General features: G+C 64.6%; 101 protein-coding genes and 1 pseudogene (2 of these 102 running past the window's edge). 54 read left to right on the forward strand and 48 right to left on the reverse strand.

Annotated features, from left to right (window positions below):
* A protein-coding gene (pgm, locus tag ABNP31_RS14960; RefSeq protein WP_350012456.1) for a phosphoglucomutase (alpha-D-glucose-1,6-bisphosphate-dependent) crosses the window boundary here: on the reverse strand, positions 1-503 show its 5' end (the start). The gene continues 1,135 nt to the left of window position 1, outside the view; only the first 503 of its 1,638 coding nucleotides appear in the window; the start codon lies at positions 501-503; its stop codon lies beyond the left edge, outside the window.
* A 301-nt stretch (positions 504-804) separates the two neighbouring features.
* Between pgm and ABNP31_RS14965 the strand changes: the two genes are divergently transcribed.
* Positions 805-1,452 (forward strand): DUF1345 domain-containing protein, encoded by a 648-nt coding sequence (locus tag ABNP31_RS14965; RefSeq protein WP_085665637.1) that lies wholly within the window; start codon positions 805-807, stop codon positions 1,450-1,452.
* Between the two features lie 274 nt (positions 1,453-1,726).
* Positions 1,727-1,987 carry a DUF1652 domain-containing protein gene (locus tag ABNP31_RS14970; RefSeq protein WP_013972974.1) on the forward strand — a complete coding sequence of 87 codons (261 nt, stop codon included), beginning with the start codon at positions 1,727-1,729 and terminating at the stop codon, positions 1,985-1,987.
* Here the strand turns inward: ABNP31_RS14970 and ABNP31_RS14975 are convergent.
* From ABNP31_RS14975 to ABNP31_RS15015, 9 genes are all read right to left on the reverse strand, one after another.
* Entirely contained in the window at positions 1,984-4,074 is a 2,091-nt protein-coding gene (locus tag ABNP31_RS14975; RefSeq protein ID WP_085665639.1) for a putative bifunctional diguanylate cyclase/phosphodiesterase, read from the reverse strand. The genes ABNP31_RS14970 and ABNP31_RS14975 overlap by 4 nt on opposite strands.
* 275 nt (positions 4,075-4,349) lie before the next feature.
* Complete coding sequence (locus ABNP31_RS14980) at positions 4,350-5,837, reverse strand: efflux transporter outer membrane subunit (protein ID WP_350012457.1); 1,488 nt, start codon at positions 5,835-5,837, stop codon at positions 4,350-4,352.
* Positions 5,834-8,941, reverse strand: a complete 3,108-nt coding sequence (locus ABNP31_RS14985) for an efflux RND transporter permease subunit (RefSeq protein ID WP_085617032.1) — start codon at positions 8,939-8,941, stop codon at positions 5,834-5,836. Before ABNP31_RS14985 ends, ABNP31_RS14980 begins: the two co-directional genes overlap by 4 nt.
* Positions 8,938-12,036: an MdtB/MuxB family multidrug efflux RND transporter permease subunit gene (locus ABNP31_RS14990; protein WP_025338841.1), complete on the reverse strand. Its 3,099-nt coding sequence runs from the start codon at positions 12,034-12,036 to the stop codon at positions 8,938-8,940. The genes ABNP31_RS14985 and ABNP31_RS14990 overlap by 4 nt, the downstream gene beginning before the upstream one ends.
* Positions 12,033-13,355 carry an MdtA/MuxA family multidrug efflux RND transporter periplasmic adaptor subunit gene (locus tag ABNP31_RS14995; RefSeq protein WP_238066454.1) on the reverse strand — a complete coding sequence of 441 codons (1,323 nt, stop codon included), beginning with the start codon at positions 13,353-13,355 and terminating at the stop codon, positions 12,033-12,035. The genes ABNP31_RS14990 and ABNP31_RS14995 overlap by 4 nt, the downstream gene beginning before the upstream one ends.
* 342 nt (positions 13,356-13,697) lie before the next feature.
* Complete coding sequence (gene tpx, locus ABNP31_RS15000) at positions 13,698-14,198, reverse strand: thiol peroxidase (RefSeq protein ID WP_025338839.1); 501 nt, start codon at positions 14,196-14,198, stop codon at positions 13,698-13,700.
* 166 nt (positions 14,199-14,364) lie between these two features.
* Entirely contained in the window at positions 14,365-15,645 is a 1,281-nt protein-coding gene (locus ABNP31_RS15005; RefSeq protein ID WP_025338838.1) for a serine/threonine transporter, read from the reverse strand.
* 346 nt (positions 15,646-15,991) lie between these two features.
* A complete protein-coding gene (locus ABNP31_RS15010) occupies positions 15,992-17,188 on the reverse strand; it encodes an aromatic amino acid transaminase (RefSeq protein WP_063915003.1) in 1,197 nt (398 codons plus the stop codon).
* Positions 17,189-17,413: 225 nt separating this feature from the next.
* The gene (locus ABNP31_RS15015) at positions 17,414-18,439 is read right to left on the reverse strand and encodes an Ldh family oxidoreductase (RefSeq protein ID WP_286101747.1); all 1,026 of its coding nucleotides are present in this window, start codon (positions 18,437-18,439) and stop codon (positions 17,414-17,416) included.
* A 143-nt stretch (positions 18,440-18,582) separates the two neighbouring features.
* Here ABNP31_RS15015 and ABNP31_RS15020 point away from each other — a divergent pair, with 143 nt between their 5' ends.
* From ABNP31_RS15020 to ABNP31_RS15070, 11 genes are all read left to right on the forward strand, one after another.
* Positions 18,583-19,455 (forward strand): MurR/RpiR family transcriptional regulator, encoded by an 873-nt coding sequence (locus ABNP31_RS15020; RefSeq protein WP_025338835.1) that lies wholly within the window; start codon positions 18,583-18,585, stop codon positions 19,453-19,455.
* 21 nt (positions 19,456-19,476) lie between these two features.
* The gene (locus ABNP31_RS15025; RefSeq protein WP_085591534.1) at positions 19,477-20,229 is read left to right on the forward strand and encodes a transporter substrate-binding domain-containing protein; all 753 of its coding nucleotides are present in this window, start codon (positions 19,477-19,479) and stop codon (positions 20,227-20,229) included.
* A gap of 171 nt (positions 20,230-20,400) precedes the next feature.
* Positions 20,401-21,120, forward strand: a complete 720-nt coding sequence (locus tag ABNP31_RS15030) for an ABC transporter permease (protein ID WP_087501825.1) — start codon at positions 20,401-20,403, stop codon at positions 21,118-21,120.
* Positions 21,117-21,827 (forward strand): ABC transporter permease, encoded by a 711-nt coding sequence (locus ABNP31_RS15035; RefSeq protein WP_350012458.1) that lies wholly within the window; start codon positions 21,117-21,119, stop codon positions 21,825-21,827. The genes ABNP31_RS15030 and ABNP31_RS15035 overlap by 4 nt, the downstream gene beginning before the upstream one ends.
* A 16-nt stretch (positions 21,828-21,843) precedes the next feature.
* Complete coding sequence (locus tag ABNP31_RS15040) at positions 21,844-23,088, forward strand: NAD(P)/FAD-dependent oxidoreductase (protein ID WP_025338832.1); 1,245 nt, start codon at positions 21,844-21,846, stop codon at positions 23,086-23,088.
* Positions 23,089-23,110: 22 nt separating this feature from the next.
* Positions 23,111-23,893, forward strand: a complete 783-nt coding sequence (locus tag ABNP31_RS15045; protein ID WP_013972988.1) for an amino acid ABC transporter ATP-binding protein — start codon at positions 23,111-23,113, stop codon at positions 23,891-23,893.
* A 490-nt stretch (positions 23,894-24,383) separates the two neighbouring features.
* A complete protein-coding gene (locus tag ABNP31_RS15050) occupies positions 24,384-25,193 on the forward strand; it encodes a gamma-glutamyl-gamma-aminobutyrate hydrolase family protein (protein ID WP_238066456.1) in 810 nt (269 codons plus the stop codon).
* A 450-nt stretch (positions 25,194-25,643) separates the two neighbouring features.
* Positions 25,644-26,555: a 5-dehydro-4-deoxyglucarate dehydratase gene (gene kdgD, locus ABNP31_RS15055; RefSeq protein WP_085665673.1), complete on the forward strand. Its 912-nt coding sequence runs from the start codon at positions 25,644-25,646 to the stop codon at positions 26,553-26,555.
* Positions 26,556-26,659: 104 nt separating this feature from the next.
* Positions 26,660-28,021 carry an MFS transporter gene (locus tag ABNP31_RS15060; protein ID WP_015270698.1) on the forward strand — a complete coding sequence of 454 codons (1,362 nt, stop codon included), beginning with the start codon at positions 26,660-26,662 and terminating at the stop codon, positions 28,019-28,021.
* A 77-nt stretch (positions 28,022-28,098) separates the two neighbouring features.
* Positions 28,099-29,652, forward strand: a complete 1,554-nt coding sequence (gene garD, locus ABNP31_RS15065) for a galactarate dehydratase (protein WP_025338828.1) — start codon at positions 28,099-28,101, stop codon at positions 29,650-29,652.
* A 186-nt stretch (positions 29,653-29,838) separates the two neighbouring features.
* Positions 29,839-31,419 carry an aldehyde dehydrogenase (NADP(+)) gene (locus tag ABNP31_RS15070; RefSeq protein WP_085665670.1) on the forward strand — a complete coding sequence of 527 codons (1,581 nt, stop codon included), beginning with the start codon at positions 29,839-29,841 and terminating at the stop codon, positions 31,417-31,419.
* 174 nt (positions 31,420-31,593) lie between these two features.
* On the opposite strand, the gene ABNP31_RS15075 is transcribed toward ABNP31_RS15070, so the two are convergent.
* Entirely contained in the window at positions 31,594-32,343 is a 750-nt protein-coding gene (locus ABNP31_RS15075) for a FadR/GntR family transcriptional regulator (RefSeq protein WP_085665669.1), read from the reverse strand.
* Positions 32,344-32,536: 193 nt separating this feature from the next.
* Here ABNP31_RS15075 and ABNP31_RS15080 point away from each other — a divergent pair, with 193 nt between their 5' ends.
* Both ABNP31_RS15080 and ABNP31_RS15085 read left to right on the forward strand, forming a co-directional pair.
* The gene (locus ABNP31_RS15080) at positions 32,537-33,187 is read left to right on the forward strand and encodes a DUF998 domain-containing protein (protein WP_350012459.1); all 651 of its coding nucleotides are present in this window, start codon (positions 32,537-32,539) and stop codon (positions 33,185-33,187) included.
* A gap of 74 nt (positions 33,188-33,261) precedes the next feature.
* On the forward strand, positions 33,262-33,591 hold the full coding sequence (locus tag ABNP31_RS15085) for a hypothetical protein (protein WP_023660807.1): 330 nt from the start codon (positions 33,262-33,264) through the stop codon (positions 33,589-33,591).
* 136 nt (positions 33,592-33,727) lie between these two features.
* Here ABNP31_RS15085 and ABNP31_RS15090 read toward each other — a convergent pair whose 3' ends face one another.
* Both ABNP31_RS15090 and ABNP31_RS15095 read right to left on the reverse strand, forming a co-directional pair.
* On the reverse strand, positions 33,728-34,648 hold the full coding sequence (locus ABNP31_RS15090; RefSeq protein WP_350012460.1) for a LysR family transcriptional regulator: 921 nt from the start codon (positions 34,646-34,648) through the stop codon (positions 33,728-33,730).
* A gap of 41 nt (positions 34,649-34,689) precedes the next feature.
* Positions 34,690-35,664 (reverse strand): quinone oxidoreductase family protein, encoded by a 975-nt coding sequence (locus tag ABNP31_RS15095; RefSeq protein WP_350012461.1) that lies wholly within the window; start codon positions 35,662-35,664, stop codon positions 34,690-34,692.
* Positions 35,665-35,947: 283 nt separating this feature from the next.
* On the opposite strand from ABNP31_RS15095, the gene ABNP31_RS15100 reads away from it, so the two are divergent.
* Entirely contained in the window at positions 35,948-36,856 is a 909-nt protein-coding gene (locus ABNP31_RS15100) for a LysR family transcriptional regulator (protein WP_350012462.1), read from the forward strand.
* Here the strand turns inward: ABNP31_RS15100 and ABNP31_RS15105 are convergent, their stop codons facing one another.
* Positions 36,857-37,375 carry a DMT family transporter gene (locus ABNP31_RS15105; protein WP_025338822.1) on the reverse strand — a complete coding sequence of 173 codons (519 nt, stop codon included), beginning with the start codon at positions 37,373-37,375 and terminating at the stop codon, positions 36,857-36,859.
* 205 nt (positions 37,376-37,580) lie between these two features.
* Here ABNP31_RS15105 and ABNP31_RS15110 point away from each other — a divergent pair, with 205 nt between their 5' ends.
* Positions 37,581-38,345, forward strand: coding sequence for a hypothetical protein (locus tag ABNP31_RS15110; protein WP_238066461.1), 765 nt, complete (start codon positions 37,581-37,583; stop codon positions 38,343-38,345).
* A gap of 4 nt (positions 38,346-38,349) precedes the next feature.
* Here the strand turns inward: ABNP31_RS15110 and ABNP31_RS15115 are convergent, their stop codons facing one another.
* A complete protein-coding gene (locus tag ABNP31_RS15115) occupies positions 38,350-38,931 on the reverse strand; it encodes a hypothetical protein (RefSeq protein WP_085617056.1) in 582 nt (193 codons plus the stop codon).
* A gap of 226 nt (positions 38,932-39,157) precedes the next feature.
* On the opposite strand from ABNP31_RS15115, the gene ABNP31_RS15120 reads away from it, so the two are divergent.
* The gene (locus tag ABNP31_RS15120) at positions 39,158-41,290 is read left to right on the forward strand and encodes a TonB-dependent receptor (RefSeq protein ID WP_178080890.1); all 2,133 of its coding nucleotides are present in this window, start codon (positions 39,158-39,160) and stop codon (positions 41,288-41,290) included.
* Positions 41,291-41,456: 166 nt separating this feature from the next.
* Positions 41,457-41,756 carry a hypothetical protein gene (locus tag ABNP31_RS15125; RefSeq protein WP_025338818.1) on the forward strand — a complete coding sequence of 100 codons (300 nt, stop codon included), beginning with the start codon at positions 41,457-41,459 and terminating at the stop codon, positions 41,754-41,756.
* A 17-nt stretch (positions 41,757-41,773) separates the two neighbouring features.
* On the opposite strand, the gene ABNP31_RS15130 is transcribed toward ABNP31_RS15125, so the two are convergent.
* From ABNP31_RS15130 to ABNP31_RS15140, 3 genes are all read right to left on the reverse strand, one after another.
* Positions 41,774-42,586 carry a class I SAM-dependent methyltransferase gene (locus ABNP31_RS15130; protein ID WP_350012463.1) on the reverse strand — a complete coding sequence of 271 codons (813 nt, stop codon included), beginning with the start codon at positions 42,584-42,586 and terminating at the stop codon, positions 41,774-41,776.
* A 528-nt stretch (positions 42,587-43,114) separates the two neighbouring features.
* A complete protein-coding gene (locus ABNP31_RS15135; RefSeq protein ID WP_085665802.1) occupies positions 43,115-44,173 on the reverse strand; it encodes an IS110 family transposase in 1,059 nt (352 codons plus the stop codon).
* A 142-nt stretch (positions 44,174-44,315) separates the two neighbouring features.
* The gene (locus ABNP31_RS15140; protein WP_350012464.1) at positions 44,316-46,502 is read right to left on the reverse strand and encodes an OsmC domain/YcaO domain-containing protein; all 2,187 of its coding nucleotides are present in this window, start codon (positions 46,500-46,502) and stop codon (positions 44,316-44,318) included.
* A 389-nt stretch (positions 46,503-46,891) separates the two neighbouring features.
* Here ABNP31_RS15140 and ABNP31_RS15145 point away from each other — a divergent pair, with 389 nt between their 5' ends.
* From ABNP31_RS15145 to ABNP31_RS15160, 4 genes are all read left to right on the forward strand, one after another.
* Complete coding sequence (locus tag ABNP31_RS15145) at positions 46,892-47,347, forward strand: (2Fe-2S)-binding protein (protein WP_085665661.1); 456 nt, start codon at positions 46,892-46,894, stop codon at positions 47,345-47,347.
* A complete protein-coding gene (locus ABNP31_RS15150; protein ID WP_350012465.1) occupies positions 47,347-49,596 on the forward strand; it encodes a xanthine dehydrogenase family protein molybdopterin-binding subunit in 2,250 nt (749 codons plus the stop codon). Before ABNP31_RS15145 ends, ABNP31_RS15150 begins: the two co-directional genes overlap by 1 nt.
* Before the next feature lie 17 nt (positions 49,597-49,613).
* Positions 49,614-50,957: a c-type cytochrome gene (locus ABNP31_RS15155; RefSeq protein ID WP_085665659.1), complete on the forward strand. Its 1,344-nt coding sequence runs from the start codon at positions 49,614-49,616 to the stop codon at positions 50,955-50,957.
* A gap of 151 nt (positions 50,958-51,108) precedes the next feature.
* Positions 51,109-52,128 carry an XdhC family protein gene (locus ABNP31_RS15160; RefSeq protein WP_350012466.1) on the forward strand — a complete coding sequence of 340 codons (1,020 nt, stop codon included), beginning with the start codon at positions 51,109-51,111 and terminating at the stop codon, positions 52,126-52,128.
* 21 nt (positions 52,129-52,149) lie between these two features.
* Here the strand turns inward: ABNP31_RS15160 and ABNP31_RS15165 are convergent, their stop codons facing one another.
* From ABNP31_RS15165 to ABNP31_RS15180, 4 genes are all read right to left on the reverse strand, one after another.
* Positions 52,150-52,938 (reverse strand): substrate-binding periplasmic protein, encoded by a 789-nt coding sequence (locus ABNP31_RS15165; protein WP_085665657.1) that lies wholly within the window; start codon positions 52,936-52,938, stop codon positions 52,150-52,152.
* Between the two features lie 161 nt (positions 52,939-53,099).
* Complete coding sequence (locus ABNP31_RS15170) at positions 53,100-53,741, reverse strand: LysE family translocator (protein ID WP_025338811.1); 642 nt, start codon at positions 53,739-53,741, stop codon at positions 53,100-53,102.
* A gap of 50 nt (positions 53,742-53,791) precedes the next feature.
* Positions 53,792-53,992 (reverse strand): DUF1289 domain-containing protein, encoded by a 201-nt coding sequence (locus ABNP31_RS15175; protein WP_012271937.1) that lies wholly within the window; start codon positions 53,990-53,992, stop codon positions 53,792-53,794.
* 8 nt (positions 53,993-54,000) lie between these two features.
* Positions 54,001-54,318 carry a hypothetical protein gene (locus tag ABNP31_RS15180; protein ID WP_137163704.1) on the reverse strand — a complete coding sequence of 106 codons (318 nt, stop codon included), beginning with the start codon at positions 54,316-54,318 and terminating at the stop codon, positions 54,001-54,003.
* A gap of 315 nt (positions 54,319-54,633) precedes the next feature.
* Between ABNP31_RS15180 and ABNP31_RS15185 the strand changes: the two genes are divergently transcribed.
* Entirely contained in the window at positions 54,634-56,382 is a 1,749-nt protein-coding gene (locus ABNP31_RS15185; RefSeq protein ID WP_350012467.1) for a BCCT family transporter, read from the forward strand.
* Between the two features lie 168 nt (positions 56,383-56,550).
* Here the strand turns inward: ABNP31_RS15185 and ABNP31_RS15190 are convergent, their stop codons facing one another.
* Together ABNP31_RS15190 and ABNP31_RS15195 are read right to left on the reverse strand one after the other, a co-directional pair.
* Entirely contained in the window at positions 56,551-57,018 is a 468-nt protein-coding gene (locus ABNP31_RS15190; RefSeq protein ID WP_350012468.1) for a M24 family metallopeptidase, read from the reverse strand.
* Positions 57,019-57,119: 101 nt separating this feature from the next.
* Positions 57,120-57,599, reverse strand: coding sequence for a VOC family protein (locus ABNP31_RS15195; protein WP_350012469.1), 480 nt, complete (start codon positions 57,597-57,599; stop codon positions 57,120-57,122).
* Between the two features lie 271 nt (positions 57,600-57,870).
* Between ABNP31_RS15195 and ABNP31_RS15200 the strand changes: the two genes are divergently transcribed.
* A complete protein-coding gene (locus tag ABNP31_RS15200; RefSeq protein ID WP_350012470.1) occupies positions 57,871-58,521 on the forward strand; it encodes a TIGR04211 family SH3 domain-containing protein in 651 nt (216 codons plus the stop codon).
* A gap of 120 nt (positions 58,522-58,641) precedes the next feature.
* Here ABNP31_RS15200 and ABNP31_RS15205 read toward each other — a convergent pair whose 3' ends face one another.
* Positions 58,642-58,914 carry a hypothetical protein gene (locus ABNP31_RS15205; protein WP_025338805.1) on the reverse strand — a complete coding sequence of 91 codons (273 nt, stop codon included), beginning with the start codon at positions 58,912-58,914 and terminating at the stop codon, positions 58,642-58,644.
* Between the two features lie 106 nt (positions 58,915-59,020).
* Positions 59,021-59,929, reverse strand: a complete 909-nt coding sequence (locus ABNP31_RS15210; protein WP_003259239.1) for a LysR family transcriptional regulator — start codon at positions 59,927-59,929, stop codon at positions 59,021-59,023.
* 124 nt (positions 59,930-60,053) lie between these two features.
* On the opposite strand from ABNP31_RS15210, the gene ABNP31_RS15215 reads away from it, so the two are divergent.
* Together ABNP31_RS15215 and ABNP31_RS15220 are read left to right on the forward strand one after the other, a co-directional pair.
* A complete protein-coding gene (locus ABNP31_RS15215; protein ID WP_238066468.1) occupies positions 60,054-60,788 on the forward strand; it encodes an SDR family NAD(P)-dependent oxidoreductase in 735 nt (244 codons plus the stop codon).
* A gap of 16 nt (positions 60,789-60,804) precedes the next feature.
* Positions 60,805-61,011 carry a tautomerase family protein gene (locus tag ABNP31_RS15220; protein WP_025338803.1) on the forward strand — a complete coding sequence of 69 codons (207 nt, stop codon included), beginning with the start codon at positions 60,805-60,807 and terminating at the stop codon, positions 61,009-61,011.
* A 116-nt stretch (positions 61,012-61,127) separates the two neighbouring features.
* Here the strand turns inward: ABNP31_RS15220 and ABNP31_RS15225 are convergent, their stop codons facing one another.
* On the reverse strand, positions 61,128-62,009 hold the full coding sequence (locus tag ABNP31_RS15225) for a LysR family transcriptional regulator (protein ID WP_025338802.1): 882 nt from the start codon (positions 62,007-62,009) through the stop codon (positions 61,128-61,130).
* Between the two features lie 108 nt (positions 62,010-62,117).
* Between ABNP31_RS15225 and argC the strand changes: the two genes are divergently transcribed.
* Complete coding sequence (argC, locus tag ABNP31_RS15230) at positions 62,118-63,059, forward strand: N-acetyl-gamma-glutamyl-phosphate reductase (protein ID WP_013973018.1); 942 nt, start codon at positions 62,118-62,120, stop codon at positions 63,057-63,059.
* A 79-nt stretch (positions 63,060-63,138) separates the two neighbouring features.
* A complete protein-coding gene (locus ABNP31_RS15235) occupies positions 63,139-63,825 on the forward strand; it encodes a GNAT family N-acetyltransferase (RefSeq protein ID WP_025338801.1) in 687 nt (228 codons plus the stop codon).
* 244 nt (positions 63,826-64,069) lie between these two features.
* On the opposite strand, the gene ABNP31_RS15240 is transcribed toward ABNP31_RS15235, so the two are convergent.
* From ABNP31_RS15240 to ABNP31_RS15260, 5 genes are all read right to left on the reverse strand, one after another.
* Positions 64,070-64,825 (reverse strand): ABC transporter permease, encoded by a 756-nt coding sequence (locus ABNP31_RS15240; protein WP_015270722.1) that lies wholly within the window; start codon positions 64,823-64,825, stop codon positions 64,070-64,072.
* Positions 64,825-66,030, reverse strand: a complete 1,206-nt coding sequence (locus ABNP31_RS15245; RefSeq protein WP_350012471.1) for an ABC transporter substrate-binding protein — start codon at positions 66,028-66,030, stop codon at positions 64,825-64,827. The genes ABNP31_RS15240 and ABNP31_RS15245 overlap by 1 nt, the downstream gene beginning before the upstream one ends.
* Positions 66,017-66,838: an ABC transporter ATP-binding protein gene (locus ABNP31_RS15250; RefSeq protein WP_025338798.1), complete on the reverse strand. Its 822-nt coding sequence runs from the start codon at positions 66,836-66,838 to the stop codon at positions 66,017-66,019. Before ABNP31_RS15250 ends, ABNP31_RS15245 begins: the two co-directional genes overlap by 14 nt.
* On the reverse strand, positions 66,835-67,899 hold the full coding sequence (locus ABNP31_RS15255) for an acyl-CoA dehydrogenase family protein (protein ID WP_085665651.1): 1,065 nt from the start codon (positions 67,897-67,899) through the stop codon (positions 66,835-66,837). Before ABNP31_RS15255 ends, ABNP31_RS15250 begins: the two co-directional genes overlap by 4 nt.
* 99 nt (positions 67,900-67,998) lie before the next feature.
* Positions 67,999-68,559 carry a carboxymuconolactone decarboxylase family protein gene (locus ABNP31_RS15260; RefSeq protein WP_003259243.1) on the reverse strand — a complete coding sequence of 187 codons (561 nt, stop codon included), beginning with the start codon at positions 68,557-68,559 and terminating at the stop codon, positions 67,999-68,001.
* Positions 68,560-68,661: 102 nt separating this feature from the next.
* Here ABNP31_RS15260 and ABNP31_RS15265 point away from each other — a divergent pair, with 102 nt between their 5' ends.
* Complete coding sequence (locus ABNP31_RS15265; protein WP_350012472.1) at positions 68,662-69,573, forward strand: AraC family transcriptional regulator; 912 nt, start codon at positions 68,662-68,664, stop codon at positions 69,571-69,573.
* Positions 69,574-69,691: 118 nt separating this feature from the next.
* Here the strand turns inward: ABNP31_RS15265 and ABNP31_RS15270 are convergent, their stop codons facing one another.
* The gene (locus tag ABNP31_RS15270) at positions 69,692-70,231 is read right to left on the reverse strand and encodes an RrF2 family transcriptional regulator (protein ID WP_003259245.1); all 540 of its coding nucleotides are present in this window, start codon (positions 70,229-70,231) and stop codon (positions 69,692-69,694) included.
* Positions 70,232-70,489: 258 nt separating this feature from the next.
* On the opposite strand from ABNP31_RS15270, the gene ABNP31_RS15275 reads away from it, so the two are divergent.
* Positions 70,490-71,692 (forward strand): NAD(P)/FAD-dependent oxidoreductase, encoded by a 1,203-nt coding sequence (locus ABNP31_RS15275; protein ID WP_350012473.1) that lies wholly within the window; start codon positions 70,490-70,492, stop codon positions 71,690-71,692.
* A gap of 167 nt (positions 71,693-71,859) precedes the next feature.
* Here the strand turns inward: ABNP31_RS15275 and ABNP31_RS15280 are convergent, their stop codons facing one another.
* Positions 71,860-73,266, reverse strand: a complete 1,407-nt coding sequence (locus tag ABNP31_RS15280) for a purine-cytosine permease family protein (RefSeq protein ID WP_350012474.1) — start codon at positions 73,264-73,266, stop codon at positions 71,860-71,862.
* A gap of 317 nt (positions 73,267-73,583) precedes the next feature.
* Here ABNP31_RS15280 and ABNP31_RS15285 point away from each other — a divergent pair, with 317 nt between their 5' ends.
* The 10 genes from ABNP31_RS15285 to ABNP31_RS15330 all read left to right on the forward strand — a co-directional run bounded on the left by ABNP31_RS15285 (position 73,584) and on the right by ABNP31_RS15330 (position 82,914).
* Positions 73,584-74,069 (forward strand): flavin reductase family protein, encoded by a 486-nt coding sequence (locus ABNP31_RS15285; RefSeq protein WP_003259250.1) that lies wholly within the window; start codon positions 73,584-73,586, stop codon positions 74,067-74,069.
* Positions 74,070-74,144: 75 nt separating this feature from the next.
* Entirely contained in the window at positions 74,145-75,185 is a 1,041-nt protein-coding gene (locus ABNP31_RS15290) for an LLM class flavin-dependent oxidoreductase (protein ID WP_085665648.1), read from the forward strand.
* A gap of 334 nt (positions 75,186-75,519) precedes the next feature.
* The gene (locus tag ABNP31_RS15295; RefSeq protein WP_003258678.1) at positions 75,520-76,116 is read left to right on the forward strand and encodes an amino acid synthesis family protein; all 597 of its coding nucleotides are present in this window, start codon (positions 75,520-75,522) and stop codon (positions 76,114-76,116) included.
* A gap of 68 nt (positions 76,117-76,184) precedes the next feature.
* Positions 76,185-77,018 carry an alpha/beta fold hydrolase gene (locus ABNP31_RS15300; RefSeq protein WP_025338790.1) on the forward strand — a complete coding sequence of 278 codons (834 nt, stop codon included), beginning with the start codon at positions 76,185-76,187 and terminating at the stop codon, positions 77,016-77,018.
* Positions 77,015-78,496 (forward strand): aldehyde dehydrogenase, encoded by a 1,482-nt coding sequence (locus ABNP31_RS15305; protein WP_015270730.1) that lies wholly within the window; start codon positions 77,015-77,017, stop codon positions 78,494-78,496. Before ABNP31_RS15300 ends, ABNP31_RS15305 begins: the two co-directional genes overlap by 4 nt.
* A gap of 13 nt (positions 78,497-78,509) precedes the next feature.
* The gene (locus ABNP31_RS15310) at positions 78,510-78,995 is read left to right on the forward strand and encodes a flavin reductase family protein (RefSeq protein ID WP_003258675.1); all 486 of its coding nucleotides are present in this window, start codon (positions 78,510-78,512) and stop codon (positions 78,993-78,995) included.
* 142 nt (positions 78,996-79,137) lie between these two features.
* Complete coding sequence (locus ABNP31_RS15315) at positions 79,138-79,527, forward strand: carboxymuconolactone decarboxylase family protein (RefSeq protein WP_008100863.1); 390 nt, start codon at positions 79,138-79,140, stop codon at positions 79,525-79,527.
* A gap of 90 nt (positions 79,528-79,617) precedes the next feature.
* Positions 79,618-80,364: a GntR family transcriptional regulator gene (locus ABNP31_RS15320; RefSeq protein WP_013973031.1), complete on the forward strand. Its 747-nt coding sequence runs from the start codon at positions 79,618-79,620 to the stop codon at positions 80,362-80,364.
* A gap of 21 nt (positions 80,365-80,385) precedes the next feature.
* Positions 80,386-80,949: an NUDIX hydrolase gene (locus tag ABNP31_RS15325; protein WP_013973032.1), complete on the forward strand. Its 564-nt coding sequence runs from the start codon at positions 80,386-80,388 to the stop codon at positions 80,947-80,949.
* 183 nt (positions 80,950-81,132) lie between these two features.
* Positions 81,133-82,914 (forward strand): ATP-binding protein, encoded by a 1,782-nt coding sequence (locus ABNP31_RS15330; RefSeq protein ID WP_085665645.1) that lies wholly within the window; start codon positions 81,133-81,135, stop codon positions 82,912-82,914.
* A gap of 3 nt (positions 82,915-82,917) precedes the next feature.
* On the opposite strand, the gene ABNP31_RS15335 is transcribed toward ABNP31_RS15330, so the two are convergent.
* A complete protein-coding gene (locus ABNP31_RS15335) occupies positions 82,918-83,550 on the reverse strand; it encodes a LysE family translocator (protein WP_238066470.1) in 633 nt (210 codons plus the stop codon).
* A 240-nt stretch (positions 83,551-83,790) separates the two neighbouring features.
* Positions 83,791-84,405, reverse strand: a complete 615-nt coding sequence (locus ABNP31_RS15340; protein ID WP_015270734.1) for a LysE family translocator — start codon at positions 84,403-84,405, stop codon at positions 83,791-83,793.
* Positions 84,406-84,517: 112 nt separating this feature from the next.
* Here ABNP31_RS15340 and ABNP31_RS15345 point away from each other — a divergent pair, with 112 nt between their 5' ends.
* Together ABNP31_RS15345 and ABNP31_RS15350 are read left to right on the forward strand one after the other, a co-directional pair.
* A complete protein-coding gene (locus tag ABNP31_RS15345) occupies positions 84,518-84,970 on the forward strand; it encodes an Lrp/AsnC family transcriptional regulator (protein ID WP_015270735.1) in 453 nt (150 codons plus the stop codon).
* 413 nt (positions 84,971-85,383) lie between these two features.
* Positions 85,384-86,796: a purine-cytosine permease family protein gene (locus ABNP31_RS15350; RefSeq protein WP_123084874.1), complete on the forward strand. Its 1,413-nt coding sequence runs from the start codon at positions 85,384-85,386 to the stop codon at positions 86,794-86,796.
* Positions 86,797-86,922: 126 nt separating this feature from the next.
* Here ABNP31_RS15350 and ABNP31_RS15355 read toward each other — a convergent pair whose 3' ends face one another.
* The 5 genes from ABNP31_RS15355 to glnT form a co-directional block, all read right to left on the reverse strand.
* Positions 86,923-88,227: an ammonium transporter gene (locus tag ABNP31_RS15355; RefSeq protein WP_238066471.1), complete on the reverse strand. Its 1,305-nt coding sequence runs from the start codon at positions 88,225-88,227 to the stop codon at positions 86,923-86,925.
* Positions 88,228-88,391: 164 nt separating this feature from the next.
* Positions 88,392-89,717, reverse strand: coding sequence for an FMN-binding glutamate synthase family protein (locus ABNP31_RS15360; protein WP_350012475.1), 1,326 nt, complete (start codon positions 89,715-89,717; stop codon positions 88,392-88,394).
* Between the two features lie 15 nt (positions 89,718-89,732).
* Positions 89,733-90,407 (reverse strand): protein glxC, encoded by a 675-nt coding sequence (locus ABNP31_RS15365; RefSeq protein ID WP_085665099.1) that lies wholly within the window; start codon positions 90,405-90,407, stop codon positions 89,733-89,735.
* 27 nt (positions 90,408-90,434) lie between these two features.
* Positions 90,435-91,340 (reverse strand): class II glutamine amidotransferase, encoded by a 906-nt coding sequence (locus ABNP31_RS15370; RefSeq protein WP_350012476.1) that lies wholly within the window; start codon positions 91,338-91,340, stop codon positions 90,435-90,437.
* Between the two features lie 67 nt (positions 91,341-91,407).
* Positions 91,408-92,742 carry a type III glutamate--ammonia ligase gene (gene glnT, locus ABNP31_RS15375; protein WP_238066473.1) on the reverse strand — a complete coding sequence of 445 codons (1,335 nt, stop codon included), beginning with the start codon at positions 92,740-92,742 and terminating at the stop codon, positions 91,408-91,410.
* 314 nt (positions 92,743-93,056) lie between these two features.
* Here glnT and ABNP31_RS15380 point away from each other — a divergent pair, with 314 nt between their 5' ends.
* Positions 93,057-93,650, forward strand: a complete 594-nt coding sequence (locus ABNP31_RS15380) for a helix-turn-helix domain-containing protein (RefSeq protein WP_025338781.1) — start codon at positions 93,057-93,059, stop codon at positions 93,648-93,650.
* 295 nt (positions 93,651-93,945) lie between these two features.
* Positions 93,946-94,875, forward strand: a complete 930-nt coding sequence (locus tag ABNP31_RS15385; RefSeq protein ID WP_350012477.1) for a DMT family transporter — start codon at positions 93,946-93,948, stop codon at positions 94,873-94,875.
* Between the two features lie 320 nt (positions 94,876-95,195).
* Here ABNP31_RS15385 and ABNP31_RS15390 read toward each other — a convergent pair whose 3' ends face one another.
* On the reverse strand, positions 95,196-95,900 hold the full coding sequence (locus ABNP31_RS15390; protein ID WP_238066475.1) for an NUDIX hydrolase: 705 nt from the start codon (positions 95,898-95,900) through the stop codon (positions 95,196-95,198).
* Between the two features lie 138 nt (positions 95,901-96,038).
* Between ABNP31_RS15390 and ABNP31_RS15395 the strand changes: the two genes are divergently transcribed.
* Both ABNP31_RS15395 and pncB read left to right on the forward strand, forming a co-directional pair.
* The gene (locus ABNP31_RS15395; protein ID WP_238066476.1) at positions 96,039-96,689 is read left to right on the forward strand and encodes an isochorismatase family protein; all 651 of its coding nucleotides are present in this window, start codon (positions 96,039-96,041) and stop codon (positions 96,687-96,689) included.
* A complete protein-coding gene (gene pncB, locus ABNP31_RS15400) occupies positions 96,686-97,885 on the forward strand; it encodes a nicotinate phosphoribosyltransferase (protein ID WP_238066477.1) in 1,200 nt (399 codons plus the stop codon). The genes ABNP31_RS15395 and pncB overlap by 4 nt, the downstream gene beginning before the upstream one ends.
* A gap of 114 nt (positions 97,886-97,999) precedes the next feature.
* Here the strand turns inward: pncB and ABNP31_RS15405 are convergent, their stop codons facing one another.
* Positions 98,000-98,887, reverse strand: coding sequence for a LysR family transcriptional regulator (locus ABNP31_RS15405; protein WP_015270743.1), 888 nt, complete (start codon positions 98,885-98,887; stop codon positions 98,000-98,002).
* Positions 98,888-98,998: 111 nt separating this feature from the next.
* Between ABNP31_RS15405 and ABNP31_RS15410 the strand changes: the two genes are divergently transcribed.
* Positions 98,999-100,060, forward strand: a complete 1,062-nt coding sequence (locus ABNP31_RS15410; protein WP_238066478.1) for a YeiH family protein — start codon at positions 98,999-99,001, stop codon at positions 100,058-100,060.
* A 212-nt stretch (positions 100,061-100,272) separates the two neighbouring features.
* Positions 100,273-101,646 (forward strand): nucleotide 5'-monophosphate nucleosidase PpnN, encoded by a 1,374-nt coding sequence (gene ppnN / locus ABNP31_RS15415; RefSeq protein ID WP_025338773.1) that lies wholly within the window; start codon positions 100,273-100,275, stop codon positions 101,644-101,646.
* Positions 101,647-101,734: 88 nt separating this feature from the next.
* Here the strand turns inward: ppnN and ABNP31_RS15420 are convergent, their stop codons facing one another.
* Together ABNP31_RS15420 and ABNP31_RS15425 are read right to left on the reverse strand one after the other, a co-directional pair.
* Entirely contained in the window at positions 101,735-102,877 is a 1,143-nt protein-coding gene (locus ABNP31_RS15420) for a GGDEF domain-containing protein (protein WP_238066479.1), read from the reverse strand.
* A gap of 165 nt (positions 102,878-103,042) precedes the next feature.
* The gene (locus tag ABNP31_RS15425; protein WP_155951618.1) at positions 103,043-103,186 is read right to left on the reverse strand and encodes a hypothetical protein; all 144 of its coding nucleotides are present in this window, start codon (positions 103,184-103,186) and stop codon (positions 103,043-103,045) included.
* Here ABNP31_RS15425 and ABNP31_RS15430 point away from each other — a divergent pair.
* Both ABNP31_RS15430 and ABNP31_RS15435 read left to right on the forward strand, forming a co-directional pair.
* Positions 103,185-103,532, forward strand: coding sequence for a hypothetical protein (locus ABNP31_RS15430; protein WP_350012478.1), 348 nt, complete (start codon positions 103,185-103,187; stop codon positions 103,530-103,532). The two genes, ABNP31_RS15425 and ABNP31_RS15430, sit on opposite strands and share 2 nt — an antisense overlap.
* A gap of 40 nt (positions 103,533-103,572) precedes the next feature.
* Positions 103,573-104,124: pseudogene (locus ABNP31_RS15435) on the forward strand (DMT family transporter); the annotation flags it as partial.
* 336 nt (positions 104,125-104,460) lie between these two features.
* On the opposite strand, the gene pssA reads toward ABNP31_RS15435, so the two are convergent.
* Positions 104,461-105,789 (reverse strand): CDP-diacylglycerol--serine O-phosphatidyltransferase, encoded by a 1,329-nt coding sequence (pssA, locus tag ABNP31_RS15440; protein WP_025338769.1) that lies wholly within the window; start codon positions 105,787-105,789, stop codon positions 104,461-104,463.
* 216 nt (positions 105,790-106,005) lie between these two features.
* On the reverse strand, positions 106,006-108,264 hold the full coding sequence (katG, locus tag ABNP31_RS15445) for a catalase/peroxidase HPI (RefSeq protein ID WP_350012479.1): 2,259 nt from the start codon (positions 108,262-108,264) through the stop codon (positions 106,006-106,008).
* A 448-nt stretch (positions 108,265-108,712) separates the two neighbouring features.
* Between katG and ABNP31_RS15450 the strand changes: the two genes are divergently transcribed.
* Positions 108,713-109,618: a LysR family transcriptional regulator gene (locus ABNP31_RS15450; protein ID WP_025338767.1), complete on the forward strand. Its 906-nt coding sequence runs from the start codon at positions 108,713-108,715 to the stop codon at positions 109,616-109,618.
* A 99-nt stretch (positions 109,619-109,717) separates the two neighbouring features.
* Positions 109,718-110,314, forward strand: a complete 597-nt coding sequence (locus ABNP31_RS15455) for a hypothetical protein (RefSeq protein WP_085615348.1) — start codon at positions 109,718-109,720, stop codon at positions 110,312-110,314.
* 106 nt (positions 110,315-110,420) lie between these two features.
* Here ABNP31_RS15455 and ABNP31_RS15460 read toward each other — a convergent pair whose 3' ends face one another.
* A complete protein-coding gene (locus tag ABNP31_RS15460) occupies positions 110,421-111,299 on the reverse strand; it encodes a DMT family transporter (protein ID WP_350012480.1) in 879 nt (292 codons plus the stop codon).
* A gap of 246 nt (positions 111,300-111,545) precedes the next feature.
* On the opposite strand from ABNP31_RS15460, the gene ABNP31_RS15465 reads away from it, so the two are divergent.
* On the forward strand, positions 111,546-112,307 hold the 5' portion of the coding sequence (locus ABNP31_RS15465; protein WP_085593104.1) for an aldo/keto reductase. The gene runs 63 nt beyond the window's last position; the window shows 762 of its 825 coding nt (coding positions 1-762); the start codon lies at positions 111,546-111,548; its stop codon lies beyond the right edge, outside the window.

Raw genomic sequence — 112,307 nt, forward strand, 5'->3', positions numbered from 1 at the left:
CTGTCGGCCGGGCCGCCATTGGGCGGGTTGTATTTGAAGCCACCACTCTGCGGCGGGTTGTGCGACGGGGTGATGACGATGCCGTCGGCCAGGCCCTGCTGGCGGCCACGGTTATGGCAGAGGATGGCATGGGAAACAGCCGGCGTCGGCGTGTATTCGTCGTCCTTGGACAGCATTACCTGCACGCCATTGGCCGCCAGCACTTCCAGGGCGCTGGCGGTAGCCGGTGCCGACAGTGCGTGGGTGTCGGCGCCGATGAACAGCGGGCCATCGATGCCCTTCTCCTGGCGATACAGGCAGATGGCCTGGGTAATGGCCAGGACGTGGTACTCGTTGAAACTCAATTCAAGCGAAGTGCCCCGGTGCCCCGAGGTGCCGAAGGCCACCCGCTGGGCCGCCACGGCAGCGTCGGGGCGGCCGGTGTAGTAGGCGGTGAGCAGTCGGGGAATATCGACCAGCACGCTGGCCGGAGCCGGCTTGCCTGCCAAAGGACTGAGCGTCATGCAGAAACCTCGAGTTCAACGGATGTAGGTGTTGGAGCGTGCAGTTTACTGAGAGTTGCAATGCCGCGCGATGGGCGGCAGCAAAGAAACATCAGGCCACGCAGCCCGCTTTTTGTAGGAGCGGCCTTGTGTCGCGATAGGGGTGCGAAGCGCCCCCAGGATCTTCGCGCCTCCAGGAATTGTCGGGGCCGCTTTGCGGCCCTTTCGCGACACAAGGCCGCTCCTACATGGACCGCGCATGCCGCTCATCTGCCTCATGACGGTCTAGAGTAGAAGCCATGCACCCTGCAAAAGAGGCCCCATGGCTTTCCACCGCCTGACCCACACCCACCCGCGCCTGAGCATCGCCACTGTGGTCGGCCTGCTCGGCGCCTGGCTGATCCCTGCCGGCGACAGCGTTCAGCACATCCTCGCCGGCTGGAACCTTGGCGTGTGGCTATACCTGCTGCTGGTGCTCTACCTGAGCTGGAGCGCCAATGCGGAAAAGGTACGCAAGATCGCCCGCGTCGAAGACGAAAACGCCGGCCTGGTCCTGCTTACCGTGTGCATCGCCGCCATCGCCAGCCTCGCCGCCGTCACCTTGCAACTGGTATCCAGCCGTGGCCTGCAAGGCACGGCGCTGGCCCTGCACTACCTCTATACCGGCCTGACCGTGGCCGGCTCCTGGCTGCTGATCGGCTGCATTTTCAGCCTGCACTACGCGCGGCTGTTCTATACCGGACAAAACCACGAACCGCCGCTGCGCTTCACCGATGGCGAACGCAACCCCGATTACTGGGACTTTCACTACTTCTCGTTCACCATCAGCATGGCCGTGCAAACCTCCGATGTGGGCGTTGCCGGGCGGGACCTGCGGCGGGTGGTGCTGGCGCATTCACTGGTGGGGTTCGTTTTCAATACGGCGATCCTGGGGTTCACCATCAACATCGCTGCCGGGTTGCTCGGCTGATCGCACCGCTCGTCCGAAAACATCGTGCGGGGATGTCGATCAAAGTGGCAGAACCTGGCGGGTTATCTGCCGTCAACGTGCCGGGAAAACGTTTGCCTTGCGGCCCTGCGCCAAATGCCCTGCATGACAAGGATGTGACCGCTGTCATGCATTAGCACATTTGTCGTATTTGCAGCCGAGAATACTCCGTGACAGGTGCTATGGTTACTTTCCCGGCGGCCGCATCGATGTGGCCACCCGCTCACCACGTCCAGGTACGGACAAGGAGGCTGGCATGAACAAGATGACGTTCCCCAACGCCTGCCAGGTGATGCGCTGGCATTTCCACCCGCTGGGCTTCGAAGCCAGCATGGATGCGCCGCGCAGCATGGTCGCGCGGCTGTTCGACCGCGCCACCGGCGAAACCCTGCTGGCGATTGCCGGCATCCCCTGCTCGGCGATCATGGCCGCCGCCGATGTAGAGCGCATCATCGAGGCCGTCGAGGCGGAGATGGATACCTTCATGCCCGCCTTCACCCTGCGCGACGCGGTCTAGCCCGCTGCGGTACTTTCCTGGCGCATGGCCTGCAACTTGCCCATGAACTGCTCGGCCGGCACCGGCTGGCCCAGCAGGTAGCCTTGCAGCGAATCGCAGCCCAGGCGGGTCAGGAAGTCCTGCTGCCTGTCAGTCTCCACCCCTTCGGCGACAATGCGCAGGCCCAGCGCCTGGCCCAGCGCCACAATTGCCGAAACGATCGCCGCATCGTCGCTGTCCTGCTCCAGGTCGCGCACGAAACCGCGGTCGATCTTCAGCTCGTTGGCCGGCAGGCGCTTGAGGTACATCAGGCTGGAATAGCCGGTGCCAAAGTCATCGATGGACAGGTCCACGCCCATGTCGGACAGCCGCTGCAGCACCGTCAGGCTGGCATCGGCGTCGTGCATGGCGGTGGTTTCGGTAATTTCCAGGGTCAGGCAGTTGGCCGGCAGGCTGTTCTGCTGCAGGGCCCGGGCCACGCTCTCGACCAGCCCGGCATGGCAGAACTGTATGGCAGACAGGTTCACCGCCATGCGCCAGCCGTGGTGCCCCTGGTCCAGCCACTGGCGCATCTGCCGGCAGGCCTCGATGAGCACCCACTCGCCAATGGGAATGATCAGGCCGGTCTTTTCCGCCAGGCCGATGAAACGGTCGGGCAGCAACAGGCCCTGCTGCGGGTGCTCCCAGCGCAGCAAGGCCTCGGCACCGATCGGCTGGCAATTCTGAGCGTCGAACTTGGGCTGGTAGTGCAGGCGGAACTGACGCTGCTCCAGGGCCTGGCGCAGGTCCTGCAGTAGCTGCAATTGCTGGCGGGCGTTGCTGTTCATCGACACGTCGAAGAAGCTGTAGCCATTCTTGCCGGCGCTCTTGGCGTGGTACATGGCGGCGTCGGCATTGCGCAACAGCTCGTGCTGGTCCTGGCCATTGCCCGGGTACAGGACGATGCCCAGGCTCGCCGTCAGCTGCAGGTCATGCTCGGCCACGCGGAACGGCCGTGATACCAGGTTGACCTGCTTGACCGCCACATCCATGGCATCGTTCGGCTCGCGCAGCTGCACCAGCAGCACGAATTCGTCGCCGCCGATGCGCGCCAACGTGTCCTGGCTGTGCAGGTGCCCGCGCAGGCGTGTCGCCACCGCCTTGAGCAGCAAGTCGCCGACGTGGTGGCCGAAGGCATCGTTGACGGGCTTGAAACCGTCCAGGTCGATGAACATCAGGGCAAAGCAGCCGCCCTGCTCCGCTACCTTGGCGATGGCCTGCTCGATGCGGTCGGCCAGCAAAGTACGGTTGGGCAGGTCGGTGAGGGTGTCGTGCAGGGCCAGCTGGGTCAGTTCCTGGTTGGCCAGGGTCAGCGAACGGGCCAGCTCGGCGGTGCGTGCCTCCAGGCGGGCGTCCAGCACCGAGGTGAGCAAGGCCACCGCCAGTACCGCCAGGGTGGTGATCAGCACCAGGTAGACCAGGCCGTCGCCTTGCAGGCCTCCCCCGGCCAGCGCACCGCAGAAGCTGCCTTCAGGGAAATTCGCCGCGGCCATGCCGGTGTAGTGCATGCCGACGATGGCAAAGCCCATCACCACCGCCGCCAGGCCGCGAATCTGCCGCACATAAGGGGTGTGCGCGCGCAGACGGAAGGCGATCCACAACGCCGCTGCCGAGGCGCCCACGGCAATCAGCAGCGAGGCCCCGAACAGCGTCGGGTCATAGTCGATGCCCGGCAGCATGCGCAGCGCGGCCATGCCGGTGTAGTGCATGCAGGCGATGCCGGCGCCCATGATCAGCGCGCCAAGCGCCAGCTGCTGCCACGGCAGGCTCGGCTGGCTGACCAGCCACAAGGCAAAGCCCGAGGACAACACGGCAATCAGCAGCGAGAACGCGGTCAGGGCAAGGTCGTAGCCCAGATCGATGGGCAGGCTGAAGGCGAGCATGCCGATGAAGTGCATCGACCACACGCCGATGCCCATGGCCAGCGCGCCACCCCCCATCCACAGGCAGGCAGCCCGGCCTTTGGCCGTGGCGATGCGGCCGGTCAGGTCAAGGGCGGTATAGGACGCCAGGATTGCCACGCACAGCGAAATCAACACCAGCGAAGAGGAGTAGCTACCGGTCAGCATTGGGAGTTCCAGCGACGGGACGGGAGGCCCGGAAAAAGCTGACGATTGTACTCAAGCTTAGGCGAAACGCACGGGGTTTTTGCGAATGGGAATGGATCCAAATGGAAGACGCTATACGGCCTCGCAGGAATGCACTCTCTTTTGTGGGAGCGGCCTTGTGTCGCGAAAGGGCTGCGAAGCAGCCCCAGCAATATCAGCCATTGTGCCGAGAACCTGGGGCCGCTTTGCGGCCCTTTCGCGACACAAGGCCGCTCCCACAAAGCACTGCCAATATTTCAGTCCTGCTCGGCAAACGCCTGTTCCGCATCCCAACCACCACCCAGCGCGGCAACCAGCTGCACGCTTGCCACCAGCCGCCCCTGCAGCAGGTTCAACACACTGCGCTCGTTGCTCAGCGCCGTGGTCTGCACGTTGACCACATCCAGGTAGCCGATCAGCCCGGCGCGGTACTGGTTCTCGGTCAGGCGCAGCGACTCGCGAGCGGCATCCAGTGCCTCCTGGCGCACCACCGCCTCATCGCCATACACCTTCAACTGCACCAGCAGGTTTTCCACTTCCTTGAAGCCGTCGAGCACGGTCTGGCGGTATTGCGCCACGGTCTGGTCATATACCGCCACCGTGCGGTCCACCTCGGCACTGCGCTTGCCGGCGTCGAACAAGGTCAGCGCCAGCTGCGGGCCTACGGACCAGTAGCGGTTGGGCAGTTCGATCCAGTTGCTGAAGCTGCTGCTGGAGTAACCACCACTCATGCTCAGGCTCAGGTCCGGGAAATACGCCGCCCGCGACACGCCGATGTTGGCGTTGGCAGCCATCACGTTGCGCTCGGCTGCAGCGATGTCCGGACGTCGCTCCAGCAACTGCGAAGGCAAGGCCACCGGAATTTGCGGCAGCGCCGGAATGGCCTTGCTGTCGGCCAGGGCGAAGTCCGCCGGGGCCTTGCCCAGCAACACGGCAATGGCGTTCTCGAACTGCGCGCGCTGCCAGATCAGGTCGATCAGGTCGGCCTGGGTGCTCTTTAGCTGGGTACGCGCCTGGGCCACCGCATCCGGGCCGGCGACGCCGGCGCGGTACTGGTTTTCGTTCATCCGCAGGGAACGCTCATAAGCTGCCACGGTGGCTTCCAACAGGCGCTTCTGCTCGTCGATCACCCGCAACTGCAGGTAGTTCTGCACCAGTTCCGACTGCTGGCTGAGGCGGATCGAGGCCAGGTCGGCCAGGCTGGCTTCGGCACTGGCTTCGTTGGCATTGAGGGTTTCGCGCAGTTTGCCCCACAGGTCGATTTCCCAGCTGACGCCGAGCTGGGCGTTGTAGGTGTTGCGAATGCCGCTGCTGTTGTTGGACAAGCTCGAGCTGGAGCTACCGGTGCCCTGGGCCGAACGGTTCTTGCCGACGCTCAGGTCCAGGCTAGGGAACAATGCCGCCCGGCTGCTGCGCACCAGCGCCTGGGCCTGGCGGTACTGGGCCTCCGATTGCGCCACGGTCTGGTTGCTGCGGTTGAGCTCTTCGACCAGCGCATTGAGCCCGGCATCGCCGTAGATTTCCCACCAGGCGCCGCGGGCGATGGCATCGGACGGCGTGGCCTGGGTCCAGCCTTCGGCATGCTTGAACTGCGCCGTGCTGCTCAGCTCCGGGCGGTGGTAGTCCGGGCTCAGGGTGCAGGCGCTGAGCAAGGCGACGCATAACCCGGCGCCGAGCAGGCGCGAACCTCGCCCACGGGTCAGCGTCTGCAGGGCGCGGTGAAGTGTGGTCTGGGCAAAAGTCATAGCGGGGTTTCCAGGGCGGCGTCGGTGCGCACGCCACGCCAACGGTTGAAACGGTGACGCAGGCGGTCCAGGTACAGGTAGACCACCGGTGTCGTGTAAAGGGTGAGGATCTGGCTGAACACCAGGCCGCCAATGATGGTCAGGCCCAGTGGCTGGCGCATTTCCGCGCCTTCGGCGCGGCTCAGCAGCAGCGGCAAGGCGCCGAGGATGGCCGCCAGGGTCGTCATCAGGATCGGCCGCAGGCGCAGCAGGCAGGCCCGACGGATCGACTCTTCCGGTGTCAGGCCCTGGTGGCGCTCCAGCTGCAAGGCCAGGTCGATCATCAGGATGGCGTTCTTCTTCACCACGCCGATCAGCAGGAACAGCCCCAGCAGCGAGATCAGGCTGAACTCGCCGCCGGTGACGTACAGCGCCAGCAAGGCACCGACGCCGGCCGAGGGCAGTGTCGAGAGGATGGTCAGCGGGTGAATGTAGCTTTCGTAGAGGATGCCCAGCACCAGGTAGACCAGCACCAGCGCGCCAAGGATCATCAGCGGCTGGCCTTCCTGGGTCTTGGCGAAGGCATCGGCGGTACCACCAAGCTTGGCGATCACTTCCTCGGGCAAGCCCAGCTTGGCCACCGCACGCTCCAGCGCCGCCATGGCCTGGTCGGGGCTGTAGCCTTCGGCGACGTCGAAGGCGATGCTTTCGGCGGCGAACTGGCCTTCGTGGCTGACCCGGTCGTTGGCCAGGCTGTTCTCGTAGTGGGCGATGGTCGACAGCGGTACGCGGGCACCGTCGGCGGTAATCACCTGTACCTGCTCGAGGGTGCTCGGGTCCCAGGCGTACTTCGGGTTGATCTCCAGCACTACCTGGTACTGGTTGAGGCTGTCGTAGATGGTGGAGATCTGCCGCTGGCTGTAGGCGTTGTTCAGCACCGTGGTGACCATGTCCATGTCGATGCCCAGGCGCTTGGCCTGGTCGCGGTCGACCACCAGGGTCACCTGCTGGGTGCCGGCACCGTCGCGGGCGTCGATGGCAGTCAGTTGCGGCAGTGCACGCAGCGCCGCCACCACTTTCGGGAACCATTCGCGCAGGGCCGTCAGGTCACCGCTCTGCAGGGAGTACAGGTACTGCGAAGAGGTCTGGTCGCGCCCCCCGCCGCCCAGTTGCAGGTCCTGGTCGGCCATCAGGAACAGGCGCCCGCCGGGTACCTTGGGCATTTCCTTGCGCAGGCGCTCGATCACCTTCTGCGCGTCGATCTTGCGCTCGTTGATCGGTTTCAGGCGCACCAGCACCATGGCGTTGTTGGTGCCGCTGTTGCCGCCGATGAAGCCGGCAACGCTCTGCACTGCCGGGTCGGCCAGCAAGGCGCGGCGGTAGATTTCCATTTTCGGCTGCATCACGCTGAACGACAGGCCGTCGTCGCCACGGATGAAGCCCATCAGCTGGCCGGTGTCCTGCTGCGGCATCAGCGTCTTGGGCACCACCACGTACAGGGCGATGTTGATACCGATGGTGGCCAGCAGGCTGATCAGCGTCAGGCGCTTGTGGCGCAAGGCCCAGCCCAGGCTGCGGTCATAGGCATCGACCATGCGCTGGTGCAACTGGTCGCTCCAGCGCTGCAGGCGGTTCTGCTCGGCCTGGTGCGGCTTGAGCCAGCGGGCGCACAGCATCGGCGTGAGGGTCAGCGACACCACCAGCGACACGATGATCGCCGCCGCCAGGGTGATGGAGAACTCCTGGAACAGGTTGCGCACGATGCCGCCCATGAACAGGATGGAGACGAACACCGCCACCAGCGACACGTTCATCGACAGCAAGGTGAAACCCACTTCCTTGGCACCCAGGAAGGCCGCCTTCATCGGCGGTTGGCCGTCCTCGATGTGCCGGGAGATGTTCTCCAGCACCACGATGGCGTCGTCTACCACCAGGCCGGTGGCAAGAATAAGCGCCATCAGCGACAGGTTGTTGAGCGAGAACCCGCACAGGTACATGACTGCGAAGGTGCCCACCAGTGACACCGGCACCGCCAGGCTGGGGATCAGCGAGGCCCGCAGGCTGCCGAGGAACAGGTAGACCACCAGGATCACCAGCACCACGGCGATCAGCAGGGTGTGCTCGGCTTCCTTGAGGGTTGCCTTGATCACTGGCGAGCGGTCCATGGCCACGTTCAGTTGCACGCTGGCCGGCAGCAGCGATTGCAGGGCCGGCAGCTGCGCCTTGATCTGGTCGACCGTTTCGATGATGTTGGCGCCGGTCTGGCGGTTGACCACCAGCAGCACCGCGCTCTGGTCATTGAAGAAGCCGCTGTTGTAGCGGTTCTCGACGCCGTCGGTGATGGTCGCCACGTCGGACAGGCGCAGGATGGTGCCGTTCTGCTGGCGGATCACCACGGGCTCGTAGTCCTTGGCGCTTTCCAGCTGGTCATTGGCACGCACCTGCCAGTTGCGCTCGGCGTCCTCGACAAAGCCCATCGGCCGGCGCTGGTTGGCGTTGGACACCGCAGTGCGCACTTCATCCAGCGACAGGCCGTACTGGTTGAGCAATTGCGGCTCCACGGCAATGCGCACCGCCGGCAACGAACTGCCGCCGATCTGCACCTCCCCTACCCCGGGCACCTGGGCCAGGCTCTGCGACAGGATGGTGTCGGCCAGGTCGTACAGCTGGCCCTTCTGCAGCACGTCCGAAGTCAGCGACAGCACCATGATCGGTGCCTGCGACGGGTTGATCTTCTTGTAGGTGGGCATGCTGCGCATACCGCTGGGCAGCAGGTTGCGGGTGGCGTTGATCGCCGCCTGCACCTCGCGCGCCGCACCGTCGATGTCGCGGCCCATCTCGAAGCCGATGATCACCCGTGTGGAGCCCTGGTTGGAGCTGCTGGTCAGGGTGGTCACCCCGGCAATGCTGCCCAGCTTGCGCTCCAGCGGCGTGGCCACGGTGGAGGCCATCACTTCCGGGCTGGCGCCGGACAGGTTGGCCGACACCACGATCACCGGGAAGTCCATCTGTGGCAGCGGCGCCACCGGCAGCAGGCCGAAGCTGACCCCGCCCAGCAGCATGATCGCCAGGCTCAACAGCATGGTCGCCACCGGGCGACGGATGAAAGGACCGGACAGGTTCATGCCTCGGCCTGCTTCACGTCAGTGGCCGGGCGCCAGCGGCGGGCCAGGCGGTCGAAGTACAGGTAGATGACCGGGGTGGTGAACAACGTCAGCACCTGGCTGACCAGCAGCCCGCCGACCATCACCAGGCCCAGCGGCTGGCGCAACTCGGCGCCGGAACCGGTGGCGAGCATCAGCGGCACGGCGCCGAACAGCGCGGCCAGGGTGGTCATCAGGATCGGCCGGAAGCGCAGCAGCGCCGCCTGGTAGATGGCATCGCGCGGGCTCATGCCCTGCTGGCGCTCGGCCTCGAGGGCGAAATCGATCATCATGATCGCGTTCTTCTTGACGATACCGATCAGCAGGATGATGCCGATGATGGCGATCATGCCCAGGTCGTTGCCGCTGATGAGCAAGGCCAGCAAGGCGCCGACCGCTGCCGACGGCAGGGTCGAAAGAATGGTCACCGGGTGGATGTAGCTTTCGTACAGCACGCCCAGCACGATGTACATGGTCACCACCGCCGCCAGGATCAACAGCAAGGTGCTCGACAGCGATGCCTGGAAGGCCTCCGCCGCGCCCTGGAAGCGGGTTTGCACGCCCAGCGGCATGCCGATGTCCTTCTGCACCTGCTCGATCACCTGCACCGCCTCGCCCAGCGAAGCGCCGTGGGCCAGGTTGAACGACAGGGTCACCGCCGGGAACTGGCCGATGTGGGAAATGGCCAGCTGGGCCTGGCGCTGCTCGATGCGCGCCAGCGCCGACAGGCGCACCTGGCCGCCATCGGTGGCCTTGACGTGGATCGACTCCAGCGCCTGCGGGCCGATCACCGCCGCATCCTGCGACTGCAACACCACGCGGTACTGGCTGGCCTGGGTGTAGATGGTCGAGATCTGGCGCTGGCCGAAGGCGTCGTACAGGGCGTTGGTGATCTGCGACACGCTGATGCCCAGGCGGCTGGCCATGTCGCGGTCGATCACCAGGTACACCTGCAAGCCCTTGTCCTGCAGGTCGCTGGCCACGTCGGCCAGTTCCGGGCGCTGCTGCAGCGCCTGCACCAGCTTGCCGCTCCACTGTGCCAGCAGGTCGGCGTCCGGCGACGACAGGCTGAACTGGTACTGGGTACGGCTGACCCGGTCTTCGATGCTCAGGTCCTGCACCGGCTGCATGAACAGGCGGATACCCACCAGCCGGTCGACTTGCGGCTGCAGGCGGTTGATCACTTCGCTGGCCGTGACATCACGCTCGCCATGGGGCTTGAGGTTGATCAGCAGGCGGCCGCTGTTGAGCGTGGCGTTGTCGCCATCGACACCGATGTAGGACGACAGGCTCTGCACCGCCGGGTCCTGCAGGATCACCTTGCTCAGGGCTTGCTGGCGTTCGCTCATGGCGGCGAACGAGGTGGACTGCGGCGCTTCGGAAATGCCCTGGATCACCCCGGTGTCCTGCACCGGGAAGAAGCCCTTGGGCACCACCATGTACAGGAATACGGTGAGCGCCAGGCTGGCCACGGCCACCAGCAGCGTCAGCGGCTGGCGCTTGAGTACCCACTGCAGGGCGCTGCCGTAGTGCCTGATCAGCCAGTCGATCCAGGCGCCACTGGCGCGGTAGAACCGGCCCTGTTCCTCTTCCTTGGGCTCACGCTTGAGCAGGCGCGCGCACATCATCGGCGTGAGGGTCAGCGATACCACCAGGGAAATCAGGATGGCCACCGCCAGGGTAATGGCGAACTCGCGGAACAGGCGGCCGACCACATCGGCCATGAACAGCAGCGGGATCAGTACCGCAATCAGCGAGAAGGTCAGCGAGATCAGGGTGAAGCCGATTTGCCGGGCGCCCTTGAGCGCAGCCTGCATGGGCGTCTCGCCCTCCTCGATGTGCCGGGAGATGTTCTCCAGCATGACGATGGCGTCGTCGACCACGAAACCGGTGGCGATGGTCAGGGCCATCAGCGTCAGGTTGTTGACCGAGAAGCCGGCCAGGTACATCACGCCGAAGGTGCCGATCAGCGACAACGGCACGGCGATCGACGGAATGAGGGTGGCACTGAAACGGCGCAGGAAGACGAACGTGACCATTACAACCAGGGCGATGGCGATCAGCAGTTCGTGCTGCACGTCCTTGACCGCGGCGCGGATGGTCTGGGTGCGGTCGGTGAGCACCGAAACATCGAGGCCGGCCGGCAGGTTGTCGGTGATCGACGGCAGCAGGGCCTTGATGCGGTCGACCACTTCGATGACGTTGGCGCCCGGCTGGCGCTGGATGTTCAACAGCACCGCATGGTTTTCATTGGCCCAGGCAGCCAGGCGCTCGTTCTCCGCGCCGTCGACGATTTCCGCGACGTCCTTCAGGCGCAGCGGTGCACCGTTGTTGTAGGCCAGGATCAGGTTGGCGTATTCCTCAGGGGAGCGCAGCTGGTCGTTGGCATCGAGCATCGACACCCGGGTCGGGCCGTCGAAGTTGCCCTTGGGCTGGTTGACGTTGGAGGCGCCGATCAGGGTGCGTACATCCTCCAGGTTCAGACCGTTGGCGGCCAGGGCATCGACGTTGACCTTGATCCGCACTGCCTGGCGCTGGCCGCCGGCGATGCTGACCATGCCCACACCGCTGATCTGCGCGAGCTTCTGGGCCACGCGGGTATCGACCAGGTCGTTGAGCTTGGGCAGCGGCATGGTCTTGCTGGAGATGGCCAGGGTCAGCACCGGGGTGTCGGCCGGGTTGACCTTGTTATACACCGGCGGCGCCGGCAGGTCGCTGGGCAGCAGGTTGCTGGCAGCGTTGATCGCGGCCTGCACCTGTTGCTCGGCAACGTCCATGTTCATGTCGAGGTTGAAGCGCAGGGTCAGCACCGAGGCGCCGCCGGAGCTGGTCGAAGCCATCTGCTCCAGGCCCGGCATCTGGCCGAACTGGCGTTCCAGCGGCGCGGTAACGGCGCTGGTCATGACCTGCGGGCTGGCACCGGGGTACAGGGTCATGACCCGGATGGTCGGGTAATCCACCTGCGGCAAGGCGGAAACCGGCAGCAGCTTGTAGGCGATCAGGCCGGCCAGGACGATGGCCAGCATGCTCAGCGTAGTGGCAACCGGCCGCAGGATGAACAGACGCGAGAGGTTCATGCGCCCGCCTTGCCTGCTGCGCTACCAGGCTGTGCTTTACCGGGCTGCACATCACCAGTGCTTGCCGAACCCTTGGCCTCTTGGCCTTGCAGGTGCTGGCCCGGGGTGGTCGGCACTTGCGAGCTGTCTTCGACCACTTCCACCTTGGTGCCTTCGCGCAGGCGGTCGGTGCCTTCCAGCACCAGGCGGTCGCCGGCCTTCAGGCCTTCGAGGATGACGCTGTTCTCGCCGTCGCTGGCGCCCACCTTGAGCTTGCGGATGTTGACCGTGTTCTGGTCATTGACCACGTAGGCGAAGGAGCCGTCATTGCCGAACTGGATGGCCGCCGCCGGGGCCATGGTCACCTGCTTGAGGGTGTCGGCCAGCAGGCGCACGTTGACGAACTGGTTGGGGAACAGAGCCAGGTCCTTGTTCTCGAAGCGGCCCTTGAACTTGAGGGTGCCGGTGGTGGTGTCGATCTGGTTGTCGATGCTGCCCAGCACGCCGGTGGACTGCAGCTTGCTCTCACTGCGGTCCCAGGCTTCGACCGGCAGGCTGGCGCCGCTGCGGTAGCGTTCCAGCACGGTGCTCAACTCGGTTTCCGGCAGGGTGAAGGCAACGCTGATCGGCTCGGTCTGGGTGATCACCACCAGCGCGGTGGTGTCGTTGGCGGCCACCAGGTTGCCCAGGTCGAGCTGGCGCAGGCCCACGCGGCCATTGATCGGCGCGCGGATCTGGGTGAAATCGAGGTTCAGGCGGGCGTCGTTGACCTGCGCCTGGTTGGTCTTCACCAGCCCCTGGAACTGCGCCACCTGCGCTTCGGCGGTGTCGAGGGTTTGCTTGGCGATGCTGTCTTCGGCGTACAGGCCTTTATAGCGGGCCAGGTCGACCTGGGCGTTTTTCAGCTGCGCCTGGTTCTGCGCCAGGGTGCCTTCGGCCTGTTGCAGGGCGATGCGGTACGAGCGCGGGTCGATCTCGGCGAGCAGGTCGCCGGCCTTGACCTGCTGGCCTTCCTTGAAGTGGATCTTGACCAGCTCGCCAGCCACGCGGCTGCGCACGTTGACGGTGTTGGTCGCGGTGACGGTGCCCAGGGCCTTGTAGTACAGCGGGAAGTCGCCCACCCGCACCGGCTCGACGCGCACCGGCACCGGGTCGCTGGAGCCGCCGAAGCCCGGGCGACCGCCCATCATGCCCATGCCCTTGCCACCGCGCCCGCCACCGGCTTCTTTAGGCGCAGGCGCCGCTGCGGGCCACAGCCACCAGGCCAGTGCAGCCACCAGCAGCAGGATCAGCAGGCCTACGAGCCAGCGACGAGGGGAACGGGAATTGGACGCTTGCATGGGTTGAACGAACCTTGTTCGGAATGACGACTTGGGGAGGATGAACGATAAGCACTGGCATCGTTTTAGCAAAGCGCCTTTACCAGAGGTTTACCTTTGCCTGACGTTGCCAAGGGGTTGAACTTTAAATGAAAACGGCCCGGAACGCGTTCCGGGCCGTTTACAGGGTGTTGCTTGGAGCGGTGGCGGGCTGAAAGGTTTCGGTTGCCTGTGCCGGCCTCTTCGCGGGTAAACCCGCTCCCACAGGGATATCACAGCTTTTGAAACCTGTGCCGTACCTGTGGGAGCGGGTTTACCCGCGAAGAGGCCGGTACAGGACTGAGCCGACCTACCCCACAACCCTTACTTCAGTACAGCCAGCGCTGCATCGTAGTTCGGCTCATCAGCGATTTCGCCAACCAGCTCGCTGTGCAGCACCTTGTCGTTTTCGTCCAGCACCACCACGGCACGGGCAGCCAGGCCGGCCAGCGGGCCATCGGCGATGGCCACGCCGTAGTTTTCCAGGAACTCGCGGCCACGCAGGGTCGACAGGTTCTTCACGTTGTCCAGGCCTTCGGCGCCGCAGAAGCGTGCCTGGGCGAACGGCAGGTCGGCAGAGATGCACAGCACCACGGTGTTGGCCACATCGTTGGCCTGGGCGTTGAACTTGCGCACGGAGGTAGCGCAGGTCGGGGTGTCGACGCTCGGGAAGATGTTCAGCACCTTGCGCTTGCCGGCGTAGTCTTTCAGCGACTTGTCAGCCAGGCCTTCACCTACCAGGGAGAAAGCCGGAGCCTGGGCGCCGGTTTTCGGCAGTTCGCCGTTGACCTGAACCGGGTTGCCTTTGAGAGTCACTTGAGCCATGACGAAATCCTTATGCGGGGTTTGAAAAGGACACTGAGTTAAGCATGAAGGCGGCCGGGTGCCTATGGGGGCAGGTGAAATTGTTCTGTTGCCGGACAATTCTTGTGGACAAAAAAATGCCCGGGTGGCAACAAGCGACCCGGGCATTACTGTTGCAGATGGCGTATCAGCCCAGCAGGCCGTATACCACCGAGGTCAGCGCAACCAGGCCGACTACCACCACGAACACGTTGGAGGCAGCACCGCTGTACTTGCGCATGGATGGCACGCGGCGAATGGCGTACATCGGCATCAGGAACAGCAGCACCGCGAGGATCGGGCCACCGAGCGACTCGATCATGCCGAGGATGCTTGGGTTGAGGGTGGCGACGATCCAGCACACCACCAGCATCAGCGCGGCGACCACGCGGTCCAGGGCCTTGGCGCTCGGGCGAGCACCGGCCTTGGTGATGATGCCCTTCAGGCCTTCGCTGGCGCCGATGTAGTGGCCGAGGAACGACTTGGCGATGGCCACGAAAGCAATCAGCGGTGCAGCGAACGCGATGGTCGGGTTGCTGAAGTGGTTGGCCAGGTACGACAGGATCGACAGGTTCTGCGCCTTGGCCTCGGCCAGCTGGGCGCTGCTCAGGGTGAGCACGCAGCTGAACACGAAGAACAGCACCATCACCACCATCAGCAGGTGGGCACGGCGCAGGATCTGGCCGCTACGCTCATCGGCATGCTCGCCGTAGCGGCGCTTCTGGTCGACGGCAAAGGCGGAGATGATCGGCGAGTGGTTGAACGAGAACACCATCACCGGAATCGCCAGCCACAGGGTGTGCAGGAAGGCCGAGGCCGGTGGCACCTGGGTGGCGCTGTCGAGAATGCCACCGGTCCAGTGCGGCACCAGGTACAGGCCCAGCAACGCCAGGGCGACGATGAACGGGTAGACCAGCAGGCTCATGACCTTGACCGTGGCCTGCTCGCCGCAGCGCACGATGGCCAGCAGGCCGAGGATCAGCACGAACGACAGGATGGCCCGTGGCGGCGGCTGCATGTGCAGCTGGTGCTCCATGAAGCTGGACACGGTGTTGGTCAGCGCCACGCTATAGATAAGCAGGATCGGGAAGATCGCGAAGAAGTACAGCACGGTGATCGAGGCGCCGGCGGTAATGCCGAAGTGCTCCTTGACCACTTCGGTGATATCGCCGTCATTGCGCCCGGAAAGGACGAAACGGGTCAGCCCGCGGTGAGCGAAATAGGTCATCGGGAAGGCCAGTATGGCCAGGATCAGCAACGGCCAGAAGCCGCCAAGGCCGGCGTTGATCGGCAGGAACAGGGTTCCGGCGCCGATCGCTGTGCCGAACAGGCCCAGCATCCAGGTGGTGTCGTGACGCGACCAGCTGCCGAGGGTGGCGGGGGTCGATTCTGCAAAGCGTTGTTCAACGCTTGGGGCCTGCTCATTCATTCCGGGTGAAGCTCCACTCGCAAGACTGCAACAGGCTGAGAATGGCGAAATAGACGTTTCGCCCAACTCAACCGAAAAAGGGAGCGCGATTGTGCACGGAAAGGTTGCACTTGCGAAGCCCTTTTCCGAGGAGCGGTTGCACTTGTCTTTACAAGCGGGTTGTGCCGGTGGACTGCAGGAGGGATTTGACAGGTGTAGGAGCGGCCTTGTGTCGCGAAAGGGCCGCAAAGCGGCCCCGGCAATATTCGCGTCGAAGCTGCAAACGTTGGGGGCGCTGCGCACCCCTTTCGCGACACAAGGCCGCTCCTACAAAGGCCGCGCCCCACAGAAGCGGCCTTGTGCGGTGTTACTTCTGGACGGCGGCGAAGGCTTCGGCAACCCGTTGCAGGTTGGCCGGGCGCAGGCCGGACATGCATACGCGGCCGCTGTCGATCAGGTACACGCCGAACTCGTCACGCAGGCGGCGCACCTGCTCGACGCTGAAGCCGGTGTAGCTGAACATGCCGCGCTGGCGCAGGAAGAACTGGAAGTCCTGGCCTGGCAGCAGCACGGCCAAGGCATCGACCAGCGCCTGGCGCATGTCGAGGATACGTTTGCGCATCACTTCGACTTCCTCGGCCCACTGGGCATTGAGGGCGGCATCGCTGAGCACGCCAGCAACCAGCTGGGCGCCGAAGTTGGGCGGGCTGGAGTAGTTGCGGCGCACGGTAGCCTTGAGCTGGCCGAGCACGCTCTGGGCAGTGGCGTCATCGTCGCAGACCACCGACAGGCCGCCGACACGCTCGCCGTACAGCGAGAAGATCTTCGAGAACGAGTTGCTGACCAAGCACGGCACGCCGGCGCGGGCCATTTCACGGATGGCGTAGGCGTCTTCCACCAGGCCTTCGGCGAAGCCCTGGTAGGCGATGTCGAGGAACGGGATCAGCTGGCGTGCCTTGACCACTTCAACCACCTGTTGCCACTGGTGCTGTTCCAGGTCGGCGCCGGTGGGGTTGTGGCAGCACGGGTGCAGCAGCACCACGCTGTTGGCCGGCAGGGTCTGCAGGGTGGCCAGCATGCCGTCGAAATCCACGCCACGGGTGGCCTGGTCGAAGTACGGGTAGGTGTGCACCTTGAAGCCGGCGCCTTCGAAGATGGCGCGGTGGTTGTCCCAGGTCGGGTTGCTGACCCAGACTTCGGACTGCGGGAAGTAGCGCTTGAGGAAGTCGGCACCGACCTTGAGGGCGCCGGAACCGCCCACGGTCTGCACGGTGGCCACGCGCCCGCCGGTCACGGCTGGGTGATCGGCACCGAACAGCAGTGCCTGGATCGCCTGGCGGTAGCTGGCCAGGCCTTCCATCGGCAGGTACAGCGAGGCTTCGTGGTCCTGGCCGGCGATGCGTTTTTCCACCGCATCCACAGCCGCCAGTTGCGGCACCACGCCGGCCTCATCGTAGTACAGGCCGATACTCAGGTTGACCTTGTCGGCGCGCGGGTCGGCCTTGAAGGTTTCCATCAACGAGAGGATCGGGTCGCCGGCATAGGCATCGACATGTTTGAACACAGCGTGCAGCTCCTTGGATCAGGACAGTTCGAAAAGGCAGCCCTGAGCATACCCGGAGTGCGGGCTCAGGAACATCAACTATTGTGCAAGGTTGTCTATGCAACATTGCATGGCTGAGGATTGGTGCTGGATTCTTCGCGGGCATGCCCGCTCCCACAGGTACTGCACAGGTCTCAAGGGCGGTGATACCACTGTGGGAGCGGGCGCGCCCGCGAAGAGGCCGGGTCAGCCAAGCAGCTCTTTCAGGCCTTGCAACTCCTGCTCGGTCACCGCCACCCCCTCCTCCTCGGCCACCTCGCGCTCGCGGTAACGCCGCTCGCCCGGCATGCGCGTCAGCCCTACTGCCTGCATCTGCTCGACCAGTTCGCGGCTGCGCTGGGCAAACCGCTCGCCCTCGGCCTTGTTCGGGTCGATGACAATGATCAGCTGCCCGGTCCACGGCGTCTTCGCCCCCGGGTGCCCCGACCAGTCGAACTCCCAGGAAAAATGCCCGCCGGTCAGCGCCGCCGCCAGCAACTCGACCATCATCGACAAGGCCGAGCCCTTGTGCCCGCCAAATGGCAGCAAGGCGCCGCCTTCCAGAATCGCCTTGGGGTCGGTGGTCGGCTCACCATTGGCATCCACCCCCATGCCCTGCGGCAATTGCTGGCCAGCGCGCGCGGCAATCTGCACGTCGCCATGGGCCATGGCGCTGGTGGCCATGTCGAAGACGATCGGGTCATGTTCGGCGCAAGGTGCGGCAAAGGCGATGGGGTTGGTGCCGAACAGCGGCTTGCGGGCGCCGTGCGGCACCACGCAGGTCATGCTGTTGACCACGCTCAGGGCTACCAGGCCTTCGTCGGCGAATGGCTCCACATCCGGCCACAGCGCGGCGAAGTGGTGCGAGTTGTGGATCGCCAGCACGGCGATACCAGCGTTTCGCGCCTTCGCCACCAGAAGTTCACGGGCCGCCGCCAGCGCCGGCTGGGCGAAGCCGCCTGCGGCATCGACGCGAACATAACCGGGCGCCACGTCGCTGACCTTCGGCGTGGCCTGGCCATCGACCCAGCCGCTGGCCAATGTCGAAACATAGCCAGGCATGCGGAACACCCCATGGCTATGGGCACCATCGCGCTGGGCGCTGGCGCAGTTGTAGGCCAGCACCCGGGCCACGCTTTCGCTGCAGCCATGGCGCTGGAAGATGCTCTGCAACAGGCCCTGCAGCTCGGTAAAAGGCACACGCACGACGGTGCTGGTGGAAGGTGCGGACATCTGAAGCTCCTTGTTGGAATTGGAATGGCTACAGCGTTGCAACGACAAAAACTTTCCTGCATGTGACAGCTATCTGTCAAATGTTGACTTGATGACAGAAAACAGCCATTTTCTTTCGCAAGCCTTACCCCTGGAGCCGCAGCATGAGCCAACCGATCAAGCAACGCCTGGAAAACAGCCTCGAAGGGGCCGCTGCTTCGGGCCGCAAGATCGCCAGCTACATGCTCGCCAACCTGCATGAACTGCCGTTCCAGACCTCGGCCAGCATTGCCGTCAAGCTGGGCGTCAGCGAATCCAGCGTTGGCCGTTTCTGCCGCTCATTGGGTTATGCCCATCTCAAGGCGTTGAAGCAAGACCTGCAGAACGACCTGGGCGATGGCCCGTGGCTGGTGGGCGACCGCCTGCAAGATTACCGCCAGAACCAGGACGCCAGCGACAACGCCGGCAGCCTGGAGCTGGAAATCGCCGCCCTGGTGCGCGTGCACGAGTATCGCCAGAGCAGCGCCTGGCACAGCGTCGCCCAGCGCCTGGCAAGCAAGCAGCGGGTGTTCATCGCCGGCTTCCAGACCGAGCGCGGCATCGCCATGTGCATGAGCCACCTGCTGCAGTACCTGCGCGATGGCGTGCAGCTGGTGGATATGAGTGCCGGGCACTTTGGCGAAGTATTGCTGGGCCGCGCCGAAGACAGCGCCCTGGTGGTGTTCGAAGCCCGCCGTTATTCCCGCCATGCCCTGCTGTTGTGCCAGAAGGCACGCGAGGCTGGCATTGCGGTCACCCTGGTGACCGACCCCTTCTGTGACTGGGCTGATGCCAACGCCGACGAGGTGTTCCGCATTCCCACCGAGTTCAACCTGTTCTGGGAGTCCACCTCGACCATGCTGTCGTGGGTGCACCTGATGGTCAACGAGGTCTGCAAGAAGCTCGGGCCGGATGTTGAAAAACGCTTGGAAGCAACTGCCGCTCTACATAACGAATTCGTCGGCTACACCTCGTGGTCGACGGGAAAACAACAATAGCAAGAGTGCAAGAGGTGCGAGATGAACAAGACCATGGCCTTGGTGGGTGCGTGCGCCCTGCTGCTGTCGGGTGCCGCCAGTGCCGAAACCCTGCGCTTCGCCACCGAGGGCGCCTACCCGCCCTTCAACTATGTCGACGCCAATAACCAGTTGCACGGCTTCGACGTCGACATCACCCACGCCCTGTGCGAGCAGATGAAAGTCGAGTGCACGCTGGTGGCCCAGGACTGGGAAGGCATCATCCCGGCGCTGATGGCACGCAAATACGACGCGGTGGTCGCGTCGATGATCAACACCGAAGAACGGCGCAAGAAGATCGCCTTCACCGACCACTACTACCGCACCCCGCTGACCGTCGCCGTGGCCAAGGACAGCAAGATCAGCGACGCCCAGACCACCTTCGACGGCTACACCGTTGGCGCCCAGTCGTCGTCCACCCAGGCCATCTACGCCGAAGACGTCTACGCCAAGGCCGGTGCCGACGTGAAACTGTACCCGACCATGGACGAAGCCAACGCCGACCTGGCCGCGGGCCGCCTGGATGGCGTGATTGCCGACAAATTCCCACTGAACGAGTGGATGACCAAGAACGGCGGGGACTGCTGCAAGATCCTCGGCGACGTGGCCAACACCAAGGCCGATGCCGCCATTGCCGTGCGCAAGGACGACGAAGCCCTGCGCCAGCGCCTGAACACCGCGCTGCAGCAGATCGTCGCCAACGGCACCTACCAGAAGATCGCCAGCAAATACTTCGCTTTCGATATCTACAACTGATCTTCAGGAAACTGCGCAATTTCTGTAGGAGCGGCCTGGTGTCGCGACAGGGCCGCAAGGCGGCCCCGGCAATCCCTGCTGCGGCATAGATCCTGGGGCTGCTCCGCAGCCCTTTCGCGACACAAGGCCGCTCCTACAAAAAGTCCGCGTTGCCCATCCTAGGGGTTTGTCATGCTCGATCAATTGTCCTTGCTGTCCTTCGCCAGTGGAGGCTGGGGCCAGGCGCTGCTGGCCGGCGCGCTGGTCACCGTTTCCCTGGCCCTGGCCTGCCTGCCCATCGGCCTGCCGCTGGGCCTGGTGGTCGCCCTTGCAGCACGCTCGCGCAAGCGCTTGCCGCGCGCCTGGGCCACCACCTTCTCCACCGTGTTCCGTGGCCTGCCCGAACTGCTGACGCTGCTGATCATCTATTACGGCTGCCAGATCGCCGCACAGAAGATCCTCGCAGCCATGGGCTACCAGGGTGAGTTCCTGATCAATACCTTCCTCGCCGCGATGATCGCCTTCAGCCTGGTGTTCGCCGCGTTCTCCAGCGAGATCTGGCTGGCAGCCTTCAAGACCCTGCCCAAGGGCCAGCTGGAAGCCTGCTCGGCGCTGGGCCTGAGCAAGCGCACCAGCTTCTTCAAGGTGCTGCTGCCACAACTGACCCGCATCGCCCTGCCCGGCCTGTCCAACAACTGGCTGTCGCTGCTCAAGGACACCTCGCTGGTCTCGACCATCTCGCTGGTCGACCTGATGCGCCAGACCAACCTGGCTGTCAGCGTGACCAAGGAGCCGATGTTCTTCTATGGCGTGGCCTGCCTGGGCTACCTGCTGTTCGCCGCCATTTCCGGGCGCGTGTTCGCCTTCATCGAACGGCGCAGCAACCGCCACCTGCAAGGAGCACGCGCATGAGCTTCGAACAACTGCTGGCGCTGATCCTCGACCCCGACCTGCTGGACCGCTACGGCCCGCGCTTCCTCGATGGCCTGCTGGTAACGGCCAAGCTGGTGGCGATTTCCTTCAGCCTGGGTGCCGTGCTCGGCCTGTTGCTGGCCCTGGCGCGCATGTCGCGCAGCCTGCTGCTGCAGCGCATGGCCGCCGGCTACGTGTACTTCTTCCGCGGCTCGCCGCTGCTGGCCCAGCTGTTCCTGCTGTATTACGGCCTGGGCTCGCTCAAGGGCTTCTGGCAGGACGTCGGCCTGTGGTGGTTCTTCCGCGAGGCATGGTTCTGCACGCTGCTGGCGTTCACCCTGAACACCGCCGCCTACCAGGCCGAGATCTTCCGCGGCAGCCTGATGGCCGTCGCCCCCGGCCAGCATGAGGCGGCGCGGGCGCTGAACCTGAAGCGCTCGACCACCTTCTTCAAGGTGATCCTGCCGCAGTCGCTGCTGGTGGCCATCGGCCCGCTGGGCAACGAGCTGATCCTGATGATCAAGGCCAGCGCGATCGCCTCGCTGGTGACCATCTACGATCTGATGGGCGTGACCAAACTGGCCTTCTCGCGCAGTTTCGACTTCCAGATCTACCTGTGGGCCGCCGTCCTCTACCTGCTGATCGTCGAACTGGTGCGGCGCCTGCTGAAACACCTGGAAGCCCGCCTGGGCCGCCACCTGAACTGACCGAAGGATACGTTCCATGCATTGCCAGACCCTTGTCCTCGGCGCCGGCATCGTCGGCGTCAGCACCGCCCTGCACCTGCAGGCCCGCGGGCGCCAGGTGATCCTGATCGACCGCGACGAACCGGGCAGCGGCACCAGCCACGGCAATGCCGGGCTGATCGAGCGCTCCAGCGTGATCCCCTATGCCTTCCCGCGGCAACTGGGCGCGCTGCTGCGCTACGGCCTGAACCGCCAGCCCGATGTGCGCTACAGCCTGCTGCACCTGCCCAAGGCCGCTCCATGGCTGTGGCGCTACTGGCGCCAGTCGGCCCCCGGGCGCCTGGCCGGGGCCGCCGCCGACATGCTGCCGCTGGTGCAGCGCTGCGTCGAGGAGCACGACGCACTGATCGCTGCCGCCGGCCTGGAAGGGCTGGTGCAGGCCAAAGGCTGGATCGAAGTGTTCCGTGACCCGGCGCTGTTCGAGCAAGCCAAGGCCGACGCCAAGGGCCTGAGCCGTTATGGCCTGCAGTTCGAAATCCTCGAATGCGGGCAGTTGCAGGCCCGCGAGCACCAACTGGACGCCAGCGTGGTCGGCGGCATTCACTGGCTCGACCCCAAGACCGTGAACAACCCCGGCGCCCTCACCCGCGGCTACGCCACCCTGTTCACGCAGCGCGGCGGGCAGTTCCTGCATGGCGATGCGCGCAGCCTGCGCCAGGTCGACGGCCAATGGCGGGTAGACAGCCGCCGCGGCCCGATCACCGCCAACGAGGTGGTGGCCTGCCTCGGCCCGCAGTCGGCCGACCTGTTCAGCGGCCTGGGCTACCAGATCCCGCTGGCGATCAAGCGTGGCTACCACATGCACTACAGCACCCGTGACGGCGCGCAACTGGAGCATTCCATCTGCGACACCCAGGGCGGCTACGTGCTGGCGCCAATGGCCCGCGGCGTGCGCCTGACCACCGGCATCGAGTTCGACGCCAGCAGCGCGCCGGGCAACCAGATCCAGCTGGGCCGCTGCGAAGCCCTGGCGCGCAAGCTGTTCCCGGCCCTGGGCGAGCGCCTGGACGACACCCCCTGGCTGGGCCGCCGCCCCTGCCTGCCCGACATGCGCCCGGTGATCGGCCCGGCGCCGCGCCACCCGGGGCTGTGGTTCAACTTCGGCCACGCCCACCACGGCCTCACCTTGGGCCCGGTCAGCGGCCGGCTGGTGGCCGAACTGGTCACCGGCGAACGCCCCTTCACCGACCCCGCGCCCTACAGCGCGACTCGTTTCGACTGAACCCCTGCGGGAGAACAACAAGATGACCGCACCACTGAGCCTTGCCACCCTTGCCCCCGAACCCGACCCACGCCCGGTGCTGATCCGCATCGAAGGCCTGAACAAGCACTACGGCGCGTTCCACGTGCTGCGCGACATCGACCTGCAGGTGCGCGAAGGCGAACGCATCGTGCTGTGCGGGCCGTCCGGCTCGGGCAAGTCGACCCTGATCCGCTGCATCAACCGCCTGGAAGTGGCCCAGCAGGGCAGCATCAAGGTGGATGGCATCGACCTGGCGGCCACCACCCGCGAAGCGGCGCAAGTGCGCAGCGACATCGGCATGGTGTTCCAGCACTTCAACCTGTTCCCGCACATGAGCGTGCTCGACAACTGCCTGCTGGCCCCCACCAGCGTGCGCGGGTTGTCGCGCAAGGACGCCGAGGAGCGGGCACGCATGTACCTGAGCAAGGTCGGTATCGAAAGCCAGGCGCACAAGTACCCCAGCCAGCTGTCCGGCGGCCAGCAGCAGCGCGTGGCGATTGCCCGGGCGCTGTGCATGAAGCCGCGGATCATGCTGTTCGACGAGCCCACCTCGGCGCTGGACCCGGAGATGGTCGCCGAGGTGCTGGATGTGCTGGTGCAGCTGGCTGGCACTGGCATGACCATGCTTTGCGTCACCCATGAAATGGGCTTTGCCCGCCAGGTGGCCGAGCGGGTGCTGTTCCTCGAGGGCGGGCAGATCATCGAAGACAGCCCGCCACAGGTGTTCTTCAACCAGCCGCGTACCGAGCGGGCCAAGGGGTTCCTGGCGCAGATACTGCACTGATTGAAAATGATGAAAGCTGGTGCGATATCTGTGTAGGAGCGGCCTTGTGTCGCGAAAGGGCTGCGCAGCAGCCCCAGGGTTTCAGCGCAGGTGCACAAATTGCCGGGGCTGCTTTGCAGCCCTTTCGCGATACAAGGCCGCTCCTACAGGTCCCGCGTCAGCCGAAGGAGTGAGCGACTCTGCCGGCCCTTCATTGCACCGCTGCAAAGACCCAACTGCATCGTTAAATATTATTGACCTTAACCCCCGCCAAACCCACGCCGCCACAGGCCCGCATCGGTTTCAGCCCCCAAAAACCGGCGCATTCCCGGCCATCAAGCCCTGCTCCGTCGTTTGACATATCGAACGGCTCTGGCAAGCTATCTACAAGCCCCGACCGGAATCGTCGCCTCCGACGAGCCGGCAGTGCTCGGGGCTACAGGTTGCACCCATGGCCCCGCGCCGTGCACCTGCACAACAACGACAGGCCGAACCTGTCCCAAGGTGACATATGTCCAACAGCAACATTGGCAACAAGCAACCCTCCCTGCGCAAACCCGTCGTCCTGATGACCATGGGCAGCCAAGAGCGCAAAGGCCATGACTACCAGGTCATGACCCACAAATACATCACCCCGCTGGTCGATTTTTCCGATTGCGTCCCGGTGCTGGTGCCCACCTGCTGCGGCATCGAAGACCTCGAGACCTATCTGGACATGGCCGACGGCGTGTACCTGACCGGCGCCGGCAGCAACATCGACCCGGCCCTGTACGGCCAGGAAAACGAGACCCCCGGCAAAGGCCAGGACCAGAACCGCGACCTGTTCGACATCCCGCTGGTCAAGGCCGCGATCAAGCGTGGCCTGCCTATCTTCGGCATCTGCCGTGGCATGCAGGAAATCAACGTGGCCCTGGGTGGCGACATCTACCAGAAGGTGTACGCCGAGCCTGGCTTCAACGACCACCGGGAAAACCCGGAAGACCCGGTCGAGGTGCAATACGCCCAGGTGCACGGCGTGAAGATCAAGCCGGACAGCTGGCTGCGCGACACCCTGGGTACCGACGAAATTCGCGTCAACTCGCTGCATGGCCAAGGCCTGCACAAGCTCGGCGCCGGCATCGAGGCCATCGCCCACGCCGAAGACGGCCTGGTCGAGGCGATCCATGCCCCGAGCATCTCGCCGTTCCTGTTCGCCGTGCAGTGGCACCCGGAGTGGCAAGCGGCGAAGAACCCGGATTCGATCAAGATCTTCCAGGCTTTCGGCGACGCTTGCCGGGCCCAGGTACGCAAGGCGCAGATCAAGCGCCAGCAAGCTGCCTGACCCCAGTTTCCTCTGCTTTGATCGCGGGGCGGCGCAAGGCCGCCCCCGTTTTCCCCGGTCACCCTCTGCTGGTCCCAGAACACTTCCCGTGGAAACGGGCGGCGGGCTTGTGCCTGTCTCCGCGATCGTTTTTTTCCTACCCCATCAAGAGATACGATGACTGATCGCGATGGATCTGCCATCTGCGTCTCGTGCATCTGTTGTTGTCGCCTGTTCTGGCCTCTTCGCGGGTAAACCCGCTCCCACAGGGATCTCCGAAAATTTCAAGCGCGACGCGGTCTCTGTGGGAGCGGGTTTACCCGCGAAGAGGCCGGCACAGGCAATAACATTCCTTCAGCCCCTCCACAAAAAAATCTCCCAAAGGGACTAGTCATCGTACAAGTTGTACGATAACTTACCTCCAACGCAAAACAACACCCTTCACCCAAGCGCCACAGGATGCCAACAACAATGACTCCACAAGAACTCAAATCCATCCTCTCCCACGGCCTGCTGTCTTTCCCGGTCACCGACTTCAACGCCCAGGGCGACTTCAACCCGGCTGGCTACGTCAAGCGCCTGGAATGGCTGGCCCCGTATGGCGCCAGCGCCCTGTTCGCCGCCGGCGGCACCGGTGAGTTCTTCTCCCTGGCTGCCAGCGAATACAGCCAGGTGATCAAGACCGCCGTCGACACCTGCGCCAAATCGGTACCCATCCTCGCCGGCGTCGGTGGCTCCACCCGCCAGGCCATCGAATACGCGCAAGAAGCCGAGCGCCTGGGTGCCAAGGGCCTGCTGCTGCTGCCGCACTACCTGACCGAAGCCAGCCAGGAAGGTGTCGCCGCCCACGTCGAAGCAGTGTGCAAATCGGTAAACATCGGCGTAGTCGTCTACAACCGCAACGTCTGCCGCCTGAACGCCGACCTGCTGGAAAAACTGGCCGAGCGCTGCCCGAACCTGATCGGCTACAAGGACGGCCTGGGTGACATCGAGCTGATGGTGTCGATCCGTCGCCGCCTGGGCGACCGCTTCAGCTACCTGGGTGGCCTGCCGACCGCCGAGGTGTATGCTGCTGCCTACAAGGCCCTGGGCGTGCCGGTGTACTCCTCCGCCGTGTTCAACTTCGTGCCGAAGACCGCCATGGACTTCTACAACGCCATCGCCCGTGACGACCACGCCACCGTGGCCAAGCTGATCGACGACTTCTTCCTGCCGTACCTGGACATCCGCAACCGCAAGGCCGGCTACGCCGTGAGCATCGTCAAGGCCGGCGCCAGGATCGCCGGTTACGACGCCGGCCCGGTGCGTACTCCGCTTACCGACCTCACCGCCGACGAGTACGAAGAACTCGCCGCGCTGATGGACAAGATGGGCCCGCAGTAAGCGCCGCCCGCGGCCTGCCAGATGCCGCGCCCGGAGTGGGCCAGCCCCACTCCGGTTACAATTCGTGAGCCCGCACAAAAATAACTAGTGGGAGTACTACCAGCATGCAAGCGACGAAGAAGACGCATGTGCGCTACCTGATCCTGTTCATGCTGTTCCTGGTGACCACGATCAACTACGCTGACCGCGCCACCATTGCAATCGCGGGCTCCAGCCTGCAGAAAGACCTCGGCATCGATGCCGTGACCCTCGGCTACATCTTCTCCGCCTTCGGATGGGCATACGTGGCTGGCCAGATTCCTGGTGGCTGGCTGCTCGACCGCTTCGGTTCCAAGAACGTCTACGCCTTCAGCATCTTCACCTGGTCGCTGTTCACCCTGCTGCAGGGCTTTGTCGGTGGCCTGCCGGTGGCCTGGGCGGTGGTGACGCTGTTCACCCTGCGCTTTCTGGTCGGTTTTGCCGAAGCCCCGTCGTTTCCGGGCAATGCGCGCATCGTCGCGGCCTGGTTCCCGACCCAGGAACGCGGCACCGCTTCGGCCATCTTCAACTCGGCGCAGTACTTCGCCACCGCACTGTTCGCACCGATCATGGGCTGGATCGTGTTCAGCTTCGGCTGGGAGCACGTGTTCGTGGTCATGGGCGCACTGGGCATCGTGTTCTCCATGGTGTGGCTGAAGACCATCTACAACCCGCGCCAACACCCACGCATCAGCCCGGGTGAACTCGAGCACATCGAGCAGAACGGCGGCCTGGTGGACATGGACCAGAAGCGCGGCAACGACGGCCCGAAATGGGGCTACATCAAGCAACTGCTGACCAGCCGCATGCTGCTGGGCGTGTACCTGGGCCAGTACTGCATCAACGCCATCACCTACTTCTTCCTCACCTGGTTCCCGGTGTACCTGGTGCAGGAGCGCGGCATGACCATCCTCAAGGCCGGCTTCATCGCCTCGCTGCCGGCGGTCTGCGGCTTCATCGGTGGTGTGCTGGGCGGGGTGATCTCCGACTGGCTGCTGCGCCGCGGCAACTCGCTGACCTTCTCGCGCAAGCTGCCGATCGTCTGCGGCCTGCTGCTGTCGACCACCATGGTGTTCTGCAACTACGTCGACGCCGAGTGGATGGTGGTCGGTTTCATGACCCTGGCGTTCTTCGGCAAAGGCATCGGCGCACTGGGCTGGGCGGTGGTCGCCGACACCTCGCCGAAACAGATCGCCGGGCTGTCGGGCGGGCTGTTCAACACCTTCGGCAACATCGCCTCGATCACCACGCCAATCGTGATCGGCTACATCATCAGCGCCACCGGCTCGTTCAAGTGGGCCCTGGTGTATGTCGGCGCCAACGCCCTGGTGGCGGTGTTCAGCTACCTGGTGATCGTCGGCCCGATCAAGCGCATCGAGCTGCGTGAAAGCCCAAAGCCTGACGCCGAGCCAGCGGCCGGCAGCGAACTGGCCGGCTCGCGCCACTGAGTGAACACGCCCGCGTCGGCCACCCCGCCGCGGGCGGATGTACAAAAGCCTGAGAACCTGACAAGTAGGGCCCGAACATGCAGTTGATCGAACATTCCGACTCGCCCCGCTACGTCCGCCTGCACGACGACGACAATGTCGTGGTGGTGGTCAATGATGGCGGCCTGGGCGAAGGCGCCCGCTTCGCCGACGGCCTGACCCTGGTCGAGGGCGTGCCACAGAGCCACAAGGTGGCCACCGTGGCCATCGCCAAGGGCGAGCCGGTGCGCCGCTACGGGCAGATCATAGGCTACGCGCTGGAAGACCTGCGCCAGGGCAGCTGGGTGCAGGAGAGCCAGCTGGCCATGCCGGCCGCGCCGGAGCTGGACAGCCTGCCACGCTGCGACGCCGTCCCGCAGCCGCTGCCGCCGCTCGAAGGCTTCACCTTCGAAGGCTACCGCAACGCCGACGGCACCGTCGGTACCCGCAACATCCTCGGCATCACCACCACCGTGCAATGCGTGGCCGGCGTGCTGGAGCATGCGGTAAAGCGCATTCGCAGCGAGTTGCTGCCCAAGTACCCCAATGTCGATGACGTGGTGGCCATCACCCACAGCTATGGCTGCGGCGTGGCGATCAACGCGCGCGATGCCTACATCCCGATCCGCACGGTGCGCAACCTGGCGCGCAACCCCAACCTGGGCGGTGAGGCTCTGGTCATCAGCCTGGGCTGCGAAAAGCTGCAGGCCGGCCAGGTGATGCACGACAACGACCCGTCGGTGGACCTCAGCGACCCATGGCTGTACCGCCTGCAGGACGCCAGCCTGGGCTTTGTGGAAATGATCGAACAGATCATGGAACTGGCCGAAACCCGTCTGAAGAAACTCGACCAGCGCCGCCGCGAAAGCGTGCCGGCCAGCGAACTGATCCTGGGTATGCAGTGCGGGGGCAGCGATGCCTTCTCGGGTATCACCGCCAACCCGGCGCTGGGCTACGCCGCCGACCTGCTGGTACGCGCTGGCGCCACCGTGCTGTTCTCGGAAGTGACCGAAGTGCGCGACGCCATCTACATGCTCACCTCGCGGGCGGAAAACCAGGAGGTCGCAGACGCCCTGGTGCGCGAAATGGACTGGTACGACCGCTACCTGCAGCAAGGCGCCGCCGACCGCAGCGCCAACACCACGCCGGGCAACAAGAAAGGCGGCTTGTCGAATATCGTCGAGAAGTCCCTGGGGTCAATCGTCAAGTCCGGCAGCGGCGCCATTCAGGGCGTGCTCGGCCCGGGCGAGCGGGTCAACCGCAAAGGCCTGATCTTCTGCGCCACCCCGGCCAGCGACTTTGTCTGCGGCACCCTGCAACTGGCTGCCGGCATGAACCTGCATGTGTTCACCACCGGCCGCGGCACCCCGTACGGCCTGGCCATGGCGCCAGTGGTCAAGGTATGCACCCGCAGCGAGCTGGCCCAGCGCTGGCCCGACCTGATCGACATCGACGCCGGGCGCATCGCCAGCGGCCGCTCGACCATCGAGGAGCTGGGCTGGGAGCTGTTCCACTACTACCTGGACGTGGCCAGCGGCCGCAAGCAGACCTGGGCCGAACAGCATCGCCTGCACAACGACATCACCCTGTTCAACCCGGCACCGATTACCTGATGCCAAGGGCTTGCCCGACTCAATATTGCAACGCGGTCCCTGTGGGAGCGGGTTCACCCGCGAATACCGGCAAAGCCGGTGCCATACACCGAGTTGCCTGCTTCGCGGGTGAACCCGCTCCCACAGGGTCCGAGCAAACGCCTCAAGCACGGTCTCTTCCTTCACTACTCTCTACAGGAGCATCCCATGCCTGAAATCCTCGGCCACAACTTCATCGCCGGCCAGCGCAGCGCCGCTGGCCCGCAGCGCCTGCAGAGCCTGGACGCCAGCACCGGCGAGGCCCTGCCCTACAGCTTCGCCCAGGCCACCGAAAGTGAAGTGGACCAGGCCGCCAAGGCCGCGGCCGCCGCTTTCGCCGAATTCCGCCAGCTGACCCCGGCGCGGCGCGCCGAGTTCCTCGACGCCATCGCGGCCGAACTGGACGAACTGGACGACGCCTTCGTCGCGATCGTCTGCCGTGAAACCGCCCTGCCCCCCGCCCGTATCCAGGGCGAACGCGGCCGCACCAGCGGCCAGATGCGCCTGTTCGCCCAGGTGCTGCGCCGTGGTGACTTCCTCGGTGCGCGCATCGACCTGGCCCTGCCCGAGCGCCAGCCCCTGCCACGCGTGGACCTGCGCCAGATGCGCATCGGCGTCGGCCCGGTCGCCGTGTTTGGCGCCAGCAACTTCCCGCTGGCCTTCTCCACCGCCGGTGGCGATACCGCCGCGGCCCTGGCCGCCGGTTGCCCGGTTGTGTTCAAGGCCCACAGCGGCCACATGGCCACCGCCGACCTGGTCGGCTGTGCCATCCAGCGCGCCTCCGAGCGCACCGGCATGCCCAAGGGCGTGTTCAACATGGTGTTCGGTGGCGGCGTCGGCGAGTGGCTGGTCAAGCACCCGGCTATCCAGGCCGTCGGCTTCACCGGCTCGCTGAAAGGCGGTGACGCCCTGTGCCGCATGGCCGCCGAGCGCCCGCAGCCGATCCCGGTGTTCGCCGAGATGTCCAGCATCAACCCGGTCATCATCCTGCCGGGCGCCCTGGCCAAGCGTGGCGAAGCCATCGCCCGAGAACTGGCCGGTTCGGTGTGCCTGGGCGCAGGCCAGTTCTGCACCAACCCGGGCCTGGTGATCGGCCTGCAATCGCCGCAGTACAGCCAACTGCTGGCAGAGCTTGGCCAGCACCTGAGCCAGCAGGCCGGCCAGACCATGCTCAACGCCGGTGGCCTGCGCAGCTACGTCGGTGGCCTGGAGCACCTGCACGCCCATGCCGGTATCGAGCACCTGGCCGGCCAGGCGCAGGCAGGCAGCCAGGCGCGCGCCCAGCTGTTCAAGGCTGATGCCCGCCTGCTGGTGGAATCTGACCCGCTGCTGCAGGAAGAAGTGTTCGGCCCGACCACCGTTGCCGTGGAAGTGCAGGACAACGACCAGTTGCGCGCCGCCCTGCTCGGCCTGCGTGGCCAGCTGACCGCGACCCTGATCGGCGAGCCGGAAGACCTGCAGGCCTTCGCCTGGCTGGTGCCGCTACTGGAGGAGAAAGTCGGGCGGATCCTGGTCAATGGCTACCCGACCGGTGTCGAGGTGTGTGATGCGATGGTGCACGGCGGGCCTTACCCGGCCACGTCGGATGCGCGCGGCACGTCGGTCGGCACCCTGGCCATCGACCGCTTCCTGCGCCCGGTGTGCTACCAGAACTACCCGCAGGCGCTGTTGCCTGAGGCACTGCGCGACGGCAACCCGCTTGGGCTGCGCCGGCTGGTGAATGGCCAGTGGAGTGAGGGAGCAATCTGACTGATTGCCTGAAACAGGAAAGCCCCGTGCATGGCGGGGCTTTTCTTTTGGCTGTACCGGCCTCTTCGCGGGTAAACCCGCTCCTACAGGGACCGCGCCGTACTTACAGGTAATGGATAACCTTGTGGGAGCGGGTTTACCCGCGAAGAGGCCAGGTCAGGCAACAGAGAAGCCTCAGACCCCCTGCGCCTCGGCCTCTTCATGCGCCTGCCGCAAGCGCTCGCGGCTGTTGCTCAGGTGCATGCGCATGGCCATCTTCGCCCCTTCGCTATCACGCCGGGCGATGGCTTCGTAGATCGCCTCGTGCTCGTGCATCAGCCGGCTCATGTAGTGCGCCTGGTCATCGTGGGCCAGCCGCGCCGAATTCAACCGGGTACGCGGAATGATGCTGGTGCCCAGGTGGTTGATGATGTCGGCGAAGTAGTGGTTGCCGCTGGCCTGGGCAATGCGCAGGTGGAACTGGAAATCCGCCGACACCGCATCCGTGGCGTGGGCAGCCCCTTCGTTGAGTTCGTCCAGCGCCGCACGCATGCCGGTCAGCTCTTCATCGCTGCGCCGCTGCGCCGCCAGGCCCGCTGATTCGATCTCCAGGGCAATGCGCAATTCCAGCACCGCCAACACTTCGCGCAGGGTGACCACGGTCGCCGGGTCGATACGGAAACCACCCGTGGCTGGCGCGTCCAGCACGAAGGTGCCAATGCCGTGGCGGGTCTCGACCTGCCCGGCGGCCTGCAGCCGCGAGATCGCTTCACGCACCACCGTGCGGCTGACACCCTCTTCGACCATGATCTGCGATTCGGTCGGCAGCTTGTCGCCGCGCTTGAGCTGGCCGCTGCGAATGCGCTCGGTCAGCACCGTGACCAGTTCCTGGGCCAGACTGCGCGGCTTGCGCCGGGTCTTTGCCTGTACCTGCTGCTCTGTCATTGCCCTGTATTTCACCTTGAAAGACAGCGCTCATCATAGCGCAAGCAGTTGTACGATCACATACACGCAGTGCGGTATTTCTCGTCGTTCGCAGGCGCGGCAGCCCTGAACGAAACACTGGAAATGCTGGCCCCTCGCAGGTGCGAGGCTGTACTGTGCGGTTTCACGCTCATCCATGGAAGGAAAACACAGCATGAAACCCCTCGACCGCCTGTTGCTCGCCAGCGGCCTGTTGATCCCCCTCTGGCTGCTGGCAGGTGTATGGTTCACCGCCCTGGCCTACCCCGGCTACGACCACCTGCAACAGGCCATGAGCCAGCTCGGCGCGGTCGGTTCGCCGACCCAGAACTGGTCGTCGCTGGTCAACAACTTCCCCCTTGCCATCCTGTTCACCCTGTTTGCCTGGGGCCTGGCGCGGCGCTGGCGTGGCTCGAAGCTGGCATTGCTGAGTGCGGCGCTGGTGCTGTTGCATGGCGTGGGCAGCCTGGGTACCGGGTGGTTTCCCTGCGACCAAGGTTGCGTTCCGGTGCAGCCTTCCCGTTCGCAGCAGCTACACAACCTGTCCGGCTTGCTGATGTTCCTTTCGCTGACCCTTGCTAGCGCGCTGTGGGCCTGGTTGGGCAATCGCATTGCCGGCTCCAGGGCACTGGGGCTGTTTTCCCTGGCCTGCGTGGTATTGGCGATCGTGACCATCGCGCTCATGGGCAAGGCAGCGCAAAGCGGCCAGTGGTTCGGCCTGTACCAGCGACTGAACTACGGCGTATCAGTAATCTGGGTCGCCAGCCTGGCCTGGACCAGCCTACGCCCCTCCCGCGCCAGCCCGTTGCGGATGGCAACAACCTGACGGCAATTTGCTGGCCCCCGGTAGCAGCTTGTGAAGGCAAACTTCGTTTTCCTTCAGATGCTTAGGACAGCAACATGCGAGTACTTCTAGCAACGATGGCCGGCTGCCTGCTGGCCACGCTCGCTTTCGGCGCCCAGGCACGGGCGCTGAGCCAGAACGATCGCCACACTTGCGGCTGGGGCGCGCAGATAGCCGCCGAGGCGCAGCAGGCCAAGCTTTCCGGGGTAACCCTGTATGCCACGCGCAAGAAGCTGCAGGCGCGCAAATTCCCCAAACCGTGGATGCGCATGACCGCCTTCGGCATTACCGAACAAACCTACAACAGCCGCTCGCGGCTCAAGCCTGCAGCGATCAAGCAGACCTATTACGAGCAATGCGTGCAGCATGCTGTAGCGCGGCGATAACGATTGCCCGCGTACCCTGTGGGAGCGGCTTTAGCCGCGAAGAATCCAACGCGGTGCATGGCACCGGCTACGCCGGTGTTCGCGGCTAAAGCCGCTCCCACAGGGTCTCTGCTAATTCAATTAGTTATGTGCAATTCTATAGCCGCCATGGTGCGCCGGCCTCGAAGCGTGCTTCCAGCCACGCCTTGAAAGCCACCAGGGCGGCAGTGTTGAGACGCGCGGTCGGCCTTACCAGGTAAATGCCTGCCGCCACATCCAGCTGCCATTGCGGCAGCACCCGCACCAAGCGCCCGGCGGCAAGGTCCTCGCCCATCAGCCAGTCCCCTCCCGCCAGGATGCCAACGCCACGCCGCGCCGCCTCCAGCAGGGCTTCGTTGTCGTTGCTGCGCAGGCTGCCGGCAACCTTGACACTCACCTGTCGCCCACCACTCATCAGTCGCCATTCAGGAAAGCTTCGCAAGCCACTGAAACCCAAGCAATTGTGCCCAGCAAGATCCTCCGGTTGCCCAGGTGCGCCATGCCGGGCCAGGTACTCGGGCGACGCACAGAGGATGCGCAGGTGATCACAAAGCTTCCTGGCCACCAGGCGGTTGTCAGCCAGCTCGCCAATGCGGATGGCGGCGTCGAAACCCTCGCCGATCAGATCGACGAAACGATCGGCATACTCGGCCTCCACCATCACCTGCGGGTAGGCCAGCACGAAATCGGCCAGCATCCCGCTCAACCAGCGCCGGCCCATGGCTGCCGGCAATGCCAGGCGCAGGCGTCCACGTACTGTCGCCGCCCCTTCGGCCGCTTCCTGTTCGGCCTCGGCGATCAGCCGGTTGGCCTCGCGCACCTTGGCCACCAGCCGCTCGCCTTCATCGGTAAAGCGCAGTTGCCGCGTGCTGCGCTCCACCAGGCGAATGCCGAGGCGTACCTCCAGTGCACTCAGGCGCTTCGACAGCACCGTGGGGTGGCGCTCCAGCTGCCGCCCGGCAGCGGCAAACGAGCCCTGCTCGTGCAGCGCCAGCAAGGTGGCAAGTTCATCGGCGCGGCGGCTGTCGAAGGCATCCATGGCAAGGCTCGGCACAAGGCAGTAGGGGTGGAAGTCGGGTATCAGGCAGTAAGGACCAGCGCGCCCTCCGACTGCCCTTGCTCCAGGTCCCCGTGGGCCCTGGCCGCGTCGGGCAGCGGGTAGGCACGCCAGACCCGAGGCTGGATGATACCCTCGGCGACCGCCGCCAGCACATCGGCGGCGCGCTGCTGGTACTCGTCGACCGTGCGGGTGTGTGCTGCCAGCGATGGCCGGGTCAGGTACAGCGAGCCCTTGGCGTTGAGCGTGGCAACCTCGATGGCCGCCGGCGCGCCGGAGGTGCCGCCGAACGACACCAGCAAGCCACGCACCCGCAGGCTGTCCAGCGAGGCTTGCAGCGACACCTTGCCGACACAGTCATAGGCCACGTCCACGCCCTGGCCCTGGGTCAGCTCGCGGACCTGGCCGGCCAAGGTTGCCGCGTCGAACACCAGCACATGGTGGCAACCCGCTGCCTGCGCCCTTGCCACACTCTGCGGGCGTGATACCACGCCGATCACCGTCGCCCCAAGGTGCCGCGCCCAGGGCGCCATCAGCTGGCCCAAGGCACCGGCGGCACCGTACAACAGCACCTGGCTACCCGGGCCCACGGCATAAGTGGTCTTCAGCAAGTACTGCGCCGTGATGCCCTTGAACAGCACGGCGGCAGCGGCCTGGTCATCCAGCTGCGGTGGCAGCTTGACCAGGCGCTCGGCCGGGTACAGGCGGCCGCTGGCGTAACCGCCAACCGGGCCCATGGCATAGGCGACCCGGTCGCCCACCTGCACGTCATGTACCCCTTCGCCGATGGCAGCGACCCGCCCAGCCCCTTCCAGCCCAAGCCCGGAAGGCAAGTCCAGTGGGGCACCGCCCTTGCGCTGCAACAGGTCGAGCGGGTTGACACCCATGGCCGTCTGTTCCAGCCAGACCTGGCCGGGCCCTGGGGCTTGTGCTTGCAAGTGTTCAAGCTGCATGACATCGGCAGTGCCGGTGCTGTTGAGAACGATGCGGGTAGCCATGATCGAATCCTGTTGGATGGGTGTTCGAGTCAGGCTAATCAGGCGAGGAAAGTTGAACAATCAGGCGGGATGCAGATGATTTCTGCACCCCTTGCAGCAATTCGCTCAGTGCCTCAGCACCCGGTGAGTGCTACAGGCCGACGCTCGCCGGCAAAGTGTCGCGATGGGCCGCAACGCGGCCCCGACAATGTCAGCCATGATGCCGAAATCCTGGGGCCTCGACAGCCCTGGGCATTTGTTAAGCTGATCAAAACTGCCAGACACAACCAAGACCATTCGCACCATGGATGAACTACGCAAGATCGACCTCAACCTGCTGCTCGCCCTGCACGCCCTGCTGAGCGAAAAGCACGTGACCCGCGCCGCCCTGCGCCTGCACCGCAGCCAACCGGCGGTAAGCCACGCCCTGGCGCAGTTGCGCAAGCACTTCGACGACCCCTTGCTGGTGCGCCAGAACGGCCGCATGGCCTTGACCGCCCGCGCCCAATCGCTGGCCAAACCGCTGCACGACGCCTTGGGCAACCTCAACGGCCTGCTTGCCGCCCCACAGTTCGAACCGGCCAAGGCCCAGCGTCGCTTCAGGCTCTCGCTGTCCGACTATTCCTCGCGGATCATCCTGCCACCCCTGCTGCGCCACCTGCGCCATGTCGCGCCCGGGGTGGACCTGGCCATCAGCCAGGCCAGCCGCGAAACCATGCTGGCCCAGTTGCTCGATGGTGAACTGGACCTGGCCCTGGGCATCTTCCCGGACCTGCCCCAGGCCATCACCGCGCAGCCGCTGTTCACCGACAGCTTCATCAGCGTTGCCGACCGCCAAGTGCTGCCGGCCAGCGGCGGCCTGGCCCTGGCCGACTGGCTGGCCCGCCCGCATGTGCTGATGGCCATGCACCCGGATGCCTTCGATGAAATCGAACGCGCCCTGGCCGCGCAAGGCCTGCGCCGGCGGATTGCCCTGGCCTTGCCGCACTGGAGTGCGGCGGTCGAGGTGCTGGCCGGCACCGACCTGATCCTGACCGTGGCCAGCCGCGCGGTGGGCTCGCTGCACCAGCAAAGGACATTGCGCCAGTTCGAGCCGCCACTGGCGATTCCTTCGTTCGATTACCAGCAAGCCTGGCATAGCCGCAAGGACAACGACCCCGGGCATCGCTGGCTGCGGGAAACCGTGTGGGCGTGCAGCCAGCCGGGGCGCTGATCAGCCTTCCGGCTGTTTCACCACGGCAGTGGCACTGGCCGGCGTGCCTGCTGCCCAGGTGCCCTGCACCAGCAGCACGCCGCAGAGGATCAGCACCACACCCGCCAACCTGGCCAGGTTGAGCGGCTTGCCCCCCAACCCCATCACCCCGAAGTGGTCTGCGACCACCGCCGTGATGATCTGCCCCGCCACCACCAGCACCAGGAAACCCGCTGCGCCCAGCCTGGGGGTGAGCGCCGCGGCACCGGCCACGTACAACGCCCCGAGCACACCGCCAACCCACAGCCACCAGGGCCCCTGCAAGGCCTTGCCCATGTCCGGCGCCGGCACTCTGAGGATCAGCAGCGCGGCGATCACTACCAGCGAACTTACCGTCAATGACGTGAACGCACCCCACAACCAGTGCCCCAGCGCCCGGCCGACGGCGGCATTACCCGCAGCCTGGAACGGCAGCACGGCACCAGCAAGCAACGCCAGGGCAAAGGGAAGCACCAGAAGGCACAAGGTCTTGCTGAACATGGCAGTCCTCATTTCGTGACAGATGTTCAGGCGATGATCGGAAAATTCCCTTTATCCATGGAAATCGAAAGTGTGCACGCATGCTATTCGCCACATGGATACCAGCCAATTGGGCTAGGATGCTGCGCAGCCTCGGCGCCCGCAGCCTGAGCCGGCGGGTTCACGGCTGAGGCCAGACCAAACCGTATGTGATGGAGCACATTCGATGACAGATGAACGTACAACCCTGATCGACCATGGGCAGTTGCCCACCCGCAACCTGGCCGAATGCCTGGCGGTGGATCAAAGGACCTTGGTCAGTGCTCTGGCAGGCCAGTTGCCCGACACGCTGATCGAACAGCTGGCTACCTGCGCCGAAGAAACATGCTCGCAGGGCCTGTCAAAAAAAATCACGGGGATCGGCCTTGCCCTTGGGCAGTGGCTGGAACCCGTACCTGCACCCCAGCGCCAGCAGGTGTTGGAGCAGTGCAGCGCACACAGCTCCGATACGGTGCGCAGCTGGGCGGCCTTCGCCCAGGCGCACCTGTCGCGCACGCTCGATCTCGAAGCCGCATTGCTGGCCCAGCTGCGTTTTGCTCGCGATGAACATTTTGGTGTGCGCGAATGGGCCTGGATAGCCCTGCGCCCGCGCCTGGCTCAAGCGCTGGATGATGCCCTGGCCCTGCTTGCCCGGCATGCCGGCGACAGCAACCCACTGGTACGACGCTTCTGTATCGAGGTGCTGCGCCCACGTGGCGTCTGGTGCGAGCACATCGCCGCACTCAAGCAAGCGCCCGAAGTGGCCGAGCCACTGTTGGTGCCGCGCCTGGCCGAAGCAGACAAGTATGCCCAGGACTCGGTTGCCAATTGGCTCAACGATGCCAGCAAGACTCGGCCCGATTGGGTGATGCAGCTGTTCGAACGACATCCGCCGTCATGCAAGGCATCACGGCGGATCCATGCGCGGGCAACCCGTAGCCTGCCCCAATGAATGGTCAGCGCGAGGTTTCGACGCGCAGCACTTCGGTGTAGATCGCGTCGACCGTCTGGCCGACCTTGAGGTTCTTCATGCGTGCCTGCAGATCAGGGTTCTCGACCTTGACCACCTGCAGCTTGCCCTCCGGCGGCAACAGGCTCACCTCATGCTTCTTGAGGTCGATCTTCTTGATCTGCGAGGTCACCTTGACCTGGCGGAACGCCTCGCCGCCCGGGTTGGGGTTGTCCGCCGTGGCGCGAATGGTACCGGACTCTTCAGTCGCCTTCGGTGCACCGCCCACTTCGGGATTGAGCACATAGGCCACAGCACGGGTCACGTAGATGTCGACCTGGTCCCCCACCTTGAGGTTGGGCAGCGCCTTGGCCTTTTCCGTGAGCTGGAAGGTCACATCCTTCTTGTCGTCGGGGCCTTTCACCGTGACCTGGCGGCTGGCCAGGTCGATGGCCGTGACCTGCGTGGTGACGTGGCTTTCCAGCGCCTCGCTACCAATGGGAATACCGGCAGCCTGCACCGTGAAGCTGGCGGCGGACGCCAGGGTGGCAAGGGCAACAGCACGAGCGAGAGAGCGAATTGGATTCATAGGCCTGCTTCCATGTGATCAAGACCGGATGGGGGCGTGAAATGCTCACGCGCCAACAAGCATAGCCCTTGCCTGGCACATTGCCGGCCCTCCCCCTTGCGACGCGTTTTGTCGTTTTTTCGCCACCTGCGCCATTGCAATAGCAAATGCGAACTCTTTACACTTGCTTTACATTTACAAATCATTACTATTCGTGACCTCCAAATACAACAAAGAGTCACCTGTAATGGCAAAAAAGTCTGTTGCCCCGGCATCCATTTCCATGCTGGGCCTGCTGGTTGTGCCTGCTGTTCACGCGGCTGTCCAACCTGAATCGCAGGGTTCCCTCGCCTTGCCCGCCACTGCCGTCACCAGCGCCTACGAGCAGCAAAGCTACAAGGCCAGCGAAAGCCGCAGCGCCATGAAGATCGACGCCCCGCTGCGCGACATCCCGCAAACCGTCAACGTCGTGCCCGAAAGCGTGATCAAGGACCAGGGTGCGCAGTCCATGGAAGACGTGCTGAAGAACGTGCCCGGCGTCGGCCTGTCCAACGGCGACGGCCAGCGTGACCAGGTGACCATTCGCGGCTTCAGCGCCATTGGCGACATGTACATCGACGGCGTGCGCGACGACGCCCTGTACTTCCGTGACCTGTCCAACATCGAGCGGGTCGAGGTGATCAAGGGCCCTGCCGCCGTGCTGTATGGCCGTGGCTCTTCGGGCGGCCTGATCAACAGCATCAGCAAGAAGCCGAGCTTCACGCCCAAGCGCGAAGTCGGCATGAGCTTCGACAGCGAAGGCAAGCGCCGCACCCAGTTCGACACCGGCTGGGCCGACCCGCAAAGCAACCAGGCCTACCGCGTGACCGGCGCCTTCGAAGACAGCGACACCTTCCGCGACGATGGCTACATCGACCGCAAGGCCATCGCGCCGTCGGCCTACTTCCGCCTCTCCGACGACCTGGAACTGAACCTGGGCGCCACCTACCTGTACGACAAGCGCCTGATCGACTTCGGCATCCCGGCGCTGGGCAACCGCCCGGTAGATGTGGACCGCGACAAACGCTTCGGCTCCGGCGATGCCGACCAGGACTACGCCCGCAGCGAAGTGTTCTCGCTGACTGCCAGCCTGGACTACCGCATCAACGACGACTTCACCCTGACCAACACCAGCCGGTACTACCGCTACGACCTGGACCGCAACAACACCTTGGCCGACAGCAGCCCGACGCGCTTCGTCACCGCGCCTGACGGCGAACTGCTGGTCAAGCTCAACCGTGGCAACGTCGCCCGCGACGAGTACGGCATGTTCAACCAGACCGAACTCAAGCAGCAGGCGCAGCTTGCCGGCATGCAGCACAACCTGCTGTATGGCGTGGAAGTGGGCTTCCAGGACAAGCACCAGCGGGTGTTGAGCCAGAACAACGTGGCCCAGGTGCCGGTGTATCGCGACGCCCTGGTGCCGGTGCCGGAGCACGCCGCCAACCTGTCGTCCAAGGGCACCAACTTCCAGCAGACCACCGGCCTGTACGTGCAGGACATGATCGAGCTGAACGAGCACTGGAAGGCCCTGGTCGGCGTGCGTTATGACATCTTTGGCCAGGAGTACGACGACGACCGCGCGCAGAACGTAGACCTCGACCGTACCGACAAGACCTGGAGCCCACGTGCCGGCCTGGTCTACCAGCCGGATAACATCCAGTCCTACTATGTGTCGGTCAGCCGCAGCTACCAGCCTTCGGGCGAAGTGTTCGCGGTCAGCCCGACCAACCAGCACCTGGAGCCGGAAGAAACCACCAACTACGAAATCGGCGCCAAGTGGGACCTGCTCGACAGCCGCCTGTCGCTGACCGCAGCGGTATTCCGCCTCGAGCGCACCAACATGAAGACCGCCGACCCGGCCAACCCCAACCTGACCGTGCTGGCCGGCGAGCAGCGTACCGACGGCTTCGAAGCCACCGTCAGCGGGCAACTCACGGACAAGTGGCAGATCTACGCCGGCTACGCCTACCTGGATGCCGAGATCACCAAGTCCAACAGCAAGACCAACGGCGTTGCCAACGAAGGCCAGACCCCTACCCTGACGCCGCGCAACAGCGCCAACGTCTGGCTGGTGCGCACCCTGACCCCGGAATGGCGCGTGGCCGCCGGCGCCAACTACGTCGACGAGCGCTACACCGCACTCGACAACGTGGTGGTGATGCCGGGCTACACCACCTTCGACGCTGCGCTGCTGTACAGCGTGCCGCAGTGGGACGCAGCACTGCGCCTGAAGAACGTGTTCGACCGTGACTACTATGCCTCCGCGCACGGTTCGGTGGACCTGATCACCCCGGGTGCACCGCGTACGCTGGAAGCCAGCTTCAACTACCGCTTCTGATCGTTGCCCCAGGCGCAAGGCCTTGCCATGGTGCAAGGCCTTGCGCTGCATCTGGTGCAACGCAAGCGTTCACCGCTTCGCTTGAATGCAATATCCTGTGCAGAGTATGGCACCGGCCTTGCCGGTGTTCGCGGCGGGGAGTCCTGCGCCTCGGTAAGGAGAGCATATGAGCAGTAAACCGATTCGCCCCTACACGTCCTGGGCGCTGACCACCCTGCTCGCCTTCAGCCTGGCACTCACCGCCGGCTGCTCCAGCAAAGCCAGCAAGGCCAGGTACGCGACGCCCGCAACGGGCTCCAACTGTTTCGCCAAAGCTGTGCCCACCACCGGCGAAGGCGGCCTCGCGTGGGGCAATACGCTGAGCATTGCCCGGCAGAAATCGCTGAACAACTGCGTGCGTTATGCAAGCCGGTCAGGGGGCACACCGAAGACTTGCCAGGTGGTGATGGCCAAGTGCAAGAACTGAGCGCTTGGCCCGTGGGCTCAACCTCGAATGATCACCACTTCAAGGTACTCACTCGGCACCACCAACGACGACGCGCCGCCCACATTGCTTTCATTCAGCAATTGCGCCAGATCCCGCTCCAGCGCCCCGGCAGCTTCCGGCTCCAGCGAGGCAAACGCTTTGTGCACCGGCCCGTACCAGGTGCGGAACACCTCGATGAAATGCGCCGCCGAGCGATAGCGGAAGTTGAAGTGCTGGCGGCTGACCTTCAATTCGCCCAGCGCCCCCTCGAACATCACGCGCAACTGTTCTTCATCACCCCAGCGTGAAGGCGGCAGAGCCCCGGCTGGTGGCGGTACATGCCGCCCGAGGGTCTTGAACATCTGCCCGACGAACCCTTGCGGGGTCCAGTTGGCCAGGCCGATCCGGCCGCCGGGCCGGCACACCCGGCCCAGTTCACGCGCGGCCTGGGCCTGGTCGGGCGCGAACATCACGCCGAAGGTGGACAGCACCGCATCGAATGTTCCATCGGCAAACGGCAGCGCTTCGGCATCGGCAGTCTGGAACACCACATTGAGGTGCTCGGCCCGCGCACGTTCTTCACCGCGCTTTAGCAGCTCGGGCACATAGTCGGTGGAGGTGACACGGCAGCCGCGCCGGGCAGCAGCCAGGGTCGCATTGCCGTTGCCGGCGGCGACATCCAGCACCTGCTCGTCCCAGCGCAGGTCACAGGCTTCGGCCAGGCGCTCGCCAACCAGTTGCAGGGTGGTGCCGATTACCGCGTAGTCGCCACTGGCCCACGCGGCTTGCTGGCGGGCTTTGAGGGCATTGGTATCCAAAGGGGTGCTCATGGTCTGCGCCTTCTTGTTGTGCGCGGCCGAGGTCCTTCTGGCGGTCAACGCGCCATGGATCGAGGGGATGGGAGCAAAACGCTACGCGCCTGGCAGGCGAAGCGGCAAGACAGATTGGGGATAGCGGTTATTTGAAACCGATATATGAAGGCGATCGACGTCGTTGTAGGAGCGGCCTTGTGTCGCGATGGGCCGCAAAGCGGCCCCGGCAATATCAGCTTCAATGCCAAAACGGGGGCCGCTTTGCGGCCCATCGCGACACAAGGCCGCTCCTATGTATGGACTCGCCCACACTGTCTAGCTGCTTTTGAACATAGGAACCCGGTTGCATCTATGTATCAGGCCTGTTCGAGGAAGCTTTTTGCTTCTGGCCAACATCGTGGTGAGCTCGCAGCGTGCCGTTTACATTGAGGCCACTGCATCGGGCCTGTAGGAGCGGAGGCATCAGTCTGCGACGGTCTTACCAGGGGTCAATGTTCACTAGCAGGGGTTGGAGCGCTTAGCGCCCCGGTGGCATTACTCGGTTGGTCAGAGGCTCATGGCAGCCTCCGGGTTGCTGTTCGGTTTGTGTTGATAGACCTGGTCGTTCTGTAACAGGGCCCAGATAATGCGCAGATTTCGATTAGCCAGTCTGATCGCCGCTTCCTTGCGCCCAAGGCGGGATAGCCAGCGCAAGAGGCGGCGATCGTCTGGCTGATCGGAATCAGGCCTTAGCTGACTCAAGACAGCATGTGCGCCCTGGATCATCAGGCTACGTATGTAGCCGTCACCTCGCTTGCTCATCCTGCCCAATCTGACTTTGTTTCCACTGCTGTGCTGATCGGGCACGATACCGAAGAAGGCGGAATACATTCGGCCACTGGCGAAGCGGCTGGGCTCGGTCTGTTTCGCCACGATCGCCGTGGCGATGATAGGGCCTACGCCACGAATGGTGACCAGTCGCTGTGCGACTTTATCCTCCCGGGCTGTCGCTTCGAGCCGTCTACTGAGCCCCGCAATGCGTTCACCCAGAGACAGCCAGTCCGTCAACAGCTCATCGAGCAACTCACGCAATAGGTCGGGCAAAGGTAAAGAGGCATCCTCAAGAGACCGCGGCACATGCTTACCAATCGCAGCGTCGCCCTGTGGCATGGATACGCCATGCTCAAGCAGCAAACCACGTATCTGGTTACCCAGCGCGGTATGCCGCTTGATGTTGCCGCGGCGGATACGGTGCAGTGCTTGAATAGCCAGTGCTGTGGTGCTCTTGATCGATATCGAGGCAATACTGGTATCGCGACCGGCGCGCAAAATGGCATGGGTGTCGTTACGGTCGTTCTTCGCGCCGCTGCGGTGTTCGGCGACTCGTTGCGCAGGCAGGATGCGAACCGCATTACCTTTGGCCTGCAGCAGCCTTGCCCAGGCTTGTGCACCTGGGCCGCACTCCATCAAGACGGTCACTGTCGCTGGCAACCTGAGCAGGAAATCATGAAAGGCCTGACGGGATTTGATGCGATCTTCGTAGATCACCCGACCGGTAGCATCCTCGCCTGCTAACTGAAAGACCTGCTTGGCCAGGTCTACACAGATGGTTGTGCAAAGCTCCACATCAGTGGACGACAGGGAACCTTGCTTGGAACTATGCTTTTTCATGGTCTCGCCCTCGCTGCCGTTGGCTTCTTAGAACGCCACCGTGGCACTGTGATGCCTCGGCGGGGGCGAGTCCATCGATTACAGGAGTAACGCGTGGTCAGGCCAGTTTGGCCCGGGCCGCGTGCAGCTTCTTGTAGCTTTCGATCAGGCGCAGGTGGCGATCGAGGCCTTCGAGCTTCATGCTGGTCGGGGTCAGGCCATGGAAGCGCACGCTGCCGTCCACCGAACCCAGCACCGCGTCCATGCGCGGGTTACCGAACATGCGGCGGAAGTTGGCTTCGTAGTCGTCCATTTCCAGTTCGTCGTCCAGCAGCACTTCCAGCACCACATTCAGCGCCTGGTAGAACAGGCCACGCTCGACGGTGTTGTCGTTGAACTGCAGGAACGCCTCGACCAGTTCCTTGGCGTCCTCGAAGCGCTGTACCGCCAGGCAGATCAGCAGCTTCAACTCGAGAATCGTCAGCTGGCCCCACACCGTGTTCTCGTCGAACTCCACGCCGATCAGCGTGGTGATGGTGGTGTAGTCATCCACATCGCAGTTGTCCAGGCGCTTGAGCAGCAGCTTGAGGGAACGGTTGTCCAGGCTGTGCAGGTTGAGGATGTCGGCGCGGAACGACAAGGCGCGGTTGGTGTTGTCCCAGATCAGGTCCTCGACCGGGTAGATCTCCGAGTAACCCGGCACCAGGATGCGGCAGGCGGTGGCGCCAAGGTTGTCGTACACCGCCATGTACACTTCCTTGCCCAGGTCCTCGAGGATGCCGAACAGGGTCGCGGCTTCCTGCACGTTGGAGTCCTCGCCGTGGCCGGAGAAGTCCCACTCGACGAACTCGAAGTCGGCCTTGGCACTGAAGAAGCGCCACGACACCACGCCACTGGAGTCGATGAAGTGCTCGACGAAGTTGTTCGGCTCGGTCAGCGCATGGCTTTCGAAGGTCGGTTGCGGCAGGTCGTTCAAGCCTTCGAAGCTGCGGCCCTGCAGCAGTTCGGTGAGGCTGCGCTCCAGCGCCACTTCCAGGCTCGGGTGGGCGCCGAACGAAGCGAACACGCCGCCGGTGCGCGGGTTCATCAAGGTCACGCACATCACCGGGAACTCGCCACCCAGCGACGCATCCTTGACCAGCACCGGGAAGCCCTGCTCTTCCAGGCCCTGGATACCGGCGACGATGGCCGGGTACTTGGCCAGCACTTCCCGCGGCACATCCGGCAGGCACAGCTCGCCTTCGAGGATTTCACGCTTCACGGCACGCTCGAAGATTTCCGACAGGCACTGCACCTGCGCCTCGGCCAGGGTGTTGCCGGCGCTCATGCCGTTGCTGAGGAACAGGTTCTCGATCAGGTTGGACGGGAAGTACACCACCTGCTGGTCGGACTGGCGCACGAACGGCAACGAGCAGATGCCGCGCGCGGTGTTGCCCGAGTTGGTGTCGTACAGGTGCGAGCCACGCAGCTCGCCGTCCGGGTTGTAGATTGCCAGGCAGTGCTCATCGAGGATCTCGGCCGGCAGCGCATCACGCGGGCCGGGTTTGAACCACTGCTCGTTCGGGTAGTGCACGAACGGCGCGTTGGCCAGCTCCTCGCCCCAGAACTGGTCGTTATAGAAGAAGTTGCAGTTCAGCCGCTCGATGAACTCGCCCAGCGCCGAGGCCAGCGCGGCCTCCTTGGTCGCGCCCTTGCCGTTGGTGAAGCACATCGGCGACTGGGCGTCGCGCACATGCAGCGACCACACGTTGGGCACGATGTTGCGCCACGAGGCGATCTCGATCTTCATCCCCAGCCCGGCGAGGATGCCCGACATGTTGGCGATGGTCTGCTCCAGCGGCAGGTCCTTGCCGGGGATGTAGGTGCTGGTGTCCGCCACCGGCATCAGCAGGCCCTGGGCATCGGCATCGAGGTTGTCGACCACTTCGATCACGAACTCGGGGCCGGTCTGCACCACCTTCTTCACCGTGCAGCGGTCGATGGAGCGCAGGATGCCTTGGCGGTCCTTCTCGGAAATGTCCTCGGGCAGCTCGACCTGGATCTTGAAGACCTGGTTGTAGCGGTTTTCCGGGTCGACGATGTTGTTCTGCGACAGGCGAATGTTTTCGGTAGGGATGTCGCGGGTCTGGCAGTACAGCTTGACGAAGTAAGCCGCGCACAAGGCCGAAGACGCCAGGAAATAGTCGAACGGCCCCGGGGCCGAGCCATCACCCTTGTAGCGGATCGGTTGGTCGGCGATCACCGTGAAGTCGTCGAACTTGGCTTCGAGACGGAGATTGTCGAGAAAATTAACCTTGATTTCCATGCGGGATTACCGTGATTTAAGCGTGCAAAACGAAATTGGCCGGCATTATCCGGGTTTTCGCTGCGGAAGTCCCCCTCACCTCCAAATGCGCTTTCTTGTAGGAGCGGCCTTGTGTCGCGATGGGCCGCAAAGCGGCCCCTTACAATACTGCATGCTGCCAAGATCCCGGGGCCGCTGCGCGCCCCATCGCGACACAAGGCCGCTCCTACAGGCGATAGCGCACATCGCCGCTTGCGCATTTCACCGAATTGCTTGCCTGATCCTCTGAACCTGCCCCCGCCAGCAGACCAGCGGTCACCCCGCTGTGCTAGCGTTTCTGCACTGGGGAGCACCGTATTCCCCAATCAGAAGAAACCAAGCGACAGCAACCGTTGACGGGCAGGTGAACCATGGAACTACGCATCAACCAGAAGACCTACCAGGTCGAGGCAGACGCCGACACGCCCCTGCTGTGGGTGATCCGCGATGACCTGGGGCTGACCGGCACCAAGTATGGCTGCGGCCTGGCCCAGTGCGGCGCCTGTTCGGTGCTGGTGGACGGCAACGTAGTGCGCGCCTGCGTCACCCCGGTGGCCGGAGTGGTCGGGCGCGAGGTGACCACCATCGAGGCGATCGAGGCCGATGCCGTGGGCAAACGGGTGGTCGCGGCCTGGGTCGAGCACCAGGTGGCCCAGTGCGGCTACTGCCAGTCCGGCCAGGTAATGGCGGCCACGGCGCTGCTCAAGCACACGCCCAAGCCCAGTGACGCGCAGATCGAGGCAGCCATGGTCAACCTGTGCCGCTGCGGCACCTACAACGCCATCCATGCCGCCGTGCATGGGCTGGCCCAAGGGGAGAAGGCCTGATGAACACACCAGTCGATACCCCCGCCGAACTGCTCAGGCTGCAACTGGGCGAAACGGTCAACCTGTCGCGTCGGCGCTTTCTTGCCGGCACGGCTGTCGGTGCCCTGGTGCTGGGTTTCGGCCTGCCCATGGGGTCGGCCCGCGTGCAGGCAGCCGCCGCAGCGACCCCGGAGCGCGGCACCCAGGTGCCGGCGTTTCTGGAGATCCGCCCGGACGGCAAAGTGCGCCTGCTCAGCCCGTTCATGGAAGGTGGCCAAGGCCCCTTCACTGCCATGGCGCAGATCGTTGGTGAAGAGCTGGACGTCGACCCGGCCAATTTCGTGGTCGACAGCGCGCCGCCCGGCGAAGCTTATGTAGTGATGGAAAATGGCATGCGCATCACCGGCGGCAGCATGTCGGTGCGCATGAGCTACCCGACCATGCGCCGCCTGGGCGCCCTCGCCCGGGCCATGCTGCTGCAGGCGGGCGCCGAGCAGCTGGGCGTGCCGGTCGAAGAACTCTCCACCACGCCGGGCCACGTGGTACATACCACGACTGGCCGCTCCATCCCCTACGGTGAACTGGCCGGGCGGGCCATGGACCTGCCGGTGCCGGACCCGGCCAGCGTCAAGCTGCGCGACCCCAGCCAGTTTCGCTGGATCGGCAAGCCGGTACGTCGCCTGGATGCCTACGACAAGTCCACCGGCAAGGCTGTGTACAGCATCGATATCAAGGTTGACGGCATGCTCCACGCTGCCGTGCAGCACGCGCCGCGCCTGGGCATGACCGTCGGCAGCCTGCGCAACGAAGACCAGGTAAAGGCCATGAAGGGCGTGCATTCGGTGCATCAGCTGCCGGGTGCCGTGGCGGTGGTTGCCGAACGCTGGTGGCACGCCAAGCGCGCGGTCGAAGCCATTCAGGTGGACTGGAAGGAGCCCGCGGCCGATAGCCCGGTACGGCCAATGCCGGCCGACTTCTCCAGCGATGGCTGGCGCGAGCACCTGGCCACGGTCACGGGCCCGGCGCGCGACGACGAAAACCAGGGCGATGTGGCCGGCATGCTGGCCAGTGCCAAGACCCGGGTCGAGGCAACCTACCACAACCAGTACCTCAACCACGCCCAGCTGGAACCACCATCGGCACTGGCGCGCTTCAACCCGGACGGCACCCTGGAGGTGTGGCTGCCCAACCAGGCACCGGACATGTTCCGTGATGACATTGCCAAGCGCACCGGCCTGGCCCCGGCGCAGATCACCCTGCATTCGCCGTTGCTGGGTGGTTTCTTTGGCCGCCACTTCCTGTACGACTCGGCCAACCCCTACCCACAGGCCATTGCCCTGGCCAAGGCGGTCGGCCGGCCGGTGAAACTTATCTGGAGCCGCGAAGAGGAATTCCTCCGCGATGTGCTGCGCCCGGTCGCCGTGGTGAAGTTCCGCGCCGGGCTGGATGCCGACGGCCTGCCGGTGGCCCTCGAAGCCGTGAGCGCCACCGAAGGCCCGACCGAAGCCATCGCTGGCAAGCAAGGCGAAAAACTCGACCCGACCGCGCTCGAAGGGCTGTCGGGCAAGTCCTACGCCATCGCCAACAAGCGCATCGCGCAGATCTACGTGAAAGGCCCGGCGATGCTCGGCTACTGGCGCTCGGTGGGCAACTCGCTGAACGACTTCTTCTATGAATCGTTCCTCGACGAACTGGCCGACAAAGGCGGCAAGGACCCGTTCGAACTGCGCCTGCACCTGCTGCGGGACAACCAGCGCCTGACCAACCTGTTGCAGGCCGTCGCCGAACTGTCCGGCGGCTGGAAACGTGGGCCGTTCACCGCCGAGGATGGCAGCAAACGAGCGCGTGGCGTGGCCATGGCCTCGCCGTTCGGCTCGGAGGCAGCGGTCATTGCCGAGGTGTCGATCGAGAATGGCCAGGTCAAGGTGCACGACATCTGGCAGGCCATCGACCCGGGCAGCATCGTCAACCCGGCGATCATCGAGCACCAGGTCAACGGCGCCGTCGCCCTGGGCCTGTCGCAGACACTGCTGGAAGAAGCGGTGTACGTGGATGGCAAGCCGCGCGCGCGCAACTACGACCTGTACCCGATCCTGCCGCCGTCGCGCATGGCCAGGGTACATGTGCGCATTGTCGAAAGCGGGGCGAAGATGGGCGGCATCGGCGAGCCACCGTTGCCCGCAGTGGCACCGGCGGTGGCCAACGCAGTCGCACTGCTGACCGGCCAGCGCGTGCGCAGCCTGCCATTGAGCCGCCATACCTTCAGCTGAGCAGACAAGGACGCCCCATGACCCACCGTTTCGCAAGAACCGCTGGCTGGCTGGCGCTGCCGTGCCTGGTCGCGGCAGGCCTGCTGGCCTGGTACGTCACCCGCGAGCCCGCCTCGCCATTTGCCGATGCGCAGGCCACCACTGCCGACCCGGCGCTGGTCAGCCGTGGCGAGTACGTGGCCCGCCTCAGCGACTGCGTGGCCTGCCACAGCCTGCCGGACGGCAAACCGTTCGCCGGCGGGCTGGAAATGGCCACCCCGCTGGGGGCGATCCACGCCACCAACATCACCCCCGACCGCGACACCGGCATCGGTGGCTACAGCCTGGCCGACTTCGACCGTGCCGTGCGCCAGGGCGTCGCGCCCGGTGGCCGGCGGCTGTACCCGGCCATGCCCTACCCGTCCTACGCCAAGCTCAGCGATGACGATGTAAAGGCGCTGTACGCCTTCTTCATGCACGGCGTGCAACCCGTGCAACAGGCCAACCTTGCCAGCGACATTCCCTGGCCGCTGAACTGGCGTTGGCCCATTGCCATGTGGAACGGCCTGTTCGCCGCCACCACGCCATATGCCGACCAAGCCGGGCAGGATGCCCAGTGGAACCGCGGCGCCTACATCGTCCAGGGCCCTGGCCACTGTGGCAGCTGCCATACGCCGCGCGGCCTGGCCTTCAACGAAAAGGCCCTGGATGACAGCGGCAAGCCGTTCCTCGCTGGTGCCCTGCTCGATGGCTGGTATGCACCGAGCCTGCGTGCCGACCCCAACACCGGTCTGGGGCGCTGGAGCGAGGCCGAGATCGCGCAGTTCCTCAAGACCGGACGCAACCGGCATGCGGTGGTATTCGGCTCGATGACCGAGGCATTCAACAACTCCACGCAGTTCATGAGTGACGACGACCTGGCCGCCATCGCCCACTACCTGAAGTCGCTGCCCGGCGACCCGCAACGCGACGGTGAGCCGTGGCAGTACCAGGCCGAAACGACGGCGGCGCGGCTCGACAGCCCTGGGGCGCATACCTATGTAACCCGCTGTGCGTCGTGCCATGGCCTGGACGGCAAGGGCCAGGCCGAGTGGATGCCACCTTTGGCCGGCGCTACCTCGGCACTGGCCAAGGAAGACGCCTCGGCGATCAATATCACCCTCAATGGTTCGCAGCGGGTGGTGACGGCCGGGTTGCCCGATGCCTATCGCATGCCGGCCTTCCGTGAGCAGTTGAGTGACCAGGAAATTGCTGATGTGCTGGGTTTCGTGCGCAGTGCCTGGGGGAACAATGGTGGCGCGGTGAATGCGCAGGCGGTGGGCAAGTTGCGTGGGCATACCGACCCGGCCAGCAGTAGCCCGATCATTTTGCATATGCGATGAATTTGGTGGCTGTACCGGCCTCTTCGCGGGTGAACCCGCTCCCACAGGATTTGCACCACCCCTAAGACCTGTGCAGTACCTGTGGGAGCGGGTTCACCCGCGAAGAGGCCGGTACAGCCACCCTTGAACACCAGGCTTTACCGGAGTACCCATGGAAAGCATCGACCTGCTGGTCCTGCGCACCACCCGAGACTGGCTCGCCGCCGGCCACCGCACCCTGCTCGCCACGGTCGCCCGCACTTGGGGCTCCTCCCCCCGCCCGGTGGGCTCGATGATGGCCCTGCGCAGCGACGGCCGTGTGGTTGGCAGTGTCTCTGGCGGCTGCATCGAGGACGACCTCATTCACCGCTACACCAGTGCCTACGGCGGCCCCGGCATGCCCGGCGGCCTGCCCCAGGTGGTGCGCTATGGCGTCAGCGCCGACGAGGCCCACCGCTTCGGCCTGCCCTGTGGCGGCACCCTCGAACTGGTGCTGGAATTCGCCCCGTCGCTGCCACACCTCGAACAACTGCTCGCCGGCCTCGACGGCGGCAATCTGGTACGCCGTGGGCTTGACCTGCGCAGCGGTGAAGCCAGCCTCACCGCCACCACCACGCCCGAACTGTTCAGCTTCGATGGCCAGCACATGCTCAGTACCCTCGGCCCCGGCTACCGCCTGCTGCTGATCGGTGCCGGCGCGCTGGCCGAATACCTGGCGACCATGGCCCTGTTCAGTGGCTTCAGCGTTTCACTGTGCGACCCGCGCCCCGAGTACACGGCAGGTTGGAACGTTGCCGGCGTCAACCACCTGGCCGGCATGCCGGACGACGTGGTCCGCGCCTTCGCCCCAGACCTGCGCAGCGCCATCGTCGCCGTCAGCCACGACCCCAAGCTGGACGACCTGGCCCTGCTCGAAGCCCTGCACAGCCCGGCGTTTTATATCGGTGCCATCGGCTCACGGCGCAACAGCCAGCTGCGCCGCGAGCGGCTGATCGAACACTTTGGCGAAAGCGAAACGTCGTTGCAGCGCCTGCACGGCCCTATCGGCATTTATATCGGTAGCAAGACCCCGGCCGAGATTGCCGTCAGCGTCATGGCCGAGATCCTCGCGGCGAAGAACGATGTCACCCTGCCCGGCGCAGTCAGCGTGACCCGGGCCAAGGAAGCCGAGCAACTGGCCCGGTCCCTGTAGGAGCGCATACCAGGCTGCTATTTATTGCCAACGCTCCAGGTTTTGCTGCAGCAGTTGCTCCGGCAACGCCCCGGCAACGATCTTTTCCATCTCCCTCGCCAGCGCCTCACGCAGCTTCGGCTGGTTGCAGGGCGAGTCATGCGACAGCGCCAGGTACAGCCCTTCGCTGGATATCGGTGGCTCCAGCACCTGCAAAGTGTCGGCAATCCCCAATGTGCGCGCCAGCGCCAAGCCGGGATACTGCTCGTACACCACATAATCGCTGCGCTTGTGCATCAACTTCTCGAATGCCTGCCTGGCACCGGGTACCGCTTCGAGGGTGAGGTTGGTCCTGGCGTAGTCGTCGAACTGCTGGCCGTGGCTGTTGTTGACCAGCGTGCCACCTTTGCGCCCCTTCAGGTCGGCCCATTGCCGGTAGGCAAAGGTATTGTCCTGGCGCACCCAGACAACACTTGGGGTATGCAGGAATGCCGGGGCAATGAAGTCCATCTGTTGCCGGCGGGCCTCGGTCAGGAAATACCCGGCCATCAAATCGATCCGGCCCGTGCGCACTTCTTCCTGGGCGCGCGACCACGGCCCGCCGTAGACCACCTCGATTTCCAGCCCCAGCTGCTTGCCCAGGTACTTGAGCAGGTCGGCATTGGCACCGATCAGTTGCTGGGGGTTCTGCGGGTCGCGCCACAGGTAGGGGGGGTATTCCGGGTTGCCGGTGGCAGTCAGCCGCCGGCATTCCTCATGCGCTACCGCCGCCAGCGGCAGCAGCAGGCACGGCAGCAGCAACAAGGCGTGGCGAAAGCAGCGCTCGATCATCGACAACCCTCGGCACATGTGACATCCGCAGACCCGGAGCGGTGGCCAAAGGCTGCCACATCCTGTGGTCGACTGCAGCACCCATCTGTGCGTGCTGTAGACAGTCTGGACCATGTATGGCCATCAGGTTGGCCTTTTATCGGCCGAGCGGCCCTCGTACTTCAGGCCCCCTGCCGACGCATCGCCAGGATCGCCGCGCCAAAACCGATGAAGGTGGTGCCCACCACCCGGCTCACCCAGCGCGACAGCGACGGCCGGGTCAGCACGCCCTTGGCCCGCGCTGCCAGCGCGGCATACAGGCTCAGCGAAACCAGCGACAACGCCACGAATATCCCGGTCAGGATCAGGAATTGCGGCAGCAGCGCCGCCCCCTGGTCGATGAACTGCGGGAACAGTGCGGTGAAGAACATGGTCGCCTTGGGGTTGGTCACTGCCGTGAGGAAGGCCGACTTGTAGAGTTTCAGCGGCGTGGGCCGGACCTTGGCCACACCCTCTGCGGCGCCCTGAGCCAGCATCGGGCTCTTTTTCAGCAATTGCCGCGCCCCCAGGTAGAACAGGTAGCCCGCCCCCAGGATCTTCACGGCGTTGAACAGCATTTCGGAACTGGCCAGCAGCGCGCCCAAGCCCAGCATGGCTGCAGCAGAAAGGCAGAACAGGCCCGAACCATTGCCCAGCGACGACCAGATCGCGCTGCGCTGGCCATGGGCCAGGCTGTTGTTGATGGCCATCAGGGTGGCAGGGCCGGGGCTGGCGATCGCGATGGCAGCGACCAGGGTAAAGGCAAACAGCGAGTGAGAATCCATTTTCAGGCTCGTCAGACAATCAGGAAAGGCCGCGCACAGGGTGCGCAGGTTCAGTCGGCATTCTGCCGCTTGGCCGCCTTCTTGGCGATAGCCTTCATCCGCGTTGCCGCCCGCTGCACGGTGGCCATCTTCTCGGGGCGCTTCATGCCCCGCCATTTGCGGATTTCGTCACGGGTGCGACCACAGCTCACGCACAGCTCGCTATTGAGCTGGCACAGCGAGACGCAAGGGTTGTCGATGTCTTTGGCCATGCCGCCACTCAGCCAGGCATTTCTGCCCGCGCACGCTCGGCGGCGCCGTGGAACACCTGGCGCACTTCCTCGGCCTTGATCTTGCTGACCGACCTGGCAGCCAGCAGCTCGTCGACCACGCGCAAGCCCTGTTCCAGGGCGGTGGCCAGTTGCTCGGGGTCGGAGGCGTCAGCGATATCACCCAGATAAGGAGCGATGAGATACACGTAACGGTCCTGCAGCTTGAGCGCTTCCAGCGCGTCGAGGGCTTTCTGGAACCGATCGGCAGCGGCAGGGCTCATGCTCAATTTATCGAAATGAATCAGGCTCACACGGTCAGTGGCCATTTGGACGAATCTCCGTTTCCTGGTACGGCCAGGCCCACAAGCAGCAGCGCTTCTACGGTGCTCGGATGTGCAGGCCCGGGGAATGCCCATCAGGGTACCAGAACGCGAAGCAGAAAGGGCCATCGCCCCCAGAACTAAAAGTATTTGGCAGGTCGCGTAATGGACGCCCCGGGGCGTTATCGGGACAGGAGCCGCCGTTTCGTGCACAGGATAATCCCGCCAGCAATCTCCCGGCCGAGGCAGTCATCGAACTCGGTAGCCCACACAACAACAAGCCTGCACCTGCAGGTAAGCCAGAAAGGGGCCTCATCATTCATGGCAAAGGAACACATCACCGAAACGCTCGACCTTGGCGTGACGGACCCCTCGAAAACCGCAGAAGCGCGCCAGGACCGGCGTTTCGAGGGCAAGATCGACTGGATCGTCTTTGGTTTCACCAGCCTCCTGGCAATCGCTTTCGTCCTCTGGGGCTTCCTCAACCAGGCCAGCCTCGCCAGCAGCGCCTCCAGCGCGCAATCCTGGGTCATTCTCAACTTCGGCTGGTTCTTCGTGCTCACCTCCACGCTGTTCGTGGTGTTCGTGCTGTGGCTGGCGGCCAGCCGTTACGGCCGGGTCCCGCTGGGCCGTGATGGCGAACAGCCAGAATTCCGTACGGTGTCGTGGGTGGCGATGATGTTCAGCGCCGGCATGGGCATCGGCCTGATGTTCTTCGGCGTTGCCGAACCGCTGTCGCACTATGTGTCGCCACCGCCTGGGACGGCCGCCGGGCAATCCAGCGAAGCGATGCAGGTGGCCATGGCCACCACGCTGTTCCACTGGACCCTGCACCCCTGGGCCATGTATGCCATCGTCGGCCTGGTGATTGCCTATGGCACCTTCCGTCGCGGCCGCTCGCAGCTGATTTCCGCCGCCTTCCGGCCGTTGATCGGCAAGCATGCCAACGGCCCGCTCGGCCGCCTGATCGACATGATGGCGATCTTCGCCACGCTGTTCGGCTCGGCGGCCTCGCTGGGCCTGGGCGCGCTGCAGATCGCCGGTGGCCTGGAATACAACGGCTGGATCGAAAGCCCCGGCAAGCTGTTCTACATCTCGATCATCACCCTGCTGACCATCGCCTTCGTCACCTCGGCGGTGTCGGGCATCGGCAAGGGCATCCAGTGGCTGTCCAACACCAACATGGTGCTGGCGCTGGTGCTGGCGCTGTTCGTGTTCATGGTCGGCCCGACCCTGCTGATGCTCAACCTGCTGCCAACCTCGATCGGCATCTACGTCAAGATGCTGCCGGAAATGATGGCCCGCACCAACGCCAGCGGCGGTGAGCAGATGAACAGCTGGCTGGCCGGCTGGACCGTGTTCTACTGGGCCTGGTGGATTTCCTGGACGCCGTTCGTGGGCATGTTCATCGCCCGCATCAGCCGCGGCCGCACCATCCGCCAGTTCGTTACCGGGGTGCTGCTGGTACCGAGCCTGGTCAGCCTGGTGTGGTTCACCATCTTCGGCGGCGCGAGTATCGACGCCCTGCGCGAAGGCGCCTTCCAGCTGGCCAATGGTGCGGTCAACAGTAACCACGCGCTGTACCAGTTGCTGGACAGCTACCCGCTGGCCTCGGCGACATCGGTGCTGGTGATGGTTCTGGTGGGTATCTTCTTCGTCTCCGGTGCCGATGCGGCCTCGCTGGTGATGGGCACGCTGTCGGAGCACGGCACCACCACGCCATCGCGACGTACGGTGATCTTCTGGGGCGCACTGACCGGTACGGTGGCGGCGATCATGCTGGCAATCGGCGACCCGCGCGACCCCGGCGAGGCGCTGACCGGCCTGCAGAACCTGACCATCGTCGTGGCCCTGCCGTTCGTGGTGGTGATGGTGCTGCTGTGCCTGGCGCTGTACCGCGACCTGCGCAAGGACCCGATGATGCTGCGCCACCTGCGCGGCAACGAACTGATCGAGAAGGCCGTGCTGTATGGCGCGGTGAAGCATGGCGAAGAGTTCTACATCGTGGTGCAGGAGAAGAAGACTTCGGCCAAGCCGGCGTCGGCAGAGGCCGAAGTGACCGGCAACTGATCGGGCAAGCTCGCTCCCACAGGGACCGCGTGAGCCGGAGCCTGCGCCGTACCTTGTGGGAGCGGGTTTACCCGCGAAGCAGGCGGCGCGGTGGATGGCACCGGCTTTGCCGGTGTTCGCGGCTAAAGCCGCTCCTACACAGGTACGGCGCAGGTTTCAGGTGCCCAATCAATCGCGCAGGAAGCTTTCCTCGAACGGGTAATGGGTCAAGAGCTCATACCCATCCTCGGTCACCAGCAACTGGTTCTCCAAGTTGATCCCGTCACGGCCGCCCACTTCGCCCACATAGGCCTCCACGCACAAGGCCATGCCCGGCTGCAGTTCGCCTTCGTAGCCATAGGACTCGAGGTCTTCCGGGTAACGAATGCTCGGGTACTCATCGCATAGCCCCACCCCATGGAACATCACGCCGTAACGCTGCGCGCGGCAGCTCTCGGGCAAGCGGTGGCCGTTGCGGGTGAGTTCGGTGAAGCGCACGCCAGGCTTGACCATTTCGGCGTTGACGTGGATGTGTTCATGGGCAATGCGGTACAGGCGCTTCTGCTCAGCCGTGGGCTCCAGGCCACCGCAGATCCAGCTGCGCGACATGTCCACGCAGAAGCCATATACACCAATCAGGTCGGTGTCGAACGACAACAGTCATCATGGCGTGCGGATTTCCTGGTTCTACAAAAACTCATGGTCAAAAGCACGCTCACCCCGATCAGCCCTCAATCAAGATGCCTTCACTGTCGTAATCAGCCCTTCAACGCCGCCTCTATCCTGGCCACATCGATCTTGCCCATCTGCATCATGGCCTCGAACGCCCGCTTGGCCGCTGCCCGGTCGGGGTGCCCGATGGCTTCGATGAGGATGCGCGGGGTGATCTGCCACGAAATCCCCCATTTGTCCTTGCACCAGCCGCAGACGCTGGCCTGGCCGCCATTGTTGACAATGGCATCCCACAAGCGGTCGGTCTCGGCCTGGTCCTCGGTGCTGACCTGAAATGAAAAAGCCTCGCAGTGCGTGAAGGCCTTGCCTCCATTGAGCCCCAAGCAGGGAATGCCCATGACGGTGAATTCGACCGTGATCACGTCGCCCTCCTTCCCCGACGGGTAATCACTCGGTGCCTTGTGCAGCGCGATTACCTTGCTGTCGGGGAAGACGCTGGCATAGAAGTTGGCTGCCTCCTCGGCATCATTGTCGTACCAGAGGCAGATGGTGTTCCTGGCAGTCATGGTCTTGCTCCATGAATGAATGTGAACTCCAGAGTCTAGCCCCGGCAAGCAGGGTGAATTCACAGGATCGACAAGGGGTACTCCACGACATTTTCCTCATTGGCAATGCAGCAAAGCCAAGCCGGGCCCTGCAACATCCTGCAGACATTTCCGACGTCAGGTAGTGAACCCGCCTACAAAAAAACGGTCTTTCGCTGACGGTCAACTCACCGACCGGTTCATCGGCCCAGTCACCGGGCCTACTTTTGTCCTGTTTCAGCGAAGACCCAACATGCCCGATTCCCGCCCAACTGCTTCCGCCCTCACTGCCCTGCGCGGCGGCCTGATCGCCACCCTGGTGGCCCTTGCCGCACCGGTGCACGCCGAAGAGCCTGCCAGCGACGCACGCTGGGTCAGCGATAGCCTGAGCACCTACGTGCGCAGCGGCCCCACCGATGGCCACCGCATCGTCGGTACGCTCAAGTCCGGGCAGAAGCTGACCCTGATCGGCAGCCAGGGCAACTACAGCCAGGTGCGCGGGCAGAACGGCGATCTGGTGTGGATTCTCAGCAACGACCTGCAGTCAGTGCCAGGCCAGAGCGAGCGCCTGCCGCAGCTCGATGCCCAGGTCGCGGACCTGACCGGGCAGTTGAAAAACATCGACGACAGCTGGAAGAGCCGCGTGCAGGGCATGCAGGAAACCCTGGATTCACGCAAGAAGCTGATCGACGAACTGGAGGCGCGCAACAAGGCGCTGAATGAACAGCTCGACCAGAGCCAGTCGCAGCTGCGCGATACCCAGGCCCGCCTGGGGGACGAGAACAAGCAGGTGATGATGCGCTACATGGTGTATGGCGGCAGCATTGCCGGCGCGGGCTTGCTGCCGGGGCTGATCCTGCCGGCGCTGACCCGTGGGCGCAGGAAGAACGATCGCTGGTTCTGACTGGGCTTTCCTGCACTGGCCTCTTCGCGGGTAAACCCGCTCCCACAGGTACCGCGCTGGCCTTGAGCCTGTTGGAGATGCTGTGGGAGCGGGTTTACCCGCGAAAGGGCCAGGAAGCGCTTATCTGCTACGTGCCTTGTTGTAGATAGTCTTGGCCTGGTCGGCCGAGGCCTGACACTGCTTCATATCACCCTTGCTCTGAGCATCCTTGGCATTTTGCAGGTGGACTTTGAAGTCATGGGCCATGCCGCCATGCATTGCCTGGCCACTGGCCTTGTCGAAATCCTCAAGTTCCTTGATCTTGGCCGCACAGTTGCTCGCTGGGTCTGCGTGTGCGGCAAAACTGAGGACCGAGGCAATCACCAGCAAGGGTATGCATTTCGTGGATTTCATGGAGCGTTCTCCTGGAAAACCTGAAGGGTCGTCGAGATGACATTGGCTCGACGCAGCAAACAGCATAGTCGGCCATACGCCACGGCGCCTCGGCTCGACCCGGGGGCTATGCCCCCTCGGCAAACAGGAAATCGATGAACACCCGTACCCGCAGCGGCATGTGCCGGGCCTGGGGGTAGATCAGCATGAACGGCCGCGAAGTGCCGCCAAACTCGGCGAGCACTTCCACCAGTTCGCCACTGGCCAGTGCGTCCTGCACGGTAAAGCGGTAAGCCTGCATCAGCCCGCCGCCGTGGCGCACCAGCGTGGCGGTGGCGAGGAAGTCGCCCAGGCAGGTGAACCCACCCTGGGTTTCGATCTCCACCTGCTGGCCATCCTGAAGGAAGCTCCACGGCGGGCGGCGGCCACTGCTGGGCAGTTCGAACTGGATGCACTCATGTTGCAGCAAGTCGTGCGGTGTTCGTGGCGTGCCGGCACGGGCCAGGTAGCCCGGCGTGGCCACCACCACCAGTTCGGCATCTTCCAGGCGACGCGCCACCAGCCGCGAATCGGCCGGCTCGCGACCACGAATGGCCAGGTCGAACGGCTCCTCGGCAAAGTCGACGTTGCGGTTGCTGACATGCACATCCACCTGCACCTTTGGGTAGCGCTGGCGAAACCGCGGCAGCAGCGGCAACAGCCGGTGATGGGCATAGGGCGTGGGTGCACTGATACGCAGGCGGCCGCTCGGCTCGACCTGCCCGCCCGTGACCTGGCGCTCGGCCTCGACCAGTTGCCCCAGTGCCTGCCGGCATTGCTGGTAATAGGCCTGGCCGGCTGCGGACAGGCGCATCTGCCGGGTGGTGCGGACGAACAGGCGCACGCCCAGGCGCTCTTCCAGGCGCGCCACGCTGCGGCTGACCGCCGCCGGCGTAACGCCGGCCTCCGTGGCCGCGGCAGTGAAGCTGCCGCTGTCGGCGGCCAGGCAGAACAGTTCCAGGCTGCCCAGTTGCAGGTCATCGAAATGGCGGGTCATGACGGCTCGATTGATTACATGGTGTATCGATTGAAATGCCCCGTGCCTCATTTTTCAAGTGCTGATTGCAACCTACAGTGGCTTCACACCGAGCCCATGGCTCACTTCACTGGAGATCATGCACATGAACACGCCACGCACCGTCATCATTACCGGGGCCTCGAGCGGCCTGGGTTTCGCCCTGGCCGAGGCATTCCTCGAACGCGGCGACAACGTGGTCGGCAACGCCCGTAGCCAGGCCCGCCTTGAGCAAGCCGCCGCCCGCCTCGGCAACCCATCGCGCTTCATCGGCGTGGCTGGCGACATCGCCGAACCGGGCACGGCGCAGCGCCTGTTCGCCAGCGCCGAGCAAGCCTTTGGCGGGGTCGACCTGCTGATCAACAACGCCGGCATCTTCATTGCCAAGCCATTTGCCGAGTACAACGAAGCGGATGTCGACGCCCTGGTCGGTACCAACCTCAAGGGGTTCTTCTACCCGGCCCAGGAAGCGGCGCGGGTCATGACCAGGCAAGGGCATGGGCAGATCATCGCCATCACCGCCTCCATCGCCTTGCAACCGGACACCCGCGTGCCGGCCCTGCTGCCGGTACTGGTCAAGGGTGGCCTGAACCAGGCGGTGAAAGGCCTGGCACTGGAACTGGCAGCCAGCGGCGTACAGGTGAATGCGGTGGCACCGGGGATCATCGAAACACCGCTGCATGGCGGCAACACACAAGGCATGGGCGCGCTGTCACCCAGTGGCCGCACCGGCTTGCCACAGGATGTCGTGGATGCAGTGTTGTACCTGGCCGATTCACGCTTCGTCAGCGGCGTGATCCTGCCGGTGGATGGCGGTAGCACCGCTGGCACCTGGCACTGACAGAGGAGCGAGAACCATGCCCTATGTCCATATTCGCGTAACCGATGAAGGCGTGAGCGCTGAGCACAAGCGCCAGTTGATCGAACAGACGACCCGCATGCTGCAGCAGGTGCTGGGCAAGCCGCCGGCCAGTACCTTTGTGGTGATCGAGGAGGTGCCGACCGATAACTGGGGGGTTGGCGGGGAGACAGTGACCGCGCTGCGGGCCCGAGAGCGGGGTTGAAACCTGGGGCCGCTGTGCGGCCCTTTCGCGACACAAGGCCGCTCCTACAAGAGGTCGCGTTCCCTTGTAGGAGCGGCCTTGTGTCGCGAAAGGGCTGCAAAGCAGCCCCAGGGCCCTCACTGGCGCAACCGCTCCAACGCCTGCAACACATATCCAGTGGCCCGCTCCACCTGCCCTTCCCGGCAAGCAATGCCCAGTTGCCGCCACAACCCCGGCCGCAGCGGCCGGCGGGCGATGCGCCGGTCCAGCTCGGCCGACTCCCCCTCCTGCGGCAACAATGTCGCCCCATACCCGGCCCCGACCAGGCTCTTGATCGCATCGTTGTAGTTCAGCTCGATTCGCGGCTCGGGGTACAACCCCGCTGCCGCGAACCACTCGCCGGTCACCCGCGAAAGCTGGGTGCTGCTGTCGTTGAGGATCAACGCCCGCTGCGCCAGCCAGGCCGGCGTAACCTTGGCCGGTGGCTGCCAGTCGGCCGGCACGTAGGCCAGGATCGGGTCGCGCCGCCAGGGCGTAACCGCAAGCCCTTTGCCGGCCACCTGTGGCAAGGCCACCAGGCCGATATCCAGCGTGCCCTCGCGCAAGCGCGCCAACGAGGCCTGGGAGGTCAGCACCTGTACCTGCACATCGATCCCCGGGTGCACCGTACGCAAGTGCTCCAGCGCTTGCGGCAGCAGGTGGGCGATGGCACCGGTGGAAGCGCCCAGGCGCACCCGGCCGGTCAGGCCCTCGACCTGTCGGCGCACTTCATCCAGCGCAAGGTCGGCGTCGGCCAGCAGGCGGCGGGCACGGGCCAGCAGGGTTTCGCCGATGACCGTGGGCCGCACCTGGCCGCGGGTGCGGGTAAGCAACGGGGCGCCGATGCGCGCCTCCAGCTCGGCCACGTGCAGGCTGATGGTGGGCGGTGCCAGGTTGAGCTGGCGGGCGGCTTCGGCAAAGGAGCCCAGGTCGGAGATGACCACCAGGGTGCGGAGGCGATCGAGGCTGATTTCGCGCATGGGCCAAACTCATTCAGAAAAGATGAACATATCGATCATCATATTCAAATTTTCTTTACCAGAGCCACAAGCGAGCATAGGCCATCCCTCCCCGACCGGACTTTGACCATGCACACCCCTGTTGTCTTCATCGACGGTGACCAAGGCACCACCGGCCTGCAGATCCATGCCCGCCTGCAAGGCCGCAGCGATCTGCGCCTGCTGACCCTGCCCGAAGCCGAGCGCAAAGACCCGCAACGGCGCCGCGAGGCAATTAACAGCGCCGACATCGCCCTGCTGTGCCTGCCCGACGATGCCGCCCGCGAGGCCGTGGCGGCGATCCACAACCCGCAGGTACGGGTGATCGACGCAAGCTCCGCGCACCGCACCAGCCCAGGCTGGGTCTATGGCCTGCCGGAGCTCGACGAGCAGCAAGCCGAGCGCATCGCGCACAGCAAGCGCGTCAGCAATCCCGGCTGCTACCCCACCGGCGCCATCGCCCTGTTGCGCCCACTGGTCAAGGCCGGCCTGCTGCCAGCGGATTACCCGCTGAACATCCACGCCATTTCCGGCTATTCCGGTGGCGGCCGCGCCGCAGTCGAACGGCATGAACAGCCCGCCGCCGGCAAAACCCCGGCCCTGCAACTGTACGGCCTGGAACTGGCGCACAAGCACGTGCCGGAAATCCAGCAGCACGCCGGGCTGTCGGCGCGGCCGATGTTCATGCCCGGCTACGGTGCCTACCGCCAAGGCATCGTGCTGAGCATCCCGCTGCAGTTGCGCCTGCTGCCCGGCCAGGTCAGTGCCGAACAGCTGCAGGCCTGCCTGCAGCAGCACTACCAGGGTGCCCGCCACGTCCAGCTGATGCCCCTGCACCAGCACGGCGCAGCGCCGAACCTCGACCCCGAGGCGTTGAACGACAGCAACGACCTGCGCCTGGCGCTTTACGCCAACCCTGAGCATGGCCAGGTGCTGCTGACCGCAGTGTTCGACAACCTCGGCAAAGGTGCCTCCGGTGCGGCGGTGCAAAACCTCGACCTGATGCTCGGTGCATTGCAGGTACAAGGCTGATCGGCAAAACCGGTTAGACTGTACAGCCCGCGCCCGCATGGCGCGGGCCGTCCATCTACCCGCCGGAGCCCGCCCCCCGATGTTCATCCTGAGCCGCCTCGACAGCGTGCCGCCTGAATCTTTCCAGAACCAGATCCGCGAACTGGTGATCCACCACGTCGGCGAACTGAGCAGTGTCGCCATCAGTGCCGACAACCCGCTGTACCCGCTGTACCAGTACGGCGTCGGCATGGAGGTGCACCAGTACCTGCAAGCACTGGACGGCACCCGCGGCCTGGCCGTGACGCTGACCCTGGCGCTGGATGCCGAGGCACCGGACCAATTGCTGGGGTTTGCCCTGTCGCTGCCGGCCGAGGACGATGAACAGGCCTGCGCCCTGGCATTCCTCGCCGTGCGCGCCAGCCATCGTCGCCAGGGCATCGCCCGCGCCCTGCTGGGCGACCTGCAGGCACGCCATGCCTGCGTCGAGCTGAATGCCTTTGCCAGCCAGGTACCGTGGTTCGAGGCGATGGGCATGCAGGTGGTGGCCGCCAATGGGCCGCAGGTACTGATGAGCAGTACCGGGCGGGCTAGCGGCGCGCTGATCGGGCGGCTGGATATTGCGCCGATCTACCAGACGGCGGAAGTGATGCAGATCCATACCTACCTGCTCAACCAGCAGGGTGAGGATGCGATGATCGAAGCGGAACAGATGCGCGATGAGCGGCTGGACGAACTGACCGCTCAGGCCCAGGAGTGTGTACGGCAGCGCAAGACCGTGCATTGATCCGAGGGCCTGTGGGAGATTGCCCAGCCCTTTGGGCTGCGCTGTCGCACAGATAACTGAATTCGCAAGCGATCCTCGTACCCTGTGGGAGCGGCTTTAGCCGCGAAGAATCCAACGCGGTGCATGGCACCGGCTGCGCCGGTGTTCGCGGCTAAAGCCGCTCCCACAGGGTCCCTGTTAATTCAATGAGTTATGTGCAGTTCTATGGGAGCGGGTTTAGCCGCGAAGAAGCCCCACTGGCCCCTCAGCCATGCACCCAACGCCGATGCAGCCCACGCGCCAGGGCATCCAGCACAAACCCCAGCACCCCGATCAGCAGCACCATCGCCATCAGCTCGGAATACGCCAGCCGGTCGCGGGTATCGAGAATGAAGTACCCCAGCCCCGCACTCACCCCGAGCATTTCGCACGGCACCAGCACGATCCACAGGATGCCGATGGCCAGGCGCACGCCGGTCAGCACATGGCCGATCACCCCGGGCACGATCACCTTGCACAAGGTCTCCCGGCGCGTGGCACTCAAACTGCGGCTCAACTGCAACCAGCGTGGGTCCAGCTGCCTTACCCCGGCCGCCGTGTTCAGCAAGATCGGCCACAACGCGGCAAACGCCAGCAGGAAGTAGATAGGCTGGTCCCCCACGCCCATCAGCATCACCACCACCGGCATCCACGACAGCGGCGAGATCATGCGCAGGAACTGGAACGCCGGTGTGGTCGCAGCCTCCAGGTGCCGGTAGCTGCCCACCAGCAAGCCCAGCGGCACGCCGATCAGCAGCGCCAGCAGCAGCCCGACCAGGATACGCTTGAGGCTGACCCAGATATGCCCGTACACCTCGCCCTGCCCCAACAACTCGACCAGGCTGGCCAGGGTCGCTGCCGGCGAAAAGCGCGCCGACAGGCCATCGGCCTGGCCGAACAGCGCGACACCGGCCCACCACAACAGCAACAAACCCAGCAACCCGGCCAGCCCCAGGCCGGCATGAACGACATGCGTGCGCATCAGACCGCGAACTCCTCGCTACGCTCGAAGTTATCGGCGATGCCGAACACCGACGGCCCGCCAACGCTGGCGATGGCGTTGCGCACGAAGCGGTCGTCGACCAGGTCGCGGGCGGTCTGTGCCGGGTCCAGGCCGGCCAGGAACGCGCTGTCGCCCTCGATCAGGGTGGTTTTCAGGCGCTTGACCAGCTCTTCGGTGTAGCTGGGGAACGGGTAAGGCTGGAAATCGATGCGCTTTTCGTCCCAGTGCTGGTGGCGAATGGCGCCACTGGCAATGTAACCGGCACGGTCCTCGGCGGCCGGGGCCAGCACTTTGCCGAGCACTGCTGGTTCATGCGGGGTGTACTTGTTGGGGCCGGCCTTGGACAACAATGCGGCGGCCTCGGCGCGGTGATCACGGGTCCAGTGCTGGGCCTTGACGATGGCGTTGACCACCTTCTGCGACCACTCCGGGCGGTTGTTCAGGTCGTGCTCGTGCATGAACACCACGCAGCAGGCGTGGTTGCGCCACACATCGCCGGTAAAGCGCTGCACGCGGCCAACCTTGAGGTTCTCGGCCAGGGCGTTGAATGGCTCGGCGACGATATAGCCAGCGATGCGTTTGCTGGCCAGCGCCGGCGGCATGTCGGACGGCGGCAATACCAGCAGGTTGACTTCGTTGCCGGCCAGTGGCGCATTGGCCGGCTTCGACACCGGGGTCAGGCCGTTGTCGTTGAGCATCTGTTGCAGCACCACGTTGTGGATCGAGTACCAGAACGGGATGGCCACGGTCTTGCCGCCCAGCTGTTTCATGTCGCTGATGTCCGGGGACACGGTCAGGCCTGAACCGCCCACGTGGTTCCAGGCCACCACCTTGGCCGGCACCTTGCTGCCGTAGCGGGCCCATACGGTCATCGGCGACAGCAGGTGGATGACGTTGACCTGGCCAGAGATGAACGCCTCGATTACCTGCGCCCAGCTGCGCAGCAGCACCGGGCGCTCGGCCTTGATGCCTTCGGCCTCGAACAGGCCGTTGTTGTGCGCCACCAGCAGTGGCGTGGCGTCAGTGATCGGCAGGTAGCCGATACGCACTGGCGCGTCCGGCTCGGCGGCGGCACGGGCCTGCAGGCTCGACAGCAACGGCAGTGCTCCGGCGGCCGTGAGCATGGCGCCGAGCTTGAGGAAATCGCGACGCGAAGAAGAGGAACAGCAGTCATCCATGCACATGGACAGCCTCCGAGGGCAACGGGGTTGGGGTAGGTTCGACTGTGCGGCTTGCCCGCCGAAGGGTTTTGAGGATTTCGATGCGCAAGGCGCCCAGTTCCTCGACCCGCTGCGTCCGTGGTTGCGGCAGGTCGATGCGCCACTGGCCGAGGGTATGCGCTGGGTGGTTGCCCAGTAGCAGGACCCGGTCGGACAGCAGCAGGGCTTCGTCGATATCGTGGGTGATCAGCACCGCCGCCGTGTTGTGGGTGGCGATCAGTTGCAGCAGCAGTTGCTGCATGTCGGCCCGGGTCACTTCATCCAACGCGCCGAAAGGCTCGTCGAGCAACAGCACTTCGGGCTGGCGGGCCAGGCAACGGGCCAGCGCGGTGCGCTGGGCCATGCCGCCGGACAACTGCGCCGGGTACTGGCCGCGAGCATGGGCCAGGCCCACGGCGGCAATCGCATGGTCGATGCGGGCGCGCCGTTCGGCGGCGGCAAGTTTTGGCTGGCGGGCGAAGTCCAGGCCGAAGGCGACGTTCTTCTCCAGGCTCAGCCAGGGCAACAGGCTCGGGTCCTGGAAGGCCACTGCCAGGCGTGGGTGCGGACCCTGCAGCGGCTGGCCGTGCAGGGTCACGCTGCCACCGCGGGGCTGCTGCAGGCCGGCCAGTACCCGCAGCAGGCTGGACTTGCCGACCCCGCTGGGGCCGAGGATGGTCACCACTTCGCCGGGTGCCAGCTGCAGGTCGAACTGCGCCAGCACCGCCTGCCAGCCACCCTCGCGGGGGTAGCCCAGGCTGATGTCGCGGGCTTCGAGCAACACTTGGCTCATGCCGCGCCCGCCTGGCGTTGCAGTTCGGCGCGCAGTTGCACCAGGCTGGGCGTGACGATCGGCACGAAGGCCGACTCGCGCCAGCGGCGGGCAAAGCCTTCGCCATACTCGCTGAGGTAGGCCTTGCCACCACTGGCCTGCAACTCCAGTTGCACGGCGTCGGCAGCGCTTTCGGCCAGGGTGATACGCAGCTTGAACAAGGCTGCCGGCTGCTGCTGGAAGCGCCCATCGAGCAGGCCCTGCTTGAGCTCGCTCACGGTGTTTTCCAGGCGCTCGCCGAGCACCTGGCGTGCTTCGTCGAGGAACGAGGCACGGCCATGCAGGTGTGCCTGTACTTCCGCCAGCGCCCGCCGCGCCAGGCCAATGGCCATGCCGCACTGCAGCGCCAGGAACGCCGGGCGTACCCGGGGCAGGAACTCACGGGCATTTTCGTGCAACAACCAGCCACGCTGCAATTGCACCTGGTGGAAGGCCAGTGCCGCGGTGTTGCTCGACTGCAGGCCCATCAGTTGCAGGTCGTCGGAGCGCTCCAGGCCCTGCGCGTCGGACGGAATGGCCAGCACGAACGGTGCACCACCGGCTTCGTCTTCAATAGCCGCAGCCACCACGAAGCCGCTTTTGCGCAGGTTGGTCACCCAGTGCAGGCGCCCTTCCAGCTGCCAGCCATCGGCTTGCGGGCGCCCGCGCACCTGCAGCGCTTCGATGCCGGACAGGAACTTCATGGCATTGGACAGCCCGGTGGCGCCGGCCAGTTCGCCAGTCAGCAGGCGCGGCAACAGGCGCTCGCGCAGGGGCTGGTTGGGGCTGTGCAACAGGTATTCGATGAAGGCGCGCTGGCCCCAGCAGACGAACGCCGCTGCCAGCGAGCGGCTGGCGATCGCGGCAATGGCCTCGACCGCGTCGGTCACCTGCCCGCCCGTGCCGCCCAGGGCCGGGTCGACACCGACCCGCAGCAGCTGCGATTCGGCGATTTGCGCCAGCACCAGCTGCGGCTCGCACTGGCCGCGGTCAATGGCCTCGGCATTGGCATCCAGCCAGTGTCGAAATGCACAATCTTGCATGGTCTTGCTCCTTTGAAAACGCCGGGGCCGCTTGGCGGCCCATTCGCGGCACAAGGCCGCTCCTACAACGATCGCGGTACGACCGGTGTCACGCGCGGATCATGCAGAAGGTTGCCAGCGGTACTTGCCGAGCTCGTCATTGAGCGGCGTCTGGGCGAACACATTAGCAAAGTTGCACAGGGTTGCGAGGCTCACGCCCAGAATCACCTCCAGGGCGTTGCCTTCGCTGAAACCGGCTGCGCGGAAGGCCTGGTAAGTGGCCTCGCTGACATTGCCACGGGTGGCGATGACTTCGCGGGCGAACGCGGCCAGGGTTTCATACCGGGCATCGGGCAGCTCGCCACGGGCACGCAGGGCATCGACCACCTCCTGCGGCAGCTTGGCCTTGTTCAGGGCCACGGCCGTGTGGCCGGCCACGCAGAAGTCACAGCCATGCTGGGTGGCGGCAATCAGCTGCACCACTTCACGCTCGGCCAGGCTCAGTTCGGCTTTGCCGTTGAGTGCCGAAACGGTCACGTAGGTTTCCAGCGCCGCCGGGGCATTGGCCAGCACGCCCAGCAGGTTGGGGATGAAGCCGGAATTCTTCTGGGCGTTCTCGAGGAACGGACGGGCCGCTTCCGGGGCGCTCTGCAGCGTGTGTAAAGTAATGCGCGAGGACATGGAGTGGTCTCCTTTGATGGGTGTCACTACAGTCTGTTGGTTATAAGAACTACCCTCCATATTCATCAGTCGCCTTTCCTTGCTCTTGAGTCTTTGCATTAGATGATTTCGTCCAGCCACCTTGTCGATTGGTTATTAGAGGGCCTGGAGCTCGATGCCAGCCTGTTTCATGTGGGCCGCTACTGCGGCGGCTGGCACGCCAGCACCCAAGGCATGGGCCGGGCCAGCTTCCACCTGGTGGTGCAAGGGCATTGCTGGCTGCACATCGACGGCCAGCCCGAGGCACTGCGCCTGGAGGCCGGCGATGCGGTGTTCCTGCTGCGCGACCTCGGCTATCGCCTGGCCAGCGACCAGGACCCGGCCAGTGCCTGCGCCCAGCCACGCCAGCACATGCAGCCCATGGACGCCGATGCGGTCGATGGCGTGGGGCTGGTATGTGGTTTCTTCCACTTCAGGCCGGGCTTGTCGGCGCTGATTGTCGACGGCCTGGCCGACTGGATATTGCTGCGCGCCGATGAACCGGCCGGGCATGCGGCGCGGGCGTTGTTCGAGCTGATCCTGGAGGAATGCCGGCGCGCCGCCGGGCCGTCACAGGCGTTGCTGGAGCGGCTGACGCACTTGTTGTTCCTGTATGTGCTGCGCCAGCAGGTGCATGCCGGGCAATCGCTGGGCGGGCTGGTCGCCCTCGCCCGGCAACCGGCGTTTGCCGGGTTGCTGGAGCAGCTGATCGAGCAACCGGGGCAAGCGTGGACGCTGGAAAGCATGGCCGCCTGCACCGGGTTGTCGCGGTCGGCGTTTTTCAAGCGTTTCAATGAACTGGCGGGACAGTCGCCGGGGCAAGTACTGCTGGCGTTGCGCATGCGCCATGCCAGCCAGTTGCTGCGGGCGGGGCATACCGTGGAGCAGGTGGGGGCGCAGGTGGGGTATCAGTCGGTGGCGGCATTTACCCGGGCGTTCGCCAAGGCGGTGGGGGTGCAGCCGGGGGCGTATCGGCGGCAGCATGAGGGGCGTTAGCCTGCACTGGCCTCTTCGCGGGTGAACCCGCTCCCACAGGGATATCAGAATCTCTGGAACTTGTGGGGTACCTGTGGGAGCGGGTTTACCCGCGAAGAGGCCGGCACTGGCAGCAGATTCAGACCTGACTGACCGGAATATCCCCTGCCCCTTTGCCCTCCCGCCGCTCACCCATCCAGGCATTGACCTTCTGCCCGAACTCGGCCGGCGCCTTGCGCCCGAACCGCCGCGCCAGATCAAGGATGGTCTGCTGCGCCAAGGCCTCTTCCATGCGCTTCTGCGCACCCAGCATCACCGCATGGATCGCGCAAGTGCCCTCGGTCGCCCAACCCGGCGGCGAACCCTCGAACAGGCTGCAACGTTCGCGAACTTCGCGGCAGTCGAAGATCTTCTTTGGCCCATCGATGGCATTGACGATATCCAGCACGGTGATTTCATCCGACGGCCGCGCCAGCCGGAAGCCGCCACGCACGCCCTCGGTGGCGGCCACCAGCCCAGCACGGGCCAGCTTGGTAAAGACCTTGGCCAGGTACTCCTGGGGTACACCCTGCAACTCCGCCAGGTCGCGCACGCTGGACTCGCGCGAGTCGCCCCGCTCGTCCACCAGGAACAGCAGGCAATGGATACCGTATTCGACGCCAGCACTGTAGAGCGACATATCTATCTCCGACCAATCTTGTCGCAAATAATACGCCGATAGCATCCGCACCGCAAAGCGCAAAGCTGCCGCCGGTCGGCCTTGTTTTTCCCTTAAGCCCAGTAAATACAGCTATTCGAGCCGCGAAATGGTGGTGCGGAGTGTCGGCATGCGGGAAAAAAGACTTGCACGCACAAACTACGATCAATATAGTCGTAGTTATTCGAGAGGCACACAACCCGCCCTCGAAGCCCCTTTCGAACCTTGCGGAGCACCTTCATGAAATCGAACATCCTCATCATCGGTGCCGGCTTTGCCGGTGTATGGAGCGCCCTGAGCGCTGCGCGCCTGCTCGATCAGGCCCAGCGTGCCGACATCAACATCAGCGTCCTCGCTCCGCAGCCTGAACTGCGCATCCGCCCGCGCTTCTACGAGGCCGACGTGCACGGCATGAAAGCCCCGCTGGGCGAGCTGTTCGAAGCCGTGGGCATTCACTTCATTCCGGGCAACGCCGACAGCATCGATACCGAAGGGCGCAGCGTCAGCTACACCGACGCCCAGGGGCACCGGCAACAGATCGCCTACGACCGCCTGATCCTTGCCGCCGGCAGCCAGGTCGCACGCCCGGCAGTGCCTGGCCTGGCCGAACATGCATTCGATGTCGACCAGATGGAATCGGCCATGCGCCTGGAACAGCACCTGGTCGGCCTGGCCGCCCAGCCCGCTTCGCCTGCACGCAACACTGTGGTGGTCTGCGGTGGTGGCTTCACAGGTATTGAAACCGCCACGGAAATGCCTGCCCGCCTGCGTGCCATCCTCGGCGCCAGTGCAGCGGTGCGGGTGGTGGTGGTCGACCGCGGTGCGCAAGTTGGTGCGGCGCTGGGCGCCGGTATCACGCCGTCGATCATCGCCGCCTGCGAACAAGCCGGGGTCGAGTGGAAGGCCGGGGCCTCGGTGGTAGCGGTCGATGCCGGTGGCGTTACCCTGGACAACGGCGAGCATATCGCCAGCAACACCGTGATCTGGACCGTTGGCGTGAAGGCCAGCCCGTTGACCGCACAAGTTGCCGGCGAGCGCGACAACTTCGGCCGGCTGAAAGTGGACGGCCACCTGAAGGTGCTGGGCCAGGACCATGTGTACGCCACAGGCGATACTGCCTGGGCCGCTGTGGACGAGCTGGGCAACCACGCCCTGATGACCTGCCAGCACGCCATCCCCATGGGCCGCCACTCCGGCAACAACGCCGCGGCCGACCTGCTCGGCCTACAGCCGGTGGTGTACCGCCAGCCCAAGTACGTCACCTGCCTGGACCTGGGCGAATGGGGCGCGACGTTCAGCGAGGGTTGGGAGCGCGAACTGAAGCTGCACGGCCAGGAAGGCAAAGACCTCAAGCGCCAGATCAACTCGGTGTGGATCTACCCGCCAGCGGCTGATCGCGCCTTGGCACTGGCCGCTGCCGACCCGCTGATCGCGATCGTCTGACCGCAGCGAGGTGCAAGCTGAAATAACCGGGGCCGCATTGTGGCCCTTCGCGGGCATGCCCGCTCCCACAGGGATAGTGCAGCCTGCAAGGGCAACATGAAACCTGTGGGAGCGGGCGTGCCCGCGAAGGGGCGCAACGCGGCCCCAATACCTGCAACTACTCTCTATCAGTCATTGACACTCACAACCCGCCCCGCCTTCTCGGCAGCCTTGCCCCGGGTCGCCAGGCAGTAATACAGCGGCACCGTCACCAGCAGGCCGAACAGCCACGACAGGTCAGCCCCTTCGACGATATTGGAATACGGCCCCACATACAGCGACGTATTGGCAAACGGCAACTGCACCAGGATGCCGCAGGCATAGGCAATGATCGCGTGGTGGTTGAAGCGGCCATAGATGCCGCCGTCGGCACTGAAGATCGAGGCGATGTCGTACTGGCCCTTCTTGATCAGGTAGAAGTCGATCAGGTTGATCGATGCCCACGGTACCAGCACCAGCAGCAATGCCAGGATCAGGCCGATGAACTGGCCGATGAAGTCCGCCGAGGCATTCAGCGCGACCAGGCCGCAGCCCACCAGAATCACCGCAGCCAGCACCACCCGCACCTTGATGCTCGGCGTCCACTCGGCGATGAAGGTCTGGATCGCGGTCACGATCGACAGCACCGCGCCATACAGGTTGAGGGCGTTGTGGCTGATGATGTTGAGCAGGAACAGCACCATCAGGATCGGGCCCAGCCAGCCGGTGGCCTGCTTGACCGCGTCCATCGCATCGGTACCTTCCGGCACGCACAGCACCGCCACCGCACCAAAGCTGAAGCACAGGATGGTGCCCAGGGTAGCGCCGAAGTAGGTGGCCCAGAACGGCTTGGCAATGCCCACTTCACGCGGCAGGTAGCGCGAGTAGTCGGAGGTATACGGCGAGAAGCTGATCTGCCAGATGGTGCCCAGCGACACGGTGGCGATGAAGCCCGACAGGTTGAACGCGCCACGGCTGAAGAAGTCGGCCGGCAGTTCCTGGGCGAACATCATGATGAAACCGGCCAGCAACGCCGACCCCATCACCCAGGTACCGATGCGGTTGAGGATGTGGATGAAGCGGTAACCGATCACGCCAATGGCGGTGGCACTCAGCGCACCGATCACGATCGCGCCCGGCATCGGCACGCTCGGGGTGATGCCGTGGATGGTCTTGCCCGCCAGGACGATGTTGGAAATGAAGAAGCCGACATAGATCAGCGCGGTGAAGAACACGATCAGCAAGGCGCCGTAGCGGCCGAACTGGCCACGGCTCTGCACCATTTGCGGAATGCCCAGCTGCGGTCCCTGCGCAGAAGCAAGGGCAATGACCACGCCCCCGACCAGATGGCCCAGCACGATGGCGACCAGGCCCCACAACAGGTTCAGGTGGAACACCTGGACCACCATGGCGCCGGTGACGATGGGCAGTGGCGCGATGTTGGTACTGAACCAGAGGGTGAACAGGTCGCGCGCCTTCCCGTGGCGCTCGGCAGGTGGAACGTAATCGACCGTGTGATTCTCGACAAACTGGTGTTGCGACGACGGTTGGGACATAGGATTCAGCTCGAAAGGTCGTTTTTATCTTTGTAAGGAAACCGCATCTAGGCGGCCTCTCAGCTGCGGACCATATTATGGTATTCCAAACTTTTGACAACACTGATGCGTAGGAAAAAACGCCCACTGATCCGCTCGCGCAACCCCTGCGGCAAACCGCCTCACCGCTCAAAGCCACGGTATACGCGGGCTTGAGCCGTTCATCGCGCAATACCCTAGCTTGAAAATTCCGCTTGCAAAATAGGTATTACGGTATACCATCAGACACATCAACGATAAAAACCGCGGACCACCGCAGCCCTATAGAGGTACACCAGATGATCGACGCAACCGTCTACAAGCATGTCCTGGGCTCCTTCCCGTCCGGCGTTACCGTCATCACCACCCTGGACGACGATGGCTCGGTCGTCGGCCTGACCGCCAGCGCCTTCTCCTCCCTGTCGATGGACCCGCCGCTGGTGCTGTTCTGCCCCAACTACACCTCCGACTCCTACCCCGTGCTGATCAGGCAGAAGCGCTTCGCCATTCATCTGTTGTCCGGTGAACAGCAGGCCGAAGCCTATGCGTTCGCCAAGAAGGGCAAGGACAAGGCCAGTGGTATCGAGTGGTCCCTGAGCGAACTGGGCAACCCGATCCTGGCCGGTGCCACCGCGGTCATCGAATGCGAACTGTGGCGCGAATACGAAGGTGGCGACCACGCCATCATGGTCGGCAAGGTGCACAACCTGATCGTCCCTGAAGAGGCGCCACGGCCGATGGTGTACTGCCGCGGCAAGATGGCCAGCCTGCCGGCCTTTGCCTGAAGCCTATTCTGAATCGAGACCGCTGGTGCCAACCCTGCCAGGCGCCAGCCCCTTTCAAGCGTTGAGGAAAGCCCCATGAAATTTTCGTTGTTCGTGCACATGGAACGTTGGGATGAACAGGTCAGCCACCGCCAGCTGTTCGAAGACCTGACCGAACTGACCCTGATGGCCGAGAACGGCGGTTTCAGCACCGTGTGGATCGGCGAACACCACGCCATGGAATACACCATTTCGCCAAGCCCGATGCCGCTGCTGGCCTACCTGGCTGCGCGCACCGACAAGATCCGCCTGGGCGCCGGCACCATCATCGCGCCGTTCTGGAACCCGATCCGCGTGGCGGGCGAATGCGCCCTGCTCGACGTGATCAGCAATGGCCGCATGGAAGTGGGCCTGGCGCGTGGCGCCTACCAGTTCGAATTCGACCGCATGGCAGGCGGCATGCCGGCTACCGACGGCGGCAAGGCCCTGCGCGAAATGGTGCCGGTGGTGCGCAAGCTGTGGGAAGGCGACTACGCCCATGACGGCGAAGTCTACAAGTTCCCCACATCTACCAGCGTGCCGAAGCCGTTCAACGCCACCCCACCGATGTGGATCGCCGCTCGCGACCCGGACTCGCACAACTTCGCCGTGGCCAATGGCTGCAACGTCATGGTCACCCCGCTGATGAAGGGTGACGAGGAAGTGCTGGACCTGAAGAACAAGTTCCAGGCTGCCCTGGACAACAACCCAGGCGTGCCGCGCCCACAACTGATGGTGCTGCGCCACACCCACGTGCACAGCCCGGCCGAGCCGGAAGGCTGGAAAGTCGGCGCCCAGGCCATCTCGCGCTTCTACCGCACCTTCGATGCCTGGTTCGGCAACAAGACCACCCCGGTCAACGGCTTCCTCGAGCCGAGCCCGGAATCGAAGTTCGCCGAAGTGCCGGCGTTCGAGCTGGAGAACATCCGCAAGAACACCATGATCGGCACGCCGGAAGAGGTCATCGCGCGTATCAAGTACTACCAGGAACTTGGCGTCGACGAGTTCAGCTTCTGGTGCGACAACAGCCTGCCCCACGCCGAGAAGAAGAAATCGCTGGAGCTGTTCATCAAGGAAGTGGTGCCGGCGTTCGCCTGATTTCCCATTACCTGAAACATTGCGGGACGCGCCCGCTCCCGTGGGCCCCGTGGCCCGCGTGAGCGGGCTTTTTTTTGGGGATTGATCCGTTGCCTGTACCGGCCTCTTCGCGGGTAAACCCGCTCCCACAGGTATGGCGCAGACCATGAACCCTGTGGGGTACCTGTGGGAGCGGGTTCACCCGCGAAGAGGCCGGTACAGAACGCCACAAAAACCCCGATACACAGCGCCTTTCGTCCCCTCGCAAGAGAAATTTCCAGCCACCTCTTGCACAACAAATATTATGGTATACCATCAGACAACAAGAGCTGATAACCCTCACCAGGAGCCACCCATGAGTTTCGAAATCCGCAAGATCGTCACCTACTCCGAAGAGACCCGCATCGAAGGCGGCAAGGCCACCGACAAGCCGGTGACCATGGTCGGCCTGGCCGTCGTGATCAAAAACCCATGGGCCGGTCGCGGTTTCGTTGAAGATCTGAAGCCGGAAATCCGTGCCAACTGCTCGGACCTGGGTGCCCTGATGGTCGAGCGCCTGACTGCAGCCATCGGCGGCGCCGACAAGATCGAAGCCTACGGCAAGGCCGCAGTCGTCGGTGCCGACGGCGAAATCGAACACGCCTCGGCGGTGATCCACACCCTGCGCTTCGGCAACCACTACCGCGAAGCGGTACAGGCCAAGAGCTACCTGAGCTTCACCAACAAGCGCGGCGGCCCGGGCACCTCGATCCAGATCCCGATGATGCAGAAGGACGACGAAGGCCTGCGCTCGCACTACATCACCCTGGAAATGCAGATCGAAGATGCCCCGCGCGCCGATGAAATCGTCGTGGTCCTGGGCGCCTCCGACGGCGGCCGCCTGCACCCGCGCATCGGCAACCGCTACATCGACCTGGAAGAACTGGCTGCCGAAAAAGCCAACGCTCAATAACAACAACCAAGACGGGCCGGGGCGTGGCGTGCTTACCCGCCGCGCCCGACCTTCAAGGAGCGCCCTCCATGATTCAGCCTGTCGCTGAACGCACACCCGCCGGCACCAGCTACCTGTCCGTCGGCCAGGGCCAACCCGTGGTACTGATTCACGGCGTGGGCCTGAACAAGGAAATGTGGGGCGGTCAGTTCGTTGGCCTGGCCAACGACTACCGCGTCATCGCCTACGACATGCTCGGCCACGGCCAGAGCGCACTGCCAGCCGCGGACATCGGCCTGGAAGGCTATGCCGCCCAGCTCGCCGAACTGCTCGACCACCTGCAGATCGCGCAAGCCACCGTGATCGGCTTCTCCATGGGCGGCCTGGTCGCCCGGGCGTTCGCCCTCGGCTACCCGCAGCGCCTGGCCGCACTGGTAGTGCTCAACAGTGTGTTCAACCGCACCCCCGAGCAGAGTGCCGGCGTTATCGCCCGCGCCGCCCAGGCTGCGCAGCTGGGCCCCGACGCCAACGTCGACGCCGCGCTCGACCGCTGGTTCAGCCGTGAATACAAGGCTGCCAACCCGGCGCAGGTCGCCGCCATTCGCCAGGTGCTGGCGAGCAACGACCCGCAGGGCTACCACACCACTTATTCGCTGTTCGCCACCCAGGACATGTACCGCGCCGCCGACCTGGCCAGTATCCAGGTGCCGACGCTGATCGCCACCGGCGAACTCGACTCGGGCTCCACCCCGGCCATGACCCGCCAGCTTGCCGCCAGCATTCCTGGCGCGCACAGCGTGGTCCTCGCCGAGCAACGGCATATGATGCCGGTGGAAGCACCGCGTGAAGTCAACAAGATGCTGCTGGACTTCCTCGCGCAAGCCCGCACCCTCACCGAATCCGCCAAGGGGATTGTTGCATGACCCTCGTTCGTTTCCAGATGTGCATCGACGGCCAATGGCGCGATGCCCAGAGCGGCAAGACCTTCGACAGCCTCAACCCGGCCACCGCCCAGGCCTGGGCGCAACTGCCCGACGCCGACGAGGCCGATGTGGAGCTGGCCGTGCAGGCCGCCCAGCGTGCCTTCGACAGCAAGGAGTGGCGCAGCATCACCGCCACCGCGCGCGGCAAGCTGCTGCGTCGCCTGGGTGACCTGATTGCCGAAAACAAGGAACACCTGGCCCAGCTGGAAAGCCGTGACAACGGCAAGCTGATCCGCGAAACCCGCGGCCAGGTCGGCTATCTGCCGGAGTTCTTCCACTACACCGCAGGCCTTGCCGACAAGCTTGAAGGCGGCACCCTGCCGCTGGACAAGCCCGACCTGTTCGCCTACACCGTGCACGAGCCGATCGGCGTGGTGGCCGGGATCATCCCGTGGAACAGCCCGCTGTACCTCACCGCAATCAAGCTGGCCCCGGCCCTGGCCGCCGGCAACACCATCGTGCTCAAGCCGTCCGAGCACGCCTCGGCGACCATCCTCGAGCTGGCCCGCCTGGCCCTCGAGGCCGGCTTCCCGGCCGGTGTGGTCAACGTGGTCACCGGCTACGGCCCCAGCACCGGCGCGGCGCTGACCCGCCACCCGCTGGTGCGCAAGATAGCCTTCACCGGCGGCGCCGCCACCGCCCGCCACGTGGTGCGCAGCAGCGCCGAGAACTTCGCCAAGCTGTCGCTGGAGCTGGGCGGCAAGTCGCCGAACATCATCTTCGCCGATGCCGACCTGGACAGCGCCATCAACGGCGCCGTGGCCGGCATCTATGCCGCCTCCGGGCAAAGCTGCGTGGCCGGCTCGCGCCTGCTGGTGCAAGACGAGATCTTCGACGAGTTCGTCGAACGCCTGATCGCTCGCGCCAAGCGCATTCGCATCGGCAACCCGCAGGACGATGCCAGCGAAATGGGCCCCATGGCCACCGCGCAACAGCTGGCCGTGGTCGAAGGCCTGGTGGCCGCTGCCAAGGCCGAAGGTGCCAAGCTGCACATGGGCGGCAAGCGTGCCGAGGTCGAGGGTGACGGCTGGTTCTACGAGCCGACCCTGTTCGAGTGCGACAGCAACTCGATGACCATCATGCAGGAAGAGGTGTTCGGCCCGGTTGCCGCGGTAATCCGCTTCAAGACCGAGGAAGAGGCCCTGGCCATCGCCAACGACTCGCAGTTCGGCCTGGCCGCCGGCATCTGGACCCGCGACCTGGGCCGTGCCCACCGCCTGGCCCGCGACGTGCGTTCGGGGATCATATGGGTCAACACCTACCGTGCCGTGTCGGCCATGGCGCCGATCGGCGGGTTCAAGAACAGCGGCTACGGCCGTGAGAGCGGCATCGATTCGGTGCTGGCCTATACCGAGCTGAAGACGGTGTGGATCAACCTGTCCACCGCGCCGATGCCCGACCCGTTTGTGATGCGCTAAGAGGTAGCACAAGATGATCGAACCAGGCATCTACAAAGACGTGATGGGCTCCTTCCCGTCCGGCGTCACGGTGGTCACCACCCTCGACGCCGACGGTGGCATCGTCGGCATCACCGCCAGCGCGTTCAGCGCGCTGTCGATCGACCCGGCGCTGGTGCTGTTCTGCCCCAACTACGCATCCGACACCTACCCCATCCTGCGTGACAGCAAGCAGTTCGCGATTCACCTGCTGTCCGCCGACCAGACCGCCGAGGCCTATGCCTTCGCCGGCAAGGGCAAGGACAAGGCCAAAGGCATCGACTGGCACCTGAGCGAGCTGGGCAACCCGCTGCTGGCCAAGGCCACGGCGATCATCGAGTGCGAACTGTGGCGCGAGTACGACGGCGGTGACCACGCGATCATCGTCGGCGCGGTGAAGAACCTGGTGCTGCCGGCCGAGCCGGTGACCCCGATGGTCTACCACAAGGGCAAGCTGGGCGCCCTGCCGCCCTTGGGTTGATAGACCGCGTTGGCTTCTTCGCGGGCTCGCCCGCTCCCACAGGTACAGCGCAGGTTTCAGCACCTGTGCAATCCCTGTGGGAGCGGGCAAGCCCGCGAAGAAGCCAACACCGATGACTCTGTTTTGATCCGGAGTACTGCACATGAGCAATGAAAAGTACGAAAAAGGCCTGCAGATCCGCACCCAGGTGCTGGGCGAGGACTACGTCAACCGCTCGATCCAGAACGCCGACGACTTCACCAAGCCGTTGCAGGAGCTGGTCACCGAATACTGCTGGGGCCACGTCTGGGGCCGCGAAGGCTTGTCGCTCAAAGAGCGCAGCATGATAAACTTGGCCATGATTTCCGCGCTCAACCGGCCCCACGAGCTCAAGCTGCACATTCGCGGCGCCTTGCGTAATGGCCTGAGCCGTGAACAGATTCGCGAGATCCTGCTCCAGGTCGGCATTTATTGCGGCGTGCCCGCGGCGGTGGACAGTTTCCGCCTGGCCCGCGAAGCGTTCGCTGAAGCCGATGCGGAGTCAACCCGTTAACACCGGGCTGTTCGAACCCACGCAAGGAGCACCCAAGGTTCGTGGTGCTGTTGCGGTTGCGGCCGGGCAGCCTCTTTAAGAGCGCACTTGATGAAACGCCAGCCACTCGACGACAGCTTCAAGGTCAACCGCAACCCCGTTACCCTGCGCGAAATCGTGCTCGACAAGCTGCGCGCCGCGATCATGAACTTCCACCTGCTGCCAGGCGACCGCCTGGTCGAGCGCGACCTCTGCGACCGCCTCGGCGTCAGCCGCACCTCGGTGCGTGAAGCCCTGCGCCACCTGGAGTCCGAAGGCCTGGTGGAATTCGCCGACGCCAAGGGCCCGCGCGTGGCCATCATCACCCTGGAAGACGCCCGCGACATCTACGAGCTGCGCTGCGTGCTCGAAGGCCTGATCGTGCAGCTGTTCACCCTCAACGCCAAGGCCAAGGACATCCGCGCCCTGGAACGCGCGCTGGAGGTCAACCGCGAAGCCCTCGAGGAAGGCGAACTGCAACAGGTGCTGGACTCGGTACAAGGTTTCTACGATGTGCTGCTGGAAGGCTCCGGCAACCAGGTGGCGGCCCAGCAGCTGCGCCAGTTGCAGGCGCGCATCAGCTACCTGCGCGCCACCTCGGTGTCGCAGGAGAACCGCCGCGGCGCCAGCAACCGCGAAATGGAAAAGATCGTCGAGGCGATCAAGAGCGGCGACCCGCTGGTTGCCCACCAGGCCTCGGTCGACCACGTCCGCGCCGCCGCCAAGGTGGCCTTGGACTACCTGCGCCAAAAGCAGGATGACAACGTCAAGGTGCGCGAGATGGTCGAGCCCCTGGCCTTGAAGGACCCACGCATATAAGCCACCCACAGGCCACCGATCATGCCCAACGCCCCGCGCTACTGCCCGCACTGCACCACGGAACTGGCCCGGGGCGTTCCCACAGGCGACACCCACGAACGCCTGCACTGCACCGGCTGCGGCTACATCCACTACATCAACCCGAAGATCATCGCCGGCTGCATCATCGAGCGTGATGGCAAGTACCTGCTGTGCCAGCGCGCCATCCCACCGCGCCCCGGCACCTGGACCTTGCCGGCCGGGTTCATGGAGGCCGGCGAAACCACCGAGCAGGCGGCCCTGCGCGAGGTCTGGGAAGAAAGCGGCGTACGCGCCGAAATCGTCTCGCCGTACTCGATCTTCAGCGTCCCGAAGATCAGCGAGGTCTACATCATCTTCCGCGCCATCGCCACCGAGGAAACCGGGCAGTACGGGGCGGAAACGCTGGCGTACAGGTTCTTCGAACCGGACGAGATCCCGTGGGACGAAATCTACTACCCGGCAATCCGGCAGATTCTCGAGCGCTATATCCTCGAGCGGCAGGCCGGGGTTTATGGCATCTACATGGGCAATGACGACACAGGCAAGGTGCACTTCATTCGCTAGCCTGTACCGGCCTCTTCGCGGGCCTGCCCGCTCCCACCTGTACGGCGCAAAGCTTGAGCAATGTGCTATCCCTGTGGGAGCGGGCAAGCCCGCGAAGAGGCCGGTACAGCCACCAAAAATTCTCGCCAAACGTCTATTCTGGATGCACCCTTAAGGCCTTACGCAAAAGGACCAGCAGAGCACATGGCAAAATGGCTAGACGGCGGCGGGCTGATGGCCGAGCGCATCCGCAACCACGATTGGGCCGCCACCACACTGGGCCCGCTGCAGCACTGGCCCGACCCGCTGAAAACCAGCCTGGCCCTGTGCCTGGCCTCGCGCTTCCCGCAAGCCGTGCTCTGGGGCCCTGACCTGCTCACCCTGCACAACGACGCTTTCTCGCCGATACTCGGGCAAAAGCCCTCGGCCCTGGGCATCCCCTTCCGCGCCGTGTGGCAGGAAGCCTGGGCCGACATCGGCCACATGGCCAACCGCGCCCTGGCCGGCGAGGCGGTGTACATCGAAGACTTCCCGCTCGTCATCGACCGCAACGGCGGCCCCGAACGGGCCTATTTCACCTTCTGCTACAGCCCCATCCGCGACCACGACGGCAAGGTGCTGGGCATGCTCGATACAGTCACCGAAACCACCGCCAGCGTGCTCGCCAACCAGCGCCTGAAATTCCTCGACGACCTTGGCCGCGCCGTGGCAGATGCCACCGACCCGGACCAGATCCTTGCCACTACCACGCGCATGCTGGTCGAGCACCTGCAACTGTCGAGTTGCGCCTATGCGGTGATGGAGCCCGACGAAGACGGTTTCACCATCTGCGGTGACGCTGTGGCGCCCGGCTCGCCGCATCTGTTGGGCCGCTATCGGTTGCAGGATTTCGGCAAGCTGGCGCTCGGCCGCCTGCGCAGTGGCCTGCCGTTGGTCATCCAGGACAACCTGAGCGAGCTGTCCCCCGAGGAAGCTGCCACCTTCCAGGCCATCGGCATTACCGCGACCATTTGCATGCCCCTGATCAAAGGCGGCCGGCTGACCGCGCTGATGGCCATCCACGACAAGGCGCCACGGGAATGGACCCACTATGAACAGGCGCTGATCAGCGAAGTCACCGAGCGCTCCTGGGCGCACGTCCAGCGGGTGCAGGCCCACATCGAAGTGCGCGAGGCCATGGCGGCACTGGAGGCGCTGAATGCCACCCTCGAACAGCGCGTGGATGAACGCACCAGCCAGTTGCTGCACACAGAAGCCGTGCTGCGCCAGGCCCAGAAGCTCGAAGCCATCGGCCAACTGACCGGCGGCGTGGCCCATGACTTCAACAACCTGCTGACCATCATTCGCTCGTCGCTGCATTTTCTGCAGCGCCCCAACCTCGATGCACAGCGCCGCGAGCGCTACCTCAAGACCATGTCCGACACTGTCGACCGCGGTACCAGGCTGACCGGCCAGTTGCTGGCCTTCGCCCGCCGCCAGGCCCTGAGCCCGCAAGTGTTCGAGGTTGGGCCACGGCTGGAGGCCATGGCCGACATGCTCGACACGGCCACCGGTGCGCGGATCCAGGTCGAGCTGCAGTTGCCGCAGGCGCCTTGCCATATCCGCGCCGACCTCAACCAGCTGGAAACCGCGGTAATCAACCTGATGCTCAACGGCCGCGATGCCATGGCCGGCGAAGGCACCTTGCAGCTGCGCCTGCAGGCCGACCAGCGCCTGCCCGCCCTGCGCGGCCAGGCGCCACAGCCGGGCCAGTTCGCGGCGATTTCGGTGAGCGACAGCGGTGTCGGCATTGCCGCCGAACTGCTGGAGCGCATCTTCGACCCGTTCTTCACCACCAAGGCACCGGGTGAAGGCACCGGGCTCGGGCTGTCGCAGGTGTTCGGTTTTGCCAAGCAGTCCGGGGGCGATGTGCAAGTGAACAGTGTCCCAGGCCAGGGCACCACCTTTACCTTGTACCTGCCCCAGGAGCCGCCGCCTGAGGCCTAGCGGTCAGCGCCGCCCTTCGGCCAGCATGCGCACGGCCAGGCCCGCCAGCACCGTACCCATCAGCCAGCGCTGAACCTGCTGCCACAACGGGCGACCGGCGAGGAATACGGCGATCGACCCTGCCATGATCGCGATCAGTGCATTGACCGAAACGCTGATGGCGATCTGCGTCGACCCCAGCACCAGCGACTGCAGCAGCACGCTGCCATGCCCCGGCTCGATGAACTGCGGCATCAACGACAGGTACATGACGGCGATCTTGGGGTTTAGCAGGCTGGTGGCAAAGCCCATGGTGAACAGCCGCCGCGGGCTGTCGGCAGGCAGGTCGCGAACCTGGAACGGCGAACGGCCACCAGGGCGCAGCGCCTGCCAGGCCAGGTACAACAGGTACAGCGCGCCACCGATGCGCAGCGCGTCGTAGGCAAAAGGCACGGCCATCACCAGGGCGGTGATGCCCAGCGCGGCGCAGAACATGTAGATGACGAAGCCCAGGGCCACACCACCCAGCGAAATCAGCCCGGCCTTGCGGCCCTGGCAGATCGAGCGGGAGATCAGGTAGATCATGTTCGGCCCTGGGGTCAGGACCATGCCGAGGCAGATCAGGGCGAAGGTGAACAGTTGCGTGGTTTCGGGCATGGGGCACTTCCTGGTTGTGCGTTGAAGTGCTGCGAGTTTATCCGAGGCCATGCATGTCGTCTTTACCCTTGGCACTCGCCTGCCAGGTTAACGCGGCAACCTGTAGGAGCGGCCTTGTGTCGCGATAGGGCTGCAAAGCAGCCCCAGGATTTCAGCGCAGGTGCACAAATCGTCGGGGCTGCTTTGCAGCCCTATCGCGACACAAGGCCGCTCCTACAAGGGCCAGCGCAGGCCAGTGAGTCAGCTGATCTGGCCGGCTATCAAGCCCAGGGCCACCGTGATCATCGCCACCCCCGACACCCGGCCAACCAGCTTCGCCGCCCCCGGCCGGGTGCTCAGCACGGCTTTGGCGCCATAACCGACCAGCGAGTAGATCACCAGCGAGCTGCACAGGTGCACCAGGCCCAGCAGCAAGATCTGCAACGGCACCGGCCAGCTCGACTGCGGGTCGGTGAACTGCGGCAACAACGCCAGGAACAGCAAAAACACTTTCGGGTTCAGGCCACTGACGCAAAACCCTTTCAATGCCCAGCGGGACCCCGACTCCCCCGCACCATCCTGCCCGGCCGCCGGCAATGCCGGGCTCAGCAGCAGGTTGCCACCCAGCCACAGCAGGTAGCTGCACCCCGCCAGGGTCAGCAAGGTCAGCGCCAGCGGGTGGCCGGCCAGCAGGCTGCCGACCCCGGCCGCCACCACCAGGGTCGCAAGGAAATGCCCCGACAACATCCCCGCCACCGCGGGCATCACCCAGCGCCCGCGCATGCCGGCCGAAATGGCGTAGGCCCAGTCCGCGCCCGGGGTAATCACGAACAGCATCGACACGGCCCAGAACGCCGTCAGAACACTGAGAGCCACTTGAATCTTCCTTTTTCCACTGCTTTGGGATGACGAAAGATTACGGATTCCGCCGAGGGATTTTCTTTCGTATATTCCCCAACAGCCCTCAATTACTGGAAGATCCTTCTCGATGGACAGGACTGATCGAAAAATCCTTGCCGAACTGCAAAAAGACGGTCGGCTATCGGTGACCGAGTTGGCAGACCGTGTGGGGCTCAGCCTGTCGCCCTGCCATCGGCGCTTGAAGGCACTGGAGGAATCAGGGGCGATTCTTGGCTATCACGCCCGCCTGGCGCCGAGCGCCCTGGGGCTGAACTTTGCCGCGCTGGTGTTCGTGACCCTGCGCGAAGTCACCCGCCAGCCGGTAGCGGACTTTGAAGCGGCGCTGGCCGAAATCCCGCAGATCGTCGAGGCGCAGCGGCTGTTTGGCGACCCGGATTACCTGCTGCATGTGGTGGCCAAGGATTTGCCGGCGTTCCAGAAGCTGTATGACGAGCAGCTGACCAGCATTCCCAATGTGAAGCGGTTGAGTTCGACCCTGGTGATGAAAGAGGTGATTCAGGATCGGTTGTTGCCGATGTAGCGTTGTTGCCTGTGCCGGCCCTTTCGCGGGCTCGCCCGCTCCCACCTCGACCGCATTGATTTCAAGCCATGCGCAGTACCTGTGGGAGCGGGTTCACCCGCGAAAGGGCCGGCACAGGCGATCTTTTATCTGCCCTGCAAACGCGCACGGCGCACCACCAAAGCACACCGCTTCTAGCCTCCACAAGGCCCAACCCCCTCTAGCCCAAGCCCTCCCGCCCCCTGGCACCCTCCTTGCTACCGTCCCCCGCTTAACCTTTTGTCAGCCTTAGGTTTTTTAAGGTTTATGGGCACATATTTACTAATTTCTCGTTATCCCCGCGCCCCGCATCATCGCTCCAACAAGAACGCGTCGCCCTTCGCCGGCACGCCCCCGGGCAGCTCCCGATGCCCTACCTTGCCTTGGAGTCAGTCATGACCAGTGCAGCCAATTCGGCACCCCTCATAGAAAAACACACGATCGGCTACGTGCCCCCGCAAGACCGCCATGGAAAGGTAAGGGATCTGTTCACACTGTGGTTCGGCGGCAACATCGCGCCGCTGCCCATCGTCACCGGCGCCTTGGGCGTGCAACTGTTCCACCTGAACCTGGTCTGGGGCATCGTCGCCATCCTGGTCGGCCACCTGGTCGGTGGCGTACTGATGGCGCTGCACTCGGCCCAGGGCCCGCAGATGGGCATCCCGCAGATGATCCAGAGCCGCGCCCAGTTCGGCTCGCTCGGCGCGCTGCTGGTGGTGGTGATCGCCGGGGTCATGTACATCGGCTTCTTCGCCTCCAACATCGTCCTCGCCGGCAAGTCGCTGCACGGCGTGGTCGATGCCGTGCCGGTACCGGTGGGCATCGTCATCGGTGCGCTGGGCTCGGGCATCATCGGCATCATCGGCTACCGCTTCATCCACGTGCTCAACCGCATCGGCACCTGGGTGCTGGGTATCGGCATCGTGGTCGGCTTCGGCTACATCTTCAGCCACGTGCAAAGCGACGACTTCCTCACCCGCGGCGGCTTCAACCTGGCCGGCTGGCTGGCCACCGTGTCGCTGGCGGCACTGTGGCAGATCGCCTTTGCGCCCTACGTGTCGGACTACTCGCGCTACCTGCCGGCGGACGTGAAGGTCAGCTCGACGTTCTGGACTACCTACCTGGGCTCGGCCCTGGGTTCGAGCCTGTCGTTCATCTTCGGCGCCGTGGCGGTGCTGGCGATCCCGGCCGGCATGGACACCATGGACGCGGTCAAACTGGCCACCGGCACCCTCGGCCCGATCATGCTGGTGCTGTTCCTGCTCAGCGTGATCAGCCACAACGCCCTCAACCTGTATGGCGCAGTGCTGTCGATCATCACCCTGGTGCAAACCTTCGCCCACCGCTGGATCCCCACCGCCAAGAGCCGCGCCGTGCTGTCGCTGGTAGTGCTGACGGCCTGCTGCGTGGTGGCAGTGTTCGCCTCGGCGGACTTCATCGGCCACTTCGTCGACATGGTGCTGGTGCTGCTGGTGGTGCTGGTGCCCTGGACAGCGATCAACCTGATCGACTTCTATGCCATCCACAAAGGTGACTACGATATCCAGTCGATCTTCCAGGTCGATGGCGGCATCTACGGGCGCTACAACCCGCAGGCGCTGATTGCCTATGCCGTGGGCATCGTGGTGCAGATCCCGTTCATGAACACGCCGCTGTATGTCGGGCCGATTTCCGAGCATATCAACGGAGCGGACCTGTCGTGGCTGGTAGGGCTGGCGGTTACTTCGCCGCTGTACTGGTGGCTGGCCAGCCGTGACAGCGCCTACCGTCGCCGGCAGATGAATGCCAAGGTGGCCATGGGGCACTGATTCAACCAGTGCCGGCCTCTTCGCGGGCTTGCCCGCTCCTACAGGGATATCGCATGTCTCAGGATCTGTGCTTTCCCTGTGGGAGCGGGTTTACCCGCGAATAGGCCGGTACAGGCAACACATCAATCAGAGGTTGTAGGCCCGCTCATTGTGCTCAGCCAGGTCCAGCCCCTGTTCTTCCTCTTCCCGGCTGGCCCGCAGCCCGATGGTCAGCTTGATCACCCCCAGAATCGCCCAACTCACCACAAAGCAATACACGAAGGTGAACGCCACCCCCTTCAACTGCACCAATGCCTGCCCGACCGGTGACGCACCCTCCACATAACCGCCCAACGAAGGCGCGGCAAAGACCCCGGTAAGGATCGCGCCGACCATTCCGCCCACGCCATGCAGGCCGAACACATCCAGGCTGTCGTCGTAGCCCAGCGCCTGCTTCAACCGGGTCACGGCAAAGAAACAGATGGCCCCGGTCAACAACCCGATCACCAGCGCGCCCAGCGGCCCGACAAATGCACAGGCCGGGGTAATCCCGACCAACCCTGCCAAAGCCCCTGAAGCCGCACCCAAGGCCGTCGGCCGACCATGCGCCACCTTCTCGGTCAGCAACCAGCCGACAATCCCCGCACAGGCCGCCACCATGGTCGCCAGCATCACCACCCCCGCCGCCTGGTTGGCCGCCAGCCCCGAGCCGACGTTGAAGCCGAACCAGCCCACCCACAGCAACCCGGCGCCCACCAGGGTGAAACCGAGGTTGTGCGGCGGCATGGCCACCTGCGGATAGCCCTTGCGCTTGCCCAGCATCAACGCCGCAGCCAGCGCTGCCACACCGGAGTTGATATGCACGGCGGTACCACCGGCAAAGTCCAGCACGCCCCAGTTGACCATCAACGCCCCCGGCCCGCCCCAGACCATATGCGCGATCGGCGCGTACACCAGCACGAACCAGGCGGCCATGAACAGCAACGAAGCACTGAACTTCATGCGCTCGGCAAAACCACCGGCAATCAGCGCCGGGGTGATGATGGCGAAGGTCAGCTGGAACACCGCGAACACGCCTTCGGGAATGCTACCGACCAGGCTGTCATGGCCGATGTCCAGCATCAGCGCCTTGTCCAGCCCGCCGATGAAGCTGTTGACGGTCAACTGCCCCTCCACCATGCCGGTGGTGTCTACCACCAGGCTGTAGCCGAACAGCACCCAGAGAATGCCGATCACCCCGGCAACGGCGAACAGCTGGGTGAATACCGAGAGGAAGTTCTTGGCCCGGACCATGCCACCGTAGAACAGTGCCAGGCCCGGGATGCACATCATCAGCACGAACATCGCGGCGCAGATCATCCAGGCGGTGTTGCCGGTGTCCAGGGTGGGGTCGGCGGCGTGGGCCCGGGTGGTCAGGGCTAACAACATTACAGCGAGGGTGAGGTGCTTCATGGTGTCACTCCTGTGTGAATGGCGGGGGTGCCCTGGGGCTGCCTTGCAGCCCATCGCGACACAAGGCCGCTCCTACAGGGGACCGCGCAAGGCTCAGATACGCGGTCCCTGTAGGAGCGGCCTTGTGTCGCGAAAGGGCCGCAAAGCGGCCCCCGGCGGTCAACTCAATACTGCGCCTGCCCCGGCACCCAGGCGGTCCCCGCCAACGGCACTCGCGCCATCGCCGCAGCCTCCACGGTCAACGCCACCAGGTCCTCCGGGTCGAGGTTGTGCAAGTGCGACTTGCCACACGCCCGCGCCATGGTCTGCGCCTCCATCACCAGCACCCGCAGGTAGTTGGCCAGACGGCGCCCGGCCTCCTCCGGGTTCAGGCGCCTGGCCAGTTCCGGGTCCTGGGTGGTAATGCCGGCCGGGTCGCGGCCGTTCTGCCAGTCGTCATAGAAACCGGCCGCCGAGCCGATCTTCTTCAGTTCGGCATCCAGCCGCGGGTGGTTGTCACCCAGCGCGATCAGCGCCGCAGTGCCAATGGCCACCGCATCAGCCCCGAGGGCCATGGCCTTGGCAACGTCGGCACCATTGCGAATACCACCGGAGACGATCAGCTGCACCTTGCGGTGCATGCCCATTTCCTGCAGCGCCTGCACTGCCTGCGGAATGGCCGGCAGGATCGGAATGCCAACGTGTTCGATGAACACTTCCTGAGTCGCGGCAGTACCGCCCTGCATGCCGTCGAGCACGATCACATCGGCACCGGCCTTCACCGCCAGCTTTACGTCGTAGTACGGGCGGCTGGCGCCGATCTTCACGTAGATGGGTTTTTCCCAGTCGGTGATCTCCCGGATCTCGGCAATCTTGATCGCAAGGTCATCCGGGCCGGTCCAGTCCGGGTGGCGGCAGGCGCTGCGCTGGTCGACGCCGATCGGCAAGGTGCGCATGCCGGCCACGCGCTCGGTCACCTTCATGCCCAGCAGCATGCCGCCACCGCCCGGCTTGGCACCCTGGCCGAGGACGATCTCGATGGCATCGGCCTTGCGCAGGTCGTCGGGGTTCATGCCATAGCGCGACGGCAGGTACTGGTACACCAGGTGTTGCGACTGGCCGCGTTCCTCCGGGGTCATGCCGCCGTCGCCCGTGGTAGTGCTGGTGCCGGCGATGGTCGCACCACGGCCCAGCGCCTCTTTGGCGTTGGCCGACAGCGCGCCGAAACTCATGCCGGCGATGGTCACCGGGATCTTCAGGTGGATCGGCTTCTTGGCGAAGCGGGTGCCCAGCAGCACATCGGTGCCGCATTTCTCGCGGTAGCCTTCCAGCGGGTAGCGCGACACGCTGGCGCCGAGCAGCAGCAGGTCGTCGAAGTGCGGTACGCGGCGCTTGGTGCCGCCGCCACGGATGTCGTAGATGCCGGTTTCGGCGGCACGCTGGATTTCCTGGATGGTCAGGCGGTCGAAGGTGGCCGACTCACGCAGTACCGGGGGGAATTGCTCGCTCATGGGAATGCTCCTGGATCAGTACGCGCTGGCGTTGTCGACTTTGAAGTTGTACAGCTGGCGAGCCGAGCCGTAGCGTTTGAAATCGGCAGCCTTGTGGTGCAGGCCGGCCTTGTTCAGCAGTTCCTGCAGCTCTTGCAGGTGCTCGGCGCGCATCTCTTTCTCGATGCAGTCCGAGCCCAGCGACTGCACCGCACCCTTGACGTAGATGCGCACCTCGTACAGCGAATCGCCCAGCGCATCGCCGGCATCGCCACACACCACCAAACGCCCGGCCTGGCCCATGAAGCAGCTCATGTGGCCGATGCTGCCGCCGACGACGATATCCACGCCCTTCATGGAAATACCGCAACGCGCGCCGGCGTCGCCCTCGATCACCAGCAGCCCGCCATGGGCGGTGGCGCCGGCGGCCTGGGAGGCACTGCCCTTGACCCGCACCGAGCCGGACATCATGTTTTCGGCCACGCCGACACCGACGTTGCCATGCACGGTGACGCTGGCCTGCTGGTTCATGCCGGCGCAGTAGTAGCCGGCGTGGCCTTCGATATCCACGGCCACGGCGGCGTTGATGCCCACGGCCAGGTTGTGCTTGCCGTCGGGGTGGGTCACCCGCCATTCGTGGTCCTGCACCTCACCGTGCAAGGACTGGTTGAGGACACGCACCGAGGTGCTGGAAAGGTCGATCGTCTTCATGTGGTTCTCCAGTGGTTCGGTGGCAGGTCAGGCGCTTTCGCGTTCCCAGACGTACAGGGTGGCCGGGGCCGGTTCCCAGACCTTGGCGTTCTCGATGCCCGGCAGGCTGGCCAGCGCCTGGTACTCCGAGGCCATGGCCACGTAGTCGTCGGTCTCGGCCAGCACGGCGGGCTTGCAGGCGATCGGGTCGCGGATCACGGCAAAGCCGTTGCGGGTGCCGATGGCGAAGGTGAAGAAGCCGTCCAGGTCTTCCAGGGCGCCATCCAGGGCCTGGGCCAGGCTGTCGCCCTGCTGCAGGCGCCAGGTCAGGTAGCCGGCGGCCACTTCGGTGTCGTTGTCGGTCTCGAAGCTGATGCCTTCGCGCTTGAGCTCCTGGCGCAGGCGGAAGTGGTTGGACAGCGAACCGTTGTGCACCAGGCACAGGTCGGCGCCGGTGGAGAACGGGTGGCTGCCTTCCATGGTCACGGCGCTTTCGGTGGCCATGCGGGTATGGCCGATGATGTGGCTGCCTTTCATGCCGGCCAGGCCGAAGCGGCTGGAGATTTCCGCCGGCAGGCCCATGCCCTTGAGGATCTCGATGCTCTGCCCGGCGCTCATGATGCGCACTTCAGGGGCCAGTTCGCTCAAAGCCTGACGGGCCGATGCCTCGCGGGTGTGCACCTTGAGCACGGCGGCGCTGGCGTTCTGGAACCAGTCCAGCGAGCAGCCCAGGCGCCCTTCCAGCTGGCCCATCAGCGCCGCCCAGGGGTAGTTGATGTCAGTGGCCTGCAGGGTCAGCTTGACCCAGCCATCGGCCACTTCGTCGCCGTAGATGGCAAAGCCGGCGCTGTCCGGGCCACGGTCGGTCATGGCTTCGAGCATGGGTTCGAAGAGCTTGCCGAGCTGGGCTTCCAGCTCGGTTTTTTTCAGGTACAGACCTACGATTCCACACATGGTGATGCTCCTTACTAGGCAGTGGGCGACCGCTTTCGTGCTGGCCGCCCAAGGGATTGGGGGGCGGTCAGAAGAATTCGGTGTAACGCTGGATTTCCCAGTCGGAGACGTGGCGGCAGTACTCCACCCACTCCATGCGCTTGAGCTTGATGAACTCGTCGACGATCTCGGCGCCCAGCACTTCGCGGAACAGCGGGTCGGCCTCCAGGGCGTCGGCGGCTTCCTTCAACGACTGCGGCAAGGTCTTGATGCCGCGTGCGGCGATCTCTTCCAGGCTCAGGTTGTAGAGGTTCTCGTTACACATCTCGCCCGGCTCCAGCTGACGGTCGATGCCATCGAGGCCGGCAGCGATGATCGCGGCGGTGACCAGGTACGGGTTGCAGCCAGCGTCCGGCAGGCGGAACTCCAGGCGGCCATAGGGGATGCGCACCATCGCCGAGCGGTTGTTGGCGCCGTAGGCGACAAACGCCGGGGCCCAGGTGGCGCCGGATAGCGAGCGGCCGACCACCAGGCGCTTGTACGAGTTGACCGTGGGCGCGGCGAAGGCGCACAGCGCCGGGCCATGGGCCAACAGGCCTGCGGCAAAGTGGTAGGCCAGCTTCGACAGGCCCATGCCGCTGCTGTCGGACGGGTCATGGAACAGGTTCTTGTTGGTGCTGCTGGCCAGCGACAGGTGGAAGTGCATGCCATTGCCGGCGCGCTTGGGGTCGGGCTTGGGCATGAACGAGCAGATCATCCCCAGGTCGTTGGCGATCTCGCCGGCGGCCATGCGGAAGAAGGTGAAGCGGTCGGCCGACTCCATGGCGTCGCTGTAGGTGTAGTTGATCTCGAACTGGCCGTTGGCGTCCTCGTGGTCGATCTGGTAGATATCGAAGCCCACCGGCTGCAACGCCTCGGTCAGGCGCTCGAGGAACAGCCGCGAGCGCGACAGGCCCTTGTAGTCGTAGCACGGCTTGTCGAGGTTATCGGAAGCGTCCACCAGTTGCAGCTTGCCATCCTCGTCGCGGCGGAACAGGCTGAACTCGGGCTCAAGGCCGGTGTTCAGGGTCCAGCCTTTGTCGGCCAGGCGCTGCACCTGCTGCTGCAACACGTAGCGGCTGTCGTAGGGCCAGGGTTGGCCGTTTACGTGGCCTACACACACCAGCCGGCCGTAACCCGGCTGCCACGGTACCGGGATCAAGGTGGAAAGGTCGCCGCGGGCCATGAAGTCGGGGCCGTGCGGTTCCATGCCCATGCCGCAGATGGCGAACCCGGCAAAGCCGGCGCCCTCCTCGGCCACCATCTTCAGGCCCGAGACCGGCACCGATTTGGTCTTCGCCGAGCCATGGATATCGACGAACTGCGCCAGCACGTACTTGATGCCGTGCTGATCGAGGGTGCGCTGGGTTTCTGCTGGCAACATGGGTTGAACACTCCTGGGTAAGGGGCAATGATTCCACATGGGAAACTTACTTTCCTAACAGGAATGCAATGTGCTTGCCAACTCTGTTCAGGGTGCAACTTTGTGTTGCCTGTTCGGGCCTCTTCGCGGGCCTGTGGGAGCGGGTTCACCCGCGAAGAGGCCCGCACCGGCAACCCAAAACCCAAGCAGATTTCCATGCTCCATTTATGGGAAACTTGTTTTCACCCGAGGAAAGATGCAGCCACCGCAGCTGCACTTCGCACTTTCCCAGTGCGAAAACTTTATTCTTGAACTGAAACCGTGCAGGATATTCGATGCCAACCGAAACCGAACCGCGCCTTCGCCTGGAGCAGTACCTGGGCCTGCAGATCAAGCGCCAGCGCCAGGCCCAGTCCCTCAAGCTCGCCGACGTGGCGCGCATCGCCGGCATCAGCCAAGGCATGCTGAGCAAGATCGAGAACGCCCAGGTATCAACCAGCCTCGACACCCTCAGCCGCCTGTGCGATGTGCTGGGCATGCCGATGGCCAAGCTGTTCAGCCAATATGACCAGCCCGACGGCAATGCCTTGTTGGTGAAAGCCGGTGAAGGGCTGGAGGTGGTGCGCCGCGGTACCGAGAAAGGCCACACCTACCATTTGCTCAATCACGCCAGGGGGCCGAAGAAGAACTTCGAGGCGTACATGGTGACCATGGACGACGCCAGCGAAGAGTTCCCGACCTTCGCCCACCCCGGCACCGAGTTCCTCCACTTGCTGGAGGGTGAACTGGTGTACCGCCACGGCAACCAGCTCTATCACATGCAGGCCGGCGACAGCCTGACCTTCGACGGCGAGACCCCGCACGGCCCCGAGCAGCTGGTGCAGGTACCCATCCGCCTGTTGTCGATAATGAACTACGGCGACGAGTGACGCGGCGCAGCAAGGCAACAACCGATGTCGTGATCAGACAAGCACACGTCGCCCGCGATCGGCTTCAGAACTGTGTCTACAAAAATAATACACACATCGACCAGCCCCGCGCCGTGGGCTGATCGGTGCGGTATTCGCGAGTAAAACAGCCTCGCTTCACAATTCCAACGCTGTGGCGCCTTTTTGCACCGGGCAGTTCGTCCGGGCTCATAACGATAAAACTCCCAGTATCAGAAACCCGCGCCGCGCCAGCCGGGAGTGTTTGCGCGCGCCACATTGTGAAGACTTGACTGCCATGATCGCGACTTCAATCCCCGTAGCCGGTGCTGCCACCGGCCACCGTAACGCCCTGTGCGTTGCCCATATCGCCGCTGTGCTGTTCGGCCTGACCGGTATCCTCGGTCACCTGATCGAGGCCGACGCCAGCATCATCACCTTCGGCCGCGCCACCTTCGCCTTCATCGCCCTGGGCTTCGTCGCCGGGCTCAAGGGCACGCGCCTGCTCGACGCCCTCACCCTGCGCAACCTGCCGGTGCTGGGCCTGACCGGCGCCCTGCTGGCTGCCCACTGGGTAACCTTCTTCATCGCCGTGAAGGTTGGCGGCGTGGCCGTGGCCACCCTGGGCTTCGCCAGCTTCCCGGCGTTCATCGCCATGATCGAGCGCGGCGTGTTCGGCCAGCGTATCGGTGCCGTGCAAGGTTTGCTGCTGCTGATGGTCACGGCCGGTCTGGTGTTGGTGGTACCGACCTTCGACCTGCTCGACAAAGGCACCGTCGGCCTGCTCTGGGGCCTGGGCTCGGGCCTGGCGTTCGCCCTGCTGACGGTGGCCAACCGCCGCAACGGCTCGAGCATGAACGCGATGCAGGTGGCGTTCTGGCAGAACGTGGTGGTGGCTGTGCTGGTGGCGCCGTTTGCCTTCACTCACCTGGGCAACACCAGCCTGGCTGGCAGTGACTGGGTCAACCTGGCGCTGTTGGGCGTGTTCTGCACCGGGCTGTCGCAGTTCCTGTTCGTCAAGAGCCTGGAAGGCCTGGAAGCGCGCACGGCCGGCATGATCATCGCGCTGGAGCCGGTGTACGCGATCATCGGCGCCTGGTGGCTGTTCGGTGAGCAACCAAGCCTGCGCATGGCCGCTGGCGCTGCGCTGATCGTGCTGGCGACCATCCTGGCGGCGGCGCGCAAGGCACCAGCGGAACAAGGCGATACCAGCCGCTGCGCGCATTGATGAATGTGCTTGCCTGAACGGGCCTCATCGCCGGCAAGCCGGCTCCCACAGGGTAATCACAGGGCTCGAGCCTGATGCTTTACCTGGGAGCAACTGTCTTGCTCAAATTCTGAAAGTTGGCGCAATCCCTGTGGGAGCGGCCTTGTGTCGCGAAAGGGCTGCAAAGCAGCCCCAGCAATTTCAACTGTTGCGCATCAATCCTGGGGCCGCGTTGCGGCCCTTTCGCGACACAAGGCCGCTCCCACAGGTACAGCGACAACCTCGAGATCAACGCTGCACCTGTTTGTGTGGCTGGCCGGCGATGAGGTCGGTACAGGCGACTAAGCGCCCTCAGGCAGCAGGCTGCGGTCAAACATGAACGCCCGCTCCCCCTGTGGTGTGTACTGATACAACAGCTGCGGCCGGCCCAGCCTGGGCTGGTTCTTCTCCCCGGTGTCCCTCACCCACCCCAGCTCGCGCAAGCGCTCCAGGCGTTTGCGCAGCGAGGTGTTATTCACCGCCTGCCCCAGGCACGCCTGCACCGCACCTAGCGCATCCAGCACAGTGAACTTCTCCGCCAGCAGGTACAGCGGCAGGCTGCTGTACACCGTCTTCGCCGCCAGCCGCTCACGGGCCCGCTCCACCAACAGGTTGTGATCAAAGGGCAACAGCACCTTGCGCGCCAATACGCTGTCCAAGTCGAAAAACGCCAGTTGCTCGCCCTCGACGACCTGCCCGGGTTCGAGCAATGCCAGGTAATAGGTGCTGAGTGACCATCCACGCGGGTCGCGGAAAGCATTGCCCTCGGTGCCCACCTGTTCCATGTAGCACGGTACGACCTGGGTTTTCTCGCGCAGCGCGCGTTCGGCAGCAGCTTCCAGGCTGGTGTCGGGGGTGCGGCCATTGACGATCACCCCGGGCAAGGCCCACTGGCCGGCATGCGGTTCACGCTCACGACGGTGCAACAGCACCTGCAGATGCTGAGCTTCGGGGGCCATGCGCAGGGCGACGATATCGACGCTGGCCAGGACTTCGACTGCATTCACCGGGCGACTCCTTGTTCAATCTCACCATAATCCACCAGAGCATCTAAGTAAGGCAAGCAGAAAGCCCGTTTCAAAAGTTGCTTGACACACTTATTACACCAAGTGAATTATGTATCTATTCCAGCGAGGAGAACCGCCATGAAGATCGCCAGTTTCGATGTCGACGCCCAGAACGGCTTCACCAACAACGTGCCGCAAGAGCTGCCGGTTCCCGAAGGCAATGAAATCGCGGTAGATCTCAATACCATGGCCTTGCGCGCCGACCTGCGCCTGGGCAGCAAGGACGCCCACCCGGCCAACGCCGCCTGGGTAGTCGCCGACCCCGCGCACATGCTGCAGCCCCTGCAACTGACCAACGCCGACCTGACCTGGGTCAGCCACTGCGTCCCCGGCACACCCGGCTTCGAGTTGCTGCCCGGCCTGCCGGCCCCCATCGACTACGACTATTTCGTGTGGAAAGGCGTCGAGCCCGACCTGCATCCCTACGGTGCCTGCTACCACGACCTGGCAGAACGCCGCTCCACCGGGGTGATCGAGTACCTCAAGGTGCAGCAGGTGGGCGCGGTGATCGTCGGTGGCCTGGCCCTGGACTATTGCGTCAGGACCACCGCGCGCCAATTGCGCCAGGCCGGCTTCCAGGTGCTGTTGTACCTGCCGGCCTGCCGCGCGCTCACCCAGGCAGGCGCGATCGAGGCGTGTGGCGCCCTGGCCGCCGACGGCGTGATCCTCTGCGGCGACGAAGCCGCGCTCGACCACCAGCTCTCTCTGATCAAGGAGGACCGCCCATGAGCGAAAGCGTTTTCGGCCCACGCATCATCCAGAACCTGCTGGACACCGACTTCTACAAGATCACCATGATGCAGGCGGTGCTGCACAACTACCCCAACGCCGAGGTGGAGTGGGAGTTCCGCTGCCGTAACGGCGAGAACCTCGCACCTTACCTGGCGGAAATCCGTTACCAGGTCGAGCAACTGGCCGATGTCAGCATCACGCATGACCAGCTCGCCTACCTGGAGAAGATCCCGTTCATCAAACCGGACTTCATCCGCTTTCTCAGCCTGTTCCGCTTCAACCTGCGCTATGTACAGGTAGGCCTGGATGATGCCGGGCAACTGGCGATTCGCGTGCGAGGGCCGTGGTTGCACGTGATTCTCTACGAGATCCCGCTGCTGGCGATCATCAGCGAGGTGCGCAACCGCTACCGCTATCGCGAGGTGGTGATCGAGCAGGTCCGCGAGCGCCTGTATCAGAACCTCGACTGGCTGAAGGCCGAGGCCAGCGCCGAAGAACTTGCCGGTTTCCAACTGGCCGACTTCGGCACCCGGCGGCGCTTCTCCTACCGGGTGCAGGAAGAGGTGGTGCACATTCTGAAGCGTGACTTCCCGGGCCGCTTTGTCGGTACCAGCAACGTGCACCTGGCCCGCGAATACCAGCTCAAGCCGATCGGCACCATGGCGCACGAGTGGTTCATGGCCCACCAGCAACTCGGCCCGCGCCTGGTCGACAGCCAGGCTGCCGCGCTGGAATGCTGGGTGCGGGAATACCGGGGGCTGCTGGGCATCGCCCTGACCGACTGCATCACCATGGACGCGTTCCTGGGCGACTTCGACCTGTACTTCGCCAAGCTGTTCGATGGCCTGCGGCACGATTCGGGCGATCCGCTGGCCTGGGCGGAAAAGGCCATCACCCACTATGAGCGGCTGGGGATCGACCCGAAGAGCAAGACCCTGATCTTTTCCGACGGGCTGGACCTTGCCAAGGCGCTGGGGCTGTACCGGGCGCTGCATGAGCGGATCAATGTGAGCTTTGGCATTGGTACCAGGCTGACCTGCGATATCCCGGGGGTGGAGCCGATGAACATAGTGATAAAGATGACGGCCTGCAATGGGGCACCGGTGGCCAAGATTTCCGACAGCCCGGGCAAGACACAGTGCCGGGATGAGAACTTCGTGGCCTATCTGAAGCATGTCTTTCGGGTGGATTGAGGTTGCCTGTGCAGGCCTCTTCGCGGGCTCGCCCGCTCCCACAGGTACTGCACCGCATTCAAGAACCGTGAGAAACCTGTGGCAGCGGGCAAGCCCGCGAAGAGGCCAGCACAGTCACCCCACCTCTTGCAGGCCAACACACAACTCCAGAAACCGCGCCGCAGCCCGCGACGGGGTGGCTGCATGCGGCACCAGAATGGAAAACCGCCGCACCAACGCCTGCGGCACAACCTGCAACCGCTGCAACGCCCCATCCTCATGCCGGATCGACATCGCCGACACAAAACCAATCCCCATCCCGGCCCGCACTGCCTCCTTCACCCCCTCCACCCCGGCAATCTCCAGCGCCACGCGCATCGCCACGCCACTGCGGGCAAATGCCCGCTCGACGATCTGCCGCACACCCGAGCCGCTCTCGCGTAATACCAACGGGTAAGCGCCCAGCGACGCCAGCGTCTGTCGGTCACTGCCAGCCAGCGGATGACCACGCGGCACGATGGCCACGATCTCGTCCTCCCGCCACGCCGTCACCGCCGTGCCCAATGGCAGTTCCTGCCCAGGCGGCCCTTCGATCAGGGCGATATCGACGCTGTCCAGCGCAGCGACGATTTCTGCCGTATTGCCGTTGGAAGTGCTCACCAGCACCTCCGGGTAGCGGGCATGGAAATCGGCAATCAGGTAAGGCAGCAGGTAGCTGGCCGGCGTGGTACTGGCGCCGATGCGCAAGGTACCGCGCTCCAACCCGCGCATGGCCTCGCGCAATGCCTGGGCCTGACGGAAGGTTTCGCGCAGGCGCTCGGCATGGGCCAGCAATTGCTCGCCGGCTGCTGTCAGCCGCACACCACGGCCGGCGCGCTGATAAAGCGGCTCGCCAAAGGCCTCCTGCAGCAGCTTGAGCTGGCCAGACACCGCCGGCTGCGACAAATGCAGGGCCTGGGCCGCATGGCTGATGTTGCCGTGCTCGGCGACGGTGGCGAACGTTATCAGTTGTTCTGGTGTCATGAATGAAAAGTATCAGCTAAACGGATATTTGCCATCCTAAATTACGATTTTTTATAAGCTTATAACCAGATTAACGTAAGCCATATCGAAACACCTTTCCGGAGGACTCACATGGCCACGGCTCCGTCCAACCCCGCCTTTGCACCTACCCTCTCTACCCGAGGGCGGCTCAATGGCATTCTGTTCGTCGCGCTGTTCGCGCTTGCGGTCACCCAGCTGGCCGCCCTGCCCGCCATCGCCAATCTGGGTATCAGCCCGCTGATCGTCGGTATCGTCGCCGGTGCGCTTTACGGCAATGCACTGCGTGACGGTGTACCAGCAAGCTGGGCGGCGGGTATCAACTTTTCCGCCCGCGGCCTGCTGCGCATTGCTGTGGCCTTCTTCGGCCTGCGGGTAAGCCTGCAGGAAATTGCCGAAGTCGGCTGGTCCGGGCTCATCGTGTCGTTGCTGGTGGTGTCCAGCACCCTGCTGATCGGCCTGTGGTGCGGCATGAAGCTGTTCAAGCTGGACCGCGATACCGCCTTGCTGACCGCGGCCGGCAGCGCCATCTGCGGCGCCGCCGCGGTTCTGGCCTTCGAGTCGGCGCTGCGCAGTGCACCGCACAAAAGCGCCATGGCGGTTGGTAGCGTGGTGCTGTTCGGCACCCTGTCGATGTTCCTCTACCCATTGGCGATCAATGCCGGCTGGCTGCACCTGGACACCATGGGCGCCGGGTTGTTCCTGGGTGGCACCATTCACGAGGTGGCCCAGGTGGTCGGTGCGGCCAGCAACATCAGCCCCGAGGCCACGCATATCGCCACCATCGTCAAGATGACCCGGGTGATGCTGCTGGTACCGGTGCTGCTGGTGGTGGGCCTTTGGATCAGCCGCGCGCGCCAGCCGGGCCAGGCACAGGGCAACGGGCGCATCGCCATGCCCTGGTTCGCCTTCGGCTTCCTCGCGCTGGTGCTGGTGAATTCGCTGCAGGTGTTGCCGGGCAGCGTGACGCAGGCGGTCAACAGCCTGGATACCTTCGCCCTGACCATGGCCATGACCGCGCTGGGGATGGAGACGCGCCTCAGCCAGATTCGCCAGGCCGGGCCGCGGGCGCTGGCCACCGGGGCGCTTCTCAACCTCTGGCTGGTGTTTGGTGGCGTGGCGATTACCCTGGGTGTGCAGAAGCTGTTGGGATGACTTGAGACCGAGTCGCCTGCTTCGCGGGTAAACCCGCTCCCACAGGTATCGCGCTGCTTTCGGAACCTGCGCCGTACCTGTGGGAGCGGGTTTACCCGCGAAGCAGGCGGCTCGGTCTGATGAGGTTTTTGTTGCCCCCCCTCGTTGCCGTCCACATTTCTCGGTATGGTGTTGTCAAAGAAGGATGTTTTACCCGCACAGGAAAGACTTAGATGCCTCAACGCAATGTCATCAATGCATCCGTCAGCCCCAAAGGCAGCCTGGAGACGCTGTCACAACGTGAAGTGCAGCAACTGAGTGAAGTCGGTACCGGTAGCCTTTACACCCTGTTCCGCCAGTGCGCCCTGGCCATCCTCAACACCGGCGCCCATGTCGACAATGCCAAGACCATCCTCGAGGCCTATCAGGACTTCGAGGTGCGTATTCATCAACAGGACCGCGGCGTGCGCCTGGAGCTGCTGAATGCCCCGGCAGACGCCTTCGTCGATGGCGAAATGATCGCCAGCACCCGTGAAATGCTGTTCAGCGCCCTGCGCGACATCGTCTACACCGAAAGCGAGCTGGCCAGCCAGCGCATCGACCTGGAAAGCTCCCAGGGCATCACCGACTATGTCTTCCACCTGCTGCGCAACGCTCGCACCCTGCGCCCGGGCGTGGAGCCGAAGATGGTAGTGTGCTGGGGTGGCCATTCGATCAGCAGCGAGGAATACCAATACACCAAGAAGGTCGGCCACGAGCTGGGCCTGCGCAAGCTGGATGTGTGCACCGGCTGCGGCCCGGGTGTGATGAAGGGCCCGATGAAGGGCGCCACCATTGCCCACGCCAAACAACGAATGCACGGCAGCCGCTACCTGGGCCTGACCGAGCCGGGCATCATCGCCGCCGAAGCGCCCAACCCGATCGTCAACGAACTGGTGATCCTGCCGGACATCGAGAAGCGCCTGGAAGCCTTCGTCCGTGTCGGCCACGGCATCATCATCTTCCCGGGTGGTGCCGGCACGGCCGAGGAGTTCCTCTACCTGCTGGGCATCCTCATGCACCCGGACAACCAGAACCTGCCGTTCCCGGTGGTACTCACCGGCCCGCGCAGTGCCGAGCCGTACCTGCAACAGTTGCACGCGTTCGTCGGCGCCACCCTGGGTGAAGCGGCGCATCGCTTGTACGAGATCATCATCGATGACCCGGCGGAAGTTGCCCGGCACATGGTCGAAGGGCTCAAGGCGGTGAAGCAGTTCCGCCGCGAGCGCAACGATGCCTTCCACTTCAACTGGCTGCTGAAGATCGAGGAGAGCTTCCAGCGCCCGTTCGACCCAACCCACCAGGCCATGGCCGACCTCGACCTGCGCCGCGAGCTGCCGGCGCACGAACTGGCCGCCAACCTGCGCCGGGCGTTTTCCGGCATCGTCGCCGGCAACGTGAAGGACAAGGGCATCCGCCTGATCGAGGAACACGGGCCGTATCAGATCCGTGGCGACAGCGCCGTGCTGGACCCACTGGGCCGGCTGTTGCAGGCGTTCGTCGACCAGCATCGGATGAAGTTGCCTGGCGGCGCGGCGTATGTACCGTGCTACCAGGTGGTGACCTGATTCGCCATTCTTGTTGTTGCTTCGGCATTTGCTTCTAAGCGCGCGATAGTTCAGGCGCTTAGAAGCAAAAGCAAAGGCAAAACTGCTACTAACTGAGGTCGGCCATCGGCCGTTCGACGAAGCGGATGCTGTCGCGCCCACCGCGCTTGGACTGGTACAAGGCGACATCCCCCTGCTCGATCAAGGCCGCAAGGCTCGTCGGCGGTTGGTCGAACAAGTTGGCGCCGATGCTCAAGGTGACCGGCTGCGGCGTAGGTACCGTCTTGCTGGCATACTGCTGGAACTGCTCGCGCAGCAGTCCACCCAGCTCCATGACCCGCTCGCTGCTCGCACCACACAGCAGAATGACGAACTCATCACCGCCCAGCCGCGCCGCCAGCGAGCGCTCGGGCAACACCGTGCGAATCATCTCGCTCAGGGCAATCAGCAAGCGGTCCCCTGCAACATGCCCGTGCAGGTCGTTGACCAGCTTGAAGTTGTCGATGTCGATCAGTAGCAAGGCCCCGGGCTGCGCCGAATGCACTGCCTTGAAGAAAGGCCCCGCCCGCACCTCCAGTGCACGCCGGTTGTACAGCGCCGTCAACGGGTCACGGGCCGCCAGGCGGGCGATCCGCTCCTCGCGCCGGTAGCGCACGGTGCCGGTCATCGACAAGGCAATCAGCATGATCGCCATCGCACCTTCGACTAACGAAACCTGAATGATCAGCCCGCCGAAGGTGGCCAGGTCAATCAGCGTACCCGGTGTGATCGCAATGATCGCCTTGGCCACATAGAACAACCCATGCGCCAGCAACACATAGCGCAACTGCACCGCGCCAACACTCAACGACTTGCCATGCGGCCGCAACAGCCAGCTGGCCTTGAGCGTCAACAGCGCCACCAGCAACGAGTTGACCATCAGCATCACCTTCGACCACTGCGGCCCAACAGGCATCAGCAGCAAGGCAAACCACACCAGCACGACCGATAACCAGATACGCGACAGCCGCACCTGGGTGAAGCGCAACACCCCCATCAGGAAGAACCAGTGCGCCACCACCAGCAAGCCGTTGGCGAACCAGATACCGATCAGCAACAAACCGATGCCGCGCAGCAAGGCCAGGGTGGAACCAATCGTGATGGTGGCAAAGCCTGCGCTCCAGAACAGCAGCGACGGCTCGCGTACGCTGCGCCACTCGATCGCCAGGTACAACGCAGCCGCGGCAGCCAGGGCGATCGAGATAGTGAGCATCGTGGGTGGATCAAGCGCCATGAACGGTTTGGCCTATCTGGTTGACGAGGAAAAGGCCCGATTGTATGCGCTCGTGATGACTTTTCAGAGGAGCCTCACACCACCAGCCTGCAAATGATAGCCCAGCCCTGGCCAATACCCGTGCGAGTGAATGTCATATTGACATCAGCCTGTCATTTGCACCACAAAAACCGCTGTCGTTATGACAACACACCAGCGCAACACGCCCATCTGCAAGGGCTGCCCAGCTGGCACGAAAGCTGAACCATTCTCTTTCGCCACTACCTGCCTTGCGGAAATAACCATCATGAAAAATATCCTCCTCCCTCTGGCGATGTCCCTGTCCATCGCCCTGCCCGCCTGCGCCGACGAGGTGCTCTCGGAAAGCCCCGACAACACGGTGGGCTATGGCGCCGGCGGCGTCAGCGGCCTGATGGTTGGCGCCGCGCTCGGTGGCCCGTTCGGCGCCATCGCCGGTGCAGCCCTGGGTGCATTTGGCGGCGCCGCCGTGCAACAAGGCAGCGGGCACAGCGACGCGGCCTACGTGGTACGCCATGACGACGGCAATACCCAGCGTTATCGCTCGCCCAATGCCCGCTTCAAGCCCGGTGATCAGGTGCAGGTGAGTGGTATTCGCCTGGCCCCGGCGCAGTAAGCCGTTGCCCGGACAAAAAGCTCACCAGTTGCCGCCCATGTTGTCGGCCATGGGCCTGTGCTACCTGGGGCTGGGCATTGCCTTTGTCCACGATGTCAGTGTGGCCGGGGCTGGCCAGCAGGTGGTGCTGGGCTCGCTGTGGGTGTTCGCCAGTGCGGTGACCTACGCGCTGTATTACTCCGGCACCGGAATGATGCTCAAGCGCATGGGCTCGATGCGCCTGGCCGGGCTGTGCGGTACTGCGTACTCGCTGATGGTGCTGGCGCATTACCTGGTGGTGGCACCGGTCGGGCAGTTGTGGGAGTTGCCAGGCGCAGTGTGGGCCAATGCCGGGTTGATGGCGGTGTTTTCCACGGTGTTGCCGATCTACTGGGTGGCGCTGGCGATACAGCGCCTGGGGCCGACCCATACTGCCGCGGTGGGCAACCTGGGGCCGGTGCTGACGGTGCTGGCATCGTGGGCGATCCTGAGCGAGGAGATTTCGCTGTATCAGGTCGTCGGGTTGGCGGTGGTGCTGTTTGCGGTGTCGCGGCTCAAGCCGCGGGGCAAACAGGAAACAAAGGTGGCTGAGGCCAAAGGTGCAGCAGCCTGACTGCGGTCACTGTGGGAGATTGCCCAGCCCTTTGGGCTGCGCTGTCGCACAGATAACTGAATTCGCAAGCGATCCTCGTACCCTGTGGGAGCGGCTTTAGCCGCGAAGAATCCAACGCGGTGCATGGCACCGGCTGCGCCGGTGTTCGCGGCTAAAGCCGCTCCCACAGGGTCCCTGCTAATTCAATGAGTCATGTGCAGTTCTATGAGAGCGGCCTTGCGTCGCGAAAGGGCTGCAGAGCAGCCCCGGCAATTTTGGTAGCAACACCAACGTCTGGGGCCGCTTTGCGGCCCTTTCGCGACACAAGGCCGCTCCCACAAAAACGCTTGAATTCCCTCAGAGCACCCGCTTGATCAGCGGCTCCAGCCGGCTATAGCGCAGCCGCCGCAGGAACTTGCGCACTTCCTTGGGGTGCTCGGCCTTGACCCCCAACTCCTCTGCCGAGCCGATCTTCGGCGCATGCCGGCGCAACTCGGTCAACTCTGCCTCCCGTGGCCCCAGCCATTGCCCTTGCGGGTCATCGATCAGCAGGCCGTTCTCCAGATCCAGGTTGAAGCCGCGCGGGTTCAGGTTGTTACCGGTCAGCAACGAATAGCGCTGGTCTACCCACACGCCCTTGGCATGAAAGGTATGCCCGGGGTCATTCCAGATCCGCACCTGCAGCTGGCCGCTGGCAATCGCAGCGTGGCGACGTCGGGTGAAGGCGCGCAGGTTGTCTTCGTACAGGTAGGGCAACGCACCGCTGGCACTGAACGGCTCGCCGGGGGCGATATAGAAGTCGTTGGCCGTGCGGTCACCAACGATCAGCTCCACCCGCACGCCACGCGCCAGGGCATGGTCTAGCTCGCGCATCAGCACCCGGGGCGGGTTGAAATACGGCGTGCTGATGATGACCTGCGTGCGCGCCGCCGCCAGCAAGGCGCACAGTGCCCGGTTCAGCGGGTTGCCACGGCCCACACCCAACAGCGGAATAACCCGCAGGCCCTGCCCCGCTGCGCTGGCCGGTGCCTCATAGGCCATGCGCCGCAGCCGCGCGCGCAAGCGCCGGATGTCGCCGCGCAGGCTGCGGGTGGAGGGTGGCTCTGGCAGGTCGAGGCGCGGCGTGGCGGTGTGGTGCAGCAGGCGCCGCACCAGCCCGACCATCGCGTCGGCCAGCTCTGGTGACTGGAACAGGTGGTAGCGGTCCAGGCGGTAACGGTCGAAACGGTGCAGGTACACGTTGTTAAGGCTGGCGCCGGTGTAGATCACGCAGTCGTCGATGATGCTGCCCTTCAGGTGCAACACGCCAAACAGCTCGCGGGTCTGCACCGGTACGCCATGGATGACGATGTCCAGCCCATGGTGCTGGCGCTGGGCCTGGTACCAGGCGGCATTACCCGGCTGGCGCCCGGCGCCCAGCAAGCCGCGGCGGGCACGGAACCAGTCGACCACGATGGTGATTTCCAGCCCCGGCCGCGCGGCCTTGGCCTGGTACAAGGCATCCAGCACTTCCTGGCCGGCCTCGTCTTCCTGCAGGTACAGCGCAACGATGACGATACGCCGGGTTGCGGCGCGGATGCGCTCGAGCAGGCAGGCGCGGTAGGCCTTGGCATCGGGCAGCACCTGTATCGACTCGGCCGACATGGCGTAGCCTGGCAATGCCGCCAGCATGGTTTCGGGGTTCACGAACGATCACCTTCTGTGTGCAATCACTGTCGTGCATCAGCTTGCACAGGAAGATTGAAATGGTCCAGCCCCCGGAGAGCATGGGGCTGCTTTGCAGCCCTGTCGCGACACAAGGCCGCTCCTACAGGTTCGGCGCCGCATGTGGATTCGGCGATGGCTTGTAGGAGCGGCCTTGTGTCGCGATAGGGGCGCAAAGCGCCCCCATTTCTGACGAAGCTATTTCAGGTCAAAGCGATCCAGCTCCATCACTTTCTCCCAGGCCGCCACAAAGTCCCGCACGAACTTGTCCCGGCCATCACTGCTGCCATACACCTCGCTCAACGCCCGCAACTGGGCATGGGAGCCGAACACCAGGTCAACCCGGCTACCGGTCCACTTCACCTGCCCGGTCTTGCGGTCGCGCCCTTCGAAGGTTTCGTTATCCGCCGAGGTCGGCTTCCACTCAACGCCCATGTCCAGCAGGTTGCGGAAGAAGTCGTTGCTCAGGGTACCGACCTTGTCGGTGAACACGCCCTGCTGGCTGCCGCCATGGTTGGCGCCGAGCACGCGCAGGCCGCCGATCAGCACGGTCATTTCCGGCGCGGTCAGGGTCAACAACTGCGCCTTGTCCAGCAGCAGCTTCTCGGCCTTGACGCTGTAGCGGGCCTTGGTGAAGTTGCGGAAGCCATCGGCCAGCGGCTCCAGCACGGCGAACGACTCGACGTCGGTCTGCGCCTGGGAGGCATCGGTACGCCCCGGGCGGAACGCCACGCTGACGTTGTGCCCGGCGTCCTTGGCAGCCTTTTCCACTGCGGCGGCGCCAGCCAGAACGATCAGGTCGGCCAGGGAGACTTTCTTGCCACCGGCATTGAACTCGGCCTGGATCTTCTCCAGCGCCGCCAGCACCTTGCCTGTGCCCTGGTTCGCCGGCCAGTCCTTCTGCGGCGCCAGGCGCAGGCGGCCGCCATTGGCCCCGCCACGCTTGTCCGAACCGCGGAAGGTCGACGCCGCCGCCCAAGCTGTGGCCACCAGCTCGCCAACGCTCAGGCCCGCCGCCAGCACCTTGGCCTTGAGCGCGGCAATGTCCTGCTCACCCACCAGTGGGTGGTCGACTTTTGGCAGCGGGTCTTGCCACAGCAGCTCTTCGTTGGGCATTTCCGGGCCCAGGTAGCGCGCCAATGGGCCCATGTCGCGGTGGATCAGCTTGTACCAGGCACGGGCGAAGGCGTCTGCCAGCTGGTCAGGGTTGTCCTTGAAGCGGCGGGCGATCGGCTCGTAGATCGGGTCGAAGCGCAGCGCCAGGTCGGAGGTGAGCATGGAAGGCGCGTGGCGCTTGGCCGGGTCATGGGCATCCGGCACGGTGCCTGCCCCCTTGCCCTCCTTCGGCCGCCACTGGTGGGCACCGGCCGGGCTCTTGGTCAGTTCCCAGTCGAAGTTGAACAGGTTGTTGAGGTACTCGTTGCTCCATCGGGTGGGGGTCGAAGTCCAGGTCACTTCCAGGCCGCTGGTGATGGTATCGCCACCCTTGCCGCTGCCGAACTTGTTGGCCCAACCCAACCCCTGCAGCTCCAGGCCTGCAGCTTCCGGTTCCGGGCCGACGTTGTCGGCAGGGCCGGCACCGTGGGTCTTGCCGAAGGCGTGGCCACCGGCAATCAGCGCCACGGTTTCTTCATCGTTCATGGCCATGCGGCCGAAGGTGTCACGGATGTCCTTGCCCGAGGCCACCGGGTCGGGGTTGCCGTCCGGGCCTTCCGGGTTCACGTAGATCAGGCCCATCTGCACAGCAGCCAAGGGGTTTTCCAGGTTACGCTCGCCGGACAGGTCCCGGCTTTGCTCCTCTGGGTGCTTGGCTGGCTCTGCTACCAGGTCACCCTGGCCTGGCGGCTGGGCCTTGACCTGCTCATTGCCATAACGAATGTCTCCGCCCAGCCAGACCTTTTCCGAACCCCAGTACACATCTTCGTCCGGCTCCCACACGTCGGCACGCCCGCCGGAGAAGCCGAAGGTCTTGAAGCCCATGGATTCGAGGGCGACGTTGCCGGTGAGCACGATCAGGTCGGCCCAGGAAATCTTGTTGCCGTACTTCTGCTTGATCGGCCACAGCAGGCGCCGGGCCTTGTCCAGGCTGACGTTGTCCGGCCAACTGTTGAGCGGGGCGAAGCGCTGCTGGCCAGAGCCTGCACCACCCCGGCCATCGCCGATGCGGTAGGTACCGGCGCTGTGCCAGGCCATGCGGATGAACAGCGGGCCATAGTGGCCGAAGTCGGCGGGCCACCAGTCCTGGGAGTCGGTCATCAAGGCGTTCAGGTCTTTCTTCAGGGCCTGGAAGTCGAGGCTCTTGAACGCCTTGGCATAGTCGAAACCCGGGTCCATCGGGTCGGACTTGGAGGAATGTTGGTGAAGAATTCTCAGGTTGAGCTGGTCAGGCCACCAGTCACGGTTGGTGGTGCCGCCACCTGCGGTTTGATGGAACGGGCATTTCGATTCGTTCGACATCTGCGGGTACCTTTGGGTCGGTTATCCAGATTTCCGGTCTTTGCCAGGTGTTCTTTCAGCCGAGCGCGTGGGCTCGTGCTACCCCTCATCAGGTCTACACGGGGCTTGCGAAGCTGTCACGACGGGGTTGGTGCGGTCTTGCACGCAAGTGCTGACACGCCGCCCGCTCGCGGAATTCGCGGGGCCAGGGGAAAGACTAGCCGAGCTTGGACAGAGTTCTAATAGAGTGGCTATTGAGGGGTGATAGGTTGGCTCTGTCAGCCTTCCTGTGCCGGCCTCTTCGCGGGTAAACCCGCTCCCACAGGTACGGTACAGCCCTCAAGACCTGTGGTGATCCTGTGGGAGCGGGTTTACCCGCGAAGAGGCCGGCACATCCATACAAGGCAACCAGGCTGGCCACATGCTTCAATACACCGCCACCCCCTCTACTCCGGAACCCGCCCCCCTCATGAACCGCAACGACCTGCGCCGCGTCGACATGAACCTGCTGGTACTGTTCGAAGCCCTGATGATCGAACGCAACCTGACCCGGGTCGGCGAAAAGCTGTTCATCACCCAGCCCACCGTCAGCGCCGCCCTTGCCCGCCTGCGCGAGCTGTTCGACGACCCGCTGCTGATCCGCAACGGCCGGGCCATGGAGCCCACGCCACGGGCCATGCAGATCTTCGCCGAGCTGGGGCCGGCCATGGATGTGATTTCCGCCGCCATCAGCCGCGCCCGCGAGTTCGACCCGGTCAACAGCTGCAACGTGTTCCGCCTGGGCCTGTCGGACGATGCCGAGTTCGGCCTGTTCCCGGCCCTGCTGCAGGCCCTGCGCGAAGAGGCCCCGAACATCAGCGTGGTAGTGCGCCGGGCCAACTTCCTGCTGATGCCGGGGCTGCTGGCAAGCGGCGAGATCTCGGTGGGCGTGAGTTACACCACGGACCTGCCGGCCACCGCCAAGCGCCGCAAGCTGCGCAACATCGGCGTGCGGGTGCTTCGCGCCGATGACCGCCCGGGCCCGCTGACCCTCGACGAATACTGCGCCCGCCCGCATGTGATGGTGTCGTTCTCGGGCGACATGAGCGGCAATATCGACCTCGACCTGGCGCGCATCGGCCGCTGCCGCAAGGTTGTGCTGGCGGTGCCGCAGTTCGGCAGCCTGCGCGCCCTGCTGCGCAACACCGAGCTGATCGCCACGGTGCCGGACTATGCCGCCTGCGCCCTGGCCGACGACGGCAGCCTGCGCGCCGACCCGGCGCCGTTCGACATCACCGAGGCCGAACTGTCGATGGTCTGGAGCGGCGCCCAGGACAATGACCCGGCCGAGCGCTGGCTGCGCGAGCGCATCCTGCAGTTCATGGCCACGCAGTGATGCATCGACCTCATCGATAGCCACCATGAATGCCATCAAGTTCCGCTGCGGCCAGCCCGGGCGGAAGATGGCGGCATTCGCTGATTGATGAGGCCTCCCATGAAAACCGGCATGATCGCTGCCCTGCTCGCCTTGCTGGCCGCCCTTGGCGGTTGTGCCAGCCCTGCCGCTACCGACGCGCAGCCCTACGGGCACTTCTATTCGGCCACGGCCATTTCCAGTGTCGCCCTGGCCCCCGGCCAACGGGTGGCCGTGCTGCTGGGGCGTGACGCCGAAGCAACCCTCGAATACCTCGGCAGCCATCGCACCCAGGCAGCCGCGCCGACCCAGGGCCAGCGTGCCCCTGTTGCGACCCTTGGCAGCGAGAGCCAGGCGTATGACTGGCTGGCGCGGTCACTGGCGCAGCAGTTTGCCGAAGTGACCTTCTATGACGACCTGGACACGCTGCTGGGCGACCACCCGGATGTGATCGTGCTGCTGGACACCGAAAGCCGTTTGGCCAGCGCGGATATCGAAAGCCGGGTGGTAGCGCGCTTTTTCGATGACCAGCTGACCTATATCGGCCGTGCTGAAGGGCGGGCCAGCAAGCGCCTGGGCGATGTGGCGCGGGTGGCCGAGGATGAACGGGCGGTGCAGGCGGATGCCTTGCGCGACTTTGACGATTCGTTACAGGCGTTGTTGAAGGGTCGCGTTTGAGGGCCCTTTCGCGGGTGAACCCGCTCCCACAGGTACAGCGCCCTGTCCACGGACTGCGCTGTACCTGTGGGAGCGGGTTTACCCGCGAAGAGGCCACTACAGGTTGTCACTTACCCCGCTGCATCCACGCCGCCCCCAGCCCACTGAGGCAGATCACCGAGATGCCCACCAGGCTCAGGGTATCCGGCACCTGGCTATAGACAACCAACCCAAGCAACCCGGCAAACACGATCTGGCAATAACTGAACGGCGCCAGCAAGGCCGGTGCCGCATGGCGAAAGGCCTGGGTCAGCAGCAGGTGCGCAGTCACGCCAAAGCCACCCAGCGCCAGCATCAGCAGCGCATGGTCCCAACGCGGCATCTCCCAGAAGAACGGCACCAGCGCACTCATCGCCAGGGTGTTGCACAACCCCGCATAGAAGTTGCTGGTGGTCGGGCTGTCATGCGCGGCCAGGATGCGCGTCAGCAACTGATAGAAGCAGAAGCCCAGCGCCGAACCGAACGGATACAGGATGGCCGGGGTGAACATCGCCCCGCCCGGGTGCACCACCACCAGCACACCGATGAAGCCCATCACCACCGCCACCCACTGCCCCACCGTCACCCGCTCCTTCAGCAACGGCGCCGACAGCGCGGTGACCAGCACCGGGGCCAGGAAGTTGACCGCCGTGGCCTCGGCCAGCGGCAGGTACTGCAGGCCGGTGGTGAACAGCAGGCTGGTACTCAACAGGCTCAGGGCACGTAACGTCTGCAACAGCGGGCGGCGGGTGCGCAGCACGTTGAGGCCGGCCTTGGGCAGGAAGATGCCGGCCATCAACAGCGTGTGCACCACATACCGCGCCCAAACCACCATGATGATCGGGTACAGGCCGCCGAGGAACTTGGACAGGGCATCGTGACTGGCGAACAGGAACGTCGCCACCACCACCAGGGCGATGCCGCGCAGGGGTTGGTTGACTCCGGACAGCGGTGTGCTGGAACTCATGGCACTCTCGATGACGGCGCGGCTGGATGCGGCGCCCAGGGAAGGCCGCGCAGGCGTTGCCTGGCGGATGCAACAGCTCGGATTCTAGAAGAGATGCCGAAGAATAAGGAAGTTCAATTGCCGCCAGCCAAGGCCGACTGCAATTTCTGTTCGCTGATCGACCACTTTCCGCCCCGCGCGCATGGCCCGTGCCGTGCTGATCGCCGACCATCGAATGCGAACCCTGCCACCCTACAAGGAATTTACATGCAAAGGCTCACCACCCGAAACGGCCTGGACCTGCCCGCGATCGGCCTGGGCACCTGGCCAATGACCGGCAGCGAGTGCACCCAGGCCGTGCGCCAGGCGCTTGAAGTGGGTTACCGGCACATCGACACCGCCACTGCCTATGACAACGAAGCCGCCGTCGGCCAGGCCCTGCGCGACAGCGATGTACCGCGCGAGCAGATTCACCTGACCACCAAGGTATGGTGGGATCGCCTGGCGCCCAAGGCCATGCGCCAGTCGCTGGAGGACAGCCTGCGCGCGCTGGGTACCGAGCAGGTCGACCTGTTCCACATCCACTGGCCCGGCCAGGACTGGGACCTGGCCCGCAGCATCGAAACCCTGGTGGCCCTGCGTGACGAGGGCAAGGCGCGCAGCATCGGCGTGGCCAACTTCCCGCTGGGGCTGCTGCGCCAGGTGGTGGAAACCCTGGGCGCGCCATTGTCGGCGATCCAGGTGGAATACCACGTGCTGCTCGGCCAGCAACCGCTGCTGGACTATGCCCGTCGCCACGACCTGCTGCTCACCGCCTACACCCCGCTGGCCCGTGGGCAGGCGGCGGCGCAGCCGGTGATCCAGGCGATCGCCCGCAAGCATGGCGTACTGCCCAGCCAGGTGGCGCTGAAGTGGTTGCTGGACCAGGACGGCGTGGCGGTGATCCCCAAGGCCGGCAGCCGCGAGAACCAGCTGGCCAACCTGGCGGCGTCGAACGTGCAACTGGATGACGAGGACCGCGCGGCGATC

Origin of the sequence: Pseudomonas asiatica (genome assembly GCF_040214835.1) — a bacterium.
Classification (GTDB): domain Bacteria; phylum Pseudomonadota; class Gammaproteobacteria; order Pseudomonadales; family Pseudomonadaceae; genus Aquipseudomonas; species Aquipseudomonas putida_Z.

Excerpts from the sequence above, each read along its gene's own strand:
- ABNP31_RS15450 (WP_025338767.1), top strand. The coding sequence starts at position 108,713 with ATGAACCGCAACGACCTGCGCCGCGTCGACATGAACCTGCTGGTACTG.
- ABNP31_RS15240 (WP_015270722.1), bottom strand. The coding sequence starts at position 64,825 with ATGCGCACGCATGTCGTTCATGCCGGCCTGGGGCTGGCCGGGTTGCTG.
- ABNP31_RS15250 (WP_025338798.1), bottom strand. The coding sequence starts at position 66,838 with ATGAGCCAAGTGTTGCTCGAAGCCCGCGACATCAGCCTGGGCTACCCC.
- ABNP31_RS15305 (WP_015270730.1), top strand. The coding sequence starts at position 77,015 with ATGACCCTCGTTCGTTTCCAGATGTGCATCGACGGCCAATGGCGCGAT.
- ABNP31_RS15425 (WP_155951618.1), bottom strand. The coding sequence starts at position 103,186 with ATGATGGTTATTTCCGCAAGGCAGGTAGTGGCGAAAGAGAATGGTTCA.
- ABNP31_RS15410 (WP_238066478.1), top strand. The coding sequence starts at position 98,999 with ATGGCCACGGCTCCGTCCAACCCCGCCTTTGCACCTACCCTCTCTACC.
- ABNP31_RS15330 (WP_085665645.1), top strand. The coding sequence starts at position 81,133 with ATGGCAAAATGGCTAGACGGCGGCGGGCTGATGGCCGAGCGCATCCGC.
- ABNP31_RS15430 (WP_350012478.1), top strand. The coding sequence starts at position 103,185 with ATGAAAAATATCCTCCTCCCTCTGGCGATGTCCCTGTCCATCGCCCTG.
- ABNP31_RS15455 (WP_085615348.1), top strand. The coding sequence starts at position 109,718 with ATGAAAACCGGCATGATCGCTGCCCTGCTCGCCTTGCTGGCCGCCCTT.
- ABNP31_RS15235 (WP_025338801.1), top strand. The coding sequence starts at position 63,139 with ATGTTCATCCTGAGCCGCCTCGACAGCGTGCCGCCTGAATCTTTCCAG.
- ABNP31_RS15215 (WP_238066468.1), top strand. The coding sequence starts at position 60,054 with ATGAACACGCCACGCACCGTCATCATTACCGGGGCCTCGAGCGGCCTG.
- garD (WP_025338828.1), top strand. The coding sequence starts at position 28,099 with ATGCAGTTGATCGAACATTCCGACTCGCCCCGCTACGTCCGCCTGCAC.
- ABNP31_RS15405 (WP_015270743.1), bottom strand. The coding sequence starts at position 98,887 with ATGACACCAGAACAACTGATAACGTTCGCCACCGTCGCCGAGCACGGC.
- ABNP31_RS15285 (WP_003259250.1), top strand. The coding sequence starts at position 73,584 with ATGATCGACGCAACCGTCTACAAGCATGTCCTGGGCTCCTTCCCGTCC.
- ABNP31_RS14985 (WP_085617032.1), bottom strand. The coding sequence starts at position 8,941 with ATGAACCTGTCCGGTCCTTTCATCCGTCGCCCGGTGGCGACCATGCTG.
- ppnN (WP_025338773.1), top strand. The coding sequence starts at position 100,273 with ATGCCTCAACGCAATGTCATCAATGCATCCGTCAGCCCCAAAGGCAGC.
- ABNP31_RS15355 (WP_238066471.1), bottom strand. The coding sequence starts at position 88,227 with ATGAAGCACCTCACCCTCGCTGTAATGTTGTTAGCCCTGACCACCCGG.
- ABNP31_RS15075 (WP_085665669.1), bottom strand. The coding sequence starts at position 32,343 with ATGACAGAGCAGCAGGTACAGGCAAAGACCCGGCGCAAGCCGCGCAGT.
- ABNP31_RS15420 (WP_238066479.1), bottom strand. The coding sequence starts at position 102,877 with ATGCTCACTATCTCGATCGCCCTGGCTGCCGCGGCTGCGTTGTACCTG.
- ABNP31_RS15365 (WP_085665099.1), bottom strand. The coding sequence starts at position 90,407 with ATGAAGACGATCGACCTTTCCAGCACCTCGGTGCGTGTCCTCAACCAG.
- ABNP31_RS15040 (WP_025338832.1), top strand. The coding sequence starts at position 21,844 with ATGCATTGCCAGACCCTTGTCCTCGGCGCCGGCATCGTCGGCGTCAGC.
- ABNP31_RS15035 (WP_350012458.1), top strand. The coding sequence starts at position 21,117 with ATGAGCTTCGAACAACTGCTGGCGCTGATCCTCGACCCCGACCTGCTG.
- argC (WP_013973018.1), top strand. The coding sequence starts at position 62,118 with ATGCACACCCCTGTTGTCTTCATCGACGGTGACCAAGGCACCACCGGC.
- ABNP31_RS14970 (WP_013972974.1), top strand. The coding sequence starts at position 1,727 with ATGAACAAGATGACGTTCCCCAACGCCTGCCAGGTGATGCGCTGGCAT.
- ABNP31_RS15345 (WP_015270735.1), top strand. The coding sequence starts at position 84,518 with ATGGACAGGACTGATCGAAAAATCCTTGCCGAACTGCAAAAAGACGGT.
- ABNP31_RS15275 (WP_350012473.1), top strand. The coding sequence starts at position 70,490 with ATGAAATCGAACATCCTCATCATCGGTGCCGGCTTTGCCGGTGTATGG.
- ABNP31_RS15175 (WP_012271937.1), bottom strand. The coding sequence starts at position 53,992 with ATGGCCAAAGACATCGACAACCCTTGCGTCTCGCTGTGCCAGCTCAAT.
- ABNP31_RS15325 (WP_013973032.1), top strand. The coding sequence starts at position 80,386 with ATGCCCAACGCCCCGCGCTACTGCCCGCACTGCACCACGGAACTGGCC.
- ABNP31_RS15060 (WP_015270698.1), top strand. The coding sequence starts at position 26,660 with ATGCAAGCGACGAAGAAGACGCATGTGCGCTACCTGATCCTGTTCATG.
- ABNP31_RS14995 (WP_238066454.1), bottom strand. The coding sequence starts at position 13,355 with ATGCAAGCGTCCAATTCCCGTTCCCCTCGTCGCTGGCTCGTAGGCCTG.
- glnT (WP_238066473.1), bottom strand. The coding sequence starts at position 92,742 with ATGTTGCCAGCAGAAACCCAGCGCACCCTCGATCAGCACGGCATCAAG.
- ABNP31_RS15270 (WP_003259245.1), bottom strand. The coding sequence starts at position 70,231 with ATGTCGCTCTACAGTGCTGGCGTCGAATACGGTATCCATTGCCTGCTG.
- ABNP31_RS15295 (WP_003258678.1), top strand. The coding sequence starts at position 75,520 with ATGAGTTTCGAAATCCGCAAGATCGTCACCTACTCCGAAGAGACCCGC.
- ABNP31_RS15195 (WP_350012469.1), bottom strand. The coding sequence starts at position 57,599 with ATGACTGCCAGGAACACCATCTGCCTCTGGTACGACAATGATGCCGAG.
- ABNP31_RS15245 (WP_350012471.1), bottom strand. The coding sequence starts at position 66,030 with ATGTGCATGGATGACTGCTGTTCCTCTTCTTCGCGTCGCGATTTCCTC.
- ABNP31_RS15280 (WP_350012474.1), bottom strand. The coding sequence starts at position 73,266 with ATGTCCCAACCGTCGTCGCAACACCAGTTTGTCGAGAATCACACGGTC.
- ABNP31_RS14965 (WP_085665637.1), top strand. The coding sequence starts at position 805 with ATGGCTTTCCACCGCCTGACCCACACCCACCCGCGCCTGAGCATCGCC.
- ABNP31_RS15005 (WP_025338838.1), bottom strand. The coding sequence starts at position 15,645 with ATGAATGAGCAGGCCCCAAGCGTTGAACAACGCTTTGCAGAATCGACC.
- ABNP31_RS15290 (WP_085665648.1), top strand. The coding sequence starts at position 74,145 with ATGAAATTTTCGTTGTTCGTGCACATGGAACGTTGGGATGAACAGGTC.
- ABNP31_RS15310 (WP_003258675.1), top strand. The coding sequence starts at position 78,510 with ATGATCGAACCAGGCATCTACAAAGACGTGATGGGCTCCTTCCCGTCC.
- ABNP31_RS15025 (WP_085591534.1), top strand. The coding sequence starts at position 19,477 with ATGAACAAGACCATGGCCTTGGTGGGTGCGTGCGCCCTGCTGCTGTCG.
- ABNP31_RS15140 (WP_350012464.1), bottom strand. The coding sequence starts at position 46,502 with ATGGAAATCAAGGTTAATTTTCTCGACAATCTCCGTCTCGAAGCCAAG.
- ABNP31_RS15020 (WP_025338835.1), top strand. The coding sequence starts at position 18,583 with ATGAGCCAACCGATCAAGCAACGCCTGGAAAACAGCCTCGAAGGGGCC.
- ABNP31_RS15155 (WP_085665659.1), top strand. The coding sequence starts at position 49,614 with ATGACCCACCGTTTCGCAAGAACCGCTGGCTGGCTGGCGCTGCCGTGC.
- ABNP31_RS15015 (WP_286101747.1), bottom strand. The coding sequence starts at position 18,439 with ATGTCCGCACCTTCCACCAGCACCGTCGTGCGTGTGCCTTTTACCGAG.
- ABNP31_RS14975 (WP_085665639.1), bottom strand. The coding sequence starts at position 4,074 with ATGCTGACCGGTAGCTACTCCTCTTCGCTGGTGTTGATTTCGCTGTGC.
- ABNP31_RS15115 (WP_085617056.1), bottom strand. The coding sequence starts at position 38,931 with ATGAATCCAATTCGCTCTCTCGCTCGTGCTGTTGCCCTTGCCACCCTG.
- ABNP31_RS15370 (WP_350012476.1), bottom strand. The coding sequence starts at position 91,340 with ATGTGTGGAATCGTAGGTCTGTACCTGAAAAAAACCGAGCTGGAAGCC.
- ABNP31_RS15150 (WP_350012465.1), top strand. The coding sequence starts at position 47,347 with ATGAACACACCAGTCGATACCCCCGCCGAACTGCTCAGGCTGCAACTG.
- ABNP31_RS15050 (WP_238066456.1), top strand. The coding sequence starts at position 24,384 with ATGTCCAACAGCAACATTGGCAACAAGCAACCCTCCCTGCGCAAACCC.
- ABNP31_RS15180 (WP_137163704.1), bottom strand. The coding sequence starts at position 54,318 with ATGGCCACTGACCGTGTGAGCCTGATTCATTTCGATAAATTGAGCATG.
- ABNP31_RS15395 (WP_238066476.1), top strand. The coding sequence starts at position 96,039 with ATGAAGATCGCCAGTTTCGATGTCGACGCCCAGAACGGCTTCACCAAC.
- ABNP31_RS15170 (WP_025338811.1), bottom strand. The coding sequence starts at position 53,741 with ATGGATTCTCACTCGCTGTTTGCCTTTACCCTGGTCGCTGCCATCGCG.
- ABNP31_RS15210 (WP_003259239.1), bottom strand. The coding sequence starts at position 59,929 with ATGACCCGCCATTTCGATGACCTGCAACTGGGCAGCCTGGAACTGTTC.
- katG (WP_350012479.1), bottom strand. The coding sequence starts at position 108,264 with ATGTCGAACGAATCGAAATGCCCGTTCCATCAAACCGCAGGTGGCGGC.
- ABNP31_RS15360 (WP_350012475.1), bottom strand. The coding sequence starts at position 89,717 with ATGAGCGAGCAATTCCCCCCGGTACTGCGTGAGTCGGCCACCTTCGAC.
- ABNP31_RS15085 (WP_023660807.1), top strand. The coding sequence starts at position 33,262 with ATGCGAGTACTTCTAGCAACGATGGCCGGCTGCCTGCTGGCCACGCTC.
- ABNP31_RS15380 (WP_025338781.1), top strand. The coding sequence starts at position 93,057 with ATGCCAACCGAAACCGAACCGCGCCTTCGCCTGGAGCAGTACCTGGGC.
- ABNP31_RS15460 (WP_350012480.1), bottom strand. The coding sequence starts at position 111,299 with ATGAGTTCCAGCACACCGCTGTCCGGAGTCAACCAACCCCTGCGCGGC.
- ABNP31_RS15300 (WP_025338790.1), top strand. The coding sequence starts at position 76,185 with ATGATTCAGCCTGTCGCTGAACGCACACCCGCCGGCACCAGCTACCTG.
- ABNP31_RS15125 (WP_025338818.1), top strand. The coding sequence starts at position 41,457 with ATGAGCAGTAAACCGATTCGCCCCTACACGTCCTGGGCGCTGACCACC.
- ABNP31_RS15220 (WP_025338803.1), top strand. The coding sequence starts at position 60,805 with ATGCCCTATGTCCATATTCGCGTAACCGATGAAGGCGTGAGCGCTGAG.
- ABNP31_RS15320 (WP_013973031.1), top strand. The coding sequence starts at position 79,618 with ATGAAACGCCAGCCACTCGACGACAGCTTCAAGGTCAACCGCAACCCC.
- ABNP31_RS15260 (WP_003259243.1), bottom strand. The coding sequence starts at position 68,559 with ATGTCCTCGCGCATTACTTTACACACGCTGCAGAGCGCCCCGGAAGCG.
- ABNP31_RS15350 (WP_123084874.1), top strand. The coding sequence starts at position 85,384 with ATGACCAGTGCAGCCAATTCGGCACCCCTCATAGAAAAACACACGATC.
- kdgD (WP_085665673.1), top strand. The coding sequence starts at position 25,644 with ATGACTCCACAAGAACTCAAATCCATCCTCTCCCACGGCCTGCTGTCT.
- ABNP31_RS14980 (WP_350012457.1), bottom strand. The coding sequence starts at position 5,837 with ATGACTTTTGCCCAGACCACACTTCACCGCGCCCTGCAGACGCTGACC.
- ABNP31_RS15315 (WP_008100863.1), top strand. The coding sequence starts at position 79,138 with ATGAGCAATGAAAAGTACGAAAAAGGCCTGCAGATCCGCACCCAGGTG.
- ABNP31_RS15030 (WP_087501825.1), top strand. The coding sequence starts at position 20,401 with ATGCTCGATCAATTGTCCTTGCTGTCCTTCGCCAGTGGAGGCTGGGGC.
- ABNP31_RS15225 (WP_025338802.1), bottom strand. The coding sequence starts at position 62,009 with ATGCGCGAAATCAGCCTCGATCGCCTCCGCACCCTGGTGGTCATCTCC.
- ABNP31_RS15130 (WP_350012463.1), bottom strand. The coding sequence starts at position 42,586 with ATGAGCACCCCTTTGGATACCAATGCCCTCAAAGCCCGCCAGCAAGCC.
- ABNP31_RS15335 (WP_238066470.1), bottom strand. The coding sequence starts at position 83,550 with ATGCCCGAAACCACGCAACTGTTCACCTTCGCCCTGATCTGCCTCGGC.
- ABNP31_RS15185 (WP_350012467.1), top strand. The coding sequence starts at position 54,634 with ATGGCAAAGGAACACATCACCGAAACGCTCGACCTTGGCGTGACGGAC.
- ABNP31_RS14990 (WP_025338841.1), bottom strand. The coding sequence starts at position 12,036 with ATGAACCTCTCGCGTCTGTTCATCCTGCGGCCGGTTGCCACTACGCTG.
- ABNP31_RS15200 (WP_350012470.1), top strand. The coding sequence starts at position 57,871 with ATGCCCGATTCCCGCCCAACTGCTTCCGCCCTCACTGCCCTGCGCGGC.
- ABNP31_RS15160 (WP_350012466.1), top strand. The coding sequence starts at position 51,109 with ATGGAAAGCATCGACCTGCTGGTCCTGCGCACCACCCGAGACTGGCTC.
- ABNP31_RS15120 (WP_178080890.1), top strand. The coding sequence starts at position 39,158 with ATGGCAAAAAAGTCTGTTGCCCCGGCATCCATTTCCATGCTGGGCCTG.
- tpx (WP_025338839.1), bottom strand. The coding sequence starts at position 14,198 with ATGGCTCAAGTGACTCTCAAAGGCAACCCGGTTCAGGTCAACGGCGAA.
- ABNP31_RS15385 (WP_350012477.1), top strand. The coding sequence starts at position 93,946 with ATGATCGCGACTTCAATCCCCGTAGCCGGTGCTGCCACCGGCCACCGT.
- ABNP31_RS15105 (WP_025338822.1), bottom strand. The coding sequence starts at position 37,375 with ATGTTCAGCAAGACCTTGTGCCTTCTGGTGCTTCCCTTTGCCCTGGCG.
- ABNP31_RS15045 (WP_013972988.1), top strand. The coding sequence starts at position 23,111 with ATGACCGCACCACTGAGCCTTGCCACCCTTGCCCCCGAACCCGACCCA.
- ABNP31_RS15145 (WP_085665661.1), top strand. The coding sequence starts at position 46,892 with ATGGAACTACGCATCAACCAGAAGACCTACCAGGTCGAGGCAGACGCC.
- ABNP31_RS15095 (WP_350012461.1), bottom strand. The coding sequence starts at position 35,664 with ATGGCTACCCGCATCGTTCTCAACAGCACCGGCACTGCCGATGTCATG.
- ABNP31_RS15165 (WP_085665657.1), bottom strand. The coding sequence starts at position 52,938 with ATGATCGAGCGCTGCTTTCGCCACGCCTTGTTGCTGCTGCCGTGCCTG.
- ABNP31_RS15205 (WP_025338805.1), bottom strand. The coding sequence starts at position 58,914 with ATGAAATCCACGAAATGCATACCCTTGCTGGTGATTGCCTCGGTCCTC.
- ABNP31_RS15265 (WP_350012472.1), top strand. The coding sequence starts at position 68,662 with ATGATTTCGTCCAGCCACCTTGTCGATTGGTTATTAGAGGGCCTGGAG.
- ABNP31_RS15110 (WP_238066461.1), top strand. The coding sequence starts at position 37,581 with ATGACAGATGAACGTACAACCCTGATCGACCATGGGCAGTTGCCCACC.
- ABNP31_RS15255 (WP_085665651.1), bottom strand. The coding sequence starts at position 67,899 with ATGCAAGATTGTGCATTTCGACACTGGCTGGATGCCAATGCCGAGGCC.
- ABNP31_RS15070 (WP_085665670.1), top strand. The coding sequence starts at position 29,839 with ATGCCTGAAATCCTCGGCCACAACTTCATCGCCGGCCAGCGCAGCGCC.
- ABNP31_RS15100 (WP_350012462.1), top strand. The coding sequence starts at position 35,948 with ATGGATGAACTACGCAAGATCGACCTCAACCTGCTGCTCGCCCTGCAC.
- pncB (WP_238066477.1), top strand. The coding sequence starts at position 96,686 with ATGAGCGAAAGCGTTTTCGGCCCACGCATCATCCAGAACCTGCTGGAC.
- ABNP31_RS15080 (WP_350012459.1), top strand. The coding sequence starts at position 32,537 with ATGAAACCCCTCGACCGCCTGTTGCTCGCCAGCGGCCTGTTGATCCCC.
- ABNP31_RS15090 (WP_350012460.1), bottom strand. The coding sequence starts at position 34,648 with ATGGATGCCTTCGACAGCCGCCGCGCCGATGAACTTGCCACCTTGCTG.